This window comes from Xanthobacter flavus (assembly GCF_017875275.1).
GTDB lineage: Bacteria > Pseudomonadota > Alphaproteobacteria > Rhizobiales > Xanthobacteraceae > Xanthobacter > Xanthobacter flavus_A.
Genome location: NZ_JAGGML010000001.1, coordinates 3,616,349 through 3,729,907, shown reverse-complemented (window position 1 = coordinate 3,729,907; position 113,559 = coordinate 3,616,349). Strand labels below are relative to the sequence as shown.

Below are 113,559 nucleotides of genomic sequence, written 5' to 3'. Positions count from 1 at the left end.
GAGCCGATGAGGGCGCCAGCCATCAGCGAGCCCCACTCATAGACGTCCGAACGCACCAGCTCGGTGAGCACGCCCACCGGCACGGTCTTGTTCTCCGACGACTGGATGAAGGTGAGGGCGTAGATGAACTCGTTCCACGACAGGGTGAAGGAGAAGATGCCCGCCGAGATCAGCCCCGGCACCGAGAGCGGCAGCAGCACCTTGATGAGGATCTGCCAGCGCGAGGCGCCGTCCACCAGCGCGCACTCCTCCAGCTCGAACGGGATGGAGCGGAAATAGCCCATCAGGAGCCAGGTGGAGAAGGGCACGAGGAAGGTGGGATAGGTGAGGATCAGCGCCAGCTTGGTGTCGTAGATGCCGAGGCCGAACACCATGATGGCGAGCGGGATGAACAGGATCGACGGCGGCACCAGATAGGCGAGGAAGATGCCGAGCCCCACCCAGCGCGAACCGTTGAAGCGCAGGCGTTCGATGGCATAGGCCGCGAACACGCTGGTCACCAGCGAGATGACGGTCGCCGCCACCGAGATGTACACCGTGTTCCACAGCCAGGAGGGATACGAGGTCTCGAACAGCAGGTACTTGATGTGTTCGAGCGTCGGCTCCACCACCCAGAGCGGGGAATAGTTGTTGTAGTCGGTCAGCTGGTAGTTCGGCTTTATGGCGGTGATCGCCATCCAGTAGAACGGGAACAGCAGCACGAAGACGAAGATGATGAGCGGCAGGATCACCGTGACGATCCGCCGGGGCAGGCTGTCGAGATAGCTCATGCCCGAGGAATTGTCGGTCATCTCAACGGGTTGGGGCTGGGCCATGGTGGTCCTCGCAGAATTGGGGGGCGGCGCGGGCGTGACGGGCGGGCTCAGTCCGCCCCGCCCTGCTGCCACTTGCGGCGCTGCAGGCCGAAATAGCTGAACAGGATCGCCGCCAGCAGGAAGGGGATCATGGCCACGGCGATGGCCGCGCCCTCGCCCAGCGAGCCGCCGGGAATGGCGCGCTGGAACGAGAGCGTCGCCATCAGGTGGGTGGAGTTCAGCGGGCCGCCGCGGGTCAGCACGTAGATCAGCTGGAAGTCGGTGAAGGTGAACAGCACCGAGAAGGTCATCACCACCGCGATGATCGGCGAGAGCATGGGCAGCGTGATGTAGCGGAAGCGCTGCCAGTTGGTGGCGCCATCCAGCGTCGCCGCCTCGTGCAGCGAGGGCGAGATGGTCTGCAGGCCGGCCAGCAGCGAGATGGCGACGAAGGGAATGCCGCGCCAGACATTGGCCGCGATGACCGAGGCCCGGGCGTTGGCCACGTCGCCGAGGAAGTTGATTGGCGCGGAGATGAGCCCCATCTTGATGAGCGCCCACGAGATGATGGAATACTGGCTGTCGAAGATCCACCAGAAGGCAATGGCCGAGAGCACGGTGGGCACCACCCACGGCAGCAGCACCACGGCGCGGAAGAAGGCCTTGAACGGCAGGTTCTGGTTGAGCAGCAGCGCCAGCCACAGGCCGAGGCCGAACTTCAGGATCGACGCGGCGATGGTGTAGAGGAGCGTGTTGAACACCACCAGCCAGAACAGGCTGTCGCCCCAGAGCGATTCATAGTTCTCAAGGCCGATGAACACGCCCTCGCGGCCGATGCGCGTATCGGTGAAGCCGAGCCAGACGCCGAGGCCGAGCGGATAGGTGAGGAAGAACAGGAGGAAGACGGCTGCCGGCACCATGAAGGCGATGCCGAGCACATGCCGGCCCTGCCCGATGCCGGCCCAGAAGGACCGCTTGTGGGTCGGCTCAGCCGCTGCGACGTTGGCCATGAATGGGTCTCCGGTCTCACTGTCTGCTGTCTTATTGACCCCTCCCGGCGGAGAGGGGCTTTGCCGCGGCGTCTCGCTCGCGGTGTCATGTTCACTGCGTCGTGTTCGCTGCGTCATGGCAGGCCTTGTGCCGGCCATCCACGTGATTCCGCCGGCACGTCGGTCGCGCCCTCGCTAAAGCGGCGCGACGTGGATGCCCGGCACGAGGCCGGGCATGACGGCGGTGTTGAAGGGGCCGAAAATCCGGCCCCTCCAAGGCCTCAGCGATAGATGCGCTCGGCGCGCTGCTGGGCGCGCTTGGCGGCTTCTTCCGGAGAGCGCTGGCCGGTGGCGGCTTCCGCCACCATGTCCACCACGATCCAGTCGGCCATGGCGGCCGCCGACTTCGGCCCGAGCGGACCGGCATAGCCGTTGGGCTGGAGCGTCTCGGAGGCGAGCGCATAGGCGGCGTGGATCGGCTTGGAGGTCCACACCGGATTGCTGGAGAAGGACTTCAGCGTCTGGCAGCAATAGGCGCTCGCGCCGGTCAGCCAGGCATTGTACTGGTCCGCCTGGAACATGAAGGCGAGATAGGCCTGCGCCGCCTTGGGGAACTTCGAGTATTTGAAGATGCAGGCGGTGGTAGTCTGGTGCAGTTCCACCTTCTTGCCGATGGGGCCGATGGGGAAGTTGGTGGACTTCATGTCCGCCGCCATCTCAGCAAGCTTGGGGTCGTTCGCCGCCGCGTAATAGACCGACACGCCGTTCGCCGTCACCGACAGGTCGCCGGCGATGAAGGCGCGGTTGTTGTTGACGTCGAGCCAGCTCTCGGTGCCGGGGATGAAGGTCTTGTACAGCTCGGCCACATATTTCAGGCCGGCGACGGTCTCCGGCGAGTTGATGACGACCTTGCCGCCCTCGTCCACCATCTTGCCGCCGTGGCTCCACAGCACCCAGTGGCAGAAATTGTTGCCGTCACCCACGCCGTGGCCCAGCGTGAAGCCCATGGGGTGGTTGTTGGCCTTGAGCGCCTTGCCGAGTTCGAGAAGGCCCTTGGTGTCCTTCGGGAATTCGGAGAAGCCGGCCTGCTTCACCCAGCTGTCGCGATAGACCACCGCATTGCCGATGGTGGCGAGCGGCAGGCCGACGAAGCGGCCGTTCACGGTCGCATAGGCCTGGGAGGCGGGATAATAGCCGCCGTACTGGCCGGCGAGGCTCTTGGCGAGGTCGGTCACGTCGAGCAGCTTGTCGGGATACTGCTGGGCGTCGTCGAACCACACCCACACGATGTCCGGGCCGGAGCCCACGTTCGCGGCGACGGCGGCCTTGGGACGGATGTCCTCCCAGCTCTCCTTGTCGATGCGCACCTCGATGCCGGTGGCCTCGGTGAACTTCTTGGTGTTGGCGATCCAGGCGTCTTCCTCGCCCTTCACGAACGGCGACCAGCGCAAGAGACGCAGAGAAGCGCCGGCCTCCGGCTCGAACTTGGCGACGGCCTGGGCGATGGCCTCCTTGGTGGAGAGCATGGGCAGGGCCATGGCGCCGGCCGCAAGGCCCGCGCCGCTCATGAGAAGGTCACGTCTGGAAATGGTCATTGGTCTTCCTCCCGTGAAGCGTTTCCTTGAAGGACGGGCCGTTTCGGACGGTGTGTCTCGAACGGTCTTCTTTCCCCCTGATCGTGCCGGTGGCCCGGCACGGTAACCAACCTTGTCAGAGCCGACTGCCGGTCGCCTCGTCAAAAAGATGTGTGAGGCCCGGCTGGGGCGCGACGCGAATCGTCTCGCCGGGGCTGAAGCTCAGCCGCTCGCGGAACAGGCAGGTGATCTCCTGCGCGGCGGCGCCTTCGCCAAGACGGGCGACGACGAGGATCTCCGAACCCGTAGGCTCGGTAACCACCACCTGGGCCGGCACGCCAGCGGGATCGAGGCGGATGTGCTCGGGGCGCAGGCCGTAGACCACCTTCTGCCCGTCGGCGAGGCCCTGGGCGTCCGGCAGGGGCACCTCGACGCCGCTGTCCGTGACCAGCATGGGGTTGGCGCCAAGCCGCACCTTGCCCTTCACGAAGTTCATGGAGGGCGAGCCGATGAAGCCGGCCACGAACTGGTTGGCCGGGCGGTCGTAAAGGTCGAGCGGGGCGCCGATCTGCTCCACTATGCCGTCGTGCATCACCACGATCTTGTCGGCCATGGTCATGGCCTCGATCTGGTCGTGGGTGACGTAGACGGTGGTGGTCTTCAGCCGCTGGTGCAGTTCCTTGATCTCGGTGCGCATCTGCACGCGCAGCTGCGCGTCGAGGTTGGAGAGCGGCTCGTCGAACAGGAACACCTGCGGATCGCGCACGATGGCGCGGCCCATGGCCACGCGCTGGCGCTGGCCGCCGGAGAGCTGGCGCGGATAGCGGTCGAGCAGCTTGGTAAGATTGAGAATCTCCGCTGCCCGGTTGACCCGGCTCTCGATCTCCGCCTTGGGGGCTTTGCGCAGCTTCAGCGAGAAGCCCATGTTGTCCGCAACGGTCATGTGCGGATAGAGCGCGTAATTCTGGAACACCATGGCGATGTCCCGTTCCTTCGGCGGCATCTCGTTGATGACGCGGTTGCCGATCAGGATCTCGCCACCGGAGATGTTCTCAAGGCCGGCGATCATGCGCAGCAGCGTGGACTTTCCGCAGCCCGAGGGGCCGACCAGGACCACGAACTCGCCGTCACGGATATCCACATCCACGCCATGGATGACCTGCGTCGACCCATAGGCCTTCTTCACACCGCGAATATCCACGGTCGCCATGAAGCGTCCTCTCCCCTCGTCGTTTCCTCGTGCCGCGCGGGGGCTGTTTGAGCCTTGCCCGATGCGGCCGCACCATTCTTGGGCCGGGACAAATCCCCGGCCGGGCGCCCTTCCGGAACGCGGCGCGATCATGGTGCGAGGCGAGAACGGGATCAAGTGGAAATTTAAAACGATTGAACCTCCATTGGACGAAGGACTGCTATGGGGCTAGACATACCGCGTCCCGCCGGGGGGCGGCCTCCTGCGGCCGCCCCCCGGCGGGCATTGGCGCGGGATTCGCGGGACCGCTTCCGCCTGCCCGGCCGGTGACTCTTCAGTCCATCTTCCTGCCCAGCCGCCATAGCGGAGACCTGCCGTGCCCCCTGCCGAGCCCCCTGCCATGACCGATGCCGCCCGTCCGGCCCTGCTCCTCACCGGCTCCGTGATGGAGGAGGTCGTCGAGCGCCAGCTTTCCGGCCGCTTAACCCTGCTGCCGCTGGACGCGCTCGATGACACCAACGCTGGCGCCGTTCAGGCCATCGCCACGCGCGGCAAGGTGAAGGTGGATGACGCCCTCATGGCGCGCCTGCCGAATCTGAAGATCGTCGGCAATTTCGGCGTCGGCTACGACACGGTAGACGCGGCGGCGGCGGCGAAGCGTGGCGTTATCGTCACCAACACGCCGGACGTGCTGAACGAGGAGGTGGCCGACCTCACCCTCGGCCTGCTGCTCGCCACCGTGCGGCAGATCCCCCAGGGCGACCGCTTCGTGCGCGCCGGCCAGTGGACCAAGGGCGCCTATCCCCTCGGCCCCACTTTGCGCGACCGCACCGTGGGCATCCTCGGCATGGGCCGCATCGGCAAGGCCATCGCCCGGCGGCTGGAGGCCTTTTCCGTGCCCGTCGTCTATCACAGCCGGCGGCCGCAAGCGGACGTGGCCTATCGCCATTATCCCGACCTCGTCGAAATGGCGCGGGCGGTCGACGTGCTGGTGGCGATTCTCCCCGGCGGTCCGGCGACGCGGCACATCGTGAACAAGGAAGTGCTGGAAGCCCTCGGCGCCAACGGCATTTTCATCAACGTGGCGCGCGGCACAGTGGTGGACGAGGCGGCGCTGCTCTCCGCGCTCCAGTCGCGCACCATCCTCGCCGCCGGCCTCGACGTGTTCGAGGACGAGCCGAAAGTCCCGGAGGCCTTCTTCGCCCTCGACAACGTGGTGCTGCTGCCGCACGTGGGCTCCGCCACGCATTTCACCCGCGCCGCCATGGGGCAGCTGGTGGTGGACAACATCCTCGCCTTCTTCGACGGCAAGGGCCCGCTGACCCCCGTCGCCGAGACGCCCTGGCCGCGCGGCTGACGCCCGGCGCCTGCGGTGGGCGGGGGAGAGATGATCATCCGCCCGCGCGGTGCTAGACTCCGGCCGCAACGCGACCTGTGCGATGGTCGCGTTGCCCGTCGTGGAGGGCAGCATGGCGCAATGGGATGACGTTTCGCGGGATCGGGCGCGCCCCGCAACGCTGTGCCGCGCGCTCGCCGCTTCCGGCCTCGCCTGCCTTTTCGCGATCGCCCCTGCCCTCGCGCAGAAGGCCGATCCGACTGCCAAGCCGCCCGCGCCCCCCGCCACAACGGCTCCGGCGGCAGCGCCGAAGCTCGACGCCGCGACGCGGGAGGCGGCGGCCCGCATGGCGGCGCCGTTTCGGCTTTCCAGCGCCGATGGCGCGCGCAGCTGCGGCTTTTCTCTCAAGCCCGATACCTCCGGGCCGGGCCTCGCGGTGGAGTTCGACCGCCCCGCCTGTGCCGATATCGGCTTTTCTGCCCAGGTCGTGGCCTGGCTGCCCGACCCCTCCGGCTCCATCCGCCTGCTGAATGCGCAGGGCCGCACGGTGGCCGAATTTACAGAAGGCACCGGCGGCAGCTACGAGGCGCTGCGCGAAGGCGATGGCGTGTACTTCCTCGCCAATCCCGCTTTGGCCGAACGTACCGAGATCAAGACCGAGGAGGTGGTGGGCGACTGGGACCTCGCCCGCCAGGCGGGCGCGCCGCCGGTATGCCGGGTGACGCTGCTCGATGCCCCGGCCAAGGGCGGCGGCTTCCGTCTGAACGTGGCGAATGGCTGCGATGCCGCGCTCCTGCGCTTCGGCCCGACCGCGTGGGACATCGAGGGCGGCAACATCCTCGTGCGGGGAGAAGGCGGCGCCTCGGTCATCCGCTTCGCCCGGCAGGAGGACGGCGGCTGGGCGCGCACCCCCGAACGCGGGCGACCGCTTTTGATGACGCGGCCCTGACCACGCCGGCCGCGACGCATGTGGGCCACGGGGGAATCACGACCTGGCCACCTTCAGCGCATGGATGCCCCGATTTCGCCACCTGATGACGTCGCGCCTGTGATCGGAAAGCGTCACTCAGCCCGAACATATTACCTCTGCATAGGCAATGTGAGGGTTACGACCGTCTTCGGCGGCACATACTTTTCTTGCCAGGAACGCCTCGCCGTACCGTTTCGGGACAGTGCGTTGCAACGATGCAACAGCAGAATCCAGCACTCGCAACGGTTTGCCTAAAGCGACAGCACGCGCTGCCTCAAATTTCCCATTGGACTTGGAGCCGCGACCTGATTTTTATCGTTCCAGATCGCTGCGGGGAAAACCGTTATGAATAAGTTTGCAGTCGTCACCGCCTCCATGCTCCTGGCCGGGGCCGCGTCCATGGGCACCGCCGGTGCCGCGGACCTCAGCTCGCCCATGCCGTTGAAGGCTGTTGCGGCGCCCGAGCCGGCCCCCCTCTGGGACGTGGCCTTCGGCGTGAAGCTCGCCACCGACTACGTGTTCCGCGGCATTTCGCAGACCGACGGCAACGCTGCCGTCCAGGGCTACGCTGAACTCCGCCTCTTCGACTGGATCTACGGCGGCGTCTGGGCGTCCAATGTTGACTTCCCCGCCATCAACCAGTTCGGCACCGGCTTCACCGGCCTGACCGACGCCTCGGCTGAAGTCGACCTCTACTTCGGCCTGCGCCACACCTGGGGCGGCTTCACCGCCGACGTCGGCTTCGTCTACTACTACTATCCGGGCGAGATCGGCGTGAACACGCTGGGCGCCGGCATCCCCTCGGTGAACATCGACTACTGGGAAGTTTACTTCAAGCCGACCTACGTCGTGAATGACGTGTTCACCGTCGGCGGCAACCTCTACTACACCAGCAGCTACGCCGGCTCTGGCTCCACCGGCACCTACCTGTCGGGCACCGCCAAGATCGACTTCACCAAGTGGAGCCCGGTCAAGGACGTCGGCTTCTACATCTCGGGTGAGCTTGGCTATCAGTGGCTCGGCCAGACCGACCTCGGCAACATCTTCGTCGCCAACTACGAGCTGCCCTCCTACACCACCTGGAACGTGGGCGTCGCCTTCACCTACAAGGCCGCGACCCTCGACCTGCGCTACTACGGCAGCACCCTGTCCGAGGGCCCGGCCTTCGTGTCCGGCGTCGGCTTCGCCCCCTTCGGCACCTGCGGCGTGATCTCCGGCCTGCAGAACGTCTGCGGCGACCGCTACGTGGCCAGCCTGTCCTTCGACACCTCCTTCCTCGCCCTCAAGTGAGGTCGGCCGGGTCGCCAGATCCGGACCTGAGACAGACAAAGGCGTCGCGCTCTGCGCGGCGCCTTTTTCTTTAGGGTGCGCCGCTTTTCGGCGGAGCGAAGTCGTCATACCGTCATGCCCCGGCTCGGCCGGGGCATCCACTGCCCCGCGAGAACGGTGCCGGAGTCTGGGACCTCGCGCCCGGCCAATCCGTGGATCGCCCGCACCAGGCGGGCGATGACGGCTGGATGACGCCGCGAGCGAGGTCTGCAGACCGAAAGCGGGGCGGCCCGGGTCCTCGCTACCCTACCGTCCCGGCAGCACCAGCACGGTGCGGGTCTTGGGCAGGCTTTCCCGGCTCAGCGTCACGAACGGCTCGGTGGCGCGCTCGATGGTCCATTCCTGCCCCAGCCGCGCCAGGAAGCGCTCCAAACCGTACTGGCTGAAATAGTGCATGGGGATCACCAGCGGCGCGTTGATGGATTTCAGCACCTCCACCATGCCTTCGAGATCCAGCGTGTAGGAACCGTCCACCGGCGCCAGCACCACGTCGATCCGGCCCAGCGCCTCCAGATGGTCCTTGGTGAGAAGGTGGTGCAGGTGGCCGAGATGGGCGATGCACAGGCCGGCCACCTCGAACACGAACATGGAATTGCCGTCATATTCCGTCCCCGCGCCGCGGCGGATGTTGGTGGGGACATTGCGGATCCACACATCCTCCACCGTCACCTCATGACGCGCCGGGGCGCCGTCCCGCCCCCAGCCCCGCAGCACATATTCGATGCCGGGGTCAGGCGCGTCCGTGTAATGGGTGTCGTGGGCGTGGTTCATGGTGACGATGCGCGGCACCGCGCTGGTCCGCACATAATCATTGTAATCGGTGACGATGCTGACCCCGGCCGGGCTCTCGATGAGGAAGCTCGCGTGACCGACGAAGGTGAGATGCACCGGCCCCGCCGCCTCCGCGAGCCGCAGCATGGCCGCATCCAGCGCCGCGAGCCGCACCTTGGGCCGCTCCGCCACCATGCGCGGGCATTTTTCCGGCTGCGCCAGCGCGACCTCGCCGGAGAGGGCGAGCAGTCCCATAGCCGTCACGCCAATGAGCGCAGGGGTGATTCCCCTCTTGCGGGCGGACTTGCGAGCAGACGAACGGGGCATGGCGGCTTGGGACATGGCGGCGAGGGACGAGGCAGGCATCGAAGCTCCCACTGGCAGCTCCCACAGGCGGCTCCCGCTGGCGGGTCCCGGCGGATGGCATGATTGTGCCGTGTTGCACCGCCCGCGCAATGTCGTCGCACGTAACGCCAGCGTGAGCCGCCCTGCCGCCCCAAGCCCATAGCGCCGGTCACGCCGCCGAAAACCCCATGGACCTCCGGCGCGGGATCGGCAATCGTGCGCCGCGCACCGGAAGGGACGTGGCGAATCCGGCGGAAAGGGGAGGCTTCACAATGTCTTTCAACATGGTCATCGTTCAGCCTGCGGTCGCGCTGATCGCGGGCGTCCTCATCCTCGCTTTCCCGCGGCTTCTGAATGTGCTGGTGGCGATTTATCTCATCATCGTGGGCGTCACGGGCCTCATGGGCCACTGAGCGCCCATCGCTTCGGCACGGCGGTACGGGAACGGCCGTCCGATTGCCCAGTTGATGCTTTGTGCGCTGCACGTTAAAGCATCCGCCACTCTGCATATTCCCAAACGGGGCCAACCCACATGACGAAATGGGTCTACACCTTCGGCGACGGCAAGGCCGAGGGCAAAGCCGACATGAAGAACCTTCTCGGCGGCAAGGGAGCGAACCTCGCCGAGATGTCCAACCTCGGCCTGCCCGTTCCTCCCGGCTTCACCATCACCACCGAGGTGTGCACCTATTATTACGCCCACGGCCAGACCTATCCGGCCGAGCTGAAGGGCGAGGTGGAAGCGGCGCTCGCCCAGGTGGGCCAGCTCACCGGCAAGGCGTTCGGAGACGCCGCGAACCCGCTGCTGGTCTCTGTCCGCTCGGGCGCCCGCGCCTCCATGCCGGGCATGATGGACACGGTGCTGAACCTCGGCCTCAACGACGCCACCGTGGATGCGGTGGCGCGCCTCGCCGACCGGCGCTTCGCCTATGACAGCTACCGCCGCTTCATCACCATGTATTCCGACGTGGTGCTGGGCGTGGACCATCACCATTTCGAAGAGATCCTGGAGCACTACAAGCTCCAGCACGGCCACACGCTCGACACCGACCTCTCGGCGGACGACTGGGCGGCGCTTGTGGAAAAGTACAAGGCGAAGGTTCAGGCCGAACTCGGCAAGCCCTTCCCGCAGGATCCGCACGAGCAACTCTGGGGCGCCATCGGCGCCGTCTTCTCGTCCTGGATGAACGCCCGCGCTATCACCTACCGTCGCCTGCACACCATCCCGGAGAGCTGGGGCACGGCGGTGAACGTGCAGTCCATGGTGTTCGGCAACATGGGCGAGACCTCGGCCACCGGCGTCGCCTTCACCCGCAACCCCTCCACCGGCGAGAACGCCCTCTATGGCGAGTTCCTGGTGAACGCCCAGGGCGAGGACGTGGTGGCGGGCATCCGCACCCCGCAGGACCTCACCGAGAAGGCCCGCGTCGCCGCCGGCTCCGACAAGCCCTCCATGGAGAACGCCCTGCCGGACGCCTTCAAGGAGTTCGAGCGCATCTCCCATGTGCTCGAAAACCACTACCGTGACATGCAGGACCTCGAGTTCACGGTGGAGAAGGGCAAGCTGTGGATGCTCCAGACCCGCTCCGGCAAGCGCACCGCCAAGGCGGCCCTGCGCATCGCCGTGGAGCTGGCCGCGGAAGGGCTCATCACCGAGCAGGAGGCCATCGGCCGCGTCGATCCCGCGGCGCTGGACCAGCTTCTGCACCCTGCCATCGATCCCAAGGCCGAGCGCAAGGTGATCGCCACGGGCCTGCCCGCCTCCCCGGGCGCGGCGGCCGGTGCCATCGTTTTCTCGGCGGATGAGGCCGAGGCGTGGAAGGAGCAGGGCCGCAAGGTCATCCTGGTGCGCGTCGAGACCTCGCCGGAAGACATCCATGGCATGCACGCGGCCCAGGGCATCCTCACCGCGCGCGGCGGCATGACCTCCCACGCGGCGGTGGTTGCGCGCGGCATGGGCAAGCCCTGCGTCTCCGGCGCCGGTGCGCTGCGCATCGACAATGCCGCCCAGACGCTGACCGTGAACGGCCAGACCTTCAAGAAGGGCGACCTCATCACCATCGACGGCGGCACCGGCCAGGTGCTGGCGGGCGAGGTGGCGATGCTCCAGCCGGAGCTGTCGGGCGAGTTCGCGACCCTGATGAGCTGGGCCGACAAGGTGCGCAAGCTCAAGGTCCGCGCCAATGCCGAGACCCCGGCGGACGCCCGCATGGCCCGCTCGTTCGGCGCCGAGGGCATCGGCCTGTCCCGCACCGAGCACATGTTCTTCGACGCCGGCCGCATCCTCGCCGTGCGCGAGATGATCCTCGCCGACGACGAGGCCGGCCGCCGCTCGGCGCTGGCCAAGCTGCTGCCCATGCAGCGCGACGATTTCGTCGAGCTGTTCGAGATCATGAAGGGCCTGCCGGTCACCATCCGCCTGCTCGACCCGCCGCTGCACGAGTTCCTGCCCCACACGGCGGAGGAGACGGCGGAGGTGGCGAAAAGCCTCGGCGTGGACATCGAGCGGGTGGAGCGGCGCTACAAGGAGCTGCACGAAGTGAACCCGATGCTCGGGTTCCGCGGCTGCCGCATCGCCATCGCCTTCCCCGAGATCGCCGAGATGCAGGCCCGCGCCATCTTCGAGGCGGCGGTGATCGCCGCGAAGTCGACGGGCGAGATGGTGGTGCCCGAGGTGATGGTGCCGCTCATCGCCACCAAGGCCGAGTTCGACATCGTGGACAAGGTGATCCGCGACACCGCCAAGGCGGTGGAGCAGGAGACCGGCGCCACCCTCACCTTCCAGGTGGGCACCATGATCGAGTTGCCCCGCGCCGCGCTGCGGGCGGAAGAGATCGCCAAGGGCGCCGAATTCTTCTCCTTCGGCACCAACGACCTCACCCAGACCTGCTTCGGCGTGTCCCGCGATGACGCCGGTACCTTCCTTGGCCCCTATGTCCAGAAGGGCATCCTGGAAGTGGACCCCTTCGTCTCCATCGACGTGGACGGCGTGGGCGAGCTGGTGAAGATCGGCGTGGAACGCGGCCGCAAGTCGCGTCCCGACATCAAGCTCGGCATCTGCGGCGAGCATGGCGGCGATCCCGCCTCGGTGGCCTTCTGCCACGAGGTGGGGCTCGACTACGTGTCCTGCTCGCCCTTCCGCGTTCCGATCGCCCGCCTTGCGGCGGCGCAGGCGGCGCTGAAAAAGTGAGCCGGTGACTGCGATAGCGGTTCCAAAAACTGAAAAGCCACCCCTCGGGGCGGCTTTTTTGTTTTGCACCGCACCCATTCGCGAGCGTGGCCGGAACCTCAGGCCGCGTGTACCGTTTCCCTCGCGCCCCCACCCGAGCGGGGCGGTTCAGCGGAGGGATACCATGGAAGACGCGCAAGTGGGCTGGATTGCCGCCATCATCATCGGCGGTTTGGCCGGATGGTTCGCCTCCATGTTCATGAAGAGCGACACCGGGCTCTTCACCAACATCATCCTCGGCATCATCGGCGCCGCCATCGCCAGCTTCCTGTTCGGGCTGCTGGGCGTGGGCTTCGCCGGCTGGCTCGGCTATCTCGTGGCCGGTTTCGTCGGCGCCTGCATCCTCATTGCCGGGGCACGGGCGATCAGGCGCTGACCGCACGCCGCTGACCGGCTCTCACTGGACGAACGTGTTCACCAGCGAGCCGATGCCGGCGATCTCGATCTCGATGGTGTTGGTCGGCTCCTTCATGGTGCCGACCCCCACCGAGGTGCCGCAGGCGATAAGGTCGCCGGGGTTCAGCGTCATCTCCTTCGAGATGAGCGACACGAGCAGGGCCGGCGGGAAGATCATGTCAGCCAGCGGATAATTCTGCCGCTCCTGTCCGTTGAGGATGGTGCGCACGCGCGCCGCCGAGGGATCGAAGTCCGTCACGATCCAGGGGCCGAACGGGCCATAGCCGTCGATGCCCTTGGCCCGCGCCCATTGGGGGAAGGTCGGGTCGCGGTTGAGGATGTCGGCTGCGGTGATGTCGTTCACCACCGTGTAGCCGAAGATGCCGGCGGCGGCTTCCGTCTCGGACACGTTGGTCAGCGTCTTGCCGATGACGATGCCCAGCTCGCCCTCATAGACCGTCTTGCCGTCATAGGACGCCGGCCGGCGCACCACGGAGCCGGGCGCGGAGACGGAGGTGGTGGCCTTGAGCAGATAGAGCGGCTCGGCCGGCTCGGCCACCTTCAGCTTGGCCGCCAGCTCGTGGAAGTTGTTCCACAGCGCGATGATCTTGGTGGGCGCGCATGGGGCTTCAAGCGCCACGTCGGCGAGCTTCACGCTCGCGCCGGTAGCGGTCGCGCCCGCGAACATGCAGCCCTCGTGCACGGCGATGGTATCGCCCTCCAGCGTGCCGAACTCAACCTTGTCCTCGAAGACGAACCGCACCCAGACTGCCATGAAGTCATCTCCCGTTCCGGTTGGAGCGGGAGATGACCCACTGCTACCGGGAGTTGTTGTTGCGCAACGAAGCCACCAACTCCTGGTGGCGGCGCTCCTGGTTGTCATTGTTCACCACCATGAGCGCCCACACGGCCGCGGGGATCCACCCGATCAAAGAGATCTGCAGGATCAGGCAGATAATTCCCTGAAAGACGCGGCCACGCATGAACAGCGCGAGCCATGGAATGAGCACTGCAATCGCGATCATGAGCCCCTCCAATGAGAACGGCTCCTCATACGCGATAAACCAATGCGTGTTAAGCTCAAGTATACACTTTCAGGATGTATCCGATCACCCCTTCAGCACCTCGACCAGGGTCTTGCCGAGACGCGCGGGGGACGGAGACACGCGGATGCCCGCCGCCTCCATGGCAGCGATCTTGTCCTCGGCGCCGCCCTTGCCGCCGGAGATGATGGCGCCGGCATGGCCCATGCGACGGCCGGGAGGGGCCGTGCGGCCGGCGATGAAGCCCACCATCGGCTTCTTGCGGCCCTTCTTCGCCTCGTCGGCGATGAACTGCGCGGCCTCTTCCTCGGCCGAGCCGCCGATCTCGCCGATCATGATGATCGATTGGGTCTTGGGGTCGGCGAGGAACATCTCCAGCACGTCGATGAACTCGGTGCCCTTCACCGGGTCGCCGCCGATGCCGACCGCCGAGGTCTGGCCGAGGCCCACCTGCGAGGTCTGGAACACCGCTTCATAGGTCAGCGTGCCGGAGCGCGAGACCACGCCCACCGAGCCGGTCTTGAAGATGTTGGCCGGCATGATGCCGATCTTCGACTGGCCGGCGGTTACGATGCCGGGGCAGTTGGGGCCGATGAGCCGGCTCTTCGAACCCGAGAGGGCGCGCTTCACCTTCACCATGTCGAGCACCGGGATGCCCTCGGTGATGCAGACGATGAGCGGGATCTCCGCGTCGATCGCCTCCAGGATGGCGTCGGCGGCGCCCGGAGGCGGCACGTAGATCACCGAGGCGTCGGCGCCGGTGGCTTCCTTGGCCTCCAGCACGGTGTCGAACACCGGCAGGTTGAGGTGGGTGGTGCCACCCTTGCCCGGCGAGGTGCCGCCGACCATCTTCGTCCCGTAGGCGATGGCCTGCTGGGCGTGGAACGTGCCGTTCTTTCCGGTGAAGCCCTGGGTGATGACCCGGGTATTGGCGTCGATCAGGACGGACATCACGCAGCTTCCTTCTTCACGGCCGCGACTATTTTTTGCGCCGCATCGTCGAGATCATCGGCGGGGATCACGTTGAGCCCGGATTCGCGGATGATCTTCTTCCCCTCGTCCACATTGGTGCCGGCGAGGCGCACCACGAGGGGCACCTTCAGCCCCACCTGCCGAACGGCGGCGATGACGCCCTCGGCGATCACATCGCAGCGCATGATGCCGCCGAAGATGTTCACGAGGATGCCCTCGACGTTCGGATCGGCGGTGATGATCTTGAAGGCCGCCGTCACCTTCTCCTTCGTGGCGCCGCCGCCCACGTCGAGGAAGTTCGCCGGCTCCATGCCATAGAGCTTGATGATGTCCATGGTCGCCATGGCGAGGCCTGCCCCGTTGACCATGCAGCCGATGGTGCCATCGAGGGCGATATAGGAGAGGTCGTAGCGCGAGGCCTCGATCTCCTTGAAATCTTCCTCGCTCTCGTCGCGCAGCTGGGCCACGTCCGAGTGGCGGAACAGCGCGTTGGAATCGAACCCCACCTTGGCGTCGAGGCAGACGAGGCGGGAGTCCTTCGTCACCACCAGGGGGTTGATCTCCAGAAGGCTCATGTCCTTCTCGGTGAAGGCCCTGAAGAGGTTGGCGGTGAGCGCCCCGGCCTGCTTGGCGAGATCGCCGGTGAGGCCGAGCGCCTGCGCCACCTTGCGGCCGTGCAGGGGCTGCACGCCGGTGGCGGGGTCCACGGAGAAGGTGTGGATCTTCTCCGGCGTGGCATGCGCCACCTCCTCGATGTCCATGCCGCCCTCGGTGGAGACCACGAAGGCGACGCGCGAGGTCGCGCGGTCCACCAGCATGGAGAGATAGAATTCCTTGTCGATGAGCGCGCCTTCCTCGATGTAAAGGCGGTTGACCTGCTTGCCGTCCGCGCCGGTCTGCAGCGTGACGAGCGTATTGCCGAGCATCTCGGCAGCATTCGCCTTCACGTCGGCCGCGGTCTTCACCACGCGGACGCCACCCTTGGCGCCCTCGGGAAGCTCCTTGAATTTGCCCTTGCCGCGCCCGCCGGCATGGATCTGCGCTTTCACCACGAAGGCGATGCCGCCCAGCTTTCCGGCCGCGGCCTCTGCTTCCTCGGCGGTGAAGGCGGGAAAGCCGCGGGAGACCGGCACGCCGAAATCGCGCAGAATGGCTTTCGCCTGGTATTCGTGAATGTTCATCGGGTTTTCCTCCCTCGTCGAGGGCCGCGTTTGCCGCGGTTCGAGGTGCGCTTTGGCTGCACGTTACGACGAAAGTCGCAGTCTGCACCCAATCGCGCGCACGCTCCAGTGCGACACGACGCCAGTGGGGGCGTGGGGCCAGTGGGGACGCGAGGCGTGACGCACTCGGCGAGGTGATTTTTGCGGGCCGTCCTTGCGGACGAAGATCGCCTTTCCCCTCAGGGGCGGCGTGGAGCCGGCGGCCGGAGCGCTCAGCGCATCGGGCAAGGCCGGGAGGAATACTGTGTCGGGAGGACCGTCATGCCCCGGCTCGTCCGGGGCATCCACTTATCCGCATCCCGGTGCTTCAAGACCGGGCACCCGATGAGCGGGACGGTGGATCGCCCGGACAAGCCGGGGGAGGACGCAAGAGAAAGCGGCGGGACGCAGCGCCCCGCCGCAAGGCTTACATCAGACCACGCGACCTTCGTGCATGGACTTGATCTGCTCGGGGGAATAGCCGAGCTCCGCCAGCACCTCGTCGGTGTGCTCGCCGAGCAGCGGCGAGCCGGTGACTTCCACGCTCATGTCGGAGAACTTGATCGGGCTGCCCACGGTCAGATACTTGCCGCGCTGCTTGTGATCGACTTCCACGATGGTGCCGCTCTCACGCAGGGACTTGTCCTCGGCGATCTCCTTCATGGTGAGCACCGGGGCGCAGGGGATGTCGAACTTGCGCAGGATGTCCACCGCCTCGAACTTGGTCTTGTCGGCGAGCCACGCCTCGATCACCGCGAAGATGTCGAAGATCTTGTCCTGGCGGGCGCGGGCGGTGTTGTAGGCCGGATCGTTGATCCACTCGGGCTTGCCGATGGCTTCCGCCACCTTGCCCCAGGCCTGCTCCTGCACGGTGAAGTAGATGTAGGCGTTGGGATCGGTCTCCCAGCCCTTGCACTTCAGCACCCAGCCCGGCTGGCCGCCGCCGCCCGCATTGCCGCCGCGCGGAACCACGTCCGAGAACGTGCCGTGCGGGTACTGCGGGTACTCCTCGAGGTAGCCAACGCGGTCGAGACGCTGCTGGTCGCGCAGCTTCACGCGGCAGAGGTTGATGACCGCATCCTGCATGGACACGGCGACCTTCTGGCCCTTGCCGGTCTTGTTGCGGGCGTGCAGCGCGGTGAGGATGCCGATGGCAAGGTGCATGCCGGTGTTGCTGTCACCGAGGGCCGCCGCCGAAACGGTGGGGGGGCCGTCCCAGAAGCCGGTGGTGGAGGCCGCGCCGCCGGCGCACTGCGCCACGTTCTCGTACACCTTCAGGTCTTCGTAGTGGTGGCCGTCGGAGAAGCCCTTCACCGAGGCGACGATCATGCCCGGGTTGAGCTCGTTGATGTGCTCCCAGGTGAAGCCCATGCGGTCGAGCGCGCCGGGAGCGAAGTTCTCCACGAGGACGTCGCTCTCCTTGATGAGCTTCGTCAGCACTTCCTTGCCTTCCTGGGTCTTGGTGTCCAGGGTCAGGGAGCGCTTGTTGGAGTTCAGCATGGTGAAGTACAGCGCGTCGGCGTTCGAGATGTCGCGCAGCTGGTTGCGCGTCACGTCGCCCGAGCCGGGACGCTCCACCTTGATGACGTCCGCGCCGAACCACGCGAGGAGCTGCGTGCAGGCGGGGCCGGCCTGAACGTGCGTGAAGTCGATGATCTTGATGCCTTCCAACGGCTTGCTGGTCATTTGCGTTCCCTTTTCAAAAACTGGTCTTCGACAGCGGGACGGCGTCGCTCGAGGCATCCGCAGTCCCGAAACCTTCCGGCGTGACGGCACGGGGCCGCCGCCGGCTTCACCCGCCGGTTTGCCCGGTCTCTTATGCCTGGGTTGCCGCCTTCATCTGCGCCTCGGCGTCCGCGAGGCGCTTGCGAAGGTCGCGCTCCTCCTTCCATCGCGCCGTCTCGTCGCGGATGACCGAGACGATGTGGGTCGGCTCGCCCGCCGGGGAGGCGAGGAGCGCGACGGTGAAGGCGATGGACAAGGCGTGGCCGTCCTTGTGGATGGCCGGCACGCGCAACAGCGTCGTCCCGTAGCGGGTGACGCCGGTGCGCATGGTCTCGTGATAGCCGTCCCAGTGCCGCTGGCGCTGGCGCTCCGGGATGATGATGTCGAGCGACTGCCCCACGGCTTCGTCGGGCGTGAAGCCGAACATGCGCTCGGCGGCCGGATTCCACAGCGCGATGTCGCCGGCCTTGTCGCAGACCACGATCGCATCGGCGACGGCATCCATGAGCTGAGCAAGATCGACGGCCGTAGTCATCGCGTCATCCTTTCGAACCTGTCACCTCCCGCCGTCGCCGGCGACGGGGCGGCCCCCTGAAGGACCGCCGCCCCGAGGCGTATGCTTTCTATTCCGCCACCATCACTCGGCTGCAGTCACTCGGCGGCCATGCGCCGCGGCGTGCCAATGGCGCCGGAGTCGCGCAGAACATCGATGCGGTCGGGGGTGAGGCCGAGCACCTGGGCCAGCACCTCCTCCGTATGCTCGCCGAGGAGCGGCGAACGCTCCACCTCGACCTGGTTGTCGGAGAGCTTGATCGGGTTTCCGACGGTGAGGTAGGTGCCGCGCGCCGGGTGCTCCACCTCCACCAGCGTGCCGGTGGCGTAGAGCGACTGGTCCTCGGCGATCTCCTTCATGGAGAGGATGGGACCGCAGGGGATGTCGTACTTGTTGAGGATCTCCATGGCCTCGAACTTGGTGTGGGCCATGGTCCACGCCTCGATGCGGGTGAAGATCTCGTTGAGGTGCGGCAGGCGCGCGGCCGGCGTCGCGTAGCCGGGATCGGTCTTCCACTCGGGCTCGTGGATGACGTCACAAATCTTCTCCCAGACAGGGGCCTGGGTGATGAAATAGATGTAGGCGTTGGGATCGTGCTCCCAGCCCTTGCAGCGCAGGATGCGCCCGGGCTGACCCCCGCCGGAATCGTTGCCGGCGCGGGGCACGCTGTCACCGAAGGGGATGCCCTCGCCGAACTGGCTGTATTCCTTCAGCGGGCCGTTGGCGAGGCGCTGCTGGTCCCGCAGCTTCACCCGGCAGAGGTTCAGCACGGCGTCCTGCATGGCGCACATCACGCGCTGGCCGCGGCCGGTGTGCTCGCGCTGGAACAGCGCGGTGACAATGCCGAGCGCGAGGTGGAGGCCGGTGCCCGAATCGCCGATCTGCGCGGCGCTGACCATGGGCAGGCTGTCGCGGAAGCCGGTGGTGGAGGCGGCGCCGCCCGCGCACTGGGCGACGTTCTCATACACCTTGCAATCCTCGAACGGACCGGGGCCGAAGCCCTTCACGGAGGCAAGGATGAGGCGCGGATTGATGGTGGAGAGGCGCTCCCAGGTGAGGCCCATGCGGTCGAGCGCGCCCGGCGCGAAATTCTCGACCAGCACGTCGCACTGGCGCACCAGCTGCTCGAGGACGGCCTTGCCCTCGGGGTTCTTGGTATCGAGTGTGATGGAGCGCTTGTTGGAGTTGAGCATGGTGAAATAGAGGCTGTCGGCGCCGTCGACGTCGCGGAGCTGGCCGCGCGTCACGTCGCCCTCGCCGGGCCGCTCCACCTTGATGACGTCCGCGCCGAACCAGGCGAGCAGCTGTGTGCAGCTCGGTCCGGATTGAACGTGGGTGAAGTCCAGGATGCGGACTCCCTCTAGTGCCTTGCCCATCGTATCCTCACAATTCCGCTCTGTTTTCGTTCCCGGTTTTACTTTTATTGTTTTGGTATCTTCGGGTTGGGTGGCGGGACCTGAGGCCCCGCCGACCAGCCTTGCAAGATGAGAGGCGCGTCAGGCGCCGCTCACTTCTTCTTCTTGACCACGCTCTGCGGGTTAAGCGAGCCGATGTTGCCACTCTCGGAGCCGGCCGCCGGATCGATTTCCGCATTGATGAGGGTGGGCTTGCCACTGTCCATGGCGGCGCTGACCGCGCGATAGAGCTCGTCGGGGGACGTGACGTTCACGCCCACGCCGCCGAAGGCTTCCATCATCTTGTCGTAGCGCGAGCCGGGCACGAACACTGTGGTGCCGGGATCACGCCCGGTGGGGTCGGTGTCGGTGCCGCGATAGATGCCGTTGTTGTTGAAGATCACGATGGTGACCGGCAGGTTGTAGCGGCAGATGGTCTCCACCTCCATGCCGGAGAAGCCGAAGGCGCTGTCGCCTTCCACCGCGAGCACCTTCTTGCCGGTCTCCACCGCCGCCGCGATGGCGAAGCCCATGCCGATGCCCATCACGCCCCAGGTGCCGACATCGAGGCGCTTGCGCGGCTCGTACATGTCGATGATGCCGCGGGCGAGGTCGAGGGTGTTGGCGCCCTCATTCACCAGCATGGCGTCGGGGCGCTCCTTGATGACGTTCTTCAGAGCGCCGAGGGCCGAATGGAAGTCCATGGGCACCGAGTTCTTGAGAAGCTTCGGCGCCATCTTGGCGATGTTGGCGTCCTTCTTGGCGCGGATGGTCTCGGTCCACTGGGCCGGAGGAACCTTCCAAGAGCCGTCGAGGCGGGCATTGAGCGCCGCGATCACCGAGCCGATATCGCCGACGAGGGGCGCGGCGATCTCGACATTGGAGTCCATCTCCTTGGGCTCGATGTCCACCTGGATGAACTTCTTCGGGGCATCGCCCCAGGTCTTGCCCTTGCCGTGGGAGAGCAGCCAGTTGAGGCGAGCGCCCACCAGCAGCACCACGTCCGCATCCTTGAGCGCGGTGGAGCGCGCTGCGCCCGCCGACTGGGGATGGGTGTCCGGCAGCAGGCCCTTGGCCATGGACATGGGCAGGAAGGGAATGCCGCTCTTCTCGACGAAGGTGCGGATCTCGTCGTCGGCCTGCGCGTAGGCGGCGCCTTTGCCGAGGATGATGAGGGGCCGCTCGGCGCCCTTCAGCAGCTCCATGGCGCGATCCACCGCGGCCGGGGCCGGGATCTGCGCCGGGGCGGGATCGATCACCTTGACGAGGGACTTGGCGCCGGCCTCGGCGTCCATCACCTGGCCGAAGAGCTTGGCCGGCAGGTCGAGATAGACCCCGCCCGGACGGCCCGACACCGCCGCGCGGATGGCGCGGGCGACGCCGATGCCGATGTCGGCGGCATGCAGCACGCGGAAGGCCGCCTTGCACAGGGGCTTGGCGATGGCGAGCTGGTCCATCTCCTCATAGTCGCCCTGCTGCAGGTCGACGATCTCGCGCTCGGAGGAGCCGGAGATGAGGATCATCGGGAAGCAGTTGGTGGTGGCGTTCGCCAGCGCCGTCAGGCCGTTGAGGAAGCCGGGGGCCGAGACGGTGAGGCAGATGCCGGGCTTCTTGGTGAGGAAGCCGGCGATCGCCGCCGCGTTGCCGGCATTCTGCTCGTGACGGAAGGAGATGACACGGATGCCCTCGGCCTGGCACATGCGGCCGAGGTCCGTGATCGGGATGCCGGGCACGCCGTAGATCGTCTCGATGCCGTTGAGCTTGAGGGCATCGATGACGAGGTGGAAGCCGTCGGTGAGATCACGCTCGGCCTCGGCGGCCGGGTCGATGTGCACCACGTTGTCTTCGTTTCTGGACTTTTCCGCCGTAGCCATGAGGATCTCCTAGGGCGCCGTTCCGTGGCCTGTCACCGGCCTATTCGGGGAAGACGCCGTGCCGTTCCACATGAGCCGCGAGGCCCATGGTGTGTTCCCGCACCAGGCGCTCGGCGAGATCTGGGTCCCGCTTCTCGAGCGCATCGATGATCGCCATGTGTTCCCGCATGGAGATTTCGTGCCGGTTCTCCTGCCGCACCGAGATCGCGCGGATGGCGCGCATGTGCAGGAACAGGTTCTCGGTCATGTCCACGATCAGCCGGCAGCCGCCCATGCGGATCACCGCCTGATGGAAGGCGATGTTCGCCTCCGAATACTCGTTCATATGATTGGCGAGCGGCTGCGCCTCGAACTCGTGGAAGAGCCGGCGCAGGCTCGCGATCTCATGGTCCGAGGCATGGGTCGCGGCCAGCCGCGCCGCCATCGCCTCCAGCGCCGCCCAGACCACGATGAGGTCGAGGATCTCGCGCTTGGTCTTGCGCACCACGAAGATGCCGCGGCGCGGAACGGAGCGCACGAAGCCCTCCTGCTCCAGAACGGTCATGGCCTCGCGGATCGGGGTCCGCGACACGCCCAGGGTCTCGGAGAGCTGGCGCTCGTCGAGACGGAATTCAGTGGTGGCGCCGTAGATGTCCATCTGCGTGATGGCGCGCTTCAGGGCGTCGTAGGCCAGCATGCGCAGGCTGGACGCGGCCTCCAGAGGCTCGACCTTGAGCTTCGGAGGATCAACGACCTCATGCGCGGGCGTCTGATGCACGGGCGTCTGCACGACCTGGACTTCCTCTCCCGTGGACGCGGCCGCCTTCTGTCGAGGCGTTCCTCATCCGTGAAATACTGTATACGGTGTTCATTGCGCCATATCAATCCCGTCCGCCGGGAATTCGATTGCGCGCCGCAGCACGACCAGGCGTCATCCGCCTGGAAAAGCGGTGCGGGCGGAGGCCGTTACCCCCGCCCGCCGTTTGTCACTCGGCAGCCGCCGGCTCCTTGCGCCCGTTGAGGCGGGCCATGACCTTCGCCACCAGCGGCCACACCAGCATCACCAGCGCCAGCGTGACGATGGAGCCCACCAGCGGGTTGGACCAGAAGATGGAGAGGTGGCCCTGCGAGACCAGCATGGCCTGCCGGAAGGACGATTCGGCCATGTCGCCGAGCACCAGGGCCAGCACCAGAGGCGCCAGCGGATACTGGAGCTTCTTGAACAGATAGCCGATGACGCCGAAGATCAGCATGACCGCGATATCGAGCCCCGCATTGTGGACCGTGTAGGCGCCCACCGCGCAGATCACGAGGATGACCGGCGCGATCACGCTGAACGGGATTCGCAGGATGGCCGCGAAGATCGGGACGGTGGTCAGCACCACGATCAGGCCGGCGATGTTGCCGAGGTAGATCGAGGCGATGAGGCCCCACACGAAGTCCTTCTGCTCCACGAAGAGCAGCGGGCCGGGCTGGAGGCCCCAGATGAGCAGGCCGCCCAGCAGCACCGCAGCGGTGGGCGAGCCGGGAATGCCCAGGGTGAGCATGGGCAGCAGCGCCGAGGTGCCGGCGGCGTGCGCCGCCACTTCCGGCATCACCACGCCCTCCAGCTCACCCTTGCCGAAGTTGTTTCCGTTCTTGGATAACTTCTTGGCGAGGCCGTAGCTCATGAAGGAGGCGGGCGTGGCGCCGCCGGGGGTCACGCCCATCCAGCAGCCGACGATGGCCGAGCGCAGGCAGCCCACCCAGTAGCGCGGCAGCTTCTTCCAGGTCTCCCACACCACCTTGGCGTTGATGGCGGCGCTCTTGCCCTTGAAGGCGAGGCCTTCCTCCATGGTGAGCAGGATCTCGCCCACGCCGAACAGGCCGATGACCGCCACCAGGAAGTCGAAGCCGCGCAGCAGCTCCACCGAGCCGAAGGTCATGCGCAGTTGACCGGTCACCGTGTCGATGCCCACCGCCGCGAGGGCGAAGCCGAGCATCATGGCCGAGATCACCTTGGCCGCCGGCTCACGCCCCATGCCGACGAAGGCGCAGAAGGTGAGGAGGTAGACCGCGAAGAACTCCGCCGGCCCGAACTGGAGGGCGAACTTCGCGATCACAGGCGCAAGGAAGGTGATGAGCAGCACGGCGAAGAAGGCGCCGATGAAGGAGCCGGTGAAGGCCCCCGTCAGCGCCTCGCCGGCCTTCCCCTTCTGGGCCATGGGATGCCCGTCGAAGGTTGTCGCCACGCTCCAGGGTTCACCGGGAATGTTGAACAGGATCGAGGTGATGGCGCCGCCGAACAGCGCTCCCCAATAGATGGAGGAGAGCATGATGATCGCCGACACCGGCGTCATGGAGAAGGTGAGCGGCAGGAGGATCGCGACGCCGTTGGCGCCGCCGAGCCCCGGCAGCACGCCGATGAGGACGCCGAGCGCGATGCCGACGAACATGTAGACGATGTTCATGGGGTCGGCGAGGACGCCGAACCCTCCGATGAGTGACGTGAGCGCTTCCACGGGGTCCTCCGTTGCGCCCCCCGGGGCCGCTCTTGTGGCGGCTCGCGCGGGTCGGGCACGTTGTCTGTTGTGCGTCGATGTCTGGTCGATGGGGCTTGCCCGGGTCCGTGACGGCCGGCGGCCTTGCCCGCGTTTGCGGCTCCCGTGACGACGGGGGCGGCGATCATCCCGAAGGCCTGCGCCGGAGAGCGGACCTTCGGCTCAACCCGTGCGGTGCCGGCGAGGAACCGGCATCGCGTGTGCTCAGTAGCCGAGCGCGGTCTCGAGCGGGCCCTTGGGCAGCGGCACGAGGAACCAGATCTCGAACATGACGAAGAGGGCGAGCGGCACGCCCACGGCGACGGGAATGATCTTCGCCACCGGGTATTTGCCGAGCCACCACATGAAGAAGGCGATGAACACAGCCGAGGCGAGATAGATTCCGACGAGGAAGATCAACCCCACATAGACCGTCGTCGGGATCAACACCTGCATCACCGAGACGAGCTGTGAGCGATCGACGAAGTTTCCAAGGTCCGGATGGCGGCTCACCAGCGCCTGCACCAGCGTGGTGGTGGCGGCGATGAACATGATGAGGCCGACATAGAAGGGGAAGTAGCCGGCCTGCGGGCCGTCCGACGCCCAGCTCGCGCCCACGCGCCAGCTGTCCGACATGACGACGGCCGAAAGGGCCATGAACAGCACCGCCACAACCGCGTCCATGGTGCGGTTGGTGACGGTCTTCTCATTGTGGGCGGTGGGGACGTGGTGTCCGCTGTCGATGCTCATGGGTCAGATCCTTGAAGCGCCCCCTTGTCAGGCAACCGTGTCGAGGGTCCTGCGGGGCTTCAAACGGGGCCGTTCACGGCCGGGGCGCACGGCGGGCATGTGCCGCGCGGCGTCCCGGATAGGCTTCCCAGAGCGGCGCGAAGGGTCGTCGGCCGGTTCGGCTGCGCCTGCGGCGGAGCCTCTGCCGTCCCCTGCCCTTCCCGGTGCCGGCGGCCCTCAAGCCGCTACGGTCCAGGCGCCGCGAACCTTACGCGCGGGTTTCGCCGACTACTTGGCGACGAAGCCCGCCTTCTCCATGAGGTCCTTGTGAGTGGCCTCGGCCTTGGTGAGCCAGGCCGCATATTCCGGTCCGCTCAGGGCCGTCGTGTTGAAGGCACCCTTCTGCATGAATTCCTGCCACTCGGGCGTGGCGCGGACCTTCTTGAACAGCTCGACGAAGTAATCGACCTGATCCTTGGTGGCATTCGGCGGCATGAGGATGCCGCGCAGCATCAGATATTCGATGTCGAGACCGGATTCCTTGCAGGTCGGGATATCGGCCCAGGACTTGCCGTTTGCGATGGGCTCCTTGTAGGGCAGCCGCTGGTAGTCGAACACGCAGAGCGGCTTCAGCTCGCCCGCGCGCCACTGGGACACCGCCTCGATGGGGTTGTTGACCGAGGCGGTCACATGACCACCCACCAGCTGGGCCGCGACATCGCCGCCGCCCTTGTAGGGCACGTAGATGAACTTGGCGCCGGTCTTCTGCTCGATCGCGGCGGTGATGATCTGGTCTTCCTGCTTGGAGCCGGTGCCGCCCATCTTGAAAATCTGGTCGCCGGAGGCCGCCTTGAGCGCGTCCAGGAAGCCCTTCACATCATTGTAGGGGGCCTTGGCGTTCACCCACAGGACGAATTCATCGAGCGCCAGCATGGAAACCGGAGTCATGTCCTTCCAGGAGAAGGGCACGCCGGTGGCGAGCGGGGTGGTAAAGAGATTCGAGAGCGAGATGATGATCTTGTGGGGGTTCCGTGTGGAGCCCTTCACATCGAGGAAGCCCTCGGCGCCGGCACCGCCGGACTTGTTGATGACGACGAGCGGCTGGCTCATCAGGTTGTTCTTCTGGACGATGCCCTGAATCATCCGGGCCATCTGGTCGGCGCCACCGCCGGTACCGGCTGGCACGATGAATTCCACTGTCTTGGTGGGCTCCCAGGCCGCATAGGCCCAAGACGGCACAATGGCCGGCGCGAGCGCCGCCGTGACCGCGAGCGCAGCCACACCTCTCCTGACGATCGTGGCGATTGCCGAATGCATCTGATTTTCCTCCCCGCGTCCGCGTTGTTTTGTGTGCGGATCGCAATTCCAGAGCTTATATCAACCGGCGACCAAGCGCCGGCGAGGTTCCCGAAAGCATTTCTCATCGTCCACATCCTGGGCTTAGCCTCTATGGAGCGGACGAAAACGGGACTTCAGCCTGTTTAAACTTCGCGGACCTTCACCGGCCCGCGATTTTTTCCGGCATAATCGTTGGCGTTCCCACCGTTGCCGTTACGGCGGCTAGGCAAGAGTATAGACCAAGGGAGGGGTGTCAATTGGAATTTTCAATTCGGAATTAGGTACGTTGTATGCCAGATCTTTGGAATACTGTATTTCAGTTAGGTAAGGAGTCCTCACCTGAAGGCGGCATAGTCCTGCGGGAGGGTTTCATCGGCACCCGAGTACAGGCGAGTCATCTGCTCCGCCGCCGCCACCACCCGTCGGCCCAGACGCAGGATGCGATCCTCGCTCATCCGCACGGCCGGACCGGACACGGACACGGCACCGATGGGATCGCGCCACTCGTTTAGGATGGCCGCGGCCACCGCGCGCATGCCGGGGGCGTGCTCCTCCCGGTCCACGGCGAACCCGCGCTCCAGGATTTCGGAGACGTCGTCCATCAGCGCCCGCTCCTCGCGGCGGGTGGCCGTGGTGAAGGGCTCGTACCGTACTTGCGCCAGACAGGCGCCGCGGAACGAGGGGCTCGCCGCTGCCAGCACGGCCTTGCCGGCGGCGGTCGCATGCAGCGGCAGCCGCGCCCCGAGGCGGAAGAAGGCACGCACCGGCGCATGGGCCTCCGCCTGCGCAACGACCACCAGTTCCATCGCGTCGAACATGGCGAGGTTCACGGTCTCGTCCGTCTCGTGCAGAAGACGGCGAATCACCGGGCGGCCGATGTCCGGCAACTTGCGGATGCGCAGGTAGGCCGAGCCGATGCGGAACAGGCCGAGACCCACCGTCCAGAGCCCGGTGGACAGGTCATGATTGACCAGCTGCCGCTTCTCCAGCGTGGTCAGAAGGCGATGCACGGTGGACACGGGCAGCTCGGCGCGCCGCGCGATCTCCGCCAGCGCCATGCCGTCCTGATCCGCCACCACACGCAACAGGGCGATGGCGCGATCCAGCGACTGGACCTCCGCTCCGCCCTCCGACGACGTGCCGGATGCCGGCCGTCCCCTGCGCCGTGGTGCGACCTCGGTGTCGGGCATGCCGCTTGTTCCTCCCGCTTCGTTGCCGCCAGCCTATCCTTCCCCTCGCCCGCGTCCAACCCGCGCGCTGCCCCTGCGTCAAATTTTCCACGTTGCGGAATTAATTTCCATTAGTATGGTGACGGGCACTTGCCGGACGCCGGGCTCGCCCATTATTCTGGCATACATAATACGCAATAGAGCGCGGTCAGCAGGGAGGATCTGCCATGAAGGTATGCATTTACGGCGCCGGGGCCATCGGCGGCTATCTTGGCGTGCAGCTCGCCCATGCCGGTGCCGAAGTCAGCCTGGTGGCCCGCGGCGGCCATCTGGAGGCCATGCAGACCAATGGCGTGAAACTGCTGATCAACGGCGAGGAGCGTGTCGCCAAGGTGCGCGCCACCGACGACCCCCGCGAACTCGGCCCGCAGGACTACGTCATCATCGCCCTCAAGGGCCATTCGGTGCCCGGCGTGGTGGAGCAGATGCGCCCGCTGCTCGGCAACGACACCTCCGTCGTCACCGCCGTGAACGGCGTGCCCTACTGGTATTTCTACAAGAATGGCGGCCCGCTGGAGAACCGCACCCTCGCCACCATCGATCCCAATGGAAAGCAGTGGGACGTGCTGCGTCCCGAGCGCGCCATCGGCTGCATCGTCTATCCCGCGACCGAGGTGGTGGCGCCGGGCGTCATCCAGCACATCTACGGTGACAAATTCCCCCTCGGCGAACCCTCGGGCGAGATCACGCCCCGCGTCACCGCGCTGAGCCAGATGATGGAGAAGGGTGGCCTGCGCGCGCCGGTGATGACCAACATCCGCGACGAGCTGTGGCTGAAGCTGTGGGGCAACCTCTGCTTCAACCCCATCAGCGCCCTCACCCACGCCACCCTCGACCTCATCGCCGCCGATCCCGGCACCCGCGCCGTGGCCAAGGCCATGATGCTGGAGGCGAAGGCCATCGCCGAGCGCATCGGCGTGAACTTCCGCGTGGACGTGGAACGCCGCATCAACGGCGCCGGCGCGGTCGGCGCGCACAAGACCTCCATGCTCCAGGACCTGGAGCGCGACCGCCCCATGGAGATCGACCCGCTGGTCAGCGTCGTGCAGGAAATGGGGCAGATGCTGGAAATGCCGACCCCCACCCTGGACGTGGTGCTGGCCCTCGTGCGCCAGCGCGCCGCCATGGCCGGCCTCGGCGGCATCCTCGCCAACCCGCCTCTGACGGCCGCCGATCTCGAGCCGCCGAAGAAGGCGGCGGTGCACTGAGCGCCTCGGGGGATGATCGGGCCGAGCCCGGTCATCCCTCGTGCTGAAAATGAAAAGGCCGGGCGAACGCCCGGCCTTTTTCACGTCTGGATTGCTTCGGAAACTGCGCTGCCGTCGATCTGCGCCCCGCCTTCAGGCAGGGAGGCGCCCTCATGGGCGCCTTGATCGGGATGCGTTCAGTTGCTCTCGGTCTGCGCGACGGCAGGCGAGGCGGGGGAAGCGGCGTCGGCCGGCTGGCTGGCATTCAGCGCCATGCCCGTCAGCACATAGCCCAGCACAAGAGCGGCAAACACGGCGATTCGCTTGGTCATCCTCGATCCTCGGAACTTGGCGTCGTAACTTGCGTCGCGGCTTCCGTTGCCGACGACACCCCTTGCGGCGGTGCAGCACGAATACGCTTCCCGTGCGGCACCGGAGCTGAATGAGTGCGTCAGCACCGGTTCATAAAGACTGAACACCCCTTGGGCGTTCCCTGGAAAAACGACCGGGTGGCGGCCCGCCCCTCGGCGCTTTGGCCGGGGTATCGCCCCCGCGACTCGACCGCAGCGAAGCCGGGTTTACACCGCGCCGCCCCATGTGTCTGTGTCCTGCCGGTCACAGCGTCCCTGCGTGAACCACGGTGGTAAAGCATCCGTTTACGTGTGCCGGAGCCCGATACATCCCAGCCCCTGCGTGTGGCGGGGAGGCTTCCTCCGTGAGCGCCCCGGCGGCGCTTTACTCGGCTTCTGCGAGGCTCTAAGCGAAGGCACTCTTCCGCAACGCAGCAAGGCCGCCATGCTCCGCAAGCTCTACGACTGGATCATCGCGTATTCGTCGAAGCCGTCGGCGCCCTGGGCTCTCGCCATCGTGGCGTTCGCGGAAAGCTCGGTGTTTCCGGTGCCGCCGGACGTGCTGCAGGTGCCCATGACGCTGGCGCGGCCGGACAAGGCCTGGCGCTACGCCCTCATCGCCACCATCGCCTCGGTGCTGGGCGGCCTCGTCGGCTACGCCATCGGCGCGCTGCTTTATGACAGCGTGGGCAAATTCCTCATCGAGCTTTACGGCTATGGCCAGAAGGTCGACCAGTTCCGCGCCGCCTATGCCCATTACGGGCACTGGGTGATCCTCTTGAAGGGGCTCACGCCGATCCCGTTCAAGCTCGTCACCATCACCTCGGGCTTCGCGGACTACAGCCTGTTCTGGTTCATCGTGCTGTCGGTCATCACGCGGGGCGCGCGTTTTTTCCTGCTGGCGGCGCTGCTGCACTATTTCGGCCCGTCCGCCCGCGAGTTCATCGAGAAGCGCCTCGGGCTCGTCACGCTGGGGTTTCTGGCCATCCTCGTGATCGGACTGGCGGCGGCGGCCTATCTGGCGTGAGGCCCGCCGGCCTCTCGCCAACCTTCTCTCACTGACCCTTCGGCCGCGACAGGACCGAGGCGGTGCCTGCCGCCGCGCTGTCGGTGGTCGCTGTCCCCGCGCCGGCCTTGCGCTTCTGCGGCTGGGCCGGATTGGCGGGAGCCACGGGCGTCGCCGACGGCGCGGCATTGGACGACTGCTGAGCCGCCGTCTGTCCCGCCGGGGCACTGGCGCTCGCGCCCGGCGCAGGCTGGGCCGAGGGAGTCGCGCCGGCGGGAGAGGCGGCAGGAGAGGCGACAGGTGCCGGAGCAGGTGCCGCAGCGGGCGCCGGCGCCGGTGCCACCGAGGGTGCGGGCGTCACGGCGGCCATGGTCGCCTCGGGCGGGCGCTGGGGCGGCAGCGGCGCCGGTGTTCCCGCGATCGACGAGGACGGCGGGGAATAGGACGGCGCGGGCGCGGGCGGAACGGCGCGCGCCGATTGAGGAGGCGCCTGCCGCTGCGGCGCAGGGGCCGGCCCGGGCGCCGCCATGGCCGGACCGCCTGGAATATCGCGAGCGCTGACAACCCGCCCGGTGAAGGCGTTCACCCGCAAAAGGGCCCGCCCTTGCTGATCGGACGCGGCCACGAGATAGAAGCGGCCCGAAAGCTTCGGCGCGCCGATGCTCCAGTAGCCGAGGCTCTGCACGATGGCGCGGATCTCCTGGGGCGGCAGGACGGGATAGCGCGCCTGCGGCACCGGGTAGGCCCCGCCCGGATACCCCCCGCCTTGATAAGCACCCGGCGGATACGCCCCGGGCGGCACCGGATAGCCGCGCGGCGCGAGGCCGGGCTGGCCCTCATAGATGAGCACCTGCGCGGCAACGGGAAGCGCGCTGCCAATGAGAAGGGCAGAGACGGCCGCCACGCGCAGCACCGGGCGGGAGCCGAGGGGACGGGAGAGGGTGTGGGGCACGGCGCTGCTCCGGTCGGTTGAAACCTGCGTCGAAGGGCCAACCTCCGCTCGTCAACTCCCCGTGCGCGTCTGTACACGGGGACTATGGTCCGGCGGAGCGGCCCGACTCCCGATCACATAAGCCTTCCAATGCGGCAGAGGTGGGACGGAGGCTGCGAGGACTTCAGCGGCACAGGCTTCGCTGCCGCGTCTGCTGAAAAGGTGGCCCGAAATCCCGTTGCGTGGGGGCCAACCGCCCCGTACCGTTCTTGCGCGGAATGTCGGCCTCGCGCAATTTTTCGCCAGATTGACTGCTTCTGCGCCATCGTGGCGCTTGTGAGGCTGCTGCTTTTCTGTCATCTTCGCCGAGATAGGGCAGTCGTACTTCCCTATCTCCCGTGCGCGCCGAATTGCCAAGCTCGCGTTCCGCAGGGTCGGCCAGTTGCCGGCCGCAGTCGGACGGAGGCGCAGTTCCGCGCCGCGCGGCTGTGGTGCAAAAGTTGCAAAGCAGGTATCGGATATCGCCGGGACGTCCCGTCCGGGCGAAGGGGGTCCGGCGCCCGGCGCGATGCGCGGGGCACCGGCGATCTGGGGAAGGCCGGCGGCACGGCCGGCGAATGCGGGCGGCGTGCCGCCCTATGGAAAAGGAATGGTCAGATGGCACCGATGGATCGCAAGGATGGCTTGATCGGAAGCGTGGCTCACACTGCCGCCGCCGTGAAAGACCCGGCGATCGTCGGCCGTCCGGACGCCTTTGGCCTGTTCGACCCGGCGCATGAGCGGGACGCCTGCGGCGTTGGCTTCATCGCCGACATCAAGGGGCGCAAGAGCCACCGGATCGTCCAGGACGGCATCAACATCCTGCTCAATCTGGAACACCGCGGCGCGGTCGGCGCCGACCCGCGCGCCGGCGACGGCGCGGGCATGCTGGTGCAGATCCCGCACAAGTTCTTCGCCAAGGAGGCGGCACGTCTCGGCTTCGCCCTGCCGGAGCCCGGCCAGTATGCCGTCGGCCACATCTTCATGCCGCGCGATCCCGAGGGCGAGGCCATCGTGCGTGCCGCCTATGAGCGGGTGGTCGCCGAAGAGGGCTTCGCGCTCATCGGCTGGCGCGACGTGCCAACCGACAATTCCTCCCTCGGCGTGAGCGTGCTGCCGACCGAGCCCAAGCATGTGCAGATCTTCATCGGCCGCGGCGAGTTCGCGGGCGACGAGGACGGCTTCGAGCGCCGCCTGTTCGTGCTGCGCAAGGTCATCTCCAACACCGTCTACGGCGAGAAGGACCCGCGCACCGCCGGCTATTATCCGGTCTCGCTGTCCTGCCGCACGCTGGTCTACAAGGGCATGTTCCTGGCCGACCAGCTCGGCGCCTATTATCCGGACCTGCACGATCCGGACTTCGAGAGCGCGCTCGCCCTCGTGCACCAGCGCTTCTCCACCAATACCTTCCCGGCCTGGCCGCTGGCCCACCCCTATCGCATGGTGGCGCACAACGGCGAGATCAACACCCTGCGCGGCAACGTCAACTGGATGGCGGCACGGCAGGCGAGCGTGGATTCCGAGCTGTTCGGCTCCGACATCTCCAAGCTCTGGCCCATCAGCTATGAGGGCCAGTCCGACACCGCCTGCTTCGACAACGCGCTCGAATTCCTGGTGCAGGGCGGCTACGCGCTGCCCCACGCGGCCATGATGCTGGTGCCCGAGGCGTGGGCCGGCAACCCGCTCATGGACGAGGAGCGGCGCGCCTTCTACGAGTACCACGCCGCCCTCATGGAGCCGTGGGACGGCCCCGCCGCCATCGTCGCCACCGACGGCCGCCAGATCGTCGCGACGCTGGACCGCAACGGCCTGCGCCCCGCCCGCTACATGGTGACGAGCGACGACACCATCGTCCTCGCCTCGGAAATGGGCGTGCTCACCCTGCCCGAGGAGAAGATCGTCACCAAGTGGCGCCTCCAGCCCGGCAAGATGCTGCTGGTCGACCTTGAGGAAGGCCGCCTCGTCCCCGACGAGGAGATCAAGACCGAGCTGGCCCGCGCCAATCCCTACAAGGAGTGGCTGAAGCACACCCAGCTCGTGCTGGAAGACCTGCGCCCCGTGGAGGCGCGCGAGGTGCGCACCGACGTGTCGCTGCTCGATCGCCAGCAGGCGTTCGGCTACACGCAGGAAGACCTCAAGCTGCTCATGGCGCCCATGGCCATCACCGGCCAGGAAGCGGTCGGCTCCATGGGCACGGACACGCCCATCAGCGTGCTGTCCAACAAGTCCAAGTCCCTCTTCAGCTACTTCCAGCAGAATTTCGCGCAGGTGACGAACCCGCCCATCGACCCGATCCGCGAGGAGCTGGTGATGAGCCTCGTCTCCTTCATCGGGCCGCGGCCGAACATCTTCGACCTCGAGGGCAACGCCCGCCGCAAGCGGCTTGAGGTGCGCCAGCCCATCCTCACCAACGAAGACCTGGAGAAGATCCGCTCCATCGGCTTCATGGAGGAGCGGTTCGACACCCGCACGCTGGACATCACCTACCCGTCCGACAAGGGCGCGGCGGGCATGGAGGATGCCGTCGAGCGGCTGTGCGAGCGCGCCGAGGCGGCGGTCCATGGCGGCTACAACATCATCATCCTGTCCGACCGCATGATCGGCCCGGACCGCATCCCGATCCCGGCGCTGCTCGCCACGGCGGCGGTGCACCACCACCTCATCCGGAAGGGCCTGCGCACCTCTGTCGGTCTCGTGATCGAGACCGGCGAGGCGCGGGAAGTGCATCACTTCGCCTGTCTCGCCGGCTACGGCGCCGAGGCCATCAACCCCTATCTCGCCTTCGAGACCCTGCTCTCCATGAAGGACGAGATTCCGGAGGAGGTGGACGACAAGGAGATCGTGAAGCGCTTCATCAAGTCCATCGACAAGGGCCTCTTGAAGGTGATGTCCAAGATGGGCATTTCCACCTACCAGTCCTATTGCGGCGCGCAGATTTTCGACGCGGTGGGCCTCTCCTCCGAGCTGGTTCACAAGTATTTCTTCGGCACCGCCACCACCATCGAGGGCGTCGGCCTGCCGGAGATCGCGGAGGAGACCGTGCGGCGGCACACCCTCGCCTTCTCCGACGCGCCCATCTTCCGCACCTCGCTCGATGTGGGCGGCGAATATGCCTACCGCATCCGCGGCGAGGACCATGCGTGGTCGCCGGACTCGGTCGCGGCCCTCCAGCACGCCGTGCGCGGCAACGCGCAGGACCAGTACAAGGCGTTCGCCGCCATGATCAACGAGGAGGACAAGCGCCTCCTCACCGTGCGCTCGCTGTTCCGCATCAAGTCGGCGGAGGAGATCGGGCAGGCGGGCGTGGACATCTCCGAGGTGGAGCCGGCTTCGGAGATCGTGAAGCGCTTCGTCACCGGCGCCATGTCGTTCGGCTCCATCTCGCGCGAGGCGCACACCACGCTTGCCATCGCCATGAACCGGATCGGCGGCAAGTCGAACACGGGCGAGGGCGGCGAGGAGCCCGAGCGCTTCAAGCCCCTGCCCAACGGCGACTCGATGCGCTCCGCCATCAAGCAGGTGGCCTCCGGCCGCTTCGGCGTGACGGCGGAATATCTCGTCAATTCCGACGTGATGCAGATCAAGGTCGCGCAGGGCGCCAAGCCGGGCGAGGGCGGCCAGTTGCCCGGCCACAAGGTGGACGCGGTGATCGCCAAGGTGCGCCACTCCACCCCGGGCGTGGGCCTCATCTCCCCGCCCCCGCACCATGACATCTATTCCATCGAGGACCTCGCCCAGCTCATCTACGACCTCAAGAACGTGAATCCCGACGCGGATGTGTCGGTGAAGCTCGTCTCCGAGGTCGGCGTGGGCACGGTGGCGGCCGGCGTCGCCAAGGCGCGCGCCGACCACATCACCATCTCCGGTTTCGAGGGCGGCACGGGCGCAAGCCCCCTCACCTCCATCAAGCACGCCGGCTCGCCGTGGGAGATGGGCCTCGCCGAGACCCAGCAGACGCTGGTGGCCAACCGCCTGCGCTCGCGCGTCGCGCTGCAGGTGGACGGCGGCCTGCGCACCGGCCGGGACGTGGTGATCGGCGCCCTGCTGGGTGCCGACGAGTTCGCCTTCTCCACCGCCCCGCTCATCGCGGCGGGCTGCATCATGATGCGCAAGTGCCACCTGAACACCTGCCCGGTGGGCGTGGCGACGCAGGACCCGGTGCTGCGCAAGCGCTTCAAGGGCACGCCCGAGCACGTCATCAACTACTTCTTCTTCATCGCGGAAGAGGTGCGCGAGCTGATGGCCTCCCTCGGCTTCCGCAAGGTGGAGGAGATGGTGGGCCGCGCCGACGTGCTGGACCAGAAGGCCGCCATCGACCACTGGAAGGCCAAGGGCCTCGACTTCTCGCGCATCTTCGCGGTGCCGCAGATGCCGGCCGACGTGGGCATCCGCCACACCGAGCGCCAGCACCACCCCATCGAGAAGGTGCTTGACCGCACCCTGATCGCGAAGGCGGCTCCGGCGCTGGAGCGCGGCGAGCGCGTGGAGATCGAGACGCCCATCCGCTCGGTGGACCGCTCCGCCGGCGCCATGCTCTCGGGCGCGGTGGCCAAGGCCTATGGCGGCGCCGGCCTGCCCGACGACACCATCCACGTCACCCTCTCGGGCACGGCGGGCCAGGCCTTCGGCGCCTTCCTTGCGGCGGGCGTCACCTTCGATCTCGTGGGTGAGGCCAACGACTATGTGGGCAAGGGCCTGTCGGGCGGGCGCATCATCGTGCGGCCGCCGGCCAACTCGGCCATCGTGGCGGAGAACTCCATCATCGTCGGCAACACGGTGATGTATGGCGCCACCGAGGGCGAGTGCTACTTCCGCGGCGTCGCCGGCGAACGCTTCGCCGTGCGCAATTCGGGGGCAATCGCCGTCGTCGAAGGCACCGGCGACCACGGCTGCGAGTACATGACCGGCGGCATCGTGGTGGTCATCGGCCCCACGGGACGCAACTTCGCGGCCGGCATGTCCGGCGGCGTCGCCTACGTGCTCGACGAGGACAAGAGCTTCGCCAAGCGCTGCAACCTCTCCATGGTGGACCTTGAGCCGGTGGAGGAGGAGGAGGACCTCCTGGAGCGCCTCCACCACCACGGCGGCGACCTGGAGTTCAAGGGCCGCATCGACGTGCAGGGCGACATGTCCCGCCACGACGAGGAGCGCCTGCACCAGCTCATCGCCAAGCATCTGCACCACACCGGCTCGGCGCGGGCGCAGATGATCCTCGACAATTGGGCGGACTACCGCTCCAAGTTCGTCAAGGTGATGCCGGTGGAATACCGCCGCGCCCTCCGCGAAATGGAGAAGCGCCGCGGCCTCGCGGCAGCCGAATGAGCCATGAGCGTCCCCTCTCCGGAGGGGACGCCGGCCGGCCCGAGCGGCCGGCGAGCGGGCTCGGGAGGCCCGTGCGGTAACGCGCGCGAAAACCGAGTCCTCAAGCTGGAACAATTCTTGTAATGGAACTCGTGGTGCGGCACGCGGAGACATCCGGCGCGCGCGGCGGTTCCCTCAAGGTTCGCCAACGAGGTTTTTATGGGCAAGGTCACGGGGTTCCTGGAGATTGATCGGCGCGAGCAGAAGTATCAGCCCGCATCCGACCGCATCCGCCATTTCCGCGAGTTCACGCTGCCGCTGCCGGACGCCGAGGTGGAGAACCAGGCGTCGCGCTGCATGGATTGCGGCATCCCCTTCTGCCACGGCCCCACCGGCTGCCCGGTGCACAACCAGATCCCGGACTGGAACGACCTCGTCTATCGCAACGAGTGGGAAGAGGCCGCGCGCAATCTCCACTCCACCAACAATTTCCCCGAGTTCACCGGCCGCATCTGCCCCGCCCCGTGCGAGGAAGCCTGCACGCTGAACCTCGAGGACGTGCCCGTCACCATCAAGACGGTGGAGCAGGCCATCGCCGACAAGGCGTGGAAGAAGGGCTGGATCAAGCCCGAGCCCGCCGAGGTGAAGACCGGCAAGAAGGTGGCCATCATCGGCTCCGGCCCGGCCGGCCTCGCCGCCGCCCAGCAGCTCGCCCGCGCCGGCCACGACGTGCATGTCTACGAGCGCGAGCCCAAGGCCGGCGGCCTGCTGCGCTACGGCATCCCCGATTTCAAGATGGAGAAGCACCACATCGACCGCCGGGTGAAGCAGATGGAGGGGGAGGGCGTCACCTTCCACTACAACGAGAACATCGGCGTGGTGCGTCCCCTCCAGGAGCTTCTCGACGGCCATGACGCGGTGCTGCTCGCGGGCGGCTCCGAGGCCCCGCGCGATCCCCAGCTGCCGGGCCAGGAGATGGAAGGCGTGCATTACGCCATGCCCTATCTCGTGCAGTCGAACCGCCGCGAGAGCGACGAGCCGGTGAACGAGATTCCGATCCTCGCCGCCGGCAAGCATGTGGTGGTGGTGGGCGGCGGCGACACCGCCTCCGACTGCGTCGGCACCGCATTCCGCCAGGGTGCGCTCTCCGTCACCCAGCTCGACATCCGCGCAGTGCCTCCCATGAAGGAGGACAAGCTGGCGGTGTGGCCCTTCTGGCCCACCAAGTTCCGCACCTCCTCCTCCCAGGCCGAAGGCGCCGAGCGCGAGTTCGCCTGCGCCACGCTGGGCATCGAGGGCCGCAACGGCCGCGTCACCGGCGTCAAGTGCGCCCGCGTGGATGCCAAGCGCCAGCCCATCCCCGGCACCGAGTTCGTGCTGCGCGCCGACCTCGTCTTCCTCGCCATTGGCTTTGCCCACCCCCTGTTCTCCGGGCTCATCGAGCAGTCCGGCGCGGCGCTGGACAAGCGCGGCAACGTGAAGGCGGACGAGGAGGCCTACCTCACCTCCGTGCCGAAGCTCTATGCCGCCGGCGACATGCGCCGTGGCCAGTCGCTGGTGGTCTGGGCCATCCGCGAGGGCCGTCAGGCCGCCCACGCCATCGACAAGGACCTGATGGGCGCGACGACCCTCCCCCGCTGAGGGAGACAGATCCGCGAGGGGGCCGGAACTCTTCCGGCCCTTCGCCTCAGTACAGAATGTCCCGATAGCGCGCGACCATGGACGCCTGCGTCTCCGGCGTCTCGGTAGCGAAGGACGATGCGGCGCCAGCCGCGTCCTTTTCCGCGATCTGGTCGCGGAGCATTTCTCCCATGGTGGGCAGCACGGTGCGCTCCACCTGCGCCTCCGGCTCCCACAGGCGCGACCGCATGAAGGCCTTCGCGCAATGCAGATAGGCCTCCGTCACCTCCACCCGCAGCACCGTGCGCGGCGCCTTGCCACCGACGGTGAAGAGGCGCGTCAGCTCCGCGTCGTCATGGATGAAGGCCCGCCCGTTCACCCGCAAGGTCTCGTCAACGCCGGGAATGAGGAAGAGCAGCCCCACCTGTCCGGTGGCGAGGATGTTGGTGAGGGAATCCAGCCGGTTGTTGCCCGGCCGGTCGGGAATGAGGAGTTCACGCTCGCGCGCGGCGACGAAGCCCGGCACATCCCCGCGCGGCGAGACATCGGCGGCGCCGGAGGCGTCCGCGGTGGCGATAAGCACGAACGGGCTCAGCGAGATGAAGTGCCGGCAATGCCGGTCCAGCCGGTCCAGCTGCTTGGCGACGCTGCGCCCGGCCGCGGCACCATAGAGCTGGCGCAGGGTGGCTTCATCGGCAACGACCGCCATAGAACGCTCCTCCTTCGGGTTACCTCTTTCTCGCGCAACACCTTCCCCTGACGCAAGCAATCAGGGCTTGAATACCAGCTGCACCCGGTCCGCCGCGAAGGAGGAGCGCCCCCATTGCAGGGGCGTGCCGTTGGCCTCCACGTCGAGGCGCTCCAGCACCATCACCGCGCGGCCGGCGGCGAGGGAGAGAATCTCCATCTCGCGCGGATTGGCGGGGCGGGCGGTGATGCGCGTCTCGCGGCGGCGGAAATCTTCGATGCCGAGCGTCGCCAACGCCCGCGTGAGCGAGCCGGTCGCCGCATAGACGAGATCGAGGTCGCGGCAGCGGGCGTGGGGAAACCATGCGGAGCCGCAGGAGATCGGCACGCCGTCCGCCTCGTGGGTGGTCTCGATGCGGAGCACCGGCGTTCCCACGGCCAATTGCAGCTCGCGCGCCACGTCCGCATCCGCCGGCTCCACCGATGAGCCGAGGAAGCGGCCGAACGGCTCGCGCCCGCCCGCCGCCACGATCTCGGAGAAGCGGGTGCGCGGGCCGATGGGATAGCGCAGCGGCGGCTCCTTCACGAAGGTGCCCCGGCCCGCCGTCGCCTCGATCAGCCCGGCCTCGGAGAGATGGGAGAGCGCGCGGCGCAAGGTATGGCGATTGACGCCGAAGCGTTCGGCAAGCTCCGCCTCCACCGGCAGGCGGGCGCCCGGCGCGAGGGCGCCGGCGAGAATGTCCGCCTCCAGCTTCTCGGCGATCTGACGCCAGAGCGTGACACCGCTGCCGCGCGCGACGGAACCGGCCGGGGCTGGGCCCAGCTCGTCCTCCGTCATCGGGCTGTGACCATCGGCGGCGAGACTGCGCGGCGCACCAGACATTCCTGCCTCCCCTTCCGCCCAGGGAAATCGCCGAGGGCGCCCATACCTTCTTGCGCATTTGTATAGACTATTATACAAATCATGTCCAGCAAGGCCCCGCAGCAGCGCTCACCCGTATGCGCGAGGGGTGCAAGGACATCTGGAGGCCGCCCGTGAGGTCCGATCCGCCGCTTACTGACCCGCAGATCGCCGCCGTGTCCGAGGCCGGCGCAGAGCAGGCCGCGCGGCAGACCATGATGGGGCTTTATGCCCGCGCCACCCGCGCCGAGCTTCAGGCCGCCGTGGAGCGCTTCCAGCCCCTGCCCCAGCTCAAAAGGCTGCGCCCGGCGGAAGCCGGCCTCATCATGGTGCAGGGCCGCACCGGCGGCGACGGCGCGCCGTTCAATCTTGGCGAGGCCACCGTCACACGCGCCGCCGTGCAGCTTGCGGGCGGCGCCACCGGTGTTGCCTATCTCCTCGGGCGCGATCCGGCGAAGGCCGAGGCGGCCGCCATCCTCGACGCGCTGTGGCAGGACGCGGCGCTGCGCCTCGCCGTCACCGACGCCCTGACCCCCGTGCGCCGGCGTCTCGCGGTGGAAGCGGCCGTGGCGGCGGCGGAAACCGAGGCGACCAAGGTCAACTTCTTCACCATGACGCGGGGAGAAGACTGATGGCCGCACCCGCCCTCGCAGCACCCCTCTCCGCCGGCTTCGCCGATCCGGTTCATGATGCCCAGCGCAGCTTTGCCGCGGTGATGCGCGCCATGGCCGAGCCGGGCCTTCCCGTGCCGCTGGCGAGCGACCTCGACCCGCCCGCGCCGCTCTCCCGCGAGGCCGCCGCCTGCGCCCTCGCGTTGCTCGATTACGAGACGCCGGTGTTCCTCGACGCGGCGCTCTCGGCCGAGCCGGCGGTGGCCGCCTTCCTGCGCTTCCACACCGGCGCGCCGGTTGTGGACGATCCCGCCGCCGCGCGCTTCGCGCTCATCGCCGATGGCGCGGCGCTGCCCGACTTCGGCCTCTTCGCGCAGGGCGAGCCGGACTATCCGGACCGCTCGGCGACGCTGATCGTGCAGGTCGAGTCCTTCGGCGCCGGCGCGATCGCCATCGAAGGTCCCGGCATCAGGGGCCGGCGCAGCTTCGCCGCCGCGCCGCTGCCCGCCGACCTGTCCGCGCGGCTCACCGCAAACCGGGCGCTCTACCCGCTCGGTATCGACCTCATCCTCACCGGGCCGGGAACCGTAATGGGCCTGCCGCGCTCGGTGACGCCCGTGATGGAGGACTGATCCATGTACGTGGCCGTGAAGGGCGGCGAGGCCGCCATCCGCAATGCCCACGCGCTGCTCGCGAAGCGCCGCCGGGGCGAGGAGAGCGTGCCGGAGATCGGGCTCGACCAGATCGCCGGACAGCTTTCCCTCGCCGTCGACCGCGTGATGGCCGAGGGTTCGCTCTATGACCGCGAACTGGCGGCCCTCGCCATCAAGCAGGCGCGGGGCGACCTGATCGAGGCCATCTTTCTCGCCCGCGCCTTCCGCACCACCTTGCCCCGCTTCGGCGCCTCGGTGCCGGTGGATACGGGCGCCATGCGCATCGAGCGGCGCATCTCCGCCACTTTCAAGGACCTGCCCGGTGGCCAGGTGCTCGGCCCCACCTTCGACTACACCCACCGGCTGATGGACGAGCGGCTGGCGACCAATGCCGCAGGCGCTCCCTCTCCCCTCGAAGTCGGCTTTTGCCGACTTCGACCTCCACGAACCGAACTCGGCAGCAGCCGAGTTCGGGCGGGAGAGGATTGGGGTGAGGGGGAGGAGCTTCGCGAAGCGGAGGCAGCTCTCGCCCAGGGATCACTCCCCTCACCCCCGGCCCCTCTCCCGCAAGGGAAGAGGGGAGATACCCGGATGCCCCGCGTCACCGACCTCCTCGGGGACGAAGGGCTCATCGAGGCGTCCCCGGCCGATGACGGCACCCCGCCGCGCGATCTCACCCGCGAGCCGCTCTCCTTCCCCGCCGACCGGCCGCTGCGGCTCCAGGCGCTGGCGCGGGGCGACGAGGGCTTCCTGCTGGCGCTCGGCTATTCCACCCAGCGCGGCTATGCCCGCACCCATCCCTTCGTGGGCGAGATCCGCTTCGGCACGGTGGAAGTGAGCCTTCCTGTGGAAGAACTGGGCTTTGCGGTGCCCCTCGGCGACATCGCCGTCACCGAGTGCCAGAGCGTGAACCAGTTCAAGGGCTCTGCCACCGAGCCGCCCCAGTTCACCCGCGGCTACGGCCTCGTCTTCGGCCAGTCCGAACGCAAGGCCATGTCCATGGCGCTGGTGGACCGCGCGCTGCGCTTCCAGGAGCTGGGCGAGGAGAAGAGCGCCCCGGCGCAGGACCAGGAATTCGTCCTCTCCCATTGCGACAACGTGCAGGCCACCGGCTTCGTGGAGCACCTGAAGCTGCCCCATTACGTGGACTTCCAGGCCGAACTCGACCTCATCCGCCGCATGCGCGCGGAGGCTGAGATCGCTGATGAAATGAAGGAGGCCGCCGAATGACTGCCGTCGCGACGTCGCACGCCAATCGCGCCTCTTCCATGCCGGCCATCACCTACAATTTCGCCTATCTCGATGAGCAGACGAAACGGATGATCCGCCGGGCCATCCTGAAGGCCATCGCCATTCCCGGCTATCAGGTCCCCTTCGCCTCGCGCGAGATGCCCATGCCCTACGGCTGGGGCACCGGCGGGGTGCAGGTGACGGCGGCCATCCTCGGCGCCGACGACGTGCTGAAGGTGATCGACCAGGGCTCGGACGACACCACCAATGCGGTCGCCATCCGCTCCTTCTTCGAGACCACGGCCGGCGTCGCCACCACCACGCGCACGGCCGACGCAACCATCATCCAGACCCGCCACCGCATCCCGGAGGCGGAGCTGAAGGCGGGGCAGACCATCGTCTTCCAGGTGCCCATCCCCGAGCCGCTGCGCTTCCTCGAACCGCGCGAGACCGAGACGCGCCGCCTGCACGGCCTCGCCGATTACGGCCTGATGCAGGTGAAGCTCTACGAGGACATCGCCCGCCACGGCCACATCGCCACCACCTATGCCTATCCGGTGAAGGTGGAGGGCCGCTACGTGATGGACCCCTCCCCCATCCCGAAGTTCGACAATCCCAAGATGAACGACAGCCCGGCGCTCCAGCTGTTCGGCGCCGGACGCGAGAAGCGCATCTATGCCATCCCGCCCTACACGCAGGTGGTGTCGCTGGATTTCGAGGACCATCCCTTCAAGGTGCAGGCCTTCAAGGAGCCCTGCGCTTTGTGCGGCGCCAAGGGCGTCTATCTCGACGAGGTGATCCTCGACGACAAGGGCGGGCGCATGTTCGTCTGCTCCGACACAGACCATTGCGCCACCCGCCAGTCGGAGGGGCATACGGGGACCATGAGCGCGCCTTATGGGACTCGGCCCGCCCCCCTCCCCCCCACCCCCTCTCCTCTTGCGGGAGAGGGTGGATCGCAGCGCAGCCGCGAGACGGGTGAGGGGGGTCCCGCCACCGAGAACGGAGAGGCGTGATGACGACCGATACCCCCCTCCTCACCGCCCGTGGCCTCGCCAAATATTACGGCCACCGCCTCGGCTGCCGCGACGTGGACCTGACCCTGCACGAGGGCGAGGTGTTGGCCATCGTGGGTGAATCGGGCTCCGGCAAGTCCACTTTGCTCGGGCTCCTCTCCACGGAGCTTGGCCCCACCGCCGGCACCGTCTCCTATCGCATGCGGGACGGCGAAACGCGGGATCTTGCGACCCTCACCGAAGCCGAGCGCCGGCTGCTGCTGCGCACCGATTGGGGCTTCGTGCGCCAGCATGCGGAGCAGGGCCTGCGCATGGCGGTCTCGGCCGGCGGAAACGTGGGCGAGCGGCTGATGGCGGTGGGCTGGCGCCACTACGCGAACATCCGCAGCGAGGCTACCGACTGGCTTTCCCGCGTGGAGATCGCCGCGGAGCGGATTGACGACGACCCGCGCACCTTCTCCGGCGGCATGCGCCAGCGCCTGCAGATCGCCCGCAACCTCGTCACCCGCCCCCGCCTCGTCTTCATGGACGAGCCGACCTCGGGCCTCGACGTCTCGGTGCAGGCGCGCCTGCTCGATCTCATCCGCCAGTTGGTGGAGGAATTCGGCCTCGCGGTGGTCATCGTCACCCATGATCTGGCGGTGGCGCGGCTGCTCTCCCACCGCATCATGGTGATGAAGTCCGGCCGCGTGATCGAACAGGGCCTCACCGACCAGGTGCTCGACGACCCGCGCGAGCCCTACACCCAGCTCCTCGTCTCCTCGGTGCTTGCGGCATGACGATCTCTTCTTCTGTCACCCCCGTGTCCACTGCCGCAGAGCGCATGACGGCTGGTGAAGGCAATGCGCTGGCGCTGGGCCGGGACACGCTCCTCGCCGTCGAAAGCCTCGCCAAAAGCTTCACCCTGCACCTGCGCGGTGGGCTCATGCTGCCCGTGGTCTCCGGCGTCACCTTCGACGTCCGCGCGGGGGAGTGCGTGGCACTGGGCGGGCCGTCGGGGGCGGGGAAAAGCTCCATCCTCAAGATGGTCTACGGCAATTACCGTATCGACGCCGGCTCCGTACGCATCGCCGATGGCGACACCTTCGCCGAAGTGGCGGACGCCGAGCCGCGGCAAATGCTGGCGCTCCGGCGCGCTTGCGTCGGCTATGTCAGCCAGTTCCTGCGGGTGATCCCGCGCGTCTCCACCCTCGACGTGGTGGCGGCGCCGCTGCGTGCCGAGGGCGTGGACGAAGAGACCGCCAAGGCCCGCGCCGGCACCCTGCTCGCCCGGCTCAACCTGCCCGAGCGCCTGTGGTCGCTGCCGCCGGCGACCTTCTCCGGCGGCGAGCAGCAGCGCGTGAACGTGGCGCGCGGCTTCATCGGGTCCCAGCCGCTGCTGCTGCTGGACGAGCCCACCGCATCGCTCGACGCCGCCAACCGGCAGGTGGTCATAGACCTTATCAATGAGAAGAAGGCGGCAGGCGCCGGCCTGCTCGGCATCTTCCACGATGCCGAGACCCGCGAGGCCGTCGCCGACCGGGTGGTGGATGTCACCCGTTTCGAAGCCTGATCCCGGAGCCCCGCCAATGACCGAACAGGTTTTCGCCAACGCCCGCCTCGTCCTGGCCGATGAGATCATCTCCGGCCATATCACGGTGACGAACGGCGCCATCTCCGCCATCGGCGCGGGTGCCGTGCCGGCTGGGGCGGAAGACCTGGGGGGCGACTATCTCCTCCCCGGCCTCGTGGAGCTACACACGGACCATGTGGAGGGCCATCTCGCCCCCCGCCCCAAGGTGCGCTGGAATCCCTTCGCCGCCATGCTCGCCCATGATGCGCAAGTGGCCGCCTCCGGCATCACCACCGTGTTCGATTCCCTGCGCGTCTGGCCGGACAAGAAGGCTGTGGGCATGGATGGCGATGCCCCGCTCCTCATCGCCGCGCTGGAGCAGGCCCGCGCCGCCGACGCGCTGCGCGCCGAGCATTTCATCCACCTGCGCTGCGAAATCCCCACCGACACGGTGGTGGAGGACGCCGAGGCGATCCTGAAGAAGACGCCCGTCCACCTGATCTCGCTCATGGACCACACGCCCGGCCAGCGTCAGTTTGCGACCATCGACCAGTTCCGCTCCTACTACATGAAGAAGAGCGGCATCAGCGCCGAGGAGATGGACGTGATCGTCACATCGCGGCTCGACTTCCACGCGCGCTACGCCCGCGACAACCGCGCGGGGCTGGTGGCGCTCGCCCACGCCCATGGCTGCGTGGTTGCGAGCCATGATGACGGCACGCCCGAACATGTGGCCGAGGCCATCGGCGACGGTGTGGCCATCGCCGAATTCCCCACCACCGAGGAGGCCGCGCGTCTCTCCCACGAGGCCGGCATCCGGGTGCTCATGGGCGCGCCGAACCTCGTGCGTGGCGGCTCGCACACCGGCAACGTCTCGGCGGAGGAGCTGGCGCGCGGGGGGCGGCTCGATATCCTGTCATCGGATTACGTGCCCTCGTCCTTGCTCTGGGCGGCCTTCGACCTCACCCGCCGGGTGCTCTCCATCCAATTGCCCGAGGCGGTGCGGATGATCACCAAGACCCCGGCCGAGGTGGCGGGCCTTGCCGATCGCGGCGAGATCGCCATTGGCCGACGCGCGGACCTCGTGCGGGTGGCGCTGGCCGGCGAGATGCCGGTGGTGAAAGGCGTGTGGCGGGAAGGACGGCGCGTGGCATGACGACAGATGCAGCCGGCGCAAAGGCTGGCGACAGGTTCGGCCCCGGCACCCTGCTCCTCGTGGTCGGTCCCTCCGGCGCCGGCAAGGACACCCTGATCGACATCGCCCGCGCGCGCTTTGCCGGCGACCCGCGTGTGCTGTTCGCCCGGCGCCTCGTCACCCGGCCTTCGGGCACGGGGGAAGCGCACGGCACGCTGTCGGAAGCGGAGTTCGACGCAATGCTGGCCGCCGGACGCTTTCCCCTCTCCTGGCGCGCGCACGGGCTTTCCTATGCGCTCGGGCCGGAGGTGGCGGAGGTGATCGCGCAGGGTGGTGTCGTGGTGGCCAACGGCTCCCGCGCCACCCTGCCGGAAGCCCGCCGCCGCTTCGCGCGGGTGCGGGTGGTGCATGTGACGGCGCCCATCCCGGTTCGCGCCGCCCGCCTGGCCATGCGCGGCCGCGAGAGCGCCGACGACATCGCCGAGCGCCTCGCCCGCGCGCCGGAGCTGGATGTCGCCCCCGACCTCACCATCGAGAACGTGGGCACGCCCGCCGAGGGCGGCGCGCGCCTCACGCACTTCATCGCCGAGGAACTGGCCGGGGTCATCTGACCTCGGCCCAAAAAGCCCGTCCGGCGCCTGAGCGTGCCCTCACCGCCGCTCGCCGGCCGGCAGATAGGGCTGGAGCGCGTGGGCGAGCTTGGACGGGGTGAGCGACTGGAGCCACACCGTGCCGGGGCCGGCGAGGCGGGCGAGGAACAGCCCGTCGCCGCCGAACAGCATGTTCTTCACGCCCCGCACGGTGGTGATCTCGAAGGAGACGCTGTCCTCGAACATGCCCACATGGCCAGGATGCACCAAAAGGTCCTGCCCCGGCTGCAACGTGTAGCTGACGATCTCACCGCCCAGCTCGATGAAGGCCGGACCTTCGCCGGTGACGTGCTGCAGGATGAAGCCGTCGCCGCCGAACACGCCGGCACCCAGCGTCTGCTGCACCCCCACACCCACGGACAGGCTCGGCGCGCCGGCGAGAAAGCCGTGGCGGTGGATGAGATAGCCGCGCCCCGGCGCCACCTGCATCTCGAAGATGCTGCCGGGAATGGTGGCAGCGAAGGCCACCAGCGCCTCGCCGCCCTCGGCGGTGAACTCGGTCATGAACAGCCCGCCGCCGCCCAGCGCGCGGCCGATGGCGCCGAAGAAGCCGGTGGAGCCGCCGGTGGCGGTCGTGGTGCGCATGGCGACGTTGGAGGTCATCCAGGAGAGGCGGTCGGTCTCGGCGAGAACCGTCTCCCCCGCCGCCAACGTGAGCGTGAGCACGGGCAGCGTCGTTCCGGAAATCTCGTGGCGCATGTTTTCCCTCCCGGTAATTTCGCACCGAGATTAGGGTGCGCGAACACGCACGCAAGCGGCCCCTCCCGGCCAAGCTCGCAACAAGCTGAGGAAAAAGCCATGCGCGCCGCCACGCTCCTGCTCCTGCCCCTCCTCGCCGCCGCCATGGCGACCCCGGCACTGGCGCAGCAGCCGGCCTTCCTGCCCTATCTCAACGCGCCCGCCGACGGCGCGCCGATCCTCCGCCCGCCGACGCTCTCCATGTCCATCAATGGCGGACCGGCGCGCCGCGCCATCATGGACACGGGCTCGACCGGCGTTGTCGTCTCGGCAAGCGCCATCCCCGGCTTCGACCAGCTGACGCCGCTGGGGCCGGGCGAACTGACCTACACCTCCTCCGGCCGCATCATGCGAGGGGTGAACGTGATGGTGCCGGTGACCGTCACCGGCGCGGACGGCACCAGCGTGACCACCCAGCCCATTCCGGTGCTGGCGGTGACGCGCATCGACTGCCTGCGCAACGCCCGCAACTGCCGCCCCAGCGATGCGCCGCGCCGCGTCTCCATGCTCGGCATCGGCTTCGCCCGCGCCAAGGATCGCCAGCCCGGTGCCGGACCGGCCCGCAATCCGTTCCTGAATGTGACCGGCATGGGGCAGGCGGGGACGGGCACGGCCGATTTCAAGCGCGGCTATGTGGTGACGAGGCGCGGCGTGCAGGTGGGGCTGGCCCAAGGTGACGGTGCGGCTTTCAGCAAGGTGAAGCTCGGCAGCGACGCGGCCACCGGCGACTGGCAGCCCATCCCCGCCTGCCTCTCCCTGAACGCCCGCACCCCCGTTGCCTGTGGCACGATGCTGCTCGATACCGGCGTGTCCGTCATGTACCTGACCCTGCCGCCGGCGCAGACGGACGGCCTCGCCGTGCCCGGCCTGCGCGGCGGGCGCGTGGTGGCGGACGGCGCCAGCCTCGCCATCGCGCCGGGCGAGGGCCAGCCGGCCCCAGCCTACGGCTTCACGGTAGGCGACCGCGGCAATCCGGTGACGCCGGCGCGGGTCATCCTGGTCGGGCGGGGCGACCGGCCGGCCTTCGTCAACACCACGGTGCGGGCGCTGAACGCCTTCGACTATCTGTTCGATGCCGATGCCGGCGAGGCCGGCTTCCGGGCGGTGGGGCGATAGGAAGCGAACAGAACGGGAAAACTGGAGGGCGCCTGATTCGGTCATGCCCCGTTCCCGCTGCGTGCGCGGGTGGCCCGTCGTTCGTCCCGTTCCGGGACAGGAGACGGGCGCGGCTCCCCGCCTGCGGCGCCGCGGCCCGTAGTCTCTTCGCAGGCAGGCACAGGCCGCCCCATGGGTCCTCCGGTCACGCCGGAGGGCGACGGCGGTGAGGCGGAGCCATACAGAACAAATCCCGAAAATCCCGCCGCGCCTGATTCGGTCACGCCCCGTTCCCGCTGCATCCCCGGCCTGCGGGTGAACCCGTCCCGTTCCGGGACAGGTCACGGCTTCAGATAGAGCGCGAGGCGGGTGGCGGCGTGGCGCAGGTGGTCTTCGGCGGCGGCGCGGGCGGCGGCGGGGTCCTGCCGCTCGATGGCGATGAAGATGGCCACATGCTCGTCCTGCACCGCCTGGGCAAGGCCGCCGAGGCGCGCGGTGTTGGCGCGGGCGGTGCGGATGAAATGGCGCACCCGGTGGTCGAGGAATTGGGACAGGTCGCGAAAATAGGGATTGCCGGTGGCCTCCACGATGGCGCGGTGGAAGGCCATGTCCTCGTCCACCCCCGGCTCGCCACGGTCCACCGCCGCCTGCATGGCATCGAGCTGGTCGTGGATGCGGCCGAGATCGTCCTTGGTGCGGCGCACGGCAGCATGGGCGGTGGCATTGGCCTCCACCGCCATCAGCAATTCAACGATGGCGCTCATCTCCGCGCGGTCGCTGAGATCGGCGATTTCCAGCCGGAAGGATGAGGCCGCGCCGGGATCGGCGACGAAGGCGCCCGCCCCCTGCCGGCTGGTGACGAGGCCATCATGCTTCAGCCGGCCCACCGCCTCGCGGACGATGGGCCGGCTGACGCCGTAGGTCCCGGACATCTGGTGCTCGGTGGGCAGCTTTTCACCAGGCTGGAGACGGCCAGAGGCGATCTCCTCGCGCAGGCGCTGGGCGAGCGTGTCGGCGAGCGAGGGCGCGCGGCCGAGAATATCCCGGGAGGTTTCGCGCGCCGTGTCGCGGGGTTGCGCCATGTCCGTCTTCCCTCACCTCGCCCGATGGCGGCACCGTCCGGCCGCCCGCCTCGCATGACGCGATTCAGCTCGCGATATAGAGACCACCATTCACATGAACTGTCTCGCCGGTGACGAAGCTCGCCCATGAGGAGGCGAGGAAGGCGACGACCCGCGCCACCTCCTCCGCCGTGCCGAGCCGCTTCAGCGGCGTGCCGGCGAGGAGCGCCCCGCCATTGGTGGCCATCAGCGGGCGCACCATGGGCGTGTCAATGAGGCCGGGGGAGACCGCATTCACCCGCACCTTGGGTGCCAGTTCCTGCGCGAGCGTGCGCGAGAAGGTGAGCACCGCCCCCTTCGCCGCCGCATAGTCCGCATGGGTCACGCTGCCCCGGTGCCCGGCCATGGAGGCGACGTTCACGATGGACGCGCCCTCCGCGAAATGCGGGATGGCGGCGCGGCAGGTGTAGAACACCCCGTCGAGATTCACCGCGATGCCGGTGCGCCAATAGTCGTCGCTCATCTCGGCCACGCGCCGCTCGCGATAGAGGCCGGCTGAGGTGACGAGCACGTCCAGCGCGCCGAACCGCTCGGCCAGCGCGCCCAGCGCCGCATCCGCCTCCTCGGGCTTCGCCGCATCCTGCCGAAGGGGCAGGACACGGGCGCCGGTGGGATCCAGCTCGGCCGCGAAGGCGGAGACGCCGGGAAGGTCGAGATCGGTGAGCACGCAATTGGCGCCGAGGTCGAAGAACACCCGCGCGATGGCGCGGGAGATGCCGCCATTGGCGCCGGTCATCAGCAAAGTCTTGCCGGTGAAGTCGAAACCCTTGGTGTCGTTCATGGCGCGCCTCAGGTCATCAGCCAGCCGCCGGCCACATCCACCACCTGTCCGGTGACGAAGGCCGCGGCGTCCGAGGTGAGGAACACGCAGGTCGCCGCCACCTCCTCCGGCTGTCCGAGGCGGCGCAGGGGGGTGGAGAGCCGCACCGCCTCGTTGGCGGTGGAGGCGGTGCCGCGCATCATGGGCGTGTCGATGCGGCCGGGGGCGATGGCATTCACCGTGATGCCGTAGGGGCCGAGTTCGCCGGCGAGATGCTTGGTAAAGCCGATGAGAGCGGCCTTGGATGCCGCATAGTGGACGCCCACGATGTCGCAATAGGTGCGCCCCGCCACCGAGGCGATGTTGACGATGCGGCCCTTCCCCTGCGCCTTCATGCCGGGCGACAGCGCCCGCACGCAATTGAAGGCGCCGGTGAGGTTCACGTCGATGACACGGCGCCATTCTTCCGGCGGCATCTCCCAGGCTTCCGAGCGGCGGCCGTCCGCCCCGCTCTTGGGCGAGATGCCGGCATTGTTGACCAGCACCTCCACCGGCCCGAGCGCCGCTGCCGCGGCCTGCGCGGCGGCCGCGACGGCGGCATAGTCGGAGACATCGGCGGCAAGACCGATGGCGGCGGCGCCGCGCGCGATGGCGGCTTCCGCGGCCGCGTTCGCAAGGGCTGCGTCATGGTCCACATAGGCGATTGCGAGCCCCGCATCGGCGAGGGCATCAGCCTGGGCGCGGCCGATGCCGCGACCGGCGCCCGTGACAAAGGCAACGCGCGCGCTCACCGCCCGGTCTCCAGCATGATCTTGCCGAGGTGCGCGCTCGATTCCATCAGCGCATGGGCTTCGCGCGCCTGCTCCAGCGGGAAGGTGGCGTGGATGAAGGGCTTCACCTTGCCGGCATCGAGCAGCGGCCACACATCGCGCATGAGGGCATCGGCGATGGCCTTCTTCAGCGCCACCGGACGGGCGCGCAGCGTGGAGCCGGTGAAGGTGAGGCGCTTCAGCATGACGGGCATGAGGTCGATGGTGACCTCGCTCGGCTGGAGGAAGGCGATCTGCACGAGGCGCCCCTCCACCGCGAGGGCCTGGAGGTTGCGCGCCACATAGGGGCCGCCCACCATGTCGAGGATTTCCTCGACGCCCCTGCCGTCGGTGAGCGCTTTCACCTCGGCGACGAAATCCGCCTCGCGATAATTGATGGCCGCGTCGGCGCCGAGCGACAGGCAGAAGTCGCACTTCTCCTGCGAGCCCGCCGTCGCGATGACCCGCGCGCCGGCATGGTGGGCGAGCTGGATGGCGGTGGAGCCGATGCCGCTCGATCCGCCATGGATGAGAATGGTCTCGCCCGCCTTCAGCCCGCCGCGGGTGAAGACGTTGTCGTAGACGGTGTAATAGTTCTCCGGCAGTCCGGCGGCTTCCAGAAGCGACAGCGGCTTCGGAATCGGCAGGCACAAAGGCGCCTCGGCGATGCAATATTCCGCATAGCCGCCGGAGATCACCAGAGCGCAGATCTCGTCGCCGATCTTCGGCGCGGTGACGCCCTCACCCAGCGCGACCACGCGGCCGGCGATCTCGAGGCCCGGCACGTCCGTGGCGCCGGGAGGCGGGGGATAATTGCCGGCGCGCTGGAGACAGTCCGGTCGGTTCACACCCGCCGCCACCACTTCCACCAGCACCTGACCGGGACCGGGACGCGGCACGTCCGCCGTCTCGACCGTCACCACCTCGGGACCGCCCGCGCCCGCAAAGCGGACCTGGCGCATCGTCGTCGCAATCTCTGCCACCGGCTTCCTCCCTTGCGCCTTCTGCGAGGCTGTCCGGCACCTGTCGGTGGCGTCCTATGCGGCCGCGCCCGGCACCGGCGGCGCCCTCATGACGGCGCGTTCTGGTGGGTCCGGAAAATACATAGATCATACTTGTCAGGCAACTTGGTTATCTGCATTATCCGCCTCGCCAGACGGGATGGCCAGCGCGCCATTTCGACCGAAGGGCACGGAAAACCGTGTCCGGACAATGACTTGAATCGCCCGATCCCGATGGGGGTCGGCGGAGGGAGGAAACCATGAAGATGTTTGCGCGCGCGGCGCTGGCCGCCGCTCTGCTCACGGCCGTGCCGTTGGCCTCGACCCTGCCGGCGGCCGCTCAGGGCACCGTCAAGTTCGGTGCCCTCTATCCCTTCTCCGGCACCCTCGCGCTGCTCGGCGACGAGAGCTTCCGCGGCTTCGAGCTGGCGGTGGAGGAGCGCAACGCGGCTGGCGGCATCAACGGCCAGAAGATCGAGTTCATCAAGGGCGACGCGGTCGATCCCAACCAGGCGGTCGGCGAGGCGCGGCGCCTCACTTCCGTGGACAAGGTCTCGGCCATCTTCGGCACCTATTCCTCGTCTTTGTCGCTCGCGGCGACGCAGGTGACGGAACTCGCCAACATCCCCTATTTCGAGCTGGGCGCGATCTCCGATCCCATCACCGAGCGCGGCTTCAAATACGTCTTCCGCACCAATCCCACGGCGCGTGACTTCGCCAACCGCATGGTCGATGCCGTCATCGAGGCCATCGCCCCGGCGCTCAACACCAAGCCCGGCGACCTGAAGATCGGCATCATCCACGAGGACAGCCTCTACGGGCAGACCGTCTCCGGCTATCAGAAGACCCGCGCCAAGGAGAAGGGCCTCAACGTGGTCGAGGTGCTGCCCTATTCGGCCAAGTCGGTGGACCTCACCCCGGTCATCCTGCGCCTGAAGTCCGCGGGCGCCGACGTGGTGCTCCAGACCTCCTACCAGAACGACACGGTGCTGTTCTTCCGCCAGATGAAGGACCAGGGCTACAAGCCCAAGGCGGTGATGGGCGCCGGCGGCGGCTATTCCACCCGCGACACCATGCAGGCGGTGGGCGCGGAGAACATGGAAGGCGCCCTGGACGTGGACTTCACCCAGTACAACACCAACCCCAAGGCGGCGCCCGGCATCACCGAGTTCTCGGCGAAGTACAAGGCCAAGTACGGCATCGATCCGCGCTCCGGCCACTCGCTCGCCAACTACATGGGCGCCCGGGTGTTCTTCGACGCCATCGCCAGCGCCAAGACCACGGACGCCGACAAGGTGCGCGCGGCGGTGATGAAGGTGGACATCCCGGTGGGCCAGACCGCGACCGGCTGGGGCGCCAAGTTCTCCGAGCAGGGCCAGAACACCCGCGCCGTGCCCTTCCTGATGCAGTGGCAGGGCGGCAACCTCGTCACCGTGTTCCCGACGGACGCCGCGGTCGCCAAGATGAAGACCGGCATCGGCACCAACTGAGGCGGGGCCTCCCGCGTTCTTCCAAGCACCGTCATGCCCCGGCTTGTCCGGGGCATCCACTCCCGCGCTGTCCCGGTGCATGGACCTGAAGGTCAGCCCGGTCGAGCGGTGGATCCCCCGGACAAGCCGGGGGATGACAACACGGATGGATCGCGCCGCCCGGACCGGTTCGCCCCCCGTTGAGGACGGAGCGGCGCCGACCACCCTCAGCCTCTCCGAAAAGGAAGGTGCGCCAGCTGCGCACCCGCCCGCCCCCACCTGCGCACTGGAGCCAAGCGCGATGGACGTTCTTATCCAGCTGGTGCTCAACGGCATACTGCTCGGCAGCATGTATGCCATCATCAGCGTCGGCCTCACCCTGATCTTCGGCATCGTGCGGGTGGTGAACTTCGCCCATGGCGAGTTCCTGATGGTGGGCATGTACGCGGCCTATCTCCTCGCCGCGAAGTTCGGCCTGCATCCCTATGCGGCGGCGGTCCCCATCGTGATCCTGCTGTTCGCCATCGGCGCGGCGGTGCAGCGCTTTCTCATCCAGCCGCTGCTGGGCGCCGAGGAGCATATCCAGATCTTCGCCACCGTCGGTCTCTCGACGGCGCTGGTGAACCTCGCGCTGCTCGTGTTCGGCGCGGACCTTTATTCCATCCCCCCGTCCGCCGCGCAGGGCACGCTCATGGTGGGCGGCTTCTCCCTGGTGAAGGGGCAGATCGTGATGTTCGTGTGCGCACTGGCGCTGGTCGCGGGCCTGCACCTCTTTATGCAGTCCACCGCCCTCGGCCGCGCCATCCGCGCCACCGCGCAGAACCGCAATGCGGCGCTGCTCATGGGCGTGAAGGTGGACCAGATCTACGTCATCGCCTTCGGCATCGGCGCCGCCTGCGTCGGCCTTGCCTCGGCGCTGGTGATGCCGCTCTATCCGGTGACGCCGACGATCGGCACCTATTTCGTGCTCACCGCCTTCGTGGTGGTGGTGCTGGGCGGCATGCGCTCCATGTACGGCGCCTTCTTCGGCGCCATGATCATCGGCCTCGTGGACAGCCTCTCCGGTTACTACATCGCCCCCGACCTGAAGGAAGTCGTCTATTTCGCGATCTTCCTCGCCATTCTCATCTTCAAGCCCACCGGCCTGTTCGGCCTCGGCCGCGGCACGGAGTGATCCGATGAGCCTTCAAGACTCCTCGCACGCCCCCGCCACCGCCCCGGTGTCGTCGGGCCGCCCCTCGCTTCTCGCGCGGATCACCGACCCCAGGGTCTATTGCAGCCTCGCGGCGCTCTCCCTGCTGGTCATCATCCCGGCCTGGTCGGGCTCGACCTTCATGGTGCACGTCTTCGTCACCATCTGCGTGTTCGGGGCGCTGGCCACCGCCTGGAACATCCTCGGCGGCTATGCCGGCCAGCTCTCGCTGGGCCACACGGTGTTCTACGGCATCGGCGGCTACACGGCGGCGCTGCTGCTGCAGCATTTCGGCCTCTCGCCATGGATCGGGATGATCGCCGGCGCGGCGCTGGCGGCGCTGGTCTCCATCGGCATCGGCTATCCCTGCTTCCGGCTGCGCGGACCATTCTTCTCGCTCGCCACCATCGCCTTTCTGGAGGTGGTGCGGCTGCTGGCCATCCACTTCCACGATGTCACCGGCGGCTCGGCCGGCCTCGTGGTGCCGCTGCAGATCGGCTGGCCGTGGATGATCTTCCGCGAGAAGATCAACTATCTCTACATCGCCTTCGGCCTGCTGCTGCTTTCGCTGGCCGTCTCCTACGCCATCCGCAACTCGCGGCTCGGCTATGCGCTCACCGCCGTGCGGGAGCGCGACAGCGCGGCCCAGGCGGCGGGCATCAACATCAACGGCGTGAAGCTCTGGGCCATCGCCGCGTCGGCAGCCCTCACCGCCTGCGTCGGCACCTTCCACGCCATGTACATGACGTTCCTGGAGCCGGCGACGCTGTTTTCTCTCGCCACCGCCATCGAGATCGCCATGTTTGCCCTGATCGGCGGGCTCGGGACGGTGGCGGGGCCGCTGCTCGGGACCGTGCTGGTGGTGCCGCTGGCGGAACTCGCCCGCGGCTGGCTCGGGGCCTCGGCCAACGGCCTGCACGGCTTCGTCTACGGTACCGTGCTGGTCATCATCACGCTCACTTTGCCCGGCGGCCTCGTCGGCACCTTCGGCCCGTTCGTCACCCGCCTCATCGACAAGCTGCCCGGCGGCGGACGGACGCGGCCGGAGACGATCGCGCCCCCCGCCAAGGTCATCGGCGGCACAGCGGGCGAGCCAGTGCTGAAGGCGACGGGCCTCGTGAAGCGCTTCGGCGGGCTGGTGGCCACAGACAACGTGTCCCTCACCCTGAAGCGCGGCGAGATCCTCGGTGTCATCGGCCCCAACGGCGCCGGCAAGACCACCGTCTTCGCCCAGCTCTCCGGCTTCCTCGCGCCCAATGCCGGCACGGTGGAACTGCTCGGACAGGACGGCAAATGGCACCAGCCCAAGACGCCGGACGCCTTCGCCCGCCTCGGCATCGGCCGCACGTTCCAGATCGTCCAGCCGTTCGGCAAGCTGAGCGTGCTGGAGAACATCATGATCGGCGCCTTCCTGCGCCACCGCTCGGTGGACGACGCCCGCGCCGTGGCGCTGCGTGTCGCCCGCACTGTCGGCCTCTATGACGTGAAGGACGTGGAGGCCGGCACCCTGCCCATCGGCGGCCTGAAGCGGCTGGAGGTGGCCCGCACGCTCGCCACCGAGCCGACCATCCTGCTGCTGGACGAGGTGATGGCCGGCCAGAGCCAGTCGGACACGCAGAAGATGGTGGAGCTGGTGCGCGCCATCCGCGACAGCGGCGTGAGCGTGATCGCCATCGAGCACAACATGCAGGCCATCATGAGCCTGTCGGACCGCATCGTCGTGATCGACAGCGGCAAGGTGATCGCCGAAGGCGCGCCCGACGCGGTGGTGCGCGAGCGCCGGGTGATCGAGGCCTATCTCGGGGAGGATTTCGTCCATGCTCAAGGTCTCTGACGTGACCGCCGGCTACGGCCGGACCGTCATCCTCCAGGGCCTCTCGCTGAACGTGGGGCGGGGCGAGGTCGTCACCATCATCGGCTCCAACGGCGCCGGCAAGACGACACTGCTGCGCACCATTTCCGGCCTGGTGAAGCCGAGCGCCGGCACCATCGAGTTCGACGGCAAGCGCATCGACCGCATGAGCCCGGACGAGATCGTCGGCTCCGGCCTCATCATGGTGCCTGAGGCGCGCCAGCTGTTCCCGGTGATGACCGTGCGCGACAACGTGCTGATGGGCGGCTACCACCCGAGCGTCCGCGAAGGGATGATGGAGCGCTTCGAGGAGGTGCTGGACATCTTCCCCCGCGTCCGCGAGCGCCTCACCCAGCTCGCCGGCTCCCTCTCCGGCGGCGAGCAGCAGATGGTGGCCATCGCCCGCGGGCTGATGGCGAAGCCGAAGCTGCTGATGCTGGACGAGCCGTCGCTGGGCCTCGCGCCCATCATCGTCGGGCAGATGTTCGATGTCATCGACCGCATCTGCAAGAGCGGCACCACGGTTCTTCTCGTGGAGCAAAAGGCGTTCCACGCGCTGAAGATCGCCGACCGCGCCTATGTGATCGAGAACGGCGCCATCGCCATCGAGAACACCGGCGCGGGCCTTCTCGCCGACCCGCACATCAAGACCGCCTATCTCGGCATCTGAGACCGGACCAAAGCCCATGACCGCCCCGAACCCGCGCGAGATTTCCGGCCTCACCAAGGTCTATGGCATCCTCGCGGACCCCATCCATCACGTGAAGACGCCGCAGATGCTCAACGCGCTCATGGCGCGCGAGGGCCGCGACGGCGTGATGGTGCCCTTCCACGTCTCCTCGGATGACCTGCCGCGCCTGGTGGACGGCCTGAAGGCCATGAAGAGCCTCGGCGGCTTTGTGGTGACGGTGCCGCACAAGACCGCCATCGTGGACCTTCTGGACGAGGTGTCCGACAGTGCCCGCCGCATCGGCGCCTGCAACGTGGTGCGCCGGGACGAGGACGGGCGGCTCATCGGCGATATGCTGGACGGCAAGGGCTTCGTCGGCGGGCTCAAGGCGGCCGGCATCGATCCCAAGGGCCGCAGCGTCTATCTCGCGGGAGCGGGCGGCGCGGCCAATGCCATTGCCTTCGCCTTCGTGGAGGCGGGCGTCGCGCGCCTCACCATCGCCAACCGCACCCGCGCCAAGGCGGAAGACCTCGCCGCGCGCCTCGCCGACGCCTTCCCCGGCGCGCCGGTGGCCATCGGCACCACCGACCCTGAAGGCCACGACATCGTGGCCAACGCCACCTCGCTGGGCCTGAAAGAGGGCGATGCCCTGCCCTTCGATGCCTCCAAGCTCACCAGCGACCAGATCGTCGCCGAAGTCATCATGCAGCCGGAGGAAACCGCCATCCTCGCCGCCGCCAGGGCGAAGGGGTGCCGCACCCATCCGGGCAAGCCCATGCTGGTCTGCCAGCTCGACCTGATGGCCGATTTCCTCGGTATGCGCTCCGTGGGAGCGGCCGCGTGACCGGCGCCCTCACCGGCCGCTGCGCCCTCATCACCGGCGGCGCCTCCGGCCTCGGCCTCGCCGTGGCGCGCGCCTTCCGGGCGGAGGGGGCTTCGCTCGTGCTGCTCGACCTCGATCCGGCTGCCGCGTCCATCGCGGAGGAGCTGGGCGAGACCCTCGCCATCACCGGCTCTGTGACGCGCAAGGCGGACATCGTGGCCGCCTTCGATGCGGCCGAGGCGCGGTTCGGGCCGGTGGACGTCTGCCTCGCCAATGCCGGCGTCTCGCAGAACGCCCCCACCCTTGAGGTGAGCGAGGAGGAGTGGGAACGGGTCATCTCCATCAACCTCACCGGCGTGTTCCTCACCGCGCAGGAGGCCGGCCGGCGGATGATCGCGCAGGGCGGCGGCTCGCTACTGCTCATGGCCTCCATGTACGGCATCGTCGCCGCGCCCGAGCGCATCGGCTACTGCGCCTCCAAGGCCGGCGTCGCCATGATGGCCAAGGCGCTGTCCTGCGAATGGGCCGGCCAAGGCGTGCGGGTGAATGCCCTCGCCCCCGGCTATGTGCGCACCCCCTTCCTCGACGACCTCGCCGAGCGCGGCCGCCTCGACCTCGACAAGCTCAAGGCCCGCACCCCCATGGGCCGGCTGATCGAGACCGAGGAGGTGGCGCGCATGGCCGTCTTCCTGGCGTCCGACCAGGCGAGCGCGGTGACCGGTCAGGTCATGGCCGTGGACGGCGGCTGGACCGCCTACGGCTACCTGTGAACCCCGCCTGCGGCAGGTGCCGCAGGCTTGGACACGAAACGTTTTAATTGACGGTCCCGACGCCACTCCGAGCGCAGGAGGACGCCGCGGCACGGAGATCCAAGAGATGCCCGAGACCATTGCCCTTCACCCCGCCGCGCCTTGGGTCGAACTCAAGACCAATGAGGCCGATTGGGCCGCCGCCGATCCGGCTTTGCTCAAGGAGCTTCTGGCGCAGATGGCGCTCATCCGCGCCTTCGAGGAGAAGGTGCTGGAGCTGGCCGGCGAGGGCCTCGTGCACGGTCCCGCCCATTCCTCCATCGGCCAGGAGGGCGGCGCGGCGGGCTCCATCGTGGGCCTGCGCCCCACCGATCAGGTCAACGGCTCCCATCGCGGCCATCACCAGTTCCTTGCCAAGGCGCTCGCTTATGTCGCCCCCGGCCTCGACCCGACCGCACCGCTGAGCGATGACACCCACGCGCTGCTCCACCGCTCGCTCGCCGAAATCCTCGGCCTCGAGCCCGGCTTCGGCCACGGGCGCGGCGGCTCCATGCATCTGCGCTGGGGCGAGGCGGGGGCCATCGGCACCAATGCCATCGTGGGCGGCGGCGTGCCGCTGGCAGCGGGTGCCGCCTTCGCTCACAAGCGCGCCGGCACGGGGGATGTGGCCATCTCCTATTTCGGCGACGGCGCGGTGAATATCGGCGCGGTGCTGGAGACCATGAACCTTGCCGCCGCGTGGGACCTGCCGCTGCTCTTTTTCATCGAGAACAACGGCTATGCGGTGGCCACCACCGTGGAGGAGGCGACCCGCGAGACGCGCCTCTCGGGCCGCGGCACCGGCTTCGGCATCCCCTCCTTCAAGGTGGACGGCATGGACCCGCTGGCGGTCCATCTCGCCACGCAGGAGGCGCTGAAGATCATGCGCGCCGGACAGGGCCCGGCGGTGATCGAGGCGGACGTCTACCGCTATTTCCACCAGAACGGCGCCCTGCCCGGCTCCGCCTTCGGCTATCGCACGAAGGAGGAGGAGGCCCAATGGCGCGCCCGCGATCCCATCAAGCGCACTGGCGCGGCGCTGGTGGCGCGGGGCGTGCTCACGCAGGATGATCTCGACGCCCTCACCGAGCGGGCCGAGGCGGCCATGGCGGATGCGGCCGCCAAGCTGGTGGAGACGGTGGGCAACAAGCGCCGGGTGATGCCCGGCATGTGGCCGGACGTGTCCTTCGTGGACGAAGGCATTCGCGGCGATCTCTCCGAGCTTTCGGGCAAGCGCGCCGAGGAGGAGGCGACCTATCGCGGCCGTCTCGCCGAGCGCAAGTTCGTGGACGCCATCGCCGACGTGCTGCACCGCCGCTTCGAGACGGACGAGCGCTTCGTCATCATGGGCGAGGACATCCACAAGCTGAAGGGTGGCACCAACGGCGCCACGCGCGGCCTCGCCGCCGCCTTCCCGGACCGCTGCCTTGGCACCCCCATCTCGGAAGGCGCGTTCGCGGGCCTCGCGGGCGGCATCGCCATGGACGGGCGCTACCGGCCCATCATCGAGTTCATGTATCCCGACTTCATGTGGGTCGCCGCCGACCCGGTGTTCAACCAGATCGGCAAGGCGCGGCATATGTTCGGGGCGGATGTGCCGGTGCCGCTGGTGCTGCGCACCAAGATCGCCATGGGCACGGGCTACGGCTCCCAGCATTCGCTGGACCCGGCGGGCGTGTTCGCCACCTCCCCCGGCTGGCGCATCGTCGCGCCCTCCACCCCGTTCGATTACATCGGCCTGATGAATGCCGCGCTGGCCTGCGAGGACCCCGTGCTCGTGATCGAGCATGTGGACCTCTACCAGACCTCCGGCGCCATTCCGGACGGCGACCTCGACTACATCATCCCCTTCGGCAAGGCGAAGGTGGTGCGGCCGGGGCGCGAACTCACCATCCTCACCTATTCCGCCATGGTCCATCGCAGCCGCGAGGCGGTGGAGGAACTGGGGCTCGATGCCGAGATCATCGACCTGCGCTCGCTCGACCGGGCCGGGCTCGACTGGGACACCATCGGCGAGAGCATCCGCAAGACCAACAACGTGCTGATCGTCGAGCAGGGCTCCCTCTCCACCTCCTACGGCGGCTTCCTCGCCGACGAGATCCAGCGCCGCTACCTCGACTGGCTGGACCAGCCGGTGCAGCGCGTGACCGGCAAGATCGCCTCGCCCACCATCTCCAAGGTGCTGGAGCGCGCCGCCTTCGCCGGCAAGGAGGAGGTCATCGCGGGCCTCGCCGTCACCATGGCCGCGAAAGGCACGCCGCTGCCGGGAATGCCCAGCGCCGCCCTCTAGTCCCATTCGGATCGAAGACGATGGACAGTTTCGATTACATCGTGGTGGGCGGCGGCACGGCAGGGTGCATCCTCGCCGCCCGGCTCTCGGAAGACCCGCGCCGGCGCGTGCTGCTGCTGGAGGCGGGCGGCACGGACAAGGGCTTCTGGGTGCCCATCCCGGCCGGCTTCTCCAAGCTCCTGTCGGGCAGCGCATTCAACTGGCGCTTCAACACCGAGCCCGAGCCCAACACCTACGACCGCCCCATCGTCGTGCCGCGCGGCAAAGGCCTCGGCGGCTCGACGCTCATCAACGGCATGATCTTCGTGCGCGGGCAGAAGCAGGACTTCGACGGCTGGGCCCAGCGCGGCGCCACCGGCTGGGGCTATGACGACGTCCTGCCCTATTTCAAGAAGTTCGAGCGCTTCGACGAGGCCGACGCGGATCCGACCGTGCGCGGCACGGACGGCCCCATCAGCATCGTGCGGGTGGCGGAGCGGCCGGTGCTGTCCGAGGCCTTCCTCTCGGCGGCCGAAGAGGCGGGCTTTCCCCGCAATCCCGACTACAACGGGAAGGATCAGGAAGGCTTCGGCTATTATCAGGTGAACCAGCGCGGTGGCCGGCGCTGGACCGTGGTGGACGGCTATCTGCGTCCTGCCCTCTCCCGCCCCAACCTCAAGGTCGTCACCCACGCGCAGGCGCTGCGCCTCGTGCTCGACGGTCGGCGGGTGACGGGGGTGGTGTTCCGGCGGGACGGGCGGGAGGAGACCGCCACCGCCTCGGGCGAGGTGCTGCTCACCGCCGGCGCGGTGCAGTCACCCCATCTGATGGAACTCTCCGGCATCGGCCATCCGGACGTGCTGAAGGCGGCGGGCATCCCCGTGGTCCACGCGCTGCCCGGCGTCGGGAACAATTATCAGGACCATTTCGCCACCCGCATGAACTGGCGGGTGAAGGAGCCCATCACCCTCAACGAGCAGACGCGCGGCGTCGCCCTCGCCAAGGCGGTGGCGCAGTATTTCCTCACCCGCAAGGGCATCCTCACGCTCGGCACCGGCCTTGCCCATGGCTTCGTGAAGACGCGGCCGGGCCTCGCCGGGCCGGACGTGCAGTATTTCTTCATGCACGCGAGCTACGCCAACGCCGCCGACCGCACGCTGGACCATCTGCCGGGCATGACCATCGGCGTCACCCAGCTGCGGCCCCACTCGGTGGGCTCGATCCATGCGAAGAGCGCCGATCCGCTGACGCCGCCGGCCATCCGGCCGAACTTCCTCGCCATGGAGGAAGACCGCGCCTGCCTTGCCGCCGGCATGAAGATCGCTCGCGACATCGTCGGGCAGAAGGCCATGGACCCCTACCGCGCCTTCGAGATGAACCCCGGGCCGGACTGCCGGAGCGACGCCGATTTCGTGGAGTTCGCCCGCCGCACGGGGCAGACCATCTATCACCCGGTGGGCACCTGCAGCATGGGCACCGGGCCGCAGGCGGTGGTGGACCCGCACCTGCGCGTCGTCGGCATCGACGGCCTGCGCGTGGTGGACGCCTCGGTGATGCCGACGCTGGTTTCCGCCAACACGGCGGCGGCGGTGATGATGATCGCCGAGAAGGCGGCCGACCTCATCAAGGCGGACGGCAGGGGCTGAGGCGCCCCAGCGGAGCGGCATTGCCGCACGCCATTTGGGCGGGACACTCGCAACCCATCCACGTTGTCATCGCCCGGCTCGTCCGGGGGATCCACACCGGGGCCATTCCGCCGTCTGCAGTCCGGACACACCCTTACGGCCGATGGGTGGATTGCCCGCACAAGGCGGGCAATGACGGACGGGAGACCTGCGCAGGAATGACCGGCAAGCTTTTGCCGCCGGGGTTTCCCTCTGCTTCGGTCAACAAACGCCAAAAGCCGGCGCGGGGGATTTCCCCGGCCGGCGCCGAACGCCCTGTCCGCGATCCCGAAGGATCAGCGGCGGCGGAAATTCTGCTGGCGGCGGGCGCCGGGCGGCGGGGCGTTGCCCTCGGCCTTGTGGCGGAAGTTGATCCGGCCGCGATCGAGATCGTAGGGGGACATCTCCACCACCACGCGGTCGCCCTCAATGGTGCGGATGCGGTTCTTCTTCATCTTGCCGGCCGCATAGGCCAGAATCTGGTGGTCGTTGTCGAGACGCACCCGGAAATTGCCGTCCGGGAGCACTTCCGTCACAGTCCCCTCGAACTCCAGCAGTTCTTCCTTCGCCATATAGTCGTCTCCAGCGGTCCCGCGGCGCGGGACGAATTTGGCGGGCTTATCTCACAAAATCGCCCGATTTCCCATAGGTGGGTCACGCCGGCCCAGGAAAAAGGCCCGGCGTGACCTGTTCAACGCAGTGTGACGCGCGAGCGGAGGCTCAGTTCACAGGCCGCTTGGCACCGGCGGGGCGGCCCGCGGGACGCTCACTCCGGTTGGATACGGCCTTCATGAAGCCGAGGCCGCCGAGATCGTTGCCGGGACGGGCGCCACGATCGCCGCCGCGCTCACCGCCACGGCCTTCGCCCTGGGGACGCGCGCCACGGCCTTCACCGCTGCGGTTCTGGCCGTCGCGACGGCCCGCGCCGTTGCCGGCACCCTGGCCGTTGCGATGCCCCTCAGGAGCCCGCTCGGCACGCGGCTGAGCGGCACGGGCCGGACGGCCCTCGCCGGCAGGACGCTCACCGCGCGGCTCGCGCTGCTCGCGACCTTCGGCGCGCTGTCCTTCCGAACGCTGACTTTGGCCACGCCCACCCTCGGGACGCGGACCGCGCGAGCGCTGCGGACCACGCTGGCCGGGACGGCCGCCGCGACCACCGATGAAATCGTTGCGCTCGGCGGTCTCGTCACGCTCTTCCAGCTCGATCGGCGGAGCCGCGGGAATATCGAAGCGCATGCCTGCGCCGCGACGGTCGGTGGCCGGGATCTGCAGCTTGATGAGCCGCTCGATGGACTTGAGATACGCCCGCTCCTCGTGATCGCAGAAGGAGATGGCGATGCCCTCGCGGCCGGCGCGCGCGGTGCGGCCGATGCGGTGCACGTAGCTCTCGGGCACGTTGGGCAGGTCGTAATTGATGACGTGGCTCACGCCCGTCACGTCGATGCCGCGGGCGGCGATATCGGTGGCGATCAGGGTGCGGATCTTGCCTTCGCGGAAGGCGAGGAGCACGCGGTCGCGCTGGTTCTGCGACTTGTTGCCGTGGATCGCCTCGGCGGCGATGCCGCACTTGGCGAGCACGCGCACCACCTTGTCCGCGCCGTGCTTGGTGCGGGCGAAGACGAGGGCGCGGTCGACGTCCTCGGTGGAGAGAACCTCGGCGAGGAGCTGGCCCTTGTTGGGCTTGTCCACGTGGATGACGCGCTGCTCCACCCGGTCGGCGGTCTTGGCCACCGGGGTGACGGCGACGCGCACCGGATCATGCAGCATGCCGCCCGCCAGTTCGGCGATGGCCGGGGGCATGGTGGCGGAGAAGAACAGCGAGTGCCGCTTGTGCGGCAGCCGGCGCACGACCGCGCGGATGGCATGGACGAAGCCCATGTCCAGCATCTGGTCGGCCTCGTCGAGGACGAACATCTCCACCTGGTCGAGCTTCACCGCGTGGTTTTCCACGAGGTCCATGAGCCGGCCGGGGGTGGCGACGAGCACGTCCACGCCGCGGGCGAGCGCCCGGATCTGCCGACCCATGGGCACACCGCCGATGGCGAGCGTGACCGAGATGTTGGCGTGACGGCCGAACTTCTCGAAATTGTCCACGATCTGCCCGGACAATTCGCGGGTGGGCGAGAGCACCAGAGCACGGACGGACTTGGGGTCCGGACGGCGGGGATGGCGCACGAGACGATCGAGGATGGGAAGGGCGAAGGCAGCGGTCTTGCCGGTGCCGGTCTGGGCGATGCCGATCAGGTCGCGGCCATTGAGGACCTGCGGGATGGCTTCAGCCTGGATGGGGGTGGGAGTGACGTGATTCGCTTCGGTGAGGGCGCGAACGATGGGCTCGGCGAGGCCGAGGCTCGAAAAAGAGGTCAAGCTCTGACTTTCGTATGCGAGCGGCACCGGCGCAGCCTTTTGGGCGCGGCGCGGCTCGCGGGATTTCGACATCCCGCGTGGCCAGGGGTGTCCAGGGCAAAAGATGTGATCGGGCAAAGCCGCTTGCGATGCCTCACAGACGAAACGCCATGTCACAGCGTCGTCCAGATCGAAGCTCCAGCGGTCTCCGCTACGCGGCCCGAGCGCGCTAAGGGGAGGAAACCAAATGCCTCCATCGGCGCGAACCACCATATGGACGAGACCCGTGACGATTTCAAGGCGAATGGTTGGGCAGTCCGCGCTTTGTCTGCCCTCATGCCCAGCCGTGGCGCCATTTTGCCCGAATGTGCGTTCAGGAAGTCGCGCAGCAGCAATCGCCGCACGAGCGGAGGCGCGGCGGGGCTTGCGCCCGGAGGCCGCGGGCCCGATCCTGGCGGCAGGAGGAGACATGTTCGATCTGTCCGCCGTCGTCACGTCGCTCACCGCATTCGTTGAAGAGCACCATTATCTCGCGCCGGCCGTGGTGTTCGGGCTCGCCTTCGGGGAATCGCTGGCGCTGATCTCCTTCTTCATTCCCGCTACCGTGCTGCTGCTCGCCATCGGCGCGCTGATCGAGGCGGCGGGGCTGCACTTCTTCCCCATCTGGCTCGCCGCAGCCGCCGGCGCGGCGCTGGGCGATGCCATCTCCTACTGGCTCGGCTTCCATTACAAGGAGCGCGCGAAAGGCTTCTGGCCGTTGTCCCGCCGCCCGGACCTCGTCGCCCGCGCCGAGGACTTCTTCCAGCGCTTCGGCGTGTGGGGCGTCGCCATCGGCCGATTCTTCGGCCCGCTGCGCGCCGTGGTGCCGCTGATCGCCGGCGTGCTCGCCATGCGCCAGAGCCATTTCCAGATCGCCAACGTCGCAAGCGCGGCGCTGTGGGCCTTCGCCATGCTGGCGCCCGGCGCGGCTGCGCTGAAGCTGATGGGCCTGTAAACCCCGTCTCGCGATCACGCGCGGCTTGATGCCGCATCGCAGCAAAGACTGGTCCGGCAGCAGAGCCTTGGCGGTATCTTGATCTACTACGACCGGTGCGCTGCTCATCCGGAAGGGGCAGCGCTATTGTCTCGCGGCGGCATCCTGTATATCGATGGACATATCACGGGCCCATTGCCGAGGTGCCATTGCCATGTCCGGATTTATTGCCTCCCGCCGCCTGATCCTGGGTCTCGTCTTCTCCGCCTTTGCCGCCGCGCCGCTGCCCGCGGCCGCGCAGGAGACCGTGACCGTGTTCGCCGCCGCGAGCCTCACCAACGCCTTGCAGGACATCGCCAAGGCCTATGAGGCGAAGGGCAGCAAGGACATCATCAAATTCTCCTTCGCGGCCTCCTCGTCGCTCGCCAAGCAGATGGAGGCCGGCGCGCCCGCCAACATCTTCACCTCCGCCGACCTCAAGTGGATGGCCTATACCGACGCCAAGGGCCTGACCCTGCCCGCCACCCGCGTGAAGCTGCTGGGCAACGAACTGGTGCTGGTGGCGCCCGCCGACAAGGCGAAGCCCGTCACCATCTCCAAGAGCCTGGACATCGACGCCTTGCTCGGCCCCAACGGCCGCATCGCCACCGGCCTCACCGACAGCGTGCCGGTGGGCGTCTACGCCAAGACCGCCTTCACCAATCTCGGCCTGTGGGACAAGGTGGCGCCACGCATCGTCGGCTCCGAGAGCGTGCGCGCGGCGCTGGCGCTGGTGGAGCGCGGCGAGGTGCCCTACGGCGTCGTCTACGCCACCGACGCGGCCATCGCCAAGAACGTGAAGATCGTCGCCACCTTCCCGGCCGACAGCTATCCGCCGGTGGACTATCCCTTCGCCCTCGTGAAAGGCCAGGACACGCCCGCCGCCAAGTCCTTCTTCGCTTTCATCCAGAGCCCGGATGCAAAGGACATCTTCAAGAAGTACGGCTTCGCGGTGAACTGACACGCCGCCAACGTGTCGCGGAACGGGAATTGCTTATTCAGGGCAAAAGACCGAGCCTGACCGACAGCAAGGCGAGGCCTTTTCGCAGGCGGACGTTGTTGAGATGTTGCTCACTCCCGAAGAATGGACGGCCGTGCGGCTGAGTCTGGAGGTGGCCTTTTGGGCTACGCTCTGGAGCCTGCCGCCGGCCATTCTCATTGGCTGGGTGCTCGCCCGGTTCGAATTTCCCGGCAAGGGCATCTTCGACGGCATCGTCCATCTGCCGCTTGTGCTGCCCAAGGTGGTGGTGGGCTATCTGCTGCTCATCACCCTCGGCAACCGCGGCTATCTCGGCCAGTATCTGAACGAGTGGTTCGGCATCTCGCTGATCTTCTCCACCGCGGGCGCCACCGTGGCGGCGGCGGTGGTGAGCTTCCCGCTCACGGTGAACGCGATCCGCCTCGCCATCGGCGGCATCGACAAGGGCATCGAGACGGCAGCGCGCACCCTGGGCGCGAGCAGGCTCGATGCCTTCTTCACCGTGACCCTGCCGCTGATGATGCCGGGCGTGCTCTCCGGCTGCCTCATCTCGCTCGCCTCGGCGCTGGGCGAGTTCGGCGCCACCATCACCTTCGTCTCCAACATCGAGGGCGAGACGCGGACCATCCCGCTCGCCATCTACAGCGCCACCCACATGCCGGACGGCGACGCCATGGCGCTGCGCCTCACCCTGGTCTCGGTCATCCTCGCCCTCGGCTCCCTGATGCTCGCGCAGATCGCGGACCGCCGCATCCGCCTGGCCCTGGGGCAGCTATGATCGAGATCGACGTCGCCCTCGCCCGGACCACCGGCTTCCACCTCAAGGCCGCGCTCCGGGCGCCCGAGATGGGCGTCACCGCCCTGTTCGGCCGCTCCGGCTGCGGCAAGACCACCATCATCCAGCTGGTCGCCGGCTCCCTCGCGCCGGACAGCGGCTTCATCCGCGTGGGCGACGAGGTGTTCTTCGACAAGGCGATGGGCATCAACCTGCCCATGGAGCAGCGCGGCGTCGGCTACGTCTTCCAGGATGCGCGGCTGTTCCCGCACATGACCATCGAGAACAACCTGCGCTACGGCGAGCGCCGCACCAGAAGGCCCCGCACCATCCGGTTCGATGCCGTGGTGGAGATGCTGGGCGTCGGCCACCTGCTGAAGCGCCGGCCGCACACCCTCTCCGGCGGCGAGAAGCAGCGCATCGCCATCGGCCGGGCGCTCCTCTCCCAGCCGCGCCTGCTGCTGATGGACGAGCCCCTCGCCTCGCTGGACGAGATGCGCAAGGGCGAGATCCTGCCCTATCTGGAGCGGCTCAGGGATGAGCTGAACCTGCCCATCCTCTATGTCAGCCACTCCATCGAGGAGGTGCTGCGCCTCGCCGATACGGTGGCGGCGCTGTCGGACGGAAAGGTGATCGCCTGCGGGGGCCTGTCCGACGTGCTGTCGCGGCCCGAGCTGCTGCCGGTGATCGGCCGCTTCGACATCGGCACCATCCTCGACTGCATCGTGACGGCGCACGATCCGGACCTCAGCCTCTCCACCGTCTCGTTTGCCGGTGGCGAACTGCGCGTTCCTCTCGTGGACCGGCCGGTGGGCGCGCCGACGCGGGTGCGCATCCGCTCGCGCGACGTCTCGCTTTCTTTGTCGCGGCCCATGGACGTGTCGGTGACGAACCGCATCAGCGGCACCATCGCCTCCATTACCCGGGCCGAAGGGCCGTTCTCCGAGGTGGAGCTGGCGCTTGCGGCCGGTCGCCTCGGCTCGCTGGTGACCCATGAAAGCGTGCTGCGCCTTGGCCTTGAGCCGGGCATGCAGATATGGGCAATGATCAAGGCGGTGACGGTGGACAGCCGGCCGATGGGCTTCCATTCGCCCGGCGCGGAGATCAGCCCGCCTGCTTCGCGGCCGGGCCGACCAGCGGCGCATCCGCCTCAGGATCCGCCGGCTCTGCGGGTGATTTCGGGTGGTAGTCCGCCGCAAGGGCGGACGTAAGCTCGTCCAGCGCGCCGCTGGTGGCCTTGGCCGCCTGCCGCTCCATGGCGCGATAGAGCGCGATCACCCGCTCGCCGAAGGCCGTCACCTCGGTGCCCGCGCCACGGCGGCCGGGGAAGGTGACGATGACGCGCTGCTCGAACATGCGGTCCAGTTCGTCCACCAGCAGCCACGCGCGGCGATAGCTCATGCCGATGGCCTTGGCGGCGGCGAGGATGGAGCGGTGCTCGCGGATCGCTTCCAGAAGCTTGATCTTGCCCGGCCCGAGGCGCCGGCCATCGGCGAAGTCCACGCGCAGGAACAGGCGGGTGCCCTGCCCGTCCTTGCTGCGGGTGTCCTTGCTGCGCGCGTCCTTGCCGCCGGTTCCGCCGCTCATGGGGTGATTCTCCTCGGGTGCCGCGCGGCGCCGCCTGAGCGGCTTGTCCGGCGGCTGGCCGTCGCGCGAGCATAGCGGAAGCCGCGGGCGGCGGAAACGCCGCGCGATGAGGGCGGGAGGAGAAGGCCGCAACAGGAGCATGCTGCGTGGGGGCTCACGGCCCCGCACCCCGTCAGGCGCGGGAAATGCGACCGCCCGCCGGGCCGGCGCCGGTCTGGCTGCGCGGGGTGGCAGACCGGCGGCCGTTGATGATGGCCGACAGGCCGACAATGACCGCCACTGTCGCGGCATAGGCGATCACCTGCATGCCCGTGGGCTCGGCGCGATAGCCGACGAGCGTGCGCAGCACGCGGCCGAGGGCGCTGTCGTCCGCCAGCAGCCAGCTGGAATTCCAGACCGGATCGGCCAGCGACTGGATGAAGCCGGCATCCTGCAGGATGCCCACCACCTGCGCCGCAAGGCCGGCGGCCAGCAGCGTGATGAGGACGGAAGTAACCTTGAACAGATGCTTGAGCGGGATCGCCACGAGGCCGCGATAGAGCAGCAGGGACACGGCCGCGCCCGCAGCGAGGCCGCCGAGCCCGCCGAGCGCGATCGCCCCCGGTGAATCGCCGCCCGTGCTGGCGATTCCATAGAGGAAGAGCACGATCTCGACGCCCTCGCGCAGCACCGCCATGCCGACGACGATGGCGAGCGCGGCCAGCGGCTTGCGCCCTTCCTTCACGTCGCGGCCGACCTCCCGCATCTCCATGACCATGTGCTTGCCGTGGCTCGCCATCCAGACGACGGTCCACACCAGCATGACCACGGCAACAGAGAGGATGGCGGCGTTCAGGATATCCTGCCCCGAGCCGTCGAAGGTGGAGGCGATGGTGTCCGCGAACAGCGCGAGGACCGCCGAGCCGGCGATGCCGCCCAGGATGCCGAGGCTGATCCACAGGCCGCGATGGCGGATGCCCTCGGAGGCGGCAAGCACCACGCCGGTGACGATACCGGCCTCGAGGACCTCGCGGAAAACGATCAGAAGCGCGGCAATCATCGCGACAAGTCCTTCCGCCCCCACGGCTGTGGCCGCCGCATCGGCGGACACAAACGCTGACCTGAGGCCGTCGTCCTTCGGAAGAAATCGCCGCCGGGACGAAAACCATTGGAATATGACGAAATCCTATCACCCACGGGCGCGCGCTGTCACCGCAATGGCAAAGCTTTGTAATTGTTCAAATGAAAAGGTGGAACTGCGCGGGAAGCGTTGTAGACAATATTTGATAGGCGCCTGCGATGGACCCGAATGCTGCCCGGTCCAGCGTTTGCAGCCCGTCGCGCCGAACCGGCTCGGGAGGCAGCGGATACAGGGTTACGTTACGTCCTCTACTAAAGGATGCGTCGCTTTGACTTAAAAGTCCCAAGTCGAGATCCCGCACTCTGGACATGGAACAATTCTATTATTGTCTCAAGCGCTTGCCCGCCACCGGCCCGACTCATACTCTCCGCGCCGACGGGGCAAAGGCCCTGGTTCCGGTTTGCCCGGGCACCGGTTCCCATTTGCGAATTTCAAGGAGAGAAGGTCGATGCGCGCGCATTTTCTCGGCGCAGTCATCGCGTCAGTCGCAGCGTTCGCGAGCCCTGTGCTCGCGCAGGCGCCGAAGCCGCGTGACGTGATCGTCCATTACGCCGACCTCGCCGAGGTGTCTTACGGGACATCGGCCTCCACCGCCAAGGACATGCAGAAGGCCATCGAGGCCTTCCTCGCCGCCCCCAGCGCCGAGAGCCTCGGCAAGGCGCGCGACGCCTGGAAGGCGGCCCGTGTCTACTACCAGCAGACCGAGGCCTTCCGGTTCGGCAACAAGATCGTCGACGAGTGGGAAGGCAATGTGAACGCCTGGCCGCTGGATGAAGGCCTCATCGATTACGTGGACAAGAAGAGCTACGGCGAGAAGTCGGACGAAAACCCGCTCTACACCGCAAACGTGATCGCCTCGAAGTCCATCCGCATCGGCAAGAAGACGGTGGATGTCACCAAGATCACGCCCAAGCTGCTGCATGAGCTCAACTCGGCCGGCGGCGTCGAGGCGAACGTGGGCTCCGGCTGGCACGCCATCGAGTTCCTGCTGTGGGGCCAGAACCTGCATAACGCGACGCCCAGCCAGGGCCAGCGCCCCTATACCGACTATGACCTGAAGAACTGCACGAACGGCAATTGCGACCGTCGCGGCCAGTATCTCAAGGTAGCCACCGAGACGCTCGTCGCCGATCTCGACGAGATGACCGGCCTGTGGGGCGCCAAGGGCAAGGCCCGCGCCGCGCTCGTCAAGAAGAACGACAAGGCCGGCCTCGCCACCATCTTCACGGGCATCGGCTCGCTGTCCTATGGCGAACTCGCCGGCGAGCGCATGAAGCTCGGCCTCATCCTCCATGATCCGGAAGAGGCGCACGACTGCTTCTCCAACAACACCCAGAACGCGCACTATTATGACGAGGTGGGCATCCGCAACGTCTATTACGGCTCCTACGTGAAGCCGGACGGTGCCAAGGTCACCGGCCCCTCCGTCGCCGACCTCGTCCGCGCCGCCGACCCGAAGGTCGCCGACGAGATCGACGCCAAGTCCGACGCCGCTCTCGCCGCCCTCAAGGCACTGAAGGACGTGGCGGATTCCGGCGAGATCACCTACGACAAGATGCTCGAAGAGGGCAACACCAAGGGCGCCAAGCTGATCCAGGACGGCGTCGACACCCTGGTGGCCCAGGCCCACGCCATCGAGCGCGGCGTCGCGGCCCTCAAGCTCCAGATCAAGATGGAAGGCTCCGACAGCCTCGATAACCCGAAGACCGTGAAGAAGAATTGAGACGATGACCATGGGATGGACGCGATGATATCGCGTCGGGCGCTCCTCGCGGGCGCGGCGGCTGCGGGGGCGGCGGGGTTCGCCCCCTCCGCCCTCGGCCGCATGCCGGCCTCCGTGGACACGCTGCCCAAGAGCGCGCCGGTGCGCCGGCTCGCCCTCACGGCGGCGGAGATGGAGATGCCGCTGCTCGGCCCGGGCCAGCCGATGACCAAGGGCTTCTGCGCCTATAACGGCACGCCCTTCCTGACCCTGCGCGCGCCGGTGGGCACCCGGCTGATGGTGGATTTCGAGAACCGCCTGCCGGACCTCACCACCGTCCACTGGCATGGCGTGCGGGTGCCCTATCTGTCGGACGGCGTCTCGCCCCTCACCCAGGCGCCGATCCCGGCCGGCGGTACGTTCACCTACAACGTGCCCCTGCCTGATCCGGGCTTCTATTTCTTCCACCCCCATTGCGACGAGACGGGCCAGGTGGGCCGTGGCCTCGTCGGCCTGCTCGTGGTGGACGATCCCGCCGAGGCGAAGCTCGGCTTCGATGCCGAGCACTTCATCGTGGTGAAGGACTGGCGGCTCGACGAAAAAGACGGCCGCTGGCTGGAGATGTTCACCGACGAGGGCGCCTCCACCGCCGGCACTTTCGGCACGGTGCGCGCCACCAACGGCTCCATCGTGCCGCCCCGCGTCGAGGCGCCGGCCTATGGCGACGTGCGGCTGCGCGTCATCGTCGCCGATTCCACCCGCACCATCGATTTCGGCTGCGACACGGAAGACGCCGCCATCATCGCCATCGACGGGCAGGCCCTGACACCGCTTCCCCTCTCCAGGCTGCCGAACGAGATCTGGCGCATGGGCCCCGCCATGCGGATCGACGTGCATGTGCGCATGCCCGGCCCCGGCGAGGAGGTGAAGGTCTACGACTACCGCACCGCCGAACCCTATCTGCTGACCACGCTGGTCGGGGTGGACAAGGGCCGCAAGAAGACCGCCTTCCGCCCCAAGGCGCTGCCCGCCGCCAAGGTGCCGCTGCCGGACGTGAAGCGCGCGAGCCGCATCGACTATCTGGTGCAGACCGCCGCCGGCCCCATCGTGAGCGGCGACCCGCTGCCACCGGACGATCCCTTGGCGAAGGCGCTCATCGCCTCGGCCTGCGTCGGCAGCAAGACCTTCTGGGCCATCAACCGCAATTCCTGGGGCGCCGGCGCGGACCTGCGCCTGCCGCCGCCGCTGGCGACGCTGAAGGACGGGTCGAGCTACATCGTCTCCATCAGCAACGTCACCAAGCACGTCCACCCCATGCATCTGCACGGGCACGTCTTCCGCGTGCTGTCCTCCTCCAAGAAGAAGGACATCCCGCCCTATCTTGCCGATACGGTGATGACCGAGCCCAACGAGACGGTGGAGATCGCCTTCCGGGCCACCAGCGGGGACTGGGTGTTCCACTGCCACATCCTGGAGCACATGGATTCCGGCCTCATGGGCTGGATCAGGGTGGTGTGATGGGGCGCGTGCTTGTCCTCGCCTTGCTCGCCGCCCTCTCCGCGATGCCCGCCGCCGCCGAAACGCTGGACAGGCTGGACCTCGCCATCGGCAAGGCGCTGTTCAAGCGGCCCTGGGTGCCCGCCCCCGCCTCGACGCGCGGCGACGACGGCCTCGGCCCGCTGTTCGACGCCCGCTCCTGCGCCACCTGCCATCCCGCGGACCGCCGCGCCCCGGCCCGGCTGGAGCACGGCACGGCGGAGCGCGGCTTCGTGCTGATGATCGGCCGGCCGGACGGCAGCGGTGATCCCGTCTATGGCCGGCGCTTCCAGATCGATGCGGTGCCGGGCATTCCGGGCGAGGGGATGATCGGCGTCACCGATACGGCCCTGCCGGACGGCCGCATCGCCCGCAAGCCGCATCCCGAGGCGCTCGGCTACGGCCCGCTCGATCCCGCGAGTGGGCTTTCCCTGCGGGTGGGGCCGGACCTCAAGGGCCGGGGGGCGCTGGCCGCCGTGCCGGATGCCGCCATCCTCGCGGTGGAGCGGGAGCAGGCGAAAGGCGTGGACGGCGTGAAAGGCATGGCGCGGCGTGTCACCCTCGCCGATGGCAGCACCGCCATCGGCCGCTTCGGCTGGAAGGCGTCGCAGCCCGATCTCGCGCGCCAGTCGGCGGAAGCCTTCTTCCTCGATCTCGGCCTTTCCACCCGCTTCCACCCGGACCCCTGGGGCGATTGCACGCCCACGCAGACGGCCTGTCGCACGGCGCTCCATGGCGATGCCAACGCCACGTCCGGAGACGCGGACGACGAACTGGAAATCGGCTCCGCCTTGCTGGACAGGGTGGTGGCCTACATCGCCTCCCTCCCCCAGCCGGAGCCCGAGGACCTTCCGAGGGCCGAGGCGAAACGCGGCGCCGCGCTGTTCACCTCCACCGGCTGCGCCCAATGTCACCGGCCCTCCCTGCCCATAGCGGGCGGCGGGGAGGCGCGCATGTACACGGACCTGCTGCTCCACGAGATGGGGCCGGACCTTGGCGACACCATGCCGGAGCCGGGCGTCGGCGCCTCCCAATGGCGCACCGCGCCGCTCGCCGGCCTCTCGGACGCGATCGCCGCCAACACCGGCCTGCTGCACGACGGCCGGGCGCGGACGGTGGAGGAGGCGATCGCCTGGCACGGCGGCGAGGCGGACACCGCGCAGCGGCGCTTCGGCGCGCTGCCGCCCAAGGACAGGGCGGAGCTGGTGCGGTACATTTCGTCCCTGTGATTTTGACCGGCTTCTGCCGGTGTGGACCTGATATTGCGGATCGACGTCATGATCGAAGCCACACGCCGTTCTTCTTTCCGCCTTGCCGGCGCGGCCCTCGCCGCCGCGCTCGCCTTCGGCACCGGTCCGGCGGCCGCGGCCGATCCGAAGCTCGATCCGGTGCCGCTCATCGAGGGCTGGCTTTTGCCACGCTACGATGCGCTGGCCGCCGCCACCTCCGAGCAGGCCAAAGCCTGGGCCGCCTTCTGCCCCACCCCCTCGGCGGAGGGCGTCGCGCCGCTGAAGGAGGCTTATGGCAAGGCGGCGGATGCCTGGAATGCGGTGGAGTTCATCACCTTCGGCCCCATCACCCTATCGCTCCGCGCCGACCGCATCTCCTTCTTCCCGGACCGACGCAACGGCATTGCCCGTGGCCTCTCGGAGATCATCGCCGACAGCGATCCCGCCCGCCTCGCGCCCGAGCGCTTCGCCCAATCGAGCGCGGCGGTGCAGGGCCTGCCGGCGCTGGAGCGGCTGCTGTATGAGGACGGCGCCCCTGAGGCGCTCGTCTCTGGCCCCGAGGCCGCGCGGCGCTGCGCGCTCGGCACCGCCATCGTCAACAATCTCGCCGCCATCACGGGCGAGATCCGCACCGCGTGGGGCGACAAGTCCTCCGGCGTGCTTGGCGCCATCGTCTCCGGCAAGGGCGATCCGGCCCTGTTCCCGGACGTAGGCGCCCTGCCGGGCATGATCCTCACCGACCTCTCCGGCGCCTACCAGCGCGTAACCGACACCAAGCTGCTGCCCGTGCTTGGCTCCGGCCCCTCGGACGCCAAGCCGATGGTCGCCGACAGCTGGCGCTCCGGCCGCTCCGGCCGTGTCGCCGCCAACATGATCCGCAGCGCCGACGCGCTCCTCCTCGCGGTGGCAGCGCAGTTGCCGAGCCGGCCGCAGTGGGTGGTGACCAAGGCCGCCACCGCCGCCGATGCCGCCGCCGACAAGCTGCCCGCGGACATCGGCGCCGCGGCCGCCACCGCATCGGGAGCGCAAGGCATCCAGACCGCCATCAAGACCTTCAAGGCGGCGCAGCTCGCCGTCTACAAGCCCATCGCCTCCTATTTCGGCATCTCGCTGGGCTTCAACGCCCTCGATGGCGACTGAGGCGATAGCGACGGACATGCGCGCGCGCCTCGACCACGCCCCGCTCATAGGCCGCCGCGGCCTGCTGCTCGGTAGCGCCGCGCTCCTCGCCGCCGCAACCTTGCCGGGCGACCTGCGCGCTGCCGAACTGGACGAGGGCTGGCTGGCGACGGCGGGCGTGGGCGAGGGGTTCGCCGCCATCGGCCTCGACGCCGGCTTCGCCCCGACGCCGGAGGCGCCTTCCGATGTTCGGCTCCACGGCATCGAGGCGAGCCCGGCGGGTCCGCTCGCGGTGGCAGTGGGACGGCGGCCGGGGCGCATCGCCCTCGTGTTCGACCGGCGCAAGGCCGGCGTGGTCACGAGTTTCGGGCCGGGCGAGGGCCGCGTTTTCTCCGGCCACGGCCGTTTCACCGCGGACGGCCGGCTGTTCCTGACCAATGAGATCGAGCGCCCGGCGGATGGCATGCGCGCCATGGGGCGGGGCGTCGTGGCCGTCCGGATCGTGGAGGGCGGCTTCGCCATCCGCGACGAATGGGCGAGCGGCGGCGACGGCCCGCATGATCTGATGCGCTCGGGCGCCGCCCTCGTCATCGCTAATGGCGGCATCGAGCCCAACACGCCGGAGGCACGCGACGCCGAAGTGACCGGCTCCGGCATCACCCTCGTGGACCCCACCACCGGCGCCGTACGCGGCGAGGGCAAGCTCTCCGCCGATCTGGCCAGCCTGTCGCTCCGCCACCTCGCGCACGACAGCAATGGCGGCACGGTGGTGGCGGCGCAGGACCTGTTGAAGGATGGCGAGGCCCGCCCCCTGCTTTTCCGCATCGCCGCCGATGGCGCGCTCTCCCCCTTCGATGCCCCGGATGCGGCATGGCGGGCGTTGCGCGGCTATGTCGGCTCGGTCGCCTATGACCCCTCCGGCCGCTTCGTCGCCTGCGCCACCCCGCGCGGCAACCAGGTGGCCGTGTGGAAGGCGGACGGGCGCTATCTCGGCGCGGTCCCCCTCACCGATGGCTGCGGCCTCGCGTCGGGGGCGGAGGCGGGCACATTCGTCGCGGCGTCTGGCTATGGCGAGGTGATCGTGGTGAAGGCCGAGCGGGAGGGTGTCGCCATCACCGCGCGGCGCACCGGCGGGCCGCGCTACGACAACCACATGGTGCGCATCGGCTGATTTTCATTCGCCCTCACGCAACCTTCCTGCTTTTGCGCCATTATCGGGATCGTGCCCGTGGTGGGCATTGAGTGGCGGGCAGCGGGAGAATGGCGATGAACTGGGTCGTGCTGGTCGGCAGCGTTCGCAAGGGGTCCCTCAACGCCGCGCTGGCCCGCGCGTTGGCGGGCATCGCGCCGGAGGGGACGACGCTGGAGATCCTGCCCTCCATCGCCGAATTCCCCATCTATGATGGGGACATCGAGGCGGAAGGCTTCCCGGCACCGGTGACGGCCATGGGGGAGAAGGTGGCGGCGGCGGATGCGCTCGTCATCGTGACGCCGGAATACAATTACTCCGTCCCCGGCGGCCTCAAGAACGCGCTCGACTGGCTGTCGCGCCTGAAGCCGCAGCCGCTTTCCGGCAAGCCCACCCTCATCCTGTCCGCCTCGCCCGGCAGCATGGGCGGCGCGCGGGCGCAATATCACCTGCGGCAGGTGCTGGTGGCGCTCAATGCCCACGTCATGAACGTACCGGAGGTGATGGTCGCCCAGGCCCACACCAAGATCACGGACGGCGTGGTCACCGATCAGGGCACGCTGGACTTTACCAAGAAGCAGCTTGCCGCCTTCGCCACCTTCGTGAAGAAGGCCAAGGCGGGGGACGCGGCGGGCTGAGGCCCGCTCACCCCTCTGCGTATTCGGCGAACGACATGGGCGTCTCGTAGACCCGCACGGACGCGAGCGTGGGCAGGAGCGGCTTCATCCGCGTCCAGATCCACGCCGCGATGATCTCGGCGGTGGGGTTCTCCAGCCCGTCGATGTCGTTGAGGCAATAATGGTCGAGCTGCTTCAGCAGCGGACCGAAGGCGTTCTCCACATCGAAGAAGTCGACCACGAAGCCGGTGACCGGATCCACCGGTCCTTCCAGCGCGAGGTCCACGCGGTAGGAATGCCCGTGCACACGCCGGCAGCGGTGGGTTTCCGGCACGTTGGGCAGGAAGTGCGCGGCCTCGAAGGTGAAGCCCTGGGTGATCCGCACGCGGCCGGGCAGCGCCGCGGGGGTGTCACGGGTGGTCATGGAATTCCGATCATCTTGTGGGTCTGGACGGACAGGCGCCAGCGCGGATTGGCGAGGCAATAGGCCACCGCCGCATCGGTGTTCGCGCGGCGATCCGGGCCGTCCATGGGCTGGAGGAAGAAGTTGGTGAAGGGGAGGTTCGCGACCTCGGCGGGATCGAGCCCGGTCTGCGGGAAGACGAGCTTCAGCTCGTGACCGGCGCGCTGCTTCAGCTCGGTGCCAGCCTTGGGGCTGACGCAGATCCAGTCGAGCCCCTCCGGCGCGGCAACCGTGCCGTTGGTCTCCACCGCGATCTCGAAGCCCCGCGCATGCACCGCCGCGATGGCTGCCGGATCGAGCTGGAGCAGCGGCTCGCCACCGGTGAACACGACGAAGCGGCGCTCGGCGCCGGCCTGTCCCCAGACGGTCGCGATGGCGTCCGCCAGCGCCTCAGCGTCCGGGAAGCGGCCGCCACCCTCGCCATCCAGGCCGACGAAATCGGTGTCGCAGAAACGGCACTGGGCCGCGGCGCGATCCTCCTCCCGCCCGGACCACAGGTTGCACCCCGCGAACCGGCAGAAGACGGCGGCACGCCCCGCCTGCGCGCCCTCCCCCTGCAGGGTGAGGAACATTTCCTTGACTGAATAGGCCATAAGGCGACGCCTTTAGACCGAACGCGCCCGCGAGGGAAGCGCCGGCGGGGCATAGGTCGCCTGCGAAGGCCGGGTCCTATTGGGCGGGGGGCGGCTGGGTTGGGGACGGCAAGACGGGGCCGGACGACTGGGCCGCCCGCGCCTGATCGAGGCCGGTGATGCGCACGCCTTGCATCTGCACGCTGTTGGACGTGGCCGTTCCGCTGGCGCTGGCGATGGTGCTCTGAAGCTGGGGCGCCATTTCCGCCAGTTGCGCGAACTTGCCGTGGTTGAAGCTGTCGAGCGCCTTAACGTCGGTCATGTCCACCACGACGGCGCCCAGTTCGACCAGCTCGGTGTCGTTGGCGTATTCTCCGAGCCGCGGCTTCTTGCCGGCGAGGAATTCGGAGAAGCCCAGCGCCTTGTCGTCCCGCGAGATGACAACGACGAACGGCTTCGGCGGCTTGCCGAAGCGGCGCAGCTGGGTCTTGAACACGTCCACGTCGATGTCCGGCGCGGCAAGGATGATGTTGCCGATCTTGTTCGGCGGCAACGTCTTGCCGGAGATGCGGATCTGGCGCAGCGCCTCCACCGTCAGCCAGTTGCCCATGGAGTGGGCGAGGATGCTCACCTGGTCCGCGCCGCTGCCGAAGGCGAGGCGGATGGTCTCCTCCAGCTGGTCGCGGGCGGCGGTGGCGCTGTTGTTGTCGTAGACATAGCCCTCGGTGGTCGCCCGCGAGGCCCAGGTGAAGAGGACAGGGACGGCCGGCGCGTCGGAATCCGTCGCCATCTGCGCGAGGCGGTACAGCGCCTCGGAGAACATGGTGTTGTAGCCGTGCACGAAGATGAAGACGTTGCGCTTGCCGGCAGGCCGGCGCGCCAGCTCGCTCTTCAGGTCGCGCAGGAACTCGCTTTCGGTGTCGCGGTAGACGGCCTCCCGCACCACCATGTCGGTGGCCGGATTGCCCAGCCCGTTCTTCGGCCACTCGATCTCGCCCGGCTTGTGGGTGGGCGGCACGGAAAGGTCGATCTTCGCGAAATTGAGCTGGGCGGAACGTTCGCCATTGAAGAACACGCCGGCGCGCGGGTCCCGTTCGCGGGTGGAGGCGACGAGGATCACCTGCTCGCGCGCACCTTCAGCCAGCGGAGCGGCGACCGGGACAAGCGCATCGATGCCGGGGCGATCGGAGCAGCCGGCGATGAGCATGACCACCGTCGCGGTCGCGATGAGGCGCAGTGCCAGATTGCGCAACGTCATGCGCCAATTCCCCCGAAGTCTGCCACGCGCTAACGCATGCCCCCGCATCACGGGTTGTCTTGGCACAAACAATGAGGCGGATGAACGGCGATCGCCCGAAATGCTGAACAGCCGTGAAACGGCGCCAGGCCGGCCACGCCCCCGGGTACCGCAGATTGCAGAAAGCAAGGTGATTGACCCCTGTTTCGCTCAATCTTCTTGCAAACCAGCAAACCCAGATTGCGCCCGTGGTTCTCGTATCGGAGGGGCTGTCCGCCTATCTCTGGCAGCAGACAGATACCCAGGCTCCGCACGCCGGAGGAGGACGCAATGGCAAACACCACCGAGACCACCGGGCCCCTGACCGGACTGCACCACGTCACCGCCATCACGGCCGACGCCCCCTATAATCACCGCTTCTACACCCAGACGCTCGGCATGCGCCTCGTGAAGAAGACGGTGAATCAGGACGACGTGTCCGCCTATCACCTCTTCTATGCCGACGGGGAAGCCAACCCCGGCACCGACCTCACCTTCTTCGACTGGCCGGTGCCGCGCGAGCGCCGGGGCAGCCATGCGGCCGTGCGGACTTCTCTGCGGGTGCGGGACGAGGCGGCGCTGGAATATTGGGCGGCGCGCCTCACCGACGCGGGTGTCGCCCATGCCGGCATTGAGACCCGCGATGACCGCCACCAGCTTCCCTTCGAGGACCGCGAGGGCCAGCGCCTCGCGCTCATCGTGGATGACGGCAAGGGACCGGGCACGCCCTGGTCCAAGAGCCCGGTGCCGGAGGCGCACCAGATCCGCGGCCTCGGCCCGATCCTGATCTCGGTGCCGGACCTCGCGCCCACCGCCGCCGTGCTCATCCACGTGATGGGCATGAAGGAGGTGCGCACCTATGCCGCCGAGGACGGCCGCGCCATCCATGTGTTCGAGATGGGCGAGGGTGGCCCCGCCGCCGAGGTGCATGTGAAGGTGGAGCCGGGCCTTTCACCCGCCGGACAGGGCGCGGGCGCGGTGCACCATGTGGCTTTCCGCGTCACCACCTTCGACCAGTATGAGGAGTGGGCGCGGCGGCTGAAGGAGCTGCGCATCCCTAACAGCGGGATGGTGGATCGCTTCTACTTCCGCTCGCTCTATTTCCGCGAGCCCAACGGCGTGCTGTTCGAGTTGGCCACCGACGGTCCCGGCTTCGCCGCCGACGAGGACGCCGCCCACCTCGGCGAATGCCTCGCGCTGCCGCCCTTCCTGGAGGGCCGCCGCAGCGCCATCGAGGCCGGGCTGAAGCCACTCTAGCTCGCGTTTCACACGCTGTGGTATTCTCCGCCGTGCTCCGGGTTGCAACCGGCGCACGGCGGATAGGGCAAGGGTTGGATGGTGGACGAGCTCGATGTGGTGGATGGCCTCTATGAGGCGGCCGTCCTGCCGGAGTTCTGGCCGCAGGCCATCGAAGGGTGCGGACTGCAGGCCGGCGGCATCGGCGCGGTGATGCTGATGAACAGGGGCGGGAAGTTGCGCGGCTTCGCCTCACCGGGCCTTGTGGAGCGCTTCGCAAAATGGGGCGCGCAAGGTGGCATGGCGTCCAATCCGCGGCTGGAACGGGCTCTCGCGCGGCCCGACATGCCGGTGGTGCTCGACCGCGACCTCTTCACCCCCGACGAGATCGAGACGCTCCCTTACTTCAAGACGTTGCGCTCATTTGGGGTCGGCTGGTCGGCGGCCCTTGCCATGCCCATGCCGGATGGCGCCCACGTGGCGCTCAGCCTTGAGAAGCCGGGCACCGAGGCGCCCTTCGACGACGCGGCGGTGGACTGGCTGTACCGGCTCCGGCCGCATGTTTCGCGGGCCGCAGTCACCTCCATCCGCCTCGCGCTGGAGCGCCTCAACGCGACGCTCCAAGCCTTCTCGGCCCTGGGCGTCGCGGCGGCCACCATCGACGCCTCAGGGCGGATGATCGACGCCAACGCGCCCTTTGCCCCCCTGCTGGGGCGGGTCGTGCTCGACCGGCGCGACCGCATTGCCCTGATGGACCGAAATGCGGATGCCCTGATGGCCCAAGCGGTGGCCCGCCTGCGCCGGGATCTTTGGTCCACCACGGTGGGCTCGATCCCCATCCGGCCGACGGAGGGGCAGGCCCCGCTGGTGCTTCACGTGGTGCCCGTGCGGCGCAACGCGCACGACATCTTCGTCGGCGCCGGCGCATTGCTGGTGGCAAGCGAGATCGGCGATAACCGGACACCGGCATCGGCTGTCCTCCAGGCACTGTTCGACCTCACGCCCACCGAGGCGAAGGTCGCGCGCCTGCTGTGCGACGGCCGGTCGATCCATGCGATCGCCCTGGAACTGGGGAGCACGGAATTCACCGTCCGCGCCCATCTGAAATCCGCTTTCCGCAAATGCGGCGTGCACCGGCAGGCCGAGTTGGTGGCGCTGCTGCGCACCCCGTTCAGCCCGCCGGAGCCCTGATTTCCAACCTTCGGCTCAGGCCCGCTCTTCCAGCGGATGCGTGCGCAGCCGCATGGGGTCGTAGAAGGGCGTGCGCACCACGGTCGCCTCGAAGCTCTCGTCGCCGTCGGTGACGGTAAGCGCGGTACCGAGCGCAGTCACGTCCGGACGTAGCGAGACCAGCGCCAGCGACTTCATGAGATGGCGGCTGTAGGTGGTGGAATTCACCACGCCCACCTCTGCGCCATCCTTGAAGATCTTCGCGCCGGGCGTGATCGCCTTGGCCGCCAGCACTTCGAGACCCGCTTGGTGGGTGCGTTCCGTGCCCTTGCGGGCGAGGAGGGCCGCCTTGCCGCGGAAATCCGGCTTGGAGAGGTCCACGGACCAGTCCATCAGCACCTCGAAGGGCGTCGTGTCCTTGTGCGGCATGTCGAAGGGGAAGAAGAGCAGGGAGCCTTCCACCCGCACGATGTCGAGGCAGTCCCACGACACCGGCATGGCGCCGAAGGGCTTACCCACCTCAAGGATCTTGTCCCAGAGGAAGACCGCATCCTTCGCCGCGCAGAACACCTCATAGCCCCGCTCCGCCGAATAGCCGCCGCGGGCGAGCGACACCGGGATGCCGAACAGGGTCGTCTTGCCGTGCCCGAAATAGGGCAGGTCCTTCAGCACCATGGGGGTGTGGGGGGAGAGGATGTCGAGGGCGAGGGGGCCCTGCAGGGAGAGGATATGGACATCGTTGTCCCGCGCGAAGGTGACATCGAAGCCCTCCGCCACCACCGGCAACGCCTCTTCCAGCGCCCCCCCGCCGTGCGAGAGGCGGAACGTGCCGTCCCCGTCCACATAGACGAGCACGTCGTCGATCAGCCCGCCTTCGTCATCGACGATGGAGGAGATCATGGAGCGGCCAGCCGGAATCTTGGCGATGTCGGCGGTGAGCAGCTTGTTGAGGAACGCGAGCGCGTCGGGGCCGCCGATGTCGATGATCTTCAGGGCCGACACATCGAAGAGGCCGGCCCGGGTGCGCACCGTCTCCGTCTCCACATACGGGTCGGTGGCGTAGTGCTGGGGAATCGCCATGTCGTTCCAGGATTCCTCAAGCTTGGAGCCGAGGTCTCGGTGACGGTCGTTGAGGATCGATTGGCGCAGAATGGTCGCGCTGGTCATGTGCCCTCTCTTGAAGGATGCCGGCCCGTGCGCCGGGCCCGTCGTTAAGGCAGGCGGGCTCGGCGGCCCTCGGGGCCGGCCACGCGCCGCGACGAGCGCATCCTGATGGCGGGCAGCGGATTCTGTCAATTACTTTTCCTGAGAAGAAATTTCTTTGGTAGCATGGCGCGAAAGGCGGCACATGAAAGCGAGGCAGCCCCATGGAACGCCCAGTTCACGATCACATCCGGAGCCGTTTTCGCTCAATTAATGGGCTTGCACCGGAATTGGTCCGTGGCACTCTCGTTTCTACCGCGTCAAAAAAGTTCACTGAGGGGAACAGGCGCGCCACAGCGTGATCGCAAATGGCAGGGACGGCCGCGGGGACTGCCCGCGTGCCGGCCCGGGCGGAGCTTGAGACATGTCCGAGACGAAGATGTGGGGCAAGGAAGAGTTCTGGGGGCTCGGCTTCGAGTGGGACCCCCAGTGGCTGCTGAGCGCCGAGCAGAAGGACTTGCAGGCGAAGCTCATCGCCTTGTGCGAGACCACGCTGCGCGCGAACGCCGTGGAGAGCGACGCCAACTACGTCTACCCGCGCAAGAATTTCGAGGCGCTCGCCACCCTCGGCCTTCTCTCCCTGAATGTGCCGAAGGAACTCGGCGGCCTCGGCCAGAACCATGTCTGCGCCGCCATGGTGGTGGAGACCATCGCCCGCTACGGCTGCCCCTCCACCGCCATGTGCTACACCATGCACCTCGGCGCCGTGGCCGCCGCGCTGCTGCGCCACCACGACAACCCGCTGCTCACCGACATCCTGAAGCGGCTGGACACCGACGTGCTCATCGGCACGCTCTCCTATTCCGATCCCGAGACCGGCTCGCACTTCTGGTACCCGATCTCCTCCAAGGCCGAGGCCCATGGCGACGGCTGGAAGGTGACGAAGAAGGCCTCCTGGACCACCTCCGGCGGCTTCGCCGACTGGTACATCGTCCAGACCACCAGCCCCGGCTTCTCCGGCGACTATTCCGACCTCTCCTGCTTCCTCGTCACCAAGGACGAGGTGAAGGCCAACCCCTCCGAGTGGGACGGCCTCGGCCTGCGCGGCAACCAGTCCGGCCCCATCGTGGTGGAGAATGCGGTGCTGCCGAAGGAGGCCCTGGTCGGTCCCGTGGGCGACGGCGCGAAATCGAACGACGAGGTGGTCGACCCCTTCTTCCTCACCTGTTCATCGGCCTGCTGGAACGGCATCTCGCTGGCGGTCATCGACATCGCCAAGCGTCACACCACCCGCAAGACCCACAATGACGTGGGCATGCGCGTCGCCGACTACCCCACCATCCAGGACTATGTGGGCGAGGCGATCATGGACACCAATGCCTGCCGCGCCTTCGACTACCAGATGGCGCAGGCACTGGATTCCGTCACAAACAATTGCGACTGGTCGATCCACAAGGACATCGACGCTTTGCCCCGCTCCACCCTGCTCCACTGGCTGTGGCAGGTGAAGTTCGAGGCGGCCAAGAACGTCGCCCATGTGGTGGACAAGATGCTCCACGCCACCGGCGGCACGGGCTTCCGCCCGGCGCTCCAGATCGAGCGTTATCTGCGCGACGGCAAGGCCGGCTGGGTGATGGGTCCCACCAACGAAGTGCTGCGCCAGTTCGTCGGCAAGGCCGCGCTGCTGGGCTTCGGTTCGCTGGACTACTGGAACAAGTCGATCAACGAGCGCGTGCTCAACAACGAGATCAAGAAGATGGACGAGGCGGAGAAGCGCGCCTTCGCCGAAAAGCTGCTGGCTGAGCTTCAGCCGGCCAAGGTGGCGTGACGCGGGACGCCATCACGCGGAGCCTCGCCCCCTCTTCGCTCAGGAGGGGGCGAGGACCCGCGCGCCCGCCATCGAAGGGGATTATCATGGACGGGTTGTCGCATTTCAGAGAGTACCTTGCCATGACGACCATTGATCTCGACGCCCGTTTCGACCCGCGCGAATTGCGCAACGCCCTCGGCCGCTTCGCCACCGGCATCGCGGTGGTGATGGCGCAGGACGAGGACGGCCCCATCGGCGTGACGGTGAATTCCTTCTCCTCCGTCTCGCTGGACCCGCCGCTGATTCTCTTCTCCATGGCCCGCTCGCTGCACTCGCTGGCGCGGCTGGAGAGGGTGAAGGCCTATTCGGTGAACATCCTGCTGGAGAGCCAGCAGGAGATTTCCAACCGCTTCGCCCGCTCCGGCGAGGACAAGTTCTCCGCGACTCCGTGGGAGATCGGCCCCTCCGGTGCGCCGCGCCTCGTGCCCGCCCATGCGGTCTTCGAGTGCGTGCCCTATGCCCATTACGACGGCGGCGACCATGTGATCTTCGTCGGCCGGGTGGTGCATCTGCATGCCGAGGGCGAGGGCGATCCGCTGCTCTATTACCGCGGCAGCTACCGGCTGCTCGCGGCCATCGCTCAAGAGGGGTGAATGGACGCCTCCCTCCTTCCCCCAGGTCCTTCCGCCTCGCCCACCGCCGCCCGCGAGCGGGTGGTGGTGCGCGGCGGCGGCCTCGCCGCCCTCACGCTCGGCGCCGGAGACATGCTGACCGTGCTGGACCCGGAAGGGCTCCAGCCGGCGCTGGTCTTCGTCACCGACATGGGTGCGGTGGAAGGCTGGGAGGGCGCCGGCGTCGAGACGTTGCCTGCGCTTCTGGAACAAGGGGGAGAGGGCAGCGCGGAGGTCGCCCGGCTGTTGGCGGACATGCGCCTCGCGCCGGCATCGCTGGCGGGGCGGACGGTGCTGTCGGGAGACGGCGGCGCGGGCGCGACGGCGGACATCGCCGCGCGGGCAGATGTGCTCGTGGTGATCGCCGCCCCCGGTGGCCCCATGTCCCCGGACGCGCAGGACGCGCCCACCGATCTCATCGTGACCGTGACCCGCGCCCGGGGCCGGGGCCGTCCCCTCCCCGCCCCGCTCGCGCTACCGAAGCTCGACCTGCGCGTCCCGGCGGCCGAAGCCCGCGCCTACAAAGTGAAGGCCGGCGACTATATCCAGATCATCGACGTGGACGGCCGCCAGTGCGCGGACTTCCTCGCCTTCGACGCCGCCGCGCTTGAAAAGGGCGCGGAATACGGCCTCGACGCCACCACAACCCGCACGCTGATGGGCGCCGCCTATCCGGGGCCTGGCCTCTATTCCAAATACTATGACGAGCGCCAGCTGCCGCTGGTAGAGGTGATCCGCGACACGGTCGGCCGCCACGACACCTTCGCCCTCGCCTGCTCGGCGAAATACTATGAGGACATGGGCTATCCCGGCCACGCCAATTGCACGGACAATTTCAACGCCGTGCTCGCGCCGCTGGGCATTCGCCAGCGCGCCGGCTGGCCGGCGATCAACTTCTTCTACAATACGGCCGTGGACCACACCAACGCCATCACGATGGACGAGCCATGGTCGCGGCCCGGCGACTATGTGCTGCTGCGCGCTTTGACCGACCTCGTGTGCGCCACCTCGTCCTGCGCCGACGACATCGACCCCGCCAATGGCTGGGAGCCCACCGACATCCATGTGCGCGTCTATGACGGCGCCGAAAACTTCTCCAAGGGGATCGCGTTCCGCATGAGTGCCGACGCCGAGCCGCGCCTGACGCGCGAGAGCGCCTTCCACCAGAGCCTTGCCGCTTATACGCGCAACTTCGTGGAGTATCGCGGCTTCTGGCTGCCCACCTGCTTCACCAGCGAGGGGCCGATCGCCGAATACTGGGCCTGCCGCGAGAAGGCCGCGGTGATGGACCTGTCCCCCCTGCGCAAGTTCGAGGTGACGGGGCCGGACGCCGAAATCCTGCTCCAGCGCACGGTCACGCGCGACATGCGCAAGCTCGCCGTGGGGCAGGTGGTCTATACCGCGCTGTGCTACGACCACGGCGGCATGATTGACGATGCCACCGTCTTCCGCCTGTCGCCGACCAATTTCCGGGTGGTGTGCGGGGAGGAATTCACCGGCACGTGGCTGCGCACCAAGGCGGCGGAGTGGGGCCTCCACGTCCACGTGCGCTCTTCCACGGACCAGTTGCACAACATCGCGGTGCAGGGGCCGCTCGCGCGGGACATTCTCGCCGAGGTGATCTGGACCGGGGCCACCCAGCCCGCCATCACCGAGCTGAAGTGGTTCCGCTTCGCCGTCGCCCGCCTCGGCGGAGCCACGGGTCCGGCGCTGGTGGTCTCGCGCACGGGTTATACGGGCGAATTGGGCTTTGAAATCTGGTGCCATCCCAAGGACGGCAAGGCGCTCTTCGAGGCCGTGTGGGCGGCGGGCGCGCCGAAGGGCATGAAGCCGCTCGGCCTCTCCGCGCTGGACATGCTGCGCATCGAGGCCGGGCTGGTCTTCGCCGGCTACGACTTCTGCGCTGAGACCGACCCCTTCGAGGCCGGCATCGGCTTCGCCGTGGCGGACAAGGACGAGGATTTCGTCGGCAAGGCGGCGCTGGCGCGGCGCAAGGCGAACCCGGCAAAGAAGCTCGTGGGGCTCAAGATCGAGAGCAACGACGCGGTGGGCCATGGCGACCCGCTCTTCGTCGGCCGGGCGCAGGTGGGCGTCGTCACCAGCGCAACCCGCTCGCCCATTCTCAGGGGCCAGATCGCGCTCGCCCGGATCGATGTCGCCCACGCGGCGGTGGGCACCGCCATCGAGATCGGAAAGCTGGATGGACTGAGGAAACGCATCGGCGCCGAAATCGTGCCGTTCCCCCATTTCGATCCGCAGAAGACCCGGGTCCGAGCCTGAATGAGACGACCCGCCTGAATGGCGGGCCTGAAGACTGCAGTATCGTCCCGGCGCGCCTGAATAAAGGTGCGACGCCCGGGCATGCTGTTGTTTCCGCAGTTCTGGCGCGACTACTCATTGGGCAGCATCTGGCGCCAAAATAAGCTCGCAATGACGTAACGATACGTCTATATCTTCGTTGACAAATTTTTTTCTTATCTGGAAACTCCCTCGCCATAACGAGGGGACAATCATGAGCATCACCGCAACCAATGAAGCGGTCGCCGCGCCTGAGGCCGGCTCGCTTCAACGCAAGATCAGCTGGACCGGCGCGTTCTGGATCGCGAGCGGCGTGCCCGCCCTCGTGCTGTTCTCCATTGGCGCCATCGGCGCCACGGTGGGCGCGCCGGCCTGGTTCGTGTGGATCCTGTCCATCATCTTCGGCTTCATCCAGGCCTTTTCCTACGCCGAGATCGCCGGCCTGTTCCCGCACAAGTCGGGCGGCGCCTCGGTCTACGGCGCCATCGCCTGGGTGCGCTACGGCAAGCTGCTCGCGCCGTTCTCGGTGTGGTGCAACTGGCTGGCCTGGTCGCCGGTGCTGTCCATCGGCTCAGGCCTTGCGGCGGGCTATGTGCTCTCCATCCTGTTCGCGCCGGACGCCGCCATCAACACCTGGCAGCTCACGCTGGTCGATCTCGGCTGGCTGAAGGCGGGCCTCGCGCTGCGCATCAACGCCACCTTCCTCCTCGGCGCGGTGCTGCTGCTCGTCGCCTTCGCCATCCAGCATCGCGGCATCAGCCAGACCGCCAAGGTGCAGGTCATCCTCGGCGTGGTGGCACTGCTGCCGCTGATCCTCATCGGCCTCGTGCCGCTGATCACCGGCGACGTGCTCGCCGCCAATCTCGGGCCGTTCGCCCCGCTCGCCAAGGACGAGGCGGGCAAGGTGATCGCCGGCGAGTGGAACATGGCGGGCCTCACCCTGATGGCCGGCGGCCTCTTCATCGCCGCGTGGTCGACCTACGGCTTCGAGACCGCGGTCTGCTACACGCGCGAGTTCCGCGACCCGAAGACGGATACCTTCAAGGCTATCCTCTATTCGGGCCTTCTGTGCATCTTTGTGTTCACCATCGTGCCCATCTCCTTCCAGGGCGTGCTCGGCCTCGGCCAGCTCGTGACCCCGGCAGTGGTGGACGCCTCAGGCACGGTCACGACGCCGGCGGTCTATTCCGGCATCCTCTCCGCCGACATCTATTCCGGCATGGGTGTGGCGAGCGCCATGGCCGACATGATCAAGGGCGGACCCATCGTCCACACCGTGATCGTGGTGATGCTGATCCTCGCGCTGATGCTGGCCATCATCACCTCCATGGCCGGCTCCTCCCGCACGCTCTACCAGGCGTCGGTGGACGGCTGGCTGCCCAAGTATCTCAGCCACGTGAACGAGAACGGCGCCCCCACCCGCGCCATGTGGACCGACCTCGGCTTCAACCTCATCCTGCTGATGATGTCGGACTACGTGTTCATCCTCGCCATCTCCAACGTCTGCTACATTCTGTTCAACTTCCTGAACCTGAATTCCGCCTGGATGCACCGCATCGATCGTCCCACCTGGGAGCGCCCCTTCAAGGCCCCCGTCTGGCTCATCGGCATGGGTACGGTGCTCGCCTACGTGAACCTGTTCCTGCTTGGCATGGGTGCCGACATCTGGGGCGCGGGCACGCTGGTGACCGGGCTGATCGTATCGGCCGCCATCATCCCGGTGTTCCTCTTCCGGCACTATGTGACGGACAAGGGCCAGTTCCCGGCGGCGATGATGGAGGACATGCACCTCAAGGCCGAACCCGGTGCCGGCACGCGGGCGGGGATGCTGCCCTACCTCGCCCTCGCGGCCGGCGCCGTTGTCATCATCGTGGCCCGCAGCATTGCGGTCTATTGAACGGAGACGAAATGAGCGACCAGGGTATCAAGAGCCGCCCGAAGTACGCGCCGCTGGCTCCGGACCCGTCCGGACGGCACCACCTGCTGGTGGTCGAGGCGGCCGAGGTTCCGGCTGAGGCGCTGGCGGAGGGGGTTGCCCCCTCCGCCTTCGAGGTCTGGACGGTGGCCCGGCGTAGCGCCGTGGCCTCCGCCCCGGCCATGGAAGAGGCGCCGGGCAGCGTCGCCACCTTCCGCTCCGTGACGCACCTGTTTTCCGCGCTGGAAGAGCGGCTCGCCCGCGAGACCATGGGGCTGCGCCTCTATGCGGCCGGCGCCGAGCCGTTCCTGTGGGACGTGTGGGGCCGCGCGGAAAAGGCCGGCCTCAGCCGGCAGGAGACCGCCTTCGCCGAGGTCGGCCCGAAGGCAAGGCGCATCTATTGCGTCCATTGCCGGACGGTGAGCGAGGGCGTGACCACCTCCATCTTCACCTGCCCGGGCTGCGGCGCATCCCTGTTCGTGCGCGATCATTTCTCACGGCGGCTCGCCGCCTTCATGGGCGTCCAGGTGGACGCCGAGGTGCCGGGTGAGGTGCCCGAGGCCGAGGAGCTTTACGCATGACCGCCGCCCAGCCCTTCAGCGTGCGCGTGCGCGAGATCGTCGAGCTCGCGCCGAGCCTCAAGCGCTTCTCCTTCGAGCCGGCCCATGGCGGCGCGTTCCCCACCCCACCGGCGGGTGGGCACGTTCTCCTCACCCTGCGCGACGGGGCGCGGGTGATGAAGAATGCCTATTCCCTCGTCTCCCCGCCGTCCGAGCGGGCGCGCTACGACATCATCGTGCGCCTCGTCGCCCAGTCGCGGGGCGGCTCCTCTTTTCTCCACCGCCGGGTCGCGGCGGGCGACGTGCTGGAGATGGCCAATCCGGTGAGCCTCTTCCCGCTCGCCTCCACCGCGAAGAAGCATCTGCTCATCGGCGGCGGCATCGGCATCACGCCGCTTCTGTCCTTCCTGCCGGAGCTGAAGGCGCGCGGCGCCCGGTTCGAATTGCACCAGCTCGCGACTCTGGAGGAAGTGCCGGTGTTCGAGCGCCTGCTCGCGCCCTATGCGGCGGGCGAGGAAATCCGCGTGCATGGCGGCGGCCGCGCCGCCTTCGATCTCGCCGGCCTGCTGGCGCGCCAGCCGCTGGGCACCCATGTCTATGTCTGCGGGCCGCACAGCCTGATGGATGCGGTGGCCTCCACCGCCGCCGCCCTCGGCTGGCCCAAGGGCAAGGTCCATAAGGAAAGCTTCGGCGGCGACGTCACCGGCCTGCCCTTCCGCGCCGTGCTGCGGAAGTCCGGCATCGAGGTGGAGGTGGGCGAAAGCCAGAGCCTGCTGGAAGCCATCGAGGCGGCCGGCGTGGAGGCCCCGTGCCTGTGCCGTGGCGGCGCCTGCGGCCAGTGCGCCACCTCCCTCGTGGAGGGCGAAGCGGACCACCGCGACGACTTCCTCTCCGCGGAGGAGAAGGCGGCTGGCACCCTCATCATGACCTGCGTGTCGCGTGCCCGCGGCCCGCGCATCGTCATCGACCTGTGATCCCGGGAGGATCCGCATGACCGTCCAGTTCAAGCCCGCAGAGACCTTCCGCGACACCTTCACCTACAAGAAGTCGCCCGAGGACCTCCTGCGCTTCCCCTTCCCGTTCCCCGAAGACAGCTACATGTATTCGGTGAACATCGAGCCCCACGTGCGCGGCGGCCCCACGGCCGCCTTCCAGGCGGTGTTCGACATCGACGAGCACTATATCGCGGAGTGCAAGGAGCGCGCCCGCGTCCTCGCCGAGGACCCCAAGCGCTGCCAGGTGCTGCCGCACATGATGACGGCGGAGTGGGACACGCTCGAACTCATCATGGAGAGCCTTGCGGCGGATTATCCCGAGCACTTCACCCTGTCCAAGGACGGCGACGCCTGGACCTGGGTGAACCGGCCGCTCGGCATCCAGCAGAGCTTCATCTTCGGCAAGGCCGAGACGCTGCCCTGCGGGCCGTTCGAATACATCACCCGGCAGGCGCAGGGCGATTTCACCCTTCAGGACCAGCGCGAGGACAACCTCTTCGTGGACGGCGGCATGGTGACGACCCAGGCCGACTGGTCGCTGGAGTTCGACATCGGAATGAGCTTCCACGAGTGGCACGGCCCGGTGCCGCTGGCGCACGAGAAGGGCGTGTTCGACCGCGCCCTGAAGTATCTCCTGCGCCTCCAGTATGGCCAGCCGGTGCGCCGCCTCAACTGGACCATGACGGTGAACCCGCGCCTCGACACCTCGCCGGAAAACTATCCCGTGTGGGGGCCCGACAAGGCGTCGGTGACGCCGCAGAACGTGGCGGATAAGGTGCACCTGCGCGTGGAGCTGCAGACGCTCTATCGCCTGCCCCGCTCCAACGCCATCCTGTTCGGCATCCGCTGCTATCTCACCAGCGTGGCGGACATCGCCAAGGTGCCCAAGTGGCGCCGGCGGCTGCACCGGGTGCTGCGCGACCTCAATCCGGACATCGCCGCCTACAAGGGCCTCCCGCGCTTCCGCGAGATGGTGGTGGACTATCTGGCGCCGCTGGACGACGGCGCCCCCACCTCTGCGGGCATCGCGCCGGACATCGACAAGATCGAGGCCTGATCCGTAACGGCCAGCCTGCCGCCGCTCAGATCGGCGGCAGGCTGAGCCATTTCTGGAAGGCGTTGAGCACCAGATTGACCGAGAAGGCGGCGAGCAGGATGCCCATGATCCGCCGCAGCAGGCTCGCTCCGCCCTCCCCGAGCACCTTGGCGATGTAGTCGCCCAGCCAGAAGATGGCGAACAGCACCAGCGACATCAGCACCAGCACGCTCACCGTGATGAGGTGCTGGGAGAGCGGGGCGCCGCGGTTGTTGTCGGAGAACAGCACCATGGCGAGAATGGCGCCCGGCCCCGCCACGATGGGCGTCGCGATGGGATAGACCGCGATGTGGACGAGCCGCCGCTCGGGATCGGCGGTCACGGCATGCTGCGTCATCGCCCCGAAGATCATGGTCATCGAGAAATAGAACAGTATGATGCCGCCGGAGATCTGGAAGGCGAGGATGGAGATGCCCATCGCCTCCAGCAGCATCCGGCCAAGGAGCGTGAACACCACCAGGATGAGGAAGGCGAAGGCGGTGCCCATCGCCGCCACCTTGTGCCGTTCCTGCCGATCGAGGTGGGAGGTGGTGGCGAGAAACATGCTGAGATGGCTCAGCGGTTCCAGCACGACCCAGAGCGTGACCAGCTGGCTCGCGAACAGGTTCAGATCATCGATCATGGGCGCTCCCTCGCGCCTCTTATTACCTCACGGAAATGGGCTGGCAACCGGTACCGGCGCCCTGCGCCCTTGACATGACGCAACGACACGCTGAAGCCTTCGGATACCTTGATCTCGTGTCAGGAGGAAACGCCAAATGGTGCAGAACATAAAAAGCGTGCTCATCGGGATGACGGAAGAGGGCATTGACGAACCCTCCGCCGCGCTCGCCTACGGCTTGTCGCTGGCCCAGCAATCGGGCGCCCATGCCACCATCCAGGCGGCCTCGCTGAAGGTGGTGATGGGCAATACCTTCGTCAGCAATGTCGCCACCGGCCTTGTCGCCGCCCACAACCGGCGGCTCAGGCAGCTGGCGCAGGACGTGGCGGAGCGGGCGCGGGGCGATGCGGCGGCCGCCGGTGTCGCCGCCTCGGTGGAAACGCCGCAGCTCGCCTACGGGCAGCTGGTTGAGCTGTTTATCGCCCAGGCGCGGGTCCATGACATCTCGGTGCTGGACGCGGAGGTCGCGACCGTGAATGCCGACCGCGGGCTCATCGAGGCGCTGCTGTTCGAGAGCGGCCGGCCGGTCATCGTGGTTCCGCCGGGGGTGGACACCTTCAAGCACGACCGCGTTCTCATCGCCTGGGATGCGAGCGTGCGGGCGACGCGGGCCGTCAACGACGCCATGGGCATCCTCAAGTCCGCGGCCTCCGTGGAGGTGCTCGCCATCGGCTCGGAAAAGGAGCTGGCGCACGAAGTGCCCGGTGCCGAGCTTGCGCCCCATCTCGCCCGCCATGGCGTCCATGTGGACGTGAAGAACCTTGTGGTGAGCCCGGACGGCGTGGCCGCGACCCTGCGCGAGCAGGCGGGTCTGATCGGCGCCGACCTCATCGTCATGGGCGCCTTCAACCACTCGCGCATCCGCGAATGGGTGCTGGGCGGCGTCACCGAGTCTCTGCTGGAGGACTGCAAGGTCCCCCTGTTCATGTCCTACTGAAAGCTGATGCCGGCGCGGCGCGCCTCAGGCGGCCGCCCATCCTTTACCAGCGTTCCCGAAAGCCATGTCCGCCCACCGCCCCGCATCGCCTCAGGCGGCGGGGTCCTAGCGCGCTCAGCTCACCGGCTGCCAGCGGCCCTCCGCCGTGCGGCAGGCGGCGCCGCGGGCGATCTGGGGGCGATTGTCGATATAGATGGTGTGGGAATAGTCGCGGCAGCTCTGGAAGCCGGCGCGGTTGTAGGGCGGGCCGGCGATGACCGTGCCGCGCGCGGTGCCGTCGCCCTTCCAGCCGATGGGATAGCCGGGGCCGCCCGTCTCCAGCGCGGAAATCTCGGCGTCGTAGGCGCGTTGCCGGTCGGCGTCGTCGAGCCCGTTGCCGATGCCGCCGCTGATGAGGCCGCCGGAGACCGTGCCGGACATGACCGGCGCCGTGGGCAGGGCCGCCAGCGCCGCCGTTGCCTTGTTGCCGGTCGTGTCGGTCGCGCATCCGCCGAGCGCAAGGGCGAGGACCACTGCGGACGCGGGAAAGACGCGGGACACGCGGACGAACATGAACAGGCCTCGGGCAGAACAACGGGCAGGACGGACCCGGGCAAAATGCCCGTGCACGTCATCAACGCTCAGACCAGCCCATCGGATCACCGATTGGGGCAACAAAGAGGCTGACGGGCTCTCTTAGGCACCGCAAGTCTCACTGTGAAGACGGTTTGCCGCAGGCTGTGGCGCCACGGTATCACCCGCACCAGCCCGGCCGGGAAACGTCAGGTGGGCGGGGGCGGCGCTGCCGCTGCAGGCAGCACCAGTTCCGTGCGGAGCCCGCCGATGGGGGCCGAGCTCAGCTCGAACCGCCCGCCATAGAGCAGCGCCAGTTCCTGCACGATGGACAGGCCAAGGCCGGAGCCGGGCTTGGATTCGTCCAGCCGCCGCCCCCGCCGACCCACATCCACCCGCCGGGCGGGATCGAGACCGGGGCCGTCATCGTCGATGCTCACATGGAAATAGACCCGGTCGCCGGGGGTGCGCGGCCGCTCCACCAGCACCTCGACCTCCACCCGGGAGGAAGCCCACTTGCAGGCATTGTCGATGAGATTGCCGAACATCTCCTCGAGGTCCTGCCGCTCGCCCCGGAAGTGCACGTCCTCGGGGATGCGCACGTCGATGGCGAGATCCTTGGTGCGGTGGATCTTCTCCATGGTGCGGGCCAGCGCGGTAATGACCGCCGTCACCTCGCACACGCTCGCCACCACGGAGATGCGGGCGGCCATGCGGGCGCGCTCCAGATGGTGGGCGACCTGGTCCCGCATGACGCCGGCCTGGTCGCGCACGCGCATGGCGAGCGGATCGTCGCGGGTACCGGCCTCGTTCATCAGCACGGAGAGGGGGGTCTTGAGCGCATGGGCGAGGTTGCCGACGTGGGTGCGGGCGCGCTCCACGATCTCATGGTTGGCGTCGATGAGGGCATTCACCTCGCGCACCAGCGGCACGATCTCGATGGGATAGGTGCCCTCCAGCCGCTCGGCCTTGCCGGAGCGCACGTCCGAGAGGGCCTGGGAGATGCGCGTCAGCGGCTTCAGCCCGAACCGCACCTGCACGATCACCACGAGGAGGAAGGCGCAGGCCAGCACCACCAGTGTCGTGGCGAGCGAGAAGTTGAAGGCGGAGATCTCCGCTTCGAGATCGGACGCGGCCGCCGCCACCGAAACGATGTAATGGGCATCCGGCCCGAGGTCGACGTCGCGCTCCACAACCCGCACGGCGACGTTGCCCGGACCCGCGGCATAGCCCTGCCGCATCAGGCCGGGGCGCCCGCTGATACCCTGCGCGGCCAGCAGCGGAAGACTTTCGCCCACCAGCGAACGCGAGGTCCGCCGTTCATTCACGCCGTCGGACTTGAGCGCGATCTGCCAGTACCAGCCGGAATGGGGGAAGGCGAAGAGCGGGTCGGCCAGCCCCGCCGGCTCGGGCAGGCGTTCGGACGCATTGGCCACGTCCGCGACGATGATCTTCAGATAGATGTCGAGCTGCCGGTCGAACGCCCGCTCGGCGGAGCTGCGATAGAGCGAGGCGAGCACGAGCCCCACCACCAGCAGCACCACCACGGTGATGCCCATGGCGGAGAGCACGAGGCGGAACGCCAGGGAGCCGGGGGTGTACTCCGGCGGGCGGCGGGCCGGGTCCGCCATGTCAGCGCGCCGCCGTGCGGGAGCAGGCCGGACGGGAGCGGGCCGGAAGGAAGCAGGCCATGGGTCAGCGCGGCTCCTCGGGGGCCGCGAGCAGATAGCCGAGGCCGCGCACGGTCTGGATCACGTCGCAGTCGAGCTTCTTGCGCAGGCGCCCCACGAACACCTCGATGGTGTTGGAATCGCGGTCGAAATCCTGATCGTAGAGGTGCTCCACCAATTCCCCGCGCGACACCACGCGCCCCGCATGGTGCATGAGGTAGGAAAGCAGGCGATATTCGTGCGACGTGAGCTTGACCGGATTGCCATCCACCGAGACCCGGCCGGAGCGGGTGTCGAGCCGCACCGGGCCGCAGGACATCTCGCTGGAGGCGTGGCCGGTGGCCCGTCGCAGCAAGGCGCGCAGGCGGGCGAGCACCTCCTCCATGTGGAAGGGCTTGGCGACGTAATCGTCGGCGCCGGCATCGAAGCCCTGCACCTTGTCGCTCCAGCGGTCGCGGGCGGTGAGGATGAGGACGGGGGTGGTCTTGCCCGCCCGCCGCCAACTTTCCAGCACGGAGATGCCGTCAAGCTTCGGCAGGCCGATGTCGAGCACGATGGCGTCGTAGGGCTCGGTTTCGCCGAGGAACTGGCCTTCCAGCCCGTCATAGGCCCGGTCGACGGCATAGCCGGCGTCGCCCAGCGCCTCGACAAGCTGCCGGTTCAGCTCGGGATCGTCCTCGATCACCAACAAGCGCACGGTGCCCCTCCGCCTTCGCCTGATCCTCCTTAAGCGACAGAGGCCAAGAATGACAGAGCCTTGCACGCCTGTCAGCGATGACGGGGCGCCGCAGCAAGCGCTTGGGCCGTCGGCCCCGGTCTTCAACCGGTGCCAAGCGGGCCACGCTCAAGCGCCGCGCGGTTGTTTTTGGGCGGTCACGCTCAAGCGCCGCGCGGTTGTTTTTGGGAGGTCACGCTCAAGCGCCGCGCGGGCTTAATGGGGGGCTCCCGGCGCGCCACTCACCGCCAGCCGCACAGGCGTCGGCCAACCGCGTTGGCGGCCTTGGCCTGGCGGATGGTCTCGTCAGTGTCGGAGAGGGACCAGCGGATGGGGGCGGCGGCGCCGCAATAGACCCTAGTCGCGCCGGAACCCGTCGTCGTCGCGCAGCCGGCCAGCATCGCCGTCGCGGCGAGCGGCAGCATCCCGCGCAGACCGCGCGGCAGAAAGGCTTTCCGAGACATCGCGTTCTCCTTCCTTCAGGGCGCGGTCATAGCCGCGCTGGGCGGCGCGCCGGGTGACGAGGACGACGGCGAGGACGGCGGCGGCGATCCCCGCCGCCCGCACGCCGAACAGGCGCAGCAGCACCGCCACGGCGAGGCCGCCGGGAATGCCCCAGGCCCACCACGGCACGCCGTAGCCGAGGAAACCCGCTAGGGCGTCGAGCGCCCCGCTCACGGCTTCGCCTCCCCGGCCGCGCCGGTGCCGAGGTCGAGCACCTCGGCCCGCTTCGCCCCCGCGTGCGCGCTCCACCAGACCCAGGCGAGGCCCGCGAGGGTGGCGAGGAGGCCGAGCAGGGTGAGCGCGGCGAAGACATTGGCCAGCAAAGGCGAGCCGGCGGCGTGGGGCTCGATCTGCCGCGCCGCCTCGGCCACGGTGGAGGCAACGAGGCCGCCGGCCACGGCACCCGCGCCCGCCTCGGGTCGCGGCGCGGGCTTCGCGCTCGCCAGCGCGCCCTTGGCCCCCTCCCCGTCCTTGGCCGGCACGGCGACGGAAGAGGTCCGCCCGCCGGTCGCCCAGGATTTCCCGAGCTTGCGCACGTCGGCGACGCGCCGGCCCCAGCCCTTGCCGAAGACCGGCCAGGTGCGCAGCGCCTGGAGCATGGCGAGGCGGCGGTCGCAGATGTCGTCCACGAGGCGGGCCGGCGCATGCTCGGCGGTGGCGCGCGCGGCAGCGAGCGTCACCTCCCCCACCTGCCCGTCGGCGGAGAGGGAGAGCGCGCGCTGGAGCCACTTCGCAGATTGCGCCGGGCCGGAATTCACCGCGCCGTCGAACACCACATAGTCGATGCCGTCGGGCAGTTCGTCGGCGCGCACGGCGTCCCAATACTGGCGACGATAGATTTCCTTCAGCTCGGCGTCCTCGATCTCGCGGACCGGACGCAAGGCGAGCCCCTTCGAGCGCCGCCAGGCGTCGTAGACGCGCTGGATGACGCCCTTCATGGTGGGGCCGCCGGGATCGTCGGGATGGTTGGAATAGCCGCCCTCGTGGCGGAGCACGGCGGCGAGCGCCGGCGCGAAATTCTGCGCGACCATGACCGGGCCTTTCCGGAAAGCGAAAGGGGCCCCGCGATGCGGAGCCCCGGAAGGGATCGGAGGCAGGCAGCCGCCGTGGACGGCCGCCCGGTGGCGCGGCTCAGGCGGCGGGGATCTTCCAGATGCCGACGCGGCCGATGCGGACGACGCCGGTGCCGCCGGCGGCAATCCAGCGCGGCCGCGCGCGCCAGTAGAAGCTGGAGAAGCCCTCCGGGATGGTGAGCACGCCCGTCACCAGCGTCACCTCGTGATCGCCCTGGAAGAAGGTGCCCACCGCCGCCGCGGGATCGTCCGTCGTCGCCCGCTCCAGCGCTCCGGCGCGATAGGTGGTGGAGCCGGAGGTGGATTCCACGAAGAAGCTGGCGCCCTTCCACTGCGCGAGCCCCGACGCCGCCACCGAGGCGGTGGCGAACACCTTGTCGCCGGCCGCGAAGCGGGCGCTGAGGTTGAAGGAGGAGAGGGAGAGGTTGTCTTCATTGGCGCCGGTATTGGTCACCGTCACGCGCCAGTCGTTGCCGAAGCCGTCCGCCCGCGCCACCGTGTCGGAGGCCCCATAGGAGCTCCCCCAGGTGCCGGACTTCAGCAGAGTACATCCGCCCGGAACAGTGCCCGTGATGGTGCCGGAGGTGGAGTTCGTGCCGCCCGAGGTGGTGGTGAACAGCGGATTGTCGAACATCTGCTGCCCGGCGGAATTATAGCCGTAGGTATCCGTCACCGATGCCACCAGCCGGGGCGCCTTGGGGGTGATGCCCTCCAGCGCCTCCTTCACCACGAGGCCCATGTAATAGGCGCCCTTGTGGCTGGGATGGATGCCGTCGTCCGCCTGCAGATAGCCGCTCTTCGGCTGGCCGGTGGCGCTGGTGGGATCGACGAGCGCGGCGGCGAAGTCCGCAACCACGAGCCCGGGATAGGTGTGGGGCAGCGCGCGGATCCAGCTGTTCATGGTATGCACGCGATAGACCCGCTCCGCGCTCCAGCTGGTGTTGCTGGACAGCGTGGGCATGATGGTGCCGATGAGCACGCGCACGCCCGCCGCGCGGCACTTCGCGATGGCGGCGGAGACATTGGTCTTGAAGCCCGCGATGATCTCCGCCGAGGTGCCGGTGGAGGCGTTGGCGTCATTGGCGCCGATCAGCATCCAGCACCAGTCGGGCTGATAGGCGAGGACCTTTTCGTCCATGTTCGCCAGCATCGTGTCGGACCGGGTCGAGCCGACACCGGCATTGTTGAGGAAGGTGAAGCGTCCGCCCATCACGGCGTTGGCCCACACCGCGTAGGAAATGTCGAACTGGGTGATGACGTTGTCGGTGTAGCCCATCTGCTGGGTGATGCTGTCGCCGGTGATGACGACGGTCTGCGCGCCAACGGCGGCGAGGCGGCCGACGGCATCGGACATGGCGACGCCGGGAAGGGTGAAATCGGTCATCCTCAAAGCTCCACGTAAACTGGCCGCTGCCGTCCGTCGCCGTCGATGACGAAGACGGGCCGGTGCGCACCGGAAGGGTCGGTGACGAAAACCCAGCCGCAGCCGGGCGGCGGGCCGGGAAGGGGGATGCTGCGCGCGCGCGCGGCGCGGCCACGGCCCACGGCCGTGCGCGGGGCGTCTGTGCCGGGGCCGAGCATGGCGGGCCTCAGCGATCGGTCAGCGCATAGACGGACAGGCCGGCGCTGGTGCCGGCGACCCAGACCCGGCGCACCTGGCACGGTGGCAGCGGCTGGAGGCCGGCGAGCGCGCGGACGTCGACCACCGCGTCGTCCGCACTCCCGACGGGCGTGATGCGGATGGTGGCGACGCCGCCCGCCACGTCCTCCGGCACGAAGACCCACAGGGCCTTGGCGTAGACGGGCAGGTCCTCGGTGTCCGAGGGCGTCACCGCCACCAGGTGGCGCGAGGGCGAGGAGAGGGAAGCGGCGAGCCCGCTGAGGGGATCGCGCGCCGGATCGTAGGGCATGGACAGGCACTCCGCGGATGGGATCAGGCGCCGGGACCGGCGAACAGGAGGAGGTGAAGGGCGATGCGCACCGTGCCGCCCGCGAAGCTGCCGCCGACGGCGGTGAGGCGGACCGGGGTGGGCGCGTAGAAGGCAGTGGGGCCGATGACGCCCATGTTCGTCGCGCCCGCCGCGGCGCCGAGGCTCCCGCCGAACTTCGCGGGCTCGCCGGCAATGCCGCAATCATAGGCCGAGGCCCCGGTCACAGCCGTCAGAGTGCGACAGGAGACGGCGAGCACGATGGCGCGGTCGGGGATGGCGAGCGCGCTTTCGGTGTAGGCCCCCGAGAGGTTCACATCCTCTTCCAGCACCCGCGCCGAGATGGCCGCGCGGCTGGCACTCGCGGCCAGAGGCGAGACCCACGCGCCACCGTCGAACACAGCGAGCCGCCCCTCGTCGCGGATGAAGGCGAGGAAGCCCTGAGCCACGGGCAGGAAGTCGAACGCACCCGCCTCATAGGCCGCGATCGTCCCGTCCCGCCCCGCAAAGATACCCATCGCCCCGATGGGCACGAACCAGCGCGCGCCATCGGCGGGTGAGGCCGGCGGCGCGGTCGCGGTGGCGCTCTCCAGCACCAGTTGCACGAAGGCGTCGAGGCGGCGGATGGCCTCATTATGGGTGACATGCTTCTGCGCCTGGGCCGCCGCGATATACGGCAGCGCCAGGTTCGCCGATTGCTCGGACATGGCTGGACCTCGAAGGAAGGAGAAGAGCCTTACGGCCGCACGCTTGTCGTCATCGCCGCCCCCGCGCCGACGCTGGCCGAGAGCTGGGCGATGCGGACGGTGAGTTCCGCCTGCGGGGCGCCGAAATCGGCGATCTCGTCGGCGGCCGCATAGAGGGCGTCAGGCGACGTGAGGGTGAAGGTTCGCCGCACCGTCCCGCCATCGAGAATGTCGAGCCGGTAGGCCTCGCTGGCTTCGCCCAGCGGCACCTCCACCGCCTCCCATCCGTCGCCCGCGATGCGGGTGCGGCGGATGAAGGAGAGCGCGACGCCCGCCCCCGTCCGCCGCGCCCGCACATGCACCGGCGAAAGCGGCGCGAGCGCGCGGCCGGAGACGGTGGCGGACACTTCCGTCACCTCCTCCGCGCCCTGGTCGTCCCGGGCCGAGCCGACGCGATAGATGAAGCTGCGCCCCAGCGCCGCGACGCCGCTGGCGACGCTCACCAAGGTGCCGTCGAGGCGCACGATGCGCGTGCCTGCAGGCCACGCTTCCGCCCCCGCGCCTTCCGTGCCGGCGAGGCCGCGCAGCAGGCCGCTGAGGCGATAGCTGCCCGCATCCACCAGTTCCGCCTCGGTGAAGGCGACGATTTCCGGCGCGCGGTCGTCGGCCAGGAGCACGAGGAGGTTGGTCCCCGCCAGCACCTCGGCCTCGCTCGCCGAGACGAGGAGGGAGGTCTCAAGCGTCACCTCCATCCAATTGTTCCGGTCGAACCGCCACAGCGGTCCCGGAGGAAGCGGCGCGGTGAGGGTGCCGAAGGTGGCGGAGGCGGTGATGGGCGCCAGCGTCTCGAAGGTCGCGCCATCGGTGGAGCGCCAGATGGCGAGCGTGCCCGGCCACGGCGAAGCGGCGGCGGCAAGCCATTGCAGCGGAACGGGTTCCGCCTCCGACAAGGCCGGCAGGTCGAGCACCCGCACGGCGGGCGGGCCGGAGGCGCCGGGCAGCGCGATGGCGCCCGCCCCCTCCTCCGCCAGTGCCACGTCGAACACCTCCGGCTCGATGGTGCGGGCGGTGACGGCCAGCGCCTCCGCCTCCTCCACCCGGACGATCTCCACGAGCCGCGTGCGGCCATCGAAGGTCAGCCGCACGAGGTCTCCGGGGGCGAGCGCGAGCAAGGAGGGCGGGAGGGAGAAGGAGAGCGTCTCGCGCCCGGCCCACAGGTCCTGAAGCCAGACATCGGCGGCCCGCACCATCACCGCGTCGGAGGCCACCACCGCGAGGTCCGCCTGCGTCACGTGCCGGCTCTTCCCCGCGAGGCGGCGGGAGGAGACGGTGGCGCGGCGATAGTCGCGCAGGGCATCAACGAAGCCCACCGTCACCTCCAGCGGCAGCTCCGTCTCCTGCGCGCGGGTGACGGCGAGAAGCGGCGTGCCCTCCACCTGCACCAGATCGTCGGTGGCGATCTCCGCCACCGCCCCCTGCCCGCGCGGGCGGAAGACGATGCGGCCGTCCTCCTCCCCCGCCTCGAAGGCGAAGGCGCGGGCGAGCGGCTCCAGCGCGGCGCGGGCGGTCATGGGCTGCTCCACCACATAGCCCTCGACGGCGCCGGCAAGCTGCGCGCTGTCCATGTCGGTGATGCCGAAATCGGCGGCGAGCGTCGCCACCAGGGCATCCAGCGGCGCGGAGCCGAGACGGCCGGTAAGCCAGTGGCCGGTGGCCCAGTTGGCGCCGTCCGCCCACACGTCGGTGGCGTAGGGGAACTGGGGATAGGGCCGTGCATCCCAGCTCCACAGGAACAGCGCGTCGGGCTCGACCATGCGGCCGGGATAGAGGGTCGCGGCGGGGTTGTCGGTGGGGTCCGCATCCGCGCCGAAGGTGGCGAGGATGGCCTCCAACGCGCGGCGCTGGATGAGGTCGTCCCGTGCGCCGGAGGAGAAGGGCGGCAGGCGGTTCTCGGCGGATTTCGCATCCGGGAAGGCGCTCGGCCGGTTGGCGCCCTTGTCCACCGCCGGGCATCCCGCCTCCATCAGGCGGATGGGCTTGGCGCCGGGCACATAAGCGGTGGGCGTCGCGCTGCGCACGCCCGCGATGCGCTCATGATGGGCGTTCGCCCACCAGGACCAGAGATCCTTCTGGCGATACACCCACGGCTCGCCGAAGGCGCCATCCGTGATAGCGGTGCGGTCCTGCGCGGCGCGGGCGGCATCGTCCGCATAGAACCAGTCGAAGCCCTCGCCCCGGCGCAGGTTGGCCTTCAGATACGCGCGGTCGTGGATGGACTGCGCCAGCGCCGCATCGAGATGGGCGGAGCCGTCGCGCCAGTCGGCGAGCGGGGGGTAGTAATCGATGCCGATGAAGTCCACCGCATCGGCGCCCCACACCGCATCGAGGGGAAAGCACACGCCGGAGGCGAGCACCTGCGCGCCGTATTCCGTCCAGTCGGCGGCATAGGAGACGAGGGTATCCGGCCCCACCACCGCCTTCACATCGGCCGCCAGAGCGGCCAGAGCGGCGGCGGCGGGGAAGGCACCGGTGTCGTCCGTGAGGCGGGTGAGCGCGGCCATTTCCGAGCCGATGAGGATGGCCTCCACCCCGCCCGCCGCGACGGCGAGATGGGCGTAATGCAGCACCATGCGGCGCAGGCTCCATTCCTCCGGCCCGTGATAGATCACGCTCGACCCGACGCGGGTGAAGTCCCCCGCCACGGCCGTGCCGAACAACGCCTGAACCTGCGCGTGGCAGGCCGCCGTGCCGTCCACCGTCCCCGTCCGCCCCGGCGCGGGATCGCAGGTGATGCGCCCGCGCCAGGGATGGGGCGGCTGGGCGGCGGCGCCGGTCCAAGGATCGGGGCGGGTGTTGTCGGCGGGGATGTCCATCATGACGAAGGGGTTGAGCGTCACCTTCAGCCCCGCCTCCGCCATGCGCTGGATGGCGCGCACCACGCTGTCGTCGGAGGGGGTGCCGCCATAGGCCGCGCGACCCTCGTATTGCGAGACGGCGGGCGTGGTGAGCCGCGTCTGTCCTGCCACGCTCCACAGCGCGGGGGCGGTCGCCTTGTTCGTGCGCTCGCACTTCGGCCGCACGGCGCATTGGCCGGCGCGCAGATCGTCGCCGAACCAGGACACCACCAGCGACACGCGCGACAAGTTCGGGCAGGCGCCGAGGAGCTGGTCTAGGGAGGCCTCGAAATCGCTGAAGAAGGAGGTGACGTGCCGGTTCTCCGGCCCGTAGCTCGCCTCGCCATAGACCTGGCGGATGTTGCGCGTGTCGTAGCCGAATTCGGTGGCGCCGGGGATCAAAGTCACCGCGCGCACCTGGCGCTCCAGCGCGCCGATGGAGCGCTCCACCTCCACGGTGATCTGCGGCAGGCGGTTGCCGTAGTCGGTGAGTTCCAGATTGCGGAAGGTGAGGTAGGCGACGCCGCGATAGGCCGGCGTTCCGAGCGTGCCCTGCTTCGCCTCGATCCACGAGTCCGGCGCCTCGTCCGCCCCGCCGAGATGGGTGGTGATGTGCAGGCGGCGCGTGTCGAGCAGCTTGCCGTCCGCCCAGATGCGGCCGATGCGCGAGACCGGACCTTCGCACAGGGCCACGGCGAAATTGGCGTAATAGGTGTAGGTCGTGGTGCTGGCGGAAAGGCTGCCGCCCTTGCCACCGACGGACTGCGTCTCCTCCTTCTTCACCTCCTTGAGCTTGGTGGCCCAGATCACCTGTCCGGCGAGGCGCGCGCGGCCGTAGATGCGGGGCAGCGGTGCACCGGCGGTGGAGGCCATCACGTCGAGGTCGGTGAGGCGCGGGCCTTCCGCATGGCGCGAGCGGTTGCCGCCGAGAAGCGCCCCGTCGATGACCGAGCCGCCGAGCGCGCCAAGCGCCCGCCCCGCCACCGCGCCGATGGGTCCGAACAGCGCGCCGCCGATAAGGCCGCCGGCCGCGCCGAGAAGCAGCGTCGCCATGGGTGAGGCTCCGGAATGGGGGGAAGATGATCCGAACCCGCCCCATCGCACCGTCATCGCCCGGCGTGTCCGGGCGATCCACGGTTTGGCGGGGTCGGGTTTGCGGGCAGCGCTCAAGCGGCCCGGTGGATGCCCCGGACAAGCCGGGGCATGACGGTGGGGAGGACGGTGCAAGCGCTCCACCTGCGGTGTCGCTTGTCCGGGGAACGGTGGATGAACCTCGCCCCCTACCCCACCCCGGGAAACGCGAACGCATACGCCAGCCGCCGCCGCCACCAGGGGGTCAGCGCGGTCTCGCACACGCTCGCGCCGTCATAGGCGTGGATCATGCGCCCGCCCTCGCAAAGCAGCGCGGCGTGCTTCGCCGGAAGGTGCTCCCGGAAGCGGAACAGCACCACGTCGCCGGGCTGCGCCTCGGCCAGCGGAATGGCGACGAGATGGCGCCGCGCGGTGTCGGCCAGCGTCTCGCAGCGACCGGCCTCGGCCCAGTCGGGCGCGTAGGACGGCAGCGTCTCCGGTTCCGGCCCCACCACCGCGCGCCAGACGCCGCGCACGAGGCCGAGGCAGTCCGCGCCGTGGCCCTTCAGGGAGGCACGGTGGAGATAGGGCGTGCCGATCCAGGCGCGGGCCTCGGAGAGGATGGCAGCGCGCAGAGCGCCGGGGTCTGCGGGCGCGCTCATTCCCTCAGGCTCCCGTCGTATCCACCCTCGCCGGGAATGGCGACGGAGATGACCGCATCGTTGCCCGGCATGTGCGGGAAGCCGCGGAAATTGAATGCGTTTGAGAAGCGGTCGCGACAGGTCGAAAAGCGCTTGTCGCAGCCGGCGGTGAGGGTGATTTCGTCGCCCTCCGCCACGTCGAACGGCGGGCGCTGCCACAGGCGCAGGACCACCCCTTCCGCCTCCACGAGGTGCGCCTTCACCTCCGTCGCGAAGACCGCATTGGCCCCGGTCGCGAACATCGCGCGCCCCCGCGCGAAGGCGCCGGCGGGAAAGCCGCCGAGCCCGCTCACGCGCAGGCGCAGTGCCCCTTGGACGTTGCTCACGACGGCGGTGGCGGAATGGGCCGACGCGGCGAGGTCCACGCCGCAGCGGGCGTCGCCGAGATCGGCATCGCAGGTGGGGGTAAAGAGGCGCCCGCGCGTCTGGTTGAAGGCATCCGCCAGAGCGCGAATCTCGGCGGTGAACACGCCGTCTTCCGAGCGCACCTCGCCGATGGTTCCGCGCCGCAGGAGGAGGTGCTGCGCGGGCGACTGCCAATTGACCAGAAGCAGGTCCACGCCAGCCCCGTCATAGAGGCCGGCGGCGAGGTCCGCCGCATCGAGCGCATCCGCGCTGAGCGCGCCGGAAAGTTCTGCGCCGGTGACGGAAAGCCCCTGCGCCTGCGTGCTTTCCGAGCCCGCGATGCCGGAGGCGGCGAGGAAGGTCACGCCCGCGATGAGGAGGTCGCGATCATGGTCGGTGAAGCCGAGCACGGTGCCGTCGCGGCGGGTGACGCGCCAGGCGCGGCACAGCGTCGTGACGCCGCTCGCGAGATGGTCGGCGAGCGCGGGATCAAGGGTACGCATGTCAGCCTCACACGCGGATTTCGATGACGGGGATGCGGGGGATCGCGCCGGCCGCGAAAGCAGAGAGATCCACCTCAAGAAAATCGGTGTCGAAGCGCACCGGAACATCGAAGCGGAAGCCCGCCGTGACCACCGCCGACGCGGGCGGGATCGCACCCGCCGCGAAGGTGATGAGGCCCCGCGTGGCATCGAGAGAAAAGTGCGCGCCTTCAACATGTTCGATGCCATTCACCGCGACCTTCACGCTGCCCGCGACGGGCTTGGTGATGGCCCGCAGATAGGGGGCGTGGAGAGCGCCGTAACGCTTCGTCAGCGCGAAGGTGGCTCGCACGCCGTCGCCGGCGCCGATGAGCTGGTCGAGGGCGCTCACCTCGCCGTCCGGAGCGGCCGACGACTGGTCGAGACGATCGCGCCAGCGGAAGCCGTGGAGACGCCCACGACGCTCCTCGAAGAAGGCGACGATTTCGGCCAGCGCGGCGAAGGTTTTCACCCCGTAACCAGCATCCCAGCGCCGTCGCGAATCAGCCTGGCGCGTGTTGCGTTCCTCGCGTCCCGATGCGGTGGTGACCACCTCTGTGACACGCTCCGGACCGCCGGAAGCGCCGAGAGCGACCTCCAGCGGAAACAAAATCTCATGAAAGGCGGCCATATGATGCCCCCATCCCCTAATTCTTGGCCGAAATCAGTAGAGATGGCCTTGACATAGTTGAACGTGACGCCTTGACTTTCCGATGCCCCGTTGAGCATGGAGCGAAAGCATGGCTACCAAGCCCGCGAAAAAGCCGGCCGCCGCCGCCGAGAAACCCGCCGAGAAGAAGGCCGCAGCCCCCAAGGCCGCAGCCAAGACCACAGCACCCAAGACCGCAGCACCCAAGCCCGCCGCCAAGCCCGCCGCCGCTCCCAAGGCTGCTGCACCGAAGGCCGAAGCCAAGACCGCCGCACCGAAGGCCGCCGCGCCGAAGGCGCCTGCCAAGAAGGCTGCTGCACCGAAGGCTGAAGCCAAGGCCGCGGCTCCCAAGGCCGCTGCCCCGAAGGCGCCTGCCAAGAAGGCCGCTGCGCCCAAGGCTGCTGCTCCCAAGGCCGCTGCCCCGAAGGCCGAAGCCAAGGCCGCGGCTCCCAAGGCTGCCGCCAAGAAGGCTGCTGCTCCCAAGGCCGCTTCCGCGAAGGCCGCCGCCAAGCCGGCCGAGGCTCCGGCTCCCGAGAAGAAGGCCACCGCTCCGAAGGCTGCAAAGGCACCCGCCAAGGCCGCTGCGCCCAAGGCCGCTGCCCCCAAGGCCGCTGCGAAGCCCGCTGCCGAGAAGAAGGCTGCCGCTCCCAAGAAGGCTGCCGCCCCCAAGGCTGCTGCGAAGCCGGCCGCTGCCGCGGCTCCCGCACCCGCGCCGGAGACGAAGCCCGCTGCCCCCAAGGCTGCCGCCAAGCCCGCCGCCAAGAAGGCTGCTGCGCCGAAGGCTCCCGCGAAGAAGTGATCTTCGCTCCCCGATGGCGGCGTGCGGCTCAGGGCCCGCGCCACCGCCATCGGAGCGCCGCCGCAGGGCGGAGACACGAGACGGACGCCCAAGGGCGACGGAAGAGCGAAGATGCCGCCCACGGGCGGCAGCAGGGACCGGCTCCCGGCTTTCGTCCGGGAGCGCATGTTTGGCATTCGTCTGCGCCCGGGCACCGTGAGGCCTGGGCCTTTGCGTATCAGGGCACCCCTATTCCAGGGTGCCGATAGGTGGACGTCGTATCCGTTCGGGCATCGGCCAGTGGGGCAAGGCCGGAATGCCGCGAACGGAACGACCTCGCCGTGGGAAGCCGTCCCACCGATCGCACGCGCAAGCCGTCGCGGGCTTGCGGAGACGCTCGGCAAAGGGACGTTCCGCACCGGACATGATCTCGACAGGACCAGGAGGCGCCGGCACAGCTCAGCCGGACGGCGCTTCCGTGGGGCGTGCGATGTATCCGCGCCTTGGATGAGCGCGCTACCCGCCAACGGCCTCAACGTCACGCGCGACATTCCGCCCTCACGCGCAAGCTGCCGGTTGGTCAGGGGATTTCGCGGCGGGCGCGGCGGCGCTATGGTCCCGGTGGCTCGCATCGGGCGAGCCGGTCCGGAATCTGCCTCGCTGCCAAAGCTCGCTGCCATGCCTCGCGCGTCTGCCCCCCTCTTCTCAGCCCGGCGCTTCGGCGTGGCGCGGATGTCTTTTGCGCTGGTGCTCGTCGCGGCCTTCGTCGGGGTCGCCGGTAGCGCGGCGATGGCGCAGTCCGCCAGCAAGGGCTCCAGCGGCAGCGGCAAGAGCGACAGCTTCTGCGCCAGCTATGGCGCGGGCTTCCAGCGGGTGCCCGGCACGGATTCCTGCGTGCGCAGCGGAGCGGCCGTGCGCACCGATGCCTACGGCGGCAATGCACCGAGCAACGCGCCGAACCAGTTCAACAACACCATCACCCCGTCCCAGCCCTCCGCTGCGCCCGACCCGTGGAAGTCCGCGCGCTGAGGTGAGCCCTCACCCGCCGCGCTGCCCGCGCGCCACCGCCCGCGCCACCAGGCCCGAGACGTAGGCATCGGAGCGGCGGAAGCCGGAGAGGTCGGGCGTCGCAATATTCACCGTCACCGGCCCGCGTCCCGCGCCTTCGGCGCTGCGCACGCCCAGCCGCCCGTCCGCCCCGCGCGCCAGCGGCAGGATGGCTTCCGCGCCTTTCTCCCCCATCAGGCCGAGGGAGGCGCCGAGGGGAAAATAGGTGGGCGCCGCCACCACCCCGCCGCGCGCGAAGGGCTTCACCTGTCCGTCCCCGATCACCCCGCCCTTGGCGAAACCGAGCCCGCCGGCACCGGAGAGAAGAGACGTGAGCGAGCTCTCCAGCGGCTTCAAAGCGGCGGTCAGCGCGAGGTTGGCGAGGCGCGTCGCGAGCTGCTCCAGCACCGTGCCGAGGTCCTTGCCCTGCACGGCGAGCCCGGTGAAGGCGGAGGCGAGCGCCGAAGAAAAGCCGCGCGCGGAGACTTCCGCCGCGCCCAGCGCCGCCATGGCGCTGCGGGTGTCCACCTGAAGGGCGATATCGACGGTCTCGGTCACGGCATCATCCTCTCATGCGATCGGGAAACCGCGCCATGAGCGCGGCAAGGCCGGCGCGGTCGATGGCCTCCGACGCGGCGGGCAACAGCGCGGAAAGGGCGGCCGCAAGCTCGCGCGGCGTCATCCGCCAGAAGGCGTCGGGGGCAAGCCGCAGCAGGCCGAAGCCGGCGCCGATGGCGAGCGCCCAGGGAAAGGCGCGCGCCGCGGGCGCCTCCTTCACGCCCGCTGCGGCACGGGAGGGGATGGGGTCGTCTCCTCCCCGCCGAAGGTGGCGGCCAGCAATTCGGCGACGATGCGCGCGAAGCCCGCCGCGCCGCCATCCGCCCGCATCCGCTCCACCTCCTCCACGCTCACGCCGACCCCCGCGCCATTGAGCCCGGCGGCGATGATGCGCGCGGCGTCCCGCGCCGAAAGGCGGCCCCGGCCGAACCGCTCGGCGAGCGCCATGAGATCGTCCGCGCCGAAGGCGGCTTCCAGCTCCGCCAGCGCCCCCAGTGTGAGGACGAGCACGCGCGGCGTGCCGTCGAGCACGGCGGAAATCTCGCCGCGCCGGCGGTTGGGCATCCCGCCGCCCATCACAGGGCCGCGAAGGCGATCTCGCCTGCGCTCTCCAAGGTGAGGTCGAAGGTGATTTCCCGGTCGTGCTCGGCCGCGATCTCCAGCGCCGTCACCTGGAACGGGCCGGTCAGCGTGCCGAAATCCGGGATCAGCAACTGGCAGCTCGCCAGCGCGCCGGAGAAGAAGAGCTGGCGGACGAGGGCGTCGGACGCCGCGTCCTTGAACACGCCGGAACCGGAGACGGAGGCGCGCTTCACGCCCGCCCCGTCCAAAAGTTCGCGCCAGCGGCCGGCGCTCTCGGAATGGGTCACGTCCACGCTCTGCGCGTTGAAGGCGAGGGTGCGCGTGCGCAGCCCCGCCACGGTGATGAAGGAGGTGCCGTCATGCACCTTCAGGAGAAGGTCCTTGCCCTTCTGCGCGGCCATTTTCGTCTCCGGTCAAACGGGCTCGGTGACGGCGCGGAACCGTACCAGAGCGTGGAAGGTGCGCCCGTCGCTCTCGCGGCGGACCTCGGCGGTGGTGGCGCGCAGATTGGCGAGGCGATGGCCCTCAAGCGCGAGGGGCGCGTCGTGCAGCGCCGCCTGCACTCGCGCGGCGATGGCGAAGGCCTCCGCCCGCCCGCCGGAGCGGGAGAAGACGTGCAGCGTCAGCGCCTGCTCGGTGCCCGCCTCGGTGGCGGTGGACCAGTCCGCCACCACCGCCTCGCCGAGGGTGACGAAGGGAAAATCCGCATCGCCCGGCGGCACGTCATGGATGCGCGGCGCGCCGATGAGCGCCACCAGCGCCGCGTCCGCCACAAGGGCGGCGTGGATGGCGGCGCGCAAAGCGAGCGCGGGACTGTCGAGGGGCAGGCTCACGGGCGCCTCCTGCGGGCGAAGAGCAGGCGGATGCGGTCGATCACCGGGTCGCCCGGCCGATCGAAGGCGCCGCGCACGCGCTCCAGAAAGGCCATGCCGGAGACCTGGACCAGAGGCCGCGCGGGGGTGCCCGCGACGGTGGCAACGGCGCCGGTCTCGGCGCCGATCTCGGCCGCGAGATCCTCGGCGGGGCGGGCGGCCGCAGCCGCTTCCGCATCCGGGAAATGGCGGGCGGCGATGCGGCGGGCGAGACCGTCGAGGCCGCGGGTGCGAACGCTGAGTTCGCTCCTCATGTCTGCTCCTCGCTGCAGCGGATGCGATGGAAGCGGCCGCGCCCGTCCGCATCGGCGATGGATTCCACCGCCAGCACGCGGCCGGCATGGATCAGCCGGTCGCCGGCCGCGATGGTGTTGGGCGCCCGCACGGTGACGCGCAGCACGCGCGCCGCGCGGGGGCGGTCCTCGCCAAGGCCGTAGGCGGTGGAGACCTCCTCCACCGCGCCCCACAGCACATCGACGGAGATGAAGGAGCGCGCGACGCCGCCGGCGCCGTCCGGCACCTCCAAAGGCGTCTGGTGGGTAAGGCGATGGCGCAGCGCGCCGATGCCGCTCACAGCCGCACCACGCGATAGGGCGCGATGAGCGCGCGGACGGCGGCGGGGAGCGCCGTGGCATCCCCCGGCCCGTCGCGATGCTCGTAGAGATGGGCGAGCATGAGCCGCACCGCCTGCACGAGATCGGCCGGCACGCCAGAAGCGTCCGCGCCATAACCGGCGAGGAGCGTGATGACGATGCCGCCATGGGAGACGAGGGGCGCCGAAACCTGCGCGGGCGAAACGCGGATCAGCGCCGGCGCCCGGTCGCCCACCAAAGCGAGCGCGCCTTCGGGCAGCGCCACCGGCGTGCCGTCCGCCGCCGCGACCGTGGCTTCGAGGATCGTCCGCACCGGAGCCACGGGCGCCGGGATGACGCCACGCAGGGGCCAGCGGTCCAGCGAGACGCGCCAGGTCTGGTCCATCAGGATGCGCCCGCTCTCGGCCTCCACATGGCGGCGGGCGGCGGCGATCAGGGCATCGATGAGGGGGTCCTCCGCGTCGGTCTCGACACGCAGGAAGGCCTTCGCCTCCGCCCGCGTCAGCGGTTCGGCGGCGGGGCCGGAGAGAAGTTCGGCCATGGGGGGGCTCCGGGTGAAATGGATGGGCGAGTGGCAGTTGCGCGGCGGGCGGCCCCTTCCGGCACCGGCCGTGCTCCCTCTCCCCTCGAAGTCGGCTATTGCCGACTTCGACCCTCACGAACCGAACTCGGCAAAAGCCGAGTTCGGGCGGGAGAGGGTGGGGGTGAGGGGCGTGGCGCAGCAGGGACTGGCGTCGGGTTTGGCGGAGAGGTCTCTCCCCCTCACCCCCTGCCTCTCTCCCGCGAGGGGAGAGGGGAGGAAGAACTTGTGCCGCCGTCGCCCTCTCGAGCACCGGATCGGTCTTCCGGCTGCGCATTCCCTTGTCCGGAGCACCATTGACGCTCCCGGCGGCGGGCGGCAGAAACGGGGGATGATGACGCTCCGCCCCCTCGCGCTCGCCCTCGCGCTCCTCTCCGCCGGCCCGGCCCACGCCATCGTCGGCGGCGGGACGGCGACGGCGGATGTGGCGGCACAGACAGTGATGATCGTCTCCACCCGCGGCGCCTCCTGCACCGGCACGGTGCTGGCCCGCGACCTGGTGCTGACGGCGGCGCACTGCGTCGCGCCGAAGGCGGACTATGCGGTGGCCATCCTCGGCGATGGCGAACCCCGGCTGGTGCCGGCGGCGCGCGTTTCGGTGCATCCGCGCTTCGACGCCGACCAGTTCCA

Annotated in this window: 105 protein-coding genes and 1 pseudogene (2 of these 106 only partly in view); 50 read left to right on the top strand and 56 right to left on the bottom strand. The window is 68.5% G+C overall.

Annotation, left to right across the window (positions count from 1 at the left end):
• The 4 genes from J2126_RS17665 to J2126_RS17650 all read right to left on the bottom strand — a co-directional run.
• Window positions 1-815 carry the 5' portion of a carbohydrate ABC transporter permease gene (locus J2126_RS17665; protein ID WP_209488173.1) on the bottom strand. 76 nt of this gene lie to the left of the window's left edge, so only the first 815 of its 891 coding nucleotides appear in the window; its start codon is at window positions 813-815; the stop codon falls past the left edge of the window.
• Window positions 816-862: 47 nt separating this feature from the next.
• Entirely contained in the window at window positions 863-1,714 is an 852-nt protein-coding gene (locus J2126_RS17660) for a carbohydrate ABC transporter permease (RefSeq protein WP_394029099.1), read from the bottom strand.
• Between the two features lie 350 nt (window positions 1,715-2,064).
• Complete coding sequence (locus tag J2126_RS17655) at window positions 2,065-3,378, bottom strand: ABC transporter substrate-binding protein (RefSeq protein WP_209488171.1); 1,314 nt, start codon at window positions 3,376-3,378, stop codon at window positions 2,065-2,067.
• A 115-nt stretch (window positions 3,379-3,493) separates the two neighbouring features.
• On the bottom strand, window positions 3,494-4,567 hold the full coding sequence (locus tag J2126_RS17650; RefSeq protein ID WP_209488170.1) for an ABC transporter ATP-binding protein: 1,074 nt from the start codon (window positions 4,565-4,567) through the stop codon (window positions 3,494-3,496).
• Between the two features lie 379 nt (window positions 4,568-4,946).
• On the opposite strand from J2126_RS17650, the gene J2126_RS17645 reads away from it, so the two are divergent.
• The 3 genes from J2126_RS17645 (at window position 4,947) to J2126_RS17635 (ending at window position 8,142) form a co-directional block, all read left to right on the top strand.
• A complete protein-coding gene (locus tag J2126_RS17645; RefSeq protein ID WP_209490283.1) occupies window positions 4,947-5,903 on the top strand; it encodes a 2-hydroxyacid dehydrogenase in 957 nt (318 codons plus the stop codon).
• A 112-nt stretch (window positions 5,904-6,015) separates the two neighbouring features.
• A complete protein-coding gene (locus J2126_RS17640; RefSeq protein WP_209488169.1) occupies window positions 6,016-6,831 on the top strand; it encodes a protease inhibitor Inh/omp19 family protein in 816 nt (271 codons plus the stop codon).
• A 366-nt stretch (window positions 6,832-7,197) separates the two neighbouring features.
• Window positions 7,198-8,142 (top strand): TorF family putative porin, encoded by a 945-nt coding sequence (locus J2126_RS17635; protein ID WP_209488168.1) that lies wholly within the window; start codon window positions 7,198-7,200, stop codon window positions 8,140-8,142.
• Window positions 8,143-8,427: 285 nt separating this feature from the next.
• Here J2126_RS17635 and J2126_RS17630 read toward each other — a convergent pair whose 3' ends face one another.
• Complete coding sequence (locus J2126_RS17630; protein WP_245327423.1) at window positions 8,428-9,318, bottom strand: MBL fold metallo-hydrolase; 891 nt, start codon at window positions 9,316-9,318, stop codon at window positions 8,428-8,430.
• A gap of 251 nt (window positions 9,319-9,569) precedes the next feature.
• Here J2126_RS17630 and J2126_RS17625 point away from each other — a divergent pair, with 251 nt between their 5' ends.
• The 3 genes from J2126_RS17625 (at window position 9,570) to J2126_RS17615 (ending at window position 12,902) form a co-directional block, all read left to right on the top strand.
• Entirely contained in the window at window positions 9,570-9,710 is a 141-nt protein-coding gene (locus J2126_RS17625) for a DUF3096 domain-containing protein (protein ID WP_081762717.1), read from the top strand.
• Window positions 9,711-9,829: 119 nt separating this feature from the next.
• Complete coding sequence (gene ppdK, locus J2126_RS17620; RefSeq protein WP_209488167.1) at window positions 9,830-12,487, top strand: pyruvate, phosphate dikinase; 2,658 nt, start codon at window positions 9,830-9,832, stop codon at window positions 12,485-12,487.
• A gap of 163 nt (window positions 12,488-12,650) precedes the next feature.
• Window positions 12,651-12,902, top strand: a complete 252-nt coding sequence (locus J2126_RS17615) for a GlsB/YeaQ/YmgE family stress response membrane protein (RefSeq protein WP_209488166.1) — start codon at window positions 12,651-12,653, stop codon at window positions 12,900-12,902.
• A gap of 21 nt (window positions 12,903-12,923) precedes the next feature.
• On the opposite strand, the gene J2126_RS17610 is transcribed toward J2126_RS17615, so the two are convergent.
• The 13 genes from J2126_RS17610 to J2126_RS17550 form a co-directional block, all read right to left on the bottom strand.
• Window positions 12,924-13,697, bottom strand: a complete 774-nt coding sequence (locus tag J2126_RS17610) for a fumarylacetoacetate hydrolase family protein (protein ID WP_209488165.1) — start codon at window positions 13,695-13,697, stop codon at window positions 12,924-12,926.
• 43 nt (window positions 13,698-13,740) lie between these two features.
• Window positions 13,741-13,947, bottom strand: coding sequence for a YqaE/Pmp3 family membrane protein (locus J2126_RS17605; protein WP_209488164.1), 207 nt, complete (start codon window positions 13,945-13,947; stop codon window positions 13,741-13,743).
• Window positions 13,948-14,031: 84 nt separating this feature from the next.
• Window positions 14,032-14,916, bottom strand: coding sequence for a succinate--CoA ligase subunit alpha (sucD, locus tag J2126_RS17600; RefSeq protein WP_209488163.1), 885 nt, complete (start codon window positions 14,914-14,916; stop codon window positions 14,032-14,034).
• The gene (gene sucC, locus J2126_RS17595; RefSeq protein ID WP_209488162.1) at window positions 14,916-16,118 is read right to left on the bottom strand and encodes an ADP-forming succinate--CoA ligase subunit beta; all 1,203 of its coding nucleotides are present in this window, start codon (window positions 16,116-16,118) and stop codon (window positions 14,916-14,918) included. Before sucC ends, sucD begins: the two co-directional genes overlap by 1 nt.
• A 450-nt stretch (window positions 16,119-16,568) precedes the next feature.
• Window positions 16,569-17,822 carry a formyl-CoA transferase gene (gene frc, locus J2126_RS17590; protein ID WP_168459886.1) on the bottom strand — a complete coding sequence of 418 codons (1,254 nt, stop codon included), beginning with the start codon at window positions 17,820-17,822 and terminating at the stop codon, window positions 16,569-16,571.
• Window positions 17,823-17,952: 130 nt separating this feature from the next.
• On the bottom strand, window positions 17,953-18,396 hold the full coding sequence (locus J2126_RS17585) for a PAS domain-containing protein (protein ID WP_209488161.1): 444 nt from the start codon (window positions 18,394-18,396) through the stop codon (window positions 17,953-17,955).
• 116 nt (window positions 18,397-18,512) lie between these two features.
• Window positions 18,513-19,790 carry a formyl-CoA transferase gene (gene frc, locus J2126_RS17580; protein WP_209488160.1) on the bottom strand — a complete coding sequence of 426 codons (1,278 nt, stop codon included), beginning with the start codon at window positions 19,788-19,790 and terminating at the stop codon, window positions 18,513-18,515.
• Window positions 19,791-19,921: 131 nt separating this feature from the next.
• Entirely contained in the window at window positions 19,922-21,682 is a 1,761-nt protein-coding gene (gene oxc, locus J2126_RS17575; protein WP_209488159.1) for an oxalyl-CoA decarboxylase, read from the bottom strand.
• 40 nt (window positions 21,683-21,722) lie between these two features.
• Window positions 21,723-22,358: a GntR family transcriptional regulator gene (locus tag J2126_RS17570; protein WP_209490279.1), complete on the bottom strand. Its 636-nt coding sequence runs from the start codon at window positions 22,356-22,358 to the stop codon at window positions 21,723-21,725.
• Between the two features lie 289 nt (window positions 22,359-22,647).
• Window positions 22,648-24,162, bottom strand: a complete 1,515-nt coding sequence (locus J2126_RS17565) for a tripartite tricarboxylate transporter permease (protein ID WP_209488158.1) — start codon at window positions 24,160-24,162, stop codon at window positions 22,648-22,650.
• A 243-nt stretch (window positions 24,163-24,405) separates the two neighbouring features.
• Complete coding sequence (locus J2126_RS17560) at window positions 24,406-24,930, bottom strand: tripartite tricarboxylate transporter TctB family protein (protein WP_209488157.1); 525 nt, start codon at window positions 24,928-24,930, stop codon at window positions 24,406-24,408.
• A gap of 267 nt (window positions 24,931-25,197) precedes the next feature.
• Complete coding sequence (locus tag J2126_RS17555; protein ID WP_209488156.1) at window positions 25,198-26,226, bottom strand: Bug family tripartite tricarboxylate transporter substrate binding protein; 1,029 nt, start codon at window positions 26,224-26,226, stop codon at window positions 25,198-25,200.
• Window positions 26,227-26,582: 356 nt separating this feature from the next.
• Window positions 26,583-27,437, bottom strand: coding sequence for an IclR family transcriptional regulator (locus J2126_RS17550; protein WP_209488155.1), 855 nt, complete (start codon window positions 27,435-27,437; stop codon window positions 26,583-26,585).
• A gap of 206 nt (window positions 27,438-27,643) precedes the next feature.
• Here J2126_RS17550 and J2126_RS17545 point away from each other — a divergent pair, with 206 nt between their 5' ends.
• Entirely contained in the window at window positions 27,644-28,684 is a 1,041-nt protein-coding gene (locus J2126_RS17545; RefSeq protein WP_209488154.1) for a 2-dehydropantoate 2-reductase, read from the top strand.
• Window positions 28,685-28,860: 176 nt separating this feature from the next.
• On the opposite strand, the gene J2126_RS25645 is transcribed toward J2126_RS17545, so the two are convergent.
• The gene (locus J2126_RS25645; protein WP_281066345.1) at window positions 28,861-28,995 is read right to left on the bottom strand and encodes a hypothetical protein; all 135 of its coding nucleotides are present in this window, start codon (window positions 28,993-28,995) and stop codon (window positions 28,861-28,863) included.
• A 463-nt stretch (window positions 28,996-29,458) separates the two neighbouring features.
• Here J2126_RS25645 and J2126_RS17540 point away from each other — a divergent pair, with 463 nt between their 5' ends.
• Window positions 29,459-30,040 (top strand): YqaA family protein, encoded by a 582-nt coding sequence (locus J2126_RS17540; RefSeq protein ID WP_209488153.1) that lies wholly within the window; start codon window positions 29,459-29,461, stop codon window positions 30,038-30,040.
• Between the two features lie 28 nt (window positions 30,041-30,068).
• On the opposite strand, the gene J2126_RS17535 is transcribed toward J2126_RS17540, so the two are convergent.
• Window positions 30,069-30,971 (bottom strand): hypothetical protein, encoded by a 903-nt coding sequence (locus tag J2126_RS17535; protein ID WP_209488152.1) that lies wholly within the window; start codon window positions 30,969-30,971, stop codon window positions 30,069-30,071.
• A 636-nt stretch (window positions 30,972-31,607) separates the two neighbouring features.
• Here J2126_RS17535 and gltB point away from each other — a divergent pair.
• Both gltB and J2126_RS17525 read left to right on the top strand, forming a co-directional pair.
• Window positions 31,608-36,311 (top strand): glutamate synthase large subunit, encoded by a 4,704-nt coding sequence (gene gltB / locus J2126_RS17530; protein WP_209488151.1) that lies wholly within the window; start codon window positions 31,608-31,610, stop codon window positions 36,309-36,311.
• A gap of 198 nt (window positions 36,312-36,509) precedes the next feature.
• A complete protein-coding gene (locus J2126_RS17525; RefSeq protein ID WP_209488150.1) occupies window positions 36,510-37,931 on the top strand; it encodes a glutamate synthase subunit beta in 1,422 nt (473 codons plus the stop codon).
• A 46-nt stretch (window positions 37,932-37,977) separates the two neighbouring features.
• Here J2126_RS17525 and J2126_RS17520 read toward each other — a convergent pair whose 3' ends face one another.
• The gene (locus J2126_RS17520; protein ID WP_209488149.1) at window positions 37,978-38,619 is read right to left on the bottom strand and encodes a pyridoxamine 5'-phosphate oxidase family protein; all 642 of its coding nucleotides are present in this window, start codon (window positions 38,617-38,619) and stop codon (window positions 37,978-37,980) included.
• A gap of 60 nt (window positions 38,620-38,679) precedes the next feature.
• A complete protein-coding gene (gene phnF / locus J2126_RS17515; protein WP_348634405.1) occupies window positions 38,680-39,435 on the bottom strand; it encodes a phosphonate metabolism transcriptional regulator PhnF in 756 nt (251 codons plus the stop codon).
• Window positions 39,436-39,632: 197 nt separating this feature from the next.
• Here phnF and phnG point away from each other — a divergent pair, with 197 nt between their 5' ends.
• From phnG to phnN, 8 genes and pseudogenes are all read left to right on the top strand, one after another.
• The gene (gene phnG, locus J2126_RS17510; RefSeq protein WP_348634329.1) at window positions 39,633-40,130 is read left to right on the top strand and encodes a phosphonate C-P lyase system protein PhnG; all 498 of its coding nucleotides are present in this window, start codon (window positions 39,633-39,635) and stop codon (window positions 40,128-40,130) included.
• Complete coding sequence (gene phnH, locus J2126_RS17505; protein WP_209488146.1) at window positions 40,130-40,741, top strand: phosphonate C-P lyase system protein PhnH; 612 nt, start codon at window positions 40,130-40,132, stop codon at window positions 40,739-40,741. Before phnG ends, phnH begins: the two co-directional genes overlap by 1 nt.
• 3 nt (window positions 40,742-40,744) lie before the next feature.
• On the top strand, window positions 40,745-41,992 hold the full coding sequence (locus J2126_RS17500; protein ID WP_209488145.1) for a carbon-phosphorus lyase complex subunit PhnI: 1,248 nt from the start codon (window positions 40,745-40,747) through the stop codon (window positions 41,990-41,992).
• A gap of 38 nt (window positions 41,993-42,030) precedes the next feature.
• A pseudogene (locus J2126_RS17495) lies at window positions 42,031-42,888 on the top strand (alpha-D-ribose 1-methylphosphonate 5-phosphate C-P-lyase PhnJ); the annotation flags it as partial.
• A gap of 119 nt (window positions 42,889-43,007) precedes the next feature.
• Window positions 43,008-43,787, top strand: coding sequence for a phosphonate C-P lyase system protein PhnK (gene phnK, locus J2126_RS17490; RefSeq protein ID WP_209488144.1), 780 nt, complete (start codon window positions 43,008-43,010; stop codon window positions 43,785-43,787).
• 44 nt (window positions 43,788-43,831) lie between these two features.
• Window positions 43,832-44,560 carry a phosphonate C-P lyase system protein PhnL gene (gene phnL / locus J2126_RS17485; RefSeq protein WP_209490277.1) on the top strand — a complete coding sequence of 243 codons (729 nt, stop codon included), beginning with the start codon at window positions 43,832-43,834 and terminating at the stop codon, window positions 44,558-44,560.
• Between the two features lie 16 nt (window positions 44,561-44,576).
• Window positions 44,577-45,716, top strand: a complete 1,140-nt coding sequence (locus J2126_RS17480) for an alpha-D-ribose 1-methylphosphonate 5-triphosphate diphosphatase (RefSeq protein ID WP_209488143.1) — start codon at window positions 44,577-44,579, stop codon at window positions 45,714-45,716.
• The gene (gene phnN / locus J2126_RS17475; protein WP_209488142.1) at window positions 45,713-46,306 is read left to right on the top strand and encodes a phosphonate metabolism protein/1,5-bisphosphokinase (PRPP-forming) PhnN; all 594 of its coding nucleotides are present in this window, start codon (window positions 45,713-45,715) and stop codon (window positions 46,304-46,306) included. Before J2126_RS17480 ends, phnN begins: the two co-directional genes overlap by 4 nt.
• A 39-nt stretch (window positions 46,307-46,345) precedes the next feature.
• On the opposite strand, the gene J2126_RS17470 is transcribed toward phnN, so the two are convergent.
• A complete protein-coding gene (locus J2126_RS17470) occupies window positions 46,346-47,044 on the bottom strand; it encodes a TIGR00266 family protein (protein ID WP_209488141.1) in 699 nt (232 codons plus the stop codon).
• Between the two features lie 99 nt (window positions 47,045-47,143).
• Here J2126_RS17470 and J2126_RS17465 point away from each other — a divergent pair, with 99 nt between their 5' ends.
• Window positions 47,144-48,199 (top strand): hypothetical protein, encoded by a 1,056-nt coding sequence (locus tag J2126_RS17465; RefSeq protein WP_209488140.1) that lies wholly within the window; start codon window positions 47,144-47,146, stop codon window positions 48,197-48,199.
• Between the two features lie 320 nt (window positions 48,200-48,519).
• Here the strand turns inward: J2126_RS17465 and J2126_RS17460 are convergent, their stop codons facing one another.
• The 4 genes from J2126_RS17460 to J2126_RS17445 all read right to left on the bottom strand — a co-directional run bounded on the left by J2126_RS17460 (window position 48,520) and on the right by J2126_RS17445 (window position 51,830).
• Window positions 48,520-49,260, bottom strand: a complete 741-nt coding sequence (locus tag J2126_RS17460; RefSeq protein WP_209488139.1) for a FadR/GntR family transcriptional regulator — start codon at window positions 49,258-49,260, stop codon at window positions 48,520-48,522.
• A gap of 64 nt (window positions 49,261-49,324) precedes the next feature.
• A complete protein-coding gene (locus J2126_RS17455; RefSeq protein WP_209488138.1) occupies window positions 49,325-50,080 on the bottom strand; it encodes an SDR family NAD(P)-dependent oxidoreductase in 756 nt (251 codons plus the stop codon).
• Between the two features lie 8 nt (window positions 50,081-50,088).
• Window positions 50,089-50,850 carry an SDR family oxidoreductase gene (locus J2126_RS17450; RefSeq protein WP_209488137.1) on the bottom strand — a complete coding sequence of 254 codons (762 nt, stop codon included), beginning with the start codon at window positions 50,848-50,850 and terminating at the stop codon, window positions 50,089-50,091.
• Entirely contained in the window at window positions 50,847-51,830 is a 984-nt protein-coding gene (locus tag J2126_RS17445; protein ID WP_209490275.1) for an NAD(P)H-quinone oxidoreductase, read from the bottom strand. The genes J2126_RS17450 and J2126_RS17445 overlap by 4 nt, the downstream gene beginning before the upstream one ends.
• A 299-nt stretch (window positions 51,831-52,129) precedes the next feature.
• On the opposite strand from J2126_RS17445, the gene J2126_RS17440 reads away from it, so the two are divergent.
• From J2126_RS17440 to J2126_RS17405, 8 genes are all read left to right on the top strand, one after another.
• A complete protein-coding gene (locus tag J2126_RS17440) occupies window positions 52,130-53,359 on the top strand; it encodes an ABC transporter substrate-binding protein (RefSeq protein WP_209488136.1) in 1,230 nt (409 codons plus the stop codon).
• Between the two features lie 280 nt (window positions 53,360-53,639).
• A complete protein-coding gene (locus J2126_RS17435) occupies window positions 53,640-54,512 on the top strand; it encodes a branched-chain amino acid ABC transporter permease (RefSeq protein WP_209488135.1) in 873 nt (290 codons plus the stop codon).
• A 4-nt stretch (window positions 54,513-54,516) separates the two neighbouring features.
• Window positions 54,517-56,364 carry a branched-chain amino acid ABC transporter ATP-binding protein/permease gene (locus tag J2126_RS17430; RefSeq protein WP_245327420.1) on the top strand — a complete coding sequence of 616 codons (1,848 nt, stop codon included), beginning with the start codon at window positions 54,517-54,519 and terminating at the stop codon, window positions 56,362-56,364.
• On the top strand, window positions 56,348-57,052 hold the full coding sequence (locus J2126_RS17425) for an ABC transporter ATP-binding protein (protein ID WP_209488134.1): 705 nt from the start codon (window positions 56,348-56,350) through the stop codon (window positions 57,050-57,052). Before J2126_RS17430 ends, J2126_RS17425 begins: the two co-directional genes overlap by 17 nt.
• 16 nt (window positions 57,053-57,068) lie before the next feature.
• Entirely contained in the window at window positions 57,069-57,896 is an 828-nt protein-coding gene (locus tag J2126_RS17420; protein ID WP_209488133.1) for a shikimate dehydrogenase family protein, read from the top strand.
• A complete protein-coding gene (locus J2126_RS17415) occupies window positions 57,893-58,645 on the top strand; it encodes an SDR family NAD(P)-dependent oxidoreductase (protein ID WP_209488132.1) in 753 nt (250 codons plus the stop codon). The genes J2126_RS17420 and J2126_RS17415 overlap by 4 nt, the downstream gene beginning before the upstream one ends.
• 106 nt (window positions 58,646-58,751) lie before the next feature.
• Entirely contained in the window at window positions 58,752-60,953 is a 2,202-nt protein-coding gene (locus J2126_RS17410; RefSeq protein ID WP_209488131.1) for an alpha-ketoacid dehydrogenase subunit alpha/beta, read from the top strand.
• A gap of 20 nt (window positions 60,954-60,973) precedes the next feature.
• Window positions 60,974-62,578 (top strand): GMC family oxidoreductase, encoded by a 1,605-nt coding sequence (locus J2126_RS17405; RefSeq protein WP_209488130.1) that lies wholly within the window; start codon window positions 60,974-60,976, stop codon window positions 62,576-62,578.
• A 314-nt stretch (window positions 62,579-62,892) separates the two neighbouring features.
• Here J2126_RS17405 and infA read toward each other — a convergent pair whose 3' ends face one another.
• Together infA and J2126_RS17395 are read right to left on the bottom strand one after the other, a co-directional pair.
• A complete protein-coding gene (gene infA, locus J2126_RS17400) occupies window positions 62,893-63,168 on the bottom strand; it encodes a translation initiation factor IF-1 (protein WP_012115181.1) in 276 nt (91 codons plus the stop codon).
• A 148-nt stretch (window positions 63,169-63,316) separates the two neighbouring features.
• Window positions 63,317-64,963 (bottom strand): DEAD/DEAH box helicase, encoded by a 1,647-nt coding sequence (locus J2126_RS17395; RefSeq protein ID WP_245327419.1) that lies wholly within the window; start codon window positions 64,961-64,963, stop codon window positions 63,317-63,319.
• A 448-nt stretch (window positions 64,964-65,411) separates the two neighbouring features.
• On the opposite strand from J2126_RS17395, the gene J2126_RS17390 reads away from it, so the two are divergent.
• The 4 genes from J2126_RS17390 to modC all read left to right on the top strand — a co-directional run bounded on the left by J2126_RS17390 (window position 65,412) and on the right by modC (window position 68,919).
• Entirely contained in the window at window positions 65,412-65,936 is a 525-nt protein-coding gene (locus J2126_RS17390; RefSeq protein WP_209488128.1) for a DedA family protein, read from the top strand.
• 193 nt (window positions 65,937-66,129) lie between these two features.
• Entirely contained in the window at window positions 66,130-66,915 is a 786-nt protein-coding gene (modA, locus tag J2126_RS17385; RefSeq protein ID WP_209488127.1) for a molybdate ABC transporter substrate-binding protein, read from the top strand.
• 103 nt (window positions 66,916-67,018) lie between these two features.
• Complete coding sequence (gene modB / locus J2126_RS17380) at window positions 67,019-67,711, top strand: molybdate ABC transporter permease subunit (RefSeq protein WP_209488126.1); 693 nt, start codon at window positions 67,019-67,021, stop codon at window positions 67,709-67,711.
• Window positions 67,708-68,919: a molybdenum ABC transporter ATP-binding protein gene (gene modC, locus J2126_RS17375; RefSeq protein ID WP_209488125.1), complete on the top strand. Its 1,212-nt coding sequence runs from the start codon at window positions 67,708-67,710 to the stop codon at window positions 68,917-68,919. The genes modB and modC overlap by 4 nt, the downstream gene beginning before the upstream one ends.
• Here the strand turns inward: modC and J2126_RS17370 are convergent.
• Both J2126_RS17370 and J2126_RS17365 read right to left on the bottom strand, forming a co-directional pair.
• Window positions 68,813-69,295, bottom strand: a complete 483-nt coding sequence (locus tag J2126_RS17370) for a winged helix-turn-helix domain-containing protein (protein ID WP_209488124.1) — start codon at window positions 69,293-69,295, stop codon at window positions 68,813-68,815. The genes modC and J2126_RS17370 overlap by 107 nt on opposite strands.
• Before the next feature lie 172 nt (window positions 69,296-69,467).
• On the bottom strand, window positions 69,468-70,334 hold the full coding sequence (locus J2126_RS17365) for an FTR1 family iron permease (RefSeq protein WP_209488123.1): 867 nt from the start codon (window positions 70,332-70,334) through the stop codon (window positions 69,468-69,470).
• Window positions 70,335-70,863: 529 nt separating this feature from the next.
• Between J2126_RS17365 and J2126_RS17360 the strand changes: the two genes are divergently transcribed.
• The 6 genes from J2126_RS17360 (at window position 70,864) to J2126_RS17335 (ending at window position 77,828) form a co-directional block, all read left to right on the top strand.
• The gene (locus J2126_RS17360; protein ID WP_209488122.1) at window positions 70,864-72,138 is read left to right on the top strand and encodes an imelysin family protein; all 1,275 of its coding nucleotides are present in this window, start codon (window positions 70,864-70,866) and stop codon (window positions 72,136-72,138) included.
• A gap of 24 nt (window positions 72,139-72,162) precedes the next feature.
• Window positions 72,163-73,635 (top strand): multicopper oxidase family protein, encoded by a 1,473-nt coding sequence (locus tag J2126_RS17355; RefSeq protein ID WP_245327417.1) that lies wholly within the window; start codon window positions 72,163-72,165, stop codon window positions 73,633-73,635.
• Window positions 73,635-74,882 carry a di-heme oxidoredictase family protein gene (locus J2126_RS17350; protein ID WP_209488120.1) on the top strand — a complete coding sequence of 416 codons (1,248 nt, stop codon included), beginning with the start codon at window positions 73,635-73,637 and terminating at the stop codon, window positions 74,880-74,882. The genes J2126_RS17355 and J2126_RS17350 overlap by 1 nt, the downstream gene beginning before the upstream one ends.
• Window positions 74,883-74,930: 48 nt before the next feature.
• Window positions 74,931-76,022 carry an imelysin family protein gene (locus tag J2126_RS17345; protein ID WP_209488119.1) on the top strand — a complete coding sequence of 364 codons (1,092 nt, stop codon included), beginning with the start codon at window positions 74,931-74,933 and terminating at the stop codon, window positions 76,020-76,022.
• A gap of 16 nt (window positions 76,023-76,038) precedes the next feature.
• Window positions 76,039-77,172 (top strand): DUF1513 domain-containing protein, encoded by a 1,134-nt coding sequence (locus J2126_RS17340; protein WP_209488118.1) that lies wholly within the window; start codon window positions 76,039-76,041, stop codon window positions 77,170-77,172.
• Window positions 77,173-77,267: 95 nt separating this feature from the next.
• Window positions 77,268-77,828, top strand: a complete 561-nt coding sequence (locus J2126_RS17335) for an NADPH-dependent FMN reductase (protein WP_245327415.1) — start codon at window positions 77,268-77,270, stop codon at window positions 77,826-77,828.
• Window positions 77,829-77,835: 7 nt separating this feature from the next.
• On the opposite strand, the gene queD is transcribed toward J2126_RS17335, so the two are convergent.
• The 3 genes from queD to J2126_RS17320 all read right to left on the bottom strand — a co-directional run bounded on the left by queD (window position 77,836) and on the right by J2126_RS17320 (window position 80,100).
• A complete protein-coding gene (queD, locus tag J2126_RS17330; RefSeq protein ID WP_209490271.1) occupies window positions 77,836-78,192 on the bottom strand; it encodes a 6-carboxytetrahydropterin synthase QueD in 357 nt (118 codons plus the stop codon).
• Between the two features lie 35 nt (window positions 78,193-78,227).
• Window positions 78,228-78,863 (bottom strand): 7-carboxy-7-deazaguanine synthase, encoded by a 636-nt coding sequence (gene queE, locus J2126_RS17325; RefSeq protein WP_209488116.1) that lies wholly within the window; start codon window positions 78,861-78,863, stop codon window positions 78,228-78,230.
• A 76-nt stretch (window positions 78,864-78,939) separates the two neighbouring features.
• Entirely contained in the window at window positions 78,940-80,100 is a 1,161-nt protein-coding gene (locus J2126_RS17320) for an alpha/beta hydrolase (RefSeq protein ID WP_209488115.1), read from the bottom strand.
• A 309-nt stretch (window positions 80,101-80,409) separates the two neighbouring features.
• On the opposite strand from J2126_RS17320, the gene J2126_RS17315 reads away from it, so the two are divergent.
• Both J2126_RS17315 and J2126_RS17310 read left to right on the top strand, forming a co-directional pair.
• Window positions 80,410-81,375, top strand: a complete 966-nt coding sequence (locus tag J2126_RS17315; RefSeq protein ID WP_209488114.1) for a ring-cleaving dioxygenase — start codon at window positions 80,410-80,412, stop codon at window positions 81,373-81,375.
• 78 nt (window positions 81,376-81,453) lie between these two features.
• Window positions 81,454-82,545: a helix-turn-helix transcriptional regulator gene (locus J2126_RS17310; RefSeq protein WP_209488113.1), complete on the top strand. Its 1,092-nt coding sequence runs from the start codon at window positions 81,454-81,456 to the stop codon at window positions 82,543-82,545.
• A 15-nt stretch (window positions 82,546-82,560) separates the two neighbouring features.
• Here J2126_RS17310 and J2126_RS17305 read toward each other — a convergent pair whose 3' ends face one another.
• Window positions 82,561-83,691 carry an aminomethyltransferase family protein gene (locus J2126_RS17305; RefSeq protein WP_209488112.1) on the bottom strand — a complete coding sequence of 377 codons (1,131 nt, stop codon included), beginning with the start codon at window positions 83,689-83,691 and terminating at the stop codon, window positions 82,561-82,563.
• A gap of 400 nt (window positions 83,692-84,091) precedes the next feature.
• Between J2126_RS17305 and J2126_RS17300 the strand changes: the two genes are divergently transcribed.
• From J2126_RS17300 to J2126_RS17270, 7 genes are all read left to right on the top strand, one after another.
• A complete protein-coding gene (locus J2126_RS17300; RefSeq protein WP_245327413.1) occupies window positions 84,092-85,495 on the top strand; it encodes an acyl-CoA dehydrogenase family protein in 1,404 nt (467 codons plus the stop codon).
• A 122-nt stretch (window positions 85,496-85,617) separates the two neighbouring features.
• Window positions 85,618-86,130, top strand: a complete 513-nt coding sequence (locus J2126_RS17295; RefSeq protein ID WP_245327409.1) for a flavin reductase family protein — start codon at window positions 85,618-85,620, stop codon at window positions 86,128-86,130.
• On the top strand, window positions 86,131-88,428 hold the full coding sequence (locus J2126_RS17290; protein ID WP_209488110.1) for a DUF1989 domain-containing protein: 2,298 nt from the start codon (window positions 86,131-86,133) through the stop codon (window positions 88,426-88,428).
• A 232-nt stretch (window positions 88,429-88,660) separates the two neighbouring features.
• Window positions 88,661-90,343 carry an APC family permease gene (locus J2126_RS17285; RefSeq protein WP_209488109.1) on the top strand — a complete coding sequence of 561 codons (1,683 nt, stop codon included), beginning with the start codon at window positions 88,661-88,663 and terminating at the stop codon, window positions 90,341-90,343.
• Between the two features lie 11 nt (window positions 90,344-90,354).
• Window positions 90,355-90,942: a dimethylamine monooxygenase subunit DmmA family protein gene (locus J2126_RS17280; RefSeq protein ID WP_209488108.1), complete on the top strand. Its 588-nt coding sequence runs from the start codon at window positions 90,355-90,357 to the stop codon at window positions 90,940-90,942.
• Window positions 90,939-91,895, top strand: coding sequence for a PDR/VanB family oxidoreductase (locus tag J2126_RS17275; protein ID WP_209488107.1), 957 nt, complete (start codon window positions 90,939-90,941; stop codon window positions 91,893-91,895). The genes J2126_RS17280 and J2126_RS17275 overlap by 4 nt, the downstream gene beginning before the upstream one ends.
• A 16-nt stretch (window positions 91,896-91,911) precedes the next feature.
• Entirely contained in the window at window positions 91,912-92,973 is a 1,062-nt protein-coding gene (locus J2126_RS17270; protein WP_209488106.1) for a heme-dependent oxidative N-demethylase family protein, read from the top strand.
• A 25-nt stretch (window positions 92,974-92,998) separates the two neighbouring features.
• Here J2126_RS17270 and J2126_RS17265 read toward each other — a convergent pair whose 3' ends face one another.
• Window positions 92,999-93,634, bottom strand: coding sequence for a MarC family protein (locus J2126_RS17265; protein ID WP_209488105.1), 636 nt, complete (start codon window positions 93,632-93,634; stop codon window positions 92,999-93,001).
• Between the two features lie 136 nt (window positions 93,635-93,770).
• Here J2126_RS17265 and J2126_RS17260 point away from each other — a divergent pair, with 136 nt between their 5' ends.
• Window positions 93,771-94,610: a universal stress protein gene (locus tag J2126_RS17260; protein WP_209488104.1), complete on the top strand. Its 840-nt coding sequence runs from the start codon at window positions 93,771-93,773 to the stop codon at window positions 94,608-94,610.
• Window positions 94,611-94,724: 114 nt separating this feature from the next.
• Here J2126_RS17260 and J2126_RS17255 read toward each other — a convergent pair whose 3' ends face one another.
• From J2126_RS17255 to J2126_RS17200, 12 genes are all read right to left on the bottom strand, one after another.
• Entirely contained in the window at window positions 94,725-95,162 is a 438-nt protein-coding gene (locus tag J2126_RS17255) for a hypothetical protein (protein ID WP_209488103.1), read from the bottom strand.
• Between the two features lie 209 nt (window positions 95,163-95,371).
• A complete protein-coding gene (locus J2126_RS17250) occupies window positions 95,372-96,793 on the bottom strand; it encodes a sensor histidine kinase (protein WP_209488102.1) in 1,422 nt (473 codons plus the stop codon).
• Between the two features lie 64 nt (window positions 96,794-96,857).
• On the bottom strand, window positions 96,858-97,529 hold the full coding sequence (locus tag J2126_RS17245) for a response regulator transcription factor (protein ID WP_209488101.1): 672 nt from the start codon (window positions 97,527-97,529) through the stop codon (window positions 96,858-96,860).
• Between the two features lie 375 nt (window positions 97,530-97,904).
• Complete coding sequence (locus tag J2126_RS17240; RefSeq protein WP_209488100.1) at window positions 97,905-98,225, bottom strand: hypothetical protein; 321 nt, start codon at window positions 98,223-98,225, stop codon at window positions 97,905-97,907.
• A complete protein-coding gene (locus J2126_RS17235; RefSeq protein WP_209488099.1) occupies window positions 98,222-99,082 on the bottom strand; it encodes a glycoside hydrolase family 108 protein in 861 nt (286 codons plus the stop codon). The genes J2126_RS17240 and J2126_RS17235 overlap by 4 nt, the downstream gene beginning before the upstream one ends.
• 100 nt (window positions 99,083-99,182) lie before the next feature.
• A complete protein-coding gene (locus tag J2126_RS17230; protein WP_209488098.1) occupies window positions 99,183-100,508 on the bottom strand; it encodes an SGNH/GDSL hydrolase family protein in 1,326 nt (441 codons plus the stop codon).
• A 205-nt stretch (window positions 100,509-100,713) separates the two neighbouring features.
• On the bottom strand, window positions 100,714-101,034 hold the full coding sequence (locus J2126_RS17225) for a spike base protein, RCAP_Rcc01079 family (RefSeq protein WP_209488097.1): 321 nt from the start codon (window positions 101,032-101,034) through the stop codon (window positions 100,714-100,716).
• Between the two features lie 23 nt (window positions 101,035-101,057).
• The gene (locus J2126_RS17220) at window positions 101,058-101,759 is read right to left on the bottom strand and encodes a DUF2793 domain-containing protein (RefSeq protein WP_209488096.1); all 702 of its coding nucleotides are present in this window, start codon (window positions 101,757-101,759) and stop codon (window positions 101,058-101,060) included.
• A 29-nt stretch (window positions 101,760-101,788) separates the two neighbouring features.
• Window positions 101,789-105,685: a baseplate multidomain protein megatron gene (locus tag J2126_RS17215; RefSeq protein ID WP_209488095.1), complete on the bottom strand. Its 3,897-nt coding sequence runs from the start codon at window positions 105,683-105,685 to the stop codon at window positions 101,789-101,791.
• 227 nt (window positions 105,686-105,912) lie between these two features.
• Window positions 105,913-106,365, bottom strand: coding sequence for an NlpC/P60 family protein (locus J2126_RS17210; protein ID WP_209488094.1), 453 nt, complete (start codon window positions 106,363-106,365; stop codon window positions 105,913-105,915).
• Complete coding sequence (locus tag J2126_RS17205) at window positions 106,362-107,252, bottom strand: DUF2163 domain-containing protein (RefSeq protein ID WP_209488093.1); 891 nt, start codon at window positions 107,250-107,252, stop codon at window positions 106,362-106,364. Before J2126_RS17205 ends, J2126_RS17210 begins: the two co-directional genes overlap by 4 nt.
• Window positions 107,253-107,259: 7 nt before the next feature.
• Entirely contained in the window at window positions 107,260-107,901 is a 642-nt protein-coding gene (locus J2126_RS17200) for a DUF2460 domain-containing protein (RefSeq protein WP_209488092.1), read from the bottom strand.
• Window positions 107,902-108,010: 109 nt separating this feature from the next.
• On the opposite strand from J2126_RS17200, the gene J2126_RS17195 reads away from it, so the two are divergent.
• Both J2126_RS17195 and J2126_RS17190 read left to right on the top strand, forming a co-directional pair.
• Window positions 108,011-108,718: a hypothetical protein gene (locus J2126_RS17195; protein ID WP_209488091.1), complete on the top strand. Its 708-nt coding sequence runs from the start codon at window positions 108,011-108,013 to the stop codon at window positions 108,716-108,718.
• A gap of 711 nt (window positions 108,719-109,429) precedes the next feature.
• Complete coding sequence (locus J2126_RS17190) at window positions 109,430-109,726, top strand: porin (RefSeq protein ID WP_209488090.1); 297 nt, start codon at window positions 109,430-109,432, stop codon at window positions 109,724-109,726.
• Window positions 109,727-109,735: 9 nt separating this feature from the next.
• Here the strand turns inward: J2126_RS17190 and J2126_RS17185 are convergent, their stop codons facing one another.
• From J2126_RS17185 to J2126_RS17150, 8 genes are read right to left on the bottom strand one after another with little or no spacing between them, the layout of a single operon-like run.
• Window positions 109,736-110,302: a phage tail tape measure protein gene (locus tag J2126_RS17185; RefSeq protein ID WP_209488089.1), complete on the bottom strand. Its 567-nt coding sequence runs from the start codon at window positions 110,300-110,302 to the stop codon at window positions 109,736-109,738.
• A 4-nt stretch (window positions 110,303-110,306) separates the two neighbouring features.
• Window positions 110,307-110,522 carry a rcc01693 family protein gene (locus tag J2126_RS17180; RefSeq protein ID WP_209488088.1) on the bottom strand — a complete coding sequence of 72 codons (216 nt, stop codon included), beginning with the start codon at window positions 110,520-110,522 and terminating at the stop codon, window positions 110,307-110,309.
• Window positions 110,519-110,866, bottom strand: coding sequence for a gene transfer agent family protein (locus J2126_RS17175; RefSeq protein WP_209488087.1), 348 nt, complete (start codon window positions 110,864-110,866; stop codon window positions 110,519-110,521). The genes J2126_RS17180 and J2126_RS17175 overlap by 4 nt, the downstream gene beginning before the upstream one ends.
• Window positions 110,867-110,877: 11 nt before the next feature.
• Complete coding sequence (locus J2126_RS17170; RefSeq protein ID WP_024277874.1) at window positions 110,878-111,285, bottom strand: phage major tail protein, TP901-1 family; 408 nt, start codon at window positions 111,283-111,285, stop codon at window positions 110,878-110,880.
• Between the two features lie 12 nt (window positions 111,286-111,297).
• Entirely contained in the window at window positions 111,298-111,717 is a 420-nt protein-coding gene (locus J2126_RS17165; protein ID WP_209488086.1) for a DUF3168 domain-containing protein, read from the bottom strand.
• On the bottom strand, window positions 111,714-112,010 hold the full coding sequence (locus J2126_RS17160) for a hypothetical protein (protein WP_209488085.1): 297 nt from the start codon (window positions 112,008-112,010) through the stop codon (window positions 111,714-111,716). The genes J2126_RS17165 and J2126_RS17160 overlap by 4 nt, the downstream gene beginning before the upstream one ends.
• Window positions 112,007-112,330: a head-tail adaptor protein gene (locus J2126_RS17155; protein WP_209488084.1), complete on the bottom strand. Its 324-nt coding sequence runs from the start codon at window positions 112,328-112,330 to the stop codon at window positions 112,007-112,009. The genes J2126_RS17160 and J2126_RS17155 overlap by 4 nt, the downstream gene beginning before the upstream one ends.
• On the bottom strand, window positions 112,327-112,890 hold the full coding sequence (locus J2126_RS17150; RefSeq protein ID WP_209488083.1) for a head-tail connector protein: 564 nt from the start codon (window positions 112,888-112,890) through the stop codon (window positions 112,327-112,329). Before J2126_RS17150 ends, J2126_RS17155 begins: the two co-directional genes overlap by 4 nt.
• Before the next feature lie 370 nt (window positions 112,891-113,260).
• Here J2126_RS17150 and J2126_RS17145 point away from each other — a divergent pair, with 370 nt between their 5' ends.
• Window positions 113,261-113,559 carry the beginning of a S1 family peptidase gene (locus J2126_RS17145; protein ID WP_245327407.1) on the top strand. Its footprint extends 448 nt past the window's final position, so only the first 299 of its 747 coding nucleotides appear in the window; it begins with the start codon at window positions 113,261-113,263; its stop codon lies beyond the right edge, outside the window.

Bases quoted from the DNA above. Each gene is read 5' to 3' on its own strand.
- J2126_RS17660 (WP_394029099.1), bottom strand. From the start codon at position 1,714: ATGGTGCCGGCAGCCGTCTTCCTCCTGTTCTTCCTCACCTATCCGCTC.
- J2126_RS17655 (WP_209488171.1), bottom strand. From the start codon at position 3,378: ATGACCATTTCCAGACGTGACCTTCTCATGAGCGGCGCGGGCCTTGCG.
- J2126_RS17650 (WP_209488170.1), bottom strand. From the start codon at position 4,567: ATGGCGACCGTGGATATTCGCGGTGTGAAGAAGGCCTATGGGTCGACG.
- J2126_RS17645 (WP_209490283.1), top strand. From the start codon at position 4,947: ATGACCGATGCCGCCCGTCCGGCCCTGCTCCTCACCGGCTCCGTGATG.
- J2126_RS17640 (WP_209488169.1), top strand. From the start codon at position 6,016: ATGGCGCAATGGGATGACGTTTCGCGGGATCGGGCGCGCCCCGCAACG.
- J2126_RS17635 (WP_209488168.1), top strand. From the start codon at position 7,198: ATGAATAAGTTTGCAGTCGTCACCGCCTCCATGCTCCTGGCCGGGGCC.
- J2126_RS17630 (WP_245327423.1), bottom strand. From the start codon at position 9,318: ATGCCTGCCTCGTCCCTCGCCGCCATGTCCCAAGCCGCCATGCCCCGT.
- J2126_RS17625 (WP_081762717.1), top strand. From the start codon at position 9,570: ATGTCTTTCAACATGGTCATCGTTCAGCCTGCGGTCGCGCTGATCGCG.
- ppdK (WP_209488167.1), top strand. From the start codon at position 9,830: ATGACGAAATGGGTCTACACCTTCGGCGACGGCAAGGCCGAGGGCAAA.
- J2126_RS17615 (WP_209488166.1), top strand. From the start codon at position 12,651: ATGGAAGACGCGCAAGTGGGCTGGATTGCCGCCATCATCATCGGCGGT.
- J2126_RS17610 (WP_209488165.1), bottom strand. From the start codon at position 13,697: ATGGCAGTCTGGGTGCGGTTCGTCTTCGAGGACAAGGTTGAGTTCGGC.
- J2126_RS17605 (WP_209488164.1), bottom strand. From the start codon at position 13,947: ATGATCGCGATTGCAGTGCTCATTCCATGGCTCGCGCTGTTCATGCGT.
- sucD (WP_209488163.1), bottom strand. From the start codon at position 14,916: ATGTCCGTCCTGATCGACGCCAATACCCGGGTCATCACCCAGGGCTTC.
- sucC (WP_209488162.1), bottom strand. From the start codon at position 16,118: ATGAACATTCACGAATACCAGGCGAAAGCCATTCTGCGCGATTTCGGC.
- frc (WP_168459886.1), bottom strand. From the start codon at position 17,822: ATGACCAGCAAGCCGTTGGAAGGCATCAAGATCATCGACTTCACGCAC.
- J2126_RS17585 (WP_209488161.1), bottom strand. From the start codon at position 18,396: ATGACTACGGCCGTCGATCTTGCTCAGCTCATGGATGCCGTCGCCGAT.
- frc (WP_209488160.1), bottom strand. From the start codon at position 19,790: ATGGGCAAGGCACTAGAGGGAGTCCGCATCCTGGACTTCACCCACGTT.
- oxc (WP_209488159.1), bottom strand. From the start codon at position 21,682: ATGGCTACGGCGGAAAAGTCCAGAAACGAAGACAACGTGGTGCACATC.
- J2126_RS17570 (WP_209490279.1), bottom strand. From the start codon at position 22,358: ATGCTGGCCTACGACGCCCTGAAGCGCGCCATCACGCAGATGGACATC.
- J2126_RS17560 (WP_209488157.1), bottom strand. From the start codon at position 24,930: ATGAGCATCGACAGCGGACACCACGTCCCCACCGCCCACAATGAGAAG.
- J2126_RS17555 (WP_209488156.1), bottom strand. From the start codon at position 26,226: ATGCATTCGGCAATCGCCACGATCGTCAGGAGAGGTGTGGCTGCGCTC.
- J2126_RS17550 (WP_209488155.1), bottom strand. From the start codon at position 27,437: ATGCCCGACACCGAGGTCGCACCACGGCGCAGGGGACGGCCGGCATCC.
- J2126_RS17545 (WP_209488154.1), top strand. From the start codon at position 27,644: ATGAAGGTATGCATTTACGGCGCCGGGGCCATCGGCGGCTATCTTGGC.
- J2126_RS25645 (WP_281066345.1), bottom strand. From the start codon at position 28,995: ATGACCAAGCGAATCGCCGTGTTTGCCGCTCTTGTGCTGGGCTATGTG.
- J2126_RS17540 (WP_209488153.1), top strand. From the start codon at position 29,459: ATGCTCCGCAAGCTCTACGACTGGATCATCGCGTATTCGTCGAAGCCG.
- gltB (WP_209488151.1), top strand. From the start codon at position 31,608: ATGGCACCGATGGATCGCAAGGATGGCTTGATCGGAAGCGTGGCTCAC.
- J2126_RS17525 (WP_209488150.1), top strand. From the start codon at position 36,510: ATGGGCAAGGTCACGGGGTTCCTGGAGATTGATCGGCGCGAGCAGAAG.
- J2126_RS17520 (WP_209488149.1), bottom strand. From the start codon at position 38,619: ATGGCGGTCGTTGCCGATGAAGCCACCCTGCGCCAGCTCTATGGTGCC.
- phnF (WP_348634405.1), bottom strand. From the start codon at position 39,435: ATGACGGAGGACGAGCTGGGCCCAGCCCCGGCCGGTTCCGTCGCGCGC.
- phnH (WP_209488146.1), top strand. From the start codon at position 40,130: ATGGCCGCACCCGCCCTCGCAGCACCCCTCTCCGCCGGCTTCGCCGAT.
- J2126_RS17500 (WP_209488145.1), top strand. From the start codon at position 40,745: ATGTACGTGGCCGTGAAGGGCGGCGAGGCCGCCATCCGCAATGCCCAC.
- phnK (WP_209488144.1), top strand. From the start codon at position 43,008: ATGACGACCGATACCCCCCTCCTCACCGCCCGTGGCCTCGCCAAATAT.
- phnL (WP_209490277.1), top strand. From the start codon at position 43,832: ATGACGGCTGGTGAAGGCAATGCGCTGGCGCTGGGCCGGGACACGCTC.
- J2126_RS17480 (WP_209488143.1), top strand. From the start codon at position 44,577: ATGACCGAACAGGTTTTCGCCAACGCCCGCCTCGTCCTGGCCGATGAG.
- phnN (WP_209488142.1), top strand. From the start codon at position 45,713: ATGACGACAGATGCAGCCGGCGCAAAGGCTGGCGACAGGTTCGGCCCC.
- J2126_RS17470 (WP_209488141.1), bottom strand. From the start codon at position 47,044: ATGCGCCACGAGATTTCCGGAACGACGCTGCCCGTGCTCACGCTCACG.
- J2126_RS17465 (WP_209488140.1), top strand. From the start codon at position 47,144: ATGCGCGCCGCCACGCTCCTGCTCCTGCCCCTCCTCGCCGCCGCCATG.
- J2126_RS17460 (WP_209488139.1), bottom strand. From the start codon at position 49,260: ATGGCGCAACCCCGCGACACGGCGCGCGAAACCTCCCGGGATATTCTC.
- J2126_RS17455 (WP_209488138.1), bottom strand. From the start codon at position 50,080: ATGAACGACACCAAGGGTTTCGACTTCACCGGCAAGACTTTGCTGATG.
- J2126_RS17445 (WP_209490275.1), bottom strand. From the start codon at position 51,830: ATGCGCCAGGTCCGCTTTGCGGGCGCGGGCGGTCCCGAGGTGGTGACG.
- J2126_RS17440 (WP_209488136.1), top strand. From the start codon at position 52,130: ATGAAGATGTTTGCGCGCGCGGCGCTGGCCGCCGCTCTGCTCACGGCC.
- J2126_RS17435 (WP_209488135.1), top strand. From the start codon at position 53,640: ATGGACGTTCTTATCCAGCTGGTGCTCAACGGCATACTGCTCGGCAGC.
- J2126_RS17430 (WP_245327420.1), top strand. From the start codon at position 54,517: ATGAGCCTTCAAGACTCCTCGCACGCCCCCGCCACCGCCCCGGTGTCG.
- J2126_RS17425 (WP_209488134.1), top strand. From the start codon at position 56,348: ATGCTCAAGGTCTCTGACGTGACCGCCGGCTACGGCCGGACCGTCATC.
- J2126_RS17420 (WP_209488133.1), top strand. From the start codon at position 57,069: ATGACCGCCCCGAACCCGCGCGAGATTTCCGGCCTCACCAAGGTCTAT.
- J2126_RS17410 (WP_209488131.1), top strand. From the start codon at position 58,752: ATGCCCGAGACCATTGCCCTTCACCCCGCCGCGCCTTGGGTCGAACTC.
- J2126_RS17405 (WP_209488130.1), top strand. From the start codon at position 60,974: ATGGACAGTTTCGATTACATCGTGGTGGGCGGCGGCACGGCAGGGTGC.
- infA (WP_012115181.1), bottom strand. From the start codon at position 63,168: ATGGCGAAGGAAGAACTGCTGGAGTTCGAGGGGACTGTGACGGAAGTG.
- J2126_RS17390 (WP_209488128.1), top strand. From the start codon at position 65,412: ATGTTCGATCTGTCCGCCGTCGTCACGTCGCTCACCGCATTCGTTGAA.
- modA (WP_209488127.1), top strand. From the start codon at position 66,130: ATGTCCGGATTTATTGCCTCCCGCCGCCTGATCCTGGGTCTCGTCTTC.
- modB (WP_209488126.1), top strand. From the start codon at position 67,019: ATGTTGCTCACTCCCGAAGAATGGACGGCCGTGCGGCTGAGTCTGGAG.
- modC (WP_209488125.1), top strand. From the start codon at position 67,708: ATGATCGAGATCGACGTCGCCCTCGCCCGGACCACCGGCTTCCACCTC.
- J2126_RS17370 (WP_209488124.1), bottom strand. From the start codon at position 69,295: ATGAGCGGCGGAACCGGCGGCAAGGACGCGCGCAGCAAGGACACCCGC.
- J2126_RS17365 (WP_209488123.1), bottom strand. From the start codon at position 70,334: ATGATTGCCGCGCTTCTGATCGTTTTCCGCGAGGTCCTCGAGGCCGGT.
- J2126_RS17360 (WP_209488122.1), top strand. From the start codon at position 70,864: ATGCGCGCGCATTTTCTCGGCGCAGTCATCGCGTCAGTCGCAGCGTTC.
- J2126_RS17355 (WP_245327417.1), top strand. From the start codon at position 72,163: ATGATATCGCGTCGGGCGCTCCTCGCGGGCGCGGCGGCTGCGGGGGCG.
- J2126_RS17350 (WP_209488120.1), top strand. From the start codon at position 73,635: ATGGGGCGCGTGCTTGTCCTCGCCTTGCTCGCCGCCCTCTCCGCGATG.
- J2126_RS17345 (WP_209488119.1), top strand. From the start codon at position 74,931: ATGATCGAAGCCACACGCCGTTCTTCTTTCCGCCTTGCCGGCGCGGCC.
- J2126_RS17340 (WP_209488118.1), top strand. From the start codon at position 76,039: ATGCGCGCGCGCCTCGACCACGCCCCGCTCATAGGCCGCCGCGGCCTG.
- J2126_RS17335 (WP_245327415.1), top strand. From the start codon at position 77,268: ATGAACTGGGTCGTGCTGGTCGGCAGCGTTCGCAAGGGGTCCCTCAAC.
- queE (WP_209488116.1), bottom strand. From the start codon at position 78,863: ATGGCCTATTCAGTCAAGGAAATGTTCCTCACCCTGCAGGGGGAGGGC.
- J2126_RS17320 (WP_209488115.1), bottom strand. From the start codon at position 80,100: ATGACGTTGCGCAATCTGGCACTGCGCCTCATCGCGACCGCGACGGTG.
- J2126_RS17315 (WP_209488114.1), top strand. From the start codon at position 80,410: ATGGCAAACACCACCGAGACCACCGGGCCCCTGACCGGACTGCACCAC.
- J2126_RS17310 (WP_209488113.1), top strand. From the start codon at position 81,454: ATGGTGGACGAGCTCGATGTGGTGGATGGCCTCTATGAGGCGGCCGTC.
- J2126_RS17305 (WP_209488112.1), bottom strand. From the start codon at position 83,691: ATGACCAGCGCGACCATTCTGCGCCAATCGATCCTCAACGACCGTCAC.
- J2126_RS17300 (WP_245327413.1), top strand. From the start codon at position 84,092: ATGTCCGAGACGAAGATGTGGGGCAAGGAAGAGTTCTGGGGGCTCGGC.
- J2126_RS17295 (WP_245327409.1), top strand. From the start codon at position 85,618: ATGACGACCATTGATCTCGACGCCCGTTTCGACCCGCGCGAATTGCGC.
- J2126_RS17290 (WP_209488110.1), top strand. From the start codon at position 86,131: ATGGACGCCTCCCTCCTTCCCCCAGGTCCTTCCGCCTCGCCCACCGCC.
- J2126_RS17285 (WP_209488109.1), top strand. From the start codon at position 88,661: ATGAGCATCACCGCAACCAATGAAGCGGTCGCCGCGCCTGAGGCCGGC.
- J2126_RS17280 (WP_209488108.1), top strand. From the start codon at position 90,355: ATGAGCGACCAGGGTATCAAGAGCCGCCCGAAGTACGCGCCGCTGGCT.
- J2126_RS17275 (WP_209488107.1), top strand. From the start codon at position 90,939: ATGACCGCCGCCCAGCCCTTCAGCGTGCGCGTGCGCGAGATCGTCGAG.
- J2126_RS17270 (WP_209488106.1), top strand. From the start codon at position 91,912: ATGACCGTCCAGTTCAAGCCCGCAGAGACCTTCCGCGACACCTTCACC.
- J2126_RS17265 (WP_209488105.1), bottom strand. From the start codon at position 93,634: ATGATCGATGATCTGAACCTGTTCGCGAGCCAGCTGGTCACGCTCTGG.
- J2126_RS17260 (WP_209488104.1), top strand. From the start codon at position 93,771: ATGGTGCAGAACATAAAAAGCGTGCTCATCGGGATGACGGAAGAGGGC.
- J2126_RS17255 (WP_209488103.1), bottom strand. From the start codon at position 95,162: ATGTTCGTCCGCGTGTCCCGCGTCTTTCCCGCGTCCGCAGTGGTCCTC.
- J2126_RS17250 (WP_209488102.1), bottom strand. From the start codon at position 96,793: ATGGCGGACCCGGCCCGCCGCCCGCCGGAGTACACCCCCGGCTCCCTG.
- J2126_RS17235 (WP_209488099.1), bottom strand. From the start codon at position 99,082: ATGGTCGCGCAGAATTTCGCGCCGGCGCTCGCCGCCGTGCTCCGCCAC.
- J2126_RS17230 (WP_209488098.1), bottom strand. From the start codon at position 100,508: ATGACCGATTTCACCCTTCCCGGCGTCGCCATGTCCGATGCCGTCGGC.
- J2126_RS17225 (WP_209488097.1), bottom strand. From the start codon at position 101,034: ATGCCCTACGATCCGGCGCGCGATCCCCTCAGCGGGCTCGCCGCTTCC.
- J2126_RS17220 (WP_209488096.1), bottom strand. From the start codon at position 101,759: ATGTCCGAGCAATCGGCGAACCTGGCGCTGCCGTATATCGCGGCGGCC.
- J2126_RS17215 (WP_209488095.1), bottom strand. From the start codon at position 105,685: ATGGCGACGCTGCTTCTCGGCGCGGCCGGCGGCCTTATCGGCGGCGCG.
- J2126_RS17210 (WP_209488094.1), bottom strand. From the start codon at position 106,365: ATGAGCGCGCCCGCAGACCCCGGCGCTCTGCGCGCTGCCATCCTCTCC.
- J2126_RS17205 (WP_209488093.1), bottom strand. From the start codon at position 107,252: ATGCGTACCCTTGATCCCGCGCTCGCCGACCATCTCGCGAGCGGCGTC.
- J2126_RS17200 (WP_209488092.1), bottom strand. From the start codon at position 107,901: ATGGCCGCCTTTCATGAGATTTTGTTTCCGCTGGAGGTCGCTCTCGGC.
- J2126_RS17195 (WP_209488091.1), top strand. From the start codon at position 108,011: ATGGCTACCAAGCCCGCGAAAAAGCCGGCCGCCGCCGCCGAGAAACCC.
- J2126_RS17190 (WP_209488090.1), top strand. From the start codon at position 109,430: ATGTCTTTTGCGCTGGTGCTCGTCGCGGCCTTCGTCGGGGTCGCCGGT.
- J2126_RS17175 (WP_209488087.1), bottom strand. From the start codon at position 110,866: ATGCCCAACCGCCGGCGCGGCGAGATTTCCGCCGTGCTCGACGGCACG.
- J2126_RS17170 (WP_024277874.1), bottom strand. From the start codon at position 111,285: ATGGCCGCGCAGAAGGGCAAGGACCTTCTCCTGAAGGTGCATGACGGC.
- J2126_RS17160 (WP_209488085.1), bottom strand. From the start codon at position 112,010: ATGAGGAGCGAACTCAGCGTTCGCACCCGCGGCCTCGACGGTCTCGCC.
- J2126_RS17150 (WP_209488083.1), bottom strand. From the start codon at position 112,890: ATGGCCGAACTTCTCTCCGGCCCCGCCGCCGAACCGCTGACGCGGGCG.